The 110,296-nt window shown below is 60.5% G+C and carries 118 protein-coding genes, 1 tRNA gene and 1 pseudogene (1 of these 120 running past the window's edge); 68 read left to right on the forward strand and 52 right to left on the reverse strand.

The features are described from left to right. On the forward strand, nt 1–315 hold the end of the coding sequence (locus tag V6617_RS02345; RefSeq protein ID WP_338608270.1) for an RDD family protein. It extends 1,053 nt beyond the left edge of the window; 315 of the gene's 1,368 nt are visible here — the last part of the coding sequence; its start codon lies off the left edge, out of view; its stop codon occupies nt 313–315. Nucleotides 316–756: 441 nt separating this feature from the next. Here the strand turns inward: V6617_RS02345 and V6617_RS02350 are convergent, their stop codons facing one another. The 3 genes from V6617_RS02350 to V6617_RS02360 are packed head-to-tail and all read right to left on the reverse strand — an operon-like array spanning nt 757 to nt 2,212. Next, nucleotides 757–1,695 carry a site-specific integrase gene (locus V6617_RS02350; protein ID WP_338608838.1) on the reverse strand — a complete coding sequence of 313 codons (939 nt, stop codon included), beginning with the start codon at nt 1,693–1,695 and terminating at the stop codon, nt 757–759. Continuing rightward, nucleotides 1,688–2,077 (reverse strand): hypothetical protein, encoded by a 390-nt coding sequence (locus V6617_RS02355; protein ID WP_338608840.1) that lies wholly within the window; start codon nt 2,075–2,077, stop codon nt 1,688–1,690. The genes V6617_RS02350 and V6617_RS02355 overlap by 8 nt, the downstream gene beginning before the upstream one ends. 12 nt (nt 2,078–2,089) lie before the next feature. Then, on the reverse strand, nt 2,090–2,212 hold the full coding sequence (locus V6617_RS02360; RefSeq protein WP_338608842.1) for a hypothetical protein: 123 nt from the start codon (nt 2,210–2,212) through the stop codon (nt 2,090–2,092). A 302-nt stretch (nt 2,213–2,514) separates the two neighbouring features. On the opposite strand from V6617_RS02360, the gene V6617_RS02365 reads away from it, so the two are divergent. The 4 genes from V6617_RS02365 to tnpC all read left to right on the forward strand — a co-directional run bounded on the left by V6617_RS02365 (nt 2,515) and on the right by tnpC (nt 5,346). Next, nucleotides 2,515–2,766 carry a hypothetical protein gene (locus tag V6617_RS02365; protein WP_338608844.1) on the forward strand — a complete coding sequence of 84 codons (252 nt, stop codon included), beginning with the start codon at nt 2,515–2,517 and terminating at the stop codon, nt 2,764–2,766. Between the two features lie 107 nt (nt 2,767–2,873). After that, a complete protein-coding gene (tnpA, locus tag V6617_RS02370; RefSeq protein ID WP_338606829.1) occupies nt 2,874–3,284 on the forward strand; it encodes an IS66-like element accessory protein TnpA in 411 nt (136 codons plus the stop codon). After that, nucleotides 3,281–3,628 (forward strand): IS66 family insertion sequence element accessory protein TnpB, encoded by a 348-nt coding sequence (gene tnpB / locus V6617_RS02375; protein WP_338606830.1) that lies wholly within the window; start codon nt 3,281–3,283, stop codon nt 3,626–3,628. Before tnpA ends, tnpB begins: the two co-directional genes overlap by 4 nt. 89 nt (nt 3,629–3,717) lie before the next feature. Further along, on the forward strand, nt 3,718–5,346 hold the full coding sequence (gene tnpC / locus V6617_RS02380; protein WP_338606831.1) for an IS66 family transposase: 1,629 nt from the start codon (nt 3,718–3,720) through the stop codon (nt 5,344–5,346). Here tnpC and V6617_RS02385 read toward each other — a convergent pair. The 14 genes and pseudogenes from V6617_RS02385 to V6617_RS02450 all read right to left on the reverse strand — a co-directional run bounded on the left by V6617_RS02385 (nt 5,334) and on the right by V6617_RS02450 (nt 20,445). Then, nucleotides 5,334–5,558, reverse strand: coding sequence for a hypothetical protein (locus V6617_RS02385; RefSeq protein WP_338606832.1), 225 nt, complete (start codon nt 5,556–5,558; stop codon nt 5,334–5,336). The two genes, tnpC and V6617_RS02385, sit on opposite strands and share 13 nt — an antisense overlap. A 189-nt stretch (nt 5,559–5,747) precedes the next feature. Next, nucleotides 5,748–7,010 (reverse strand): O-antigen ligase family protein, encoded by a 1,263-nt coding sequence (locus V6617_RS02390; protein WP_338608846.1) that lies wholly within the window; start codon nt 7,008–7,010, stop codon nt 5,748–5,750. A gap of 31 nt (nt 7,011–7,041) precedes the next feature. Continuing rightward, a complete protein-coding gene (locus V6617_RS02395; RefSeq protein ID WP_338608848.1) occupies nt 7,042–8,064 on the reverse strand; it encodes a glycosyltransferase family 2 protein in 1,023 nt (340 codons plus the stop codon). 24 nt (nt 8,065–8,088) lie between these two features. Further along, entirely contained in the window at nt 8,089–9,402 is a 1,314-nt protein-coding gene (locus V6617_RS02400) for a lipopolysaccharide biosynthesis protein (RefSeq protein WP_338608850.1), read from the reverse strand. After that, a complete protein-coding gene (gene murB, locus V6617_RS02405; RefSeq protein ID WP_338608851.1) occupies nt 9,399–10,403 on the reverse strand; it encodes a UDP-N-acetylmuramate dehydrogenase in 1,005 nt (334 codons plus the stop codon). Before murB ends, V6617_RS02400 begins: the two co-directional genes overlap by 4 nt. Before the next feature lie 12 nt (nt 10,404–10,415). Continuing rightward, nucleotides 10,416–11,741 (reverse strand): UDP-N-acetylglucosamine 1-carboxyvinyltransferase, encoded by a 1,326-nt coding sequence (locus V6617_RS02410; RefSeq protein ID WP_338608853.1) that lies wholly within the window; start codon nt 11,739–11,741, stop codon nt 10,416–10,418. Nucleotides 11,742–11,762: 21 nt separating this feature from the next. Further along, nucleotides 11,763–12,554, reverse strand: a complete 792-nt coding sequence (locus V6617_RS02415) for a WecB/TagA/CpsF family glycosyltransferase (RefSeq protein WP_338608855.1) — start codon at nt 12,552–12,554, stop codon at nt 11,763–11,765. A 43-nt stretch (nt 12,555–12,597) separates the two neighbouring features. Next, the gene (locus tag V6617_RS02420; protein ID WP_338608856.1) at nt 12,598–13,329 is read right to left on the reverse strand and encodes a hypothetical protein; all 732 of its coding nucleotides are present in this window, start codon (nt 13,327–13,329) and stop codon (nt 12,598–12,600) included. A gap of 179 nt (nt 13,330–13,508) precedes the next feature. Beyond that, nucleotides 13,509–14,522 carry an NAD-dependent epimerase/dehydratase family protein gene (locus tag V6617_RS02425; protein ID WP_338608858.1) on the reverse strand — a complete coding sequence of 338 codons (1,014 nt, stop codon included), beginning with the start codon at nt 14,520–14,522 and terminating at the stop codon, nt 13,509–13,511. Continuing rightward, a complete protein-coding gene (locus V6617_RS02430) occupies nt 14,519–15,865 on the reverse strand; it encodes a UDP-glucose/GDP-mannose dehydrogenase family protein (RefSeq protein ID WP_338608860.1) in 1,347 nt (448 codons plus the stop codon). The genes V6617_RS02425 and V6617_RS02430 overlap by 4 nt, the downstream gene beginning before the upstream one ends. Before the next feature lie 4 nt (nt 15,866–15,869). Then, a complete protein-coding gene (gene cysN / locus V6617_RS02435; RefSeq protein ID WP_338608861.1) occupies nt 15,870–17,780 on the reverse strand; it encodes a sulfate adenylyltransferase subunit CysN in 1,911 nt (636 codons plus the stop codon). Continuing rightward, nucleotides 17,780–18,706 carry a sulfate adenylyltransferase subunit CysD gene (cysD, locus tag V6617_RS02440; RefSeq protein WP_338610802.1) on the reverse strand — a complete coding sequence of 309 codons (927 nt, stop codon included), beginning with the start codon at nt 18,704–18,706 and terminating at the stop codon, nt 17,780–17,782. Before cysD ends, cysN begins: the two co-directional genes overlap by 1 nt. A gap of 108 nt (nt 18,707–18,814) precedes the next feature. Beyond that, nucleotides 18,815–19,621: pseudogene (gene cysQ, locus V6617_RS02445) on the reverse strand (3'(2'),5'-bisphosphate nucleotidase CysQ); the annotation flags it as partial. Nucleotides 19,622–19,641: 20 nt separating this feature from the next. Continuing rightward, nucleotides 19,642–20,445, reverse strand: coding sequence for an exopolysaccharide biosynthesis polyprenyl glycosylphosphotransferase (locus V6617_RS02450; protein WP_338608863.1), 804 nt, complete (start codon nt 20,443–20,445; stop codon nt 19,642–19,644). A gap of 338 nt (nt 20,446–20,783) precedes the next feature. Here V6617_RS02450 and V6617_RS02455 point away from each other — a divergent pair, with 338 nt between their 5' ends. Next, nucleotides 20,784–21,014: a hypothetical protein gene (locus V6617_RS02455; protein ID WP_338608864.1), complete on the forward strand. Its 231-nt coding sequence runs from the start codon at nt 20,784–20,786 to the stop codon at nt 21,012–21,014. Between the two features lie 435 nt (nt 21,015–21,449). Here the strand turns inward: V6617_RS02455 and V6617_RS02460 are convergent, their stop codons facing one another. Continuing rightward, nucleotides 21,450–21,725 (reverse strand): hypothetical protein, encoded by a 276-nt coding sequence (locus tag V6617_RS02460; RefSeq protein WP_338608866.1) that lies wholly within the window; start codon nt 21,723–21,725, stop codon nt 21,450–21,452. A gap of 231 nt (nt 21,726–21,956) precedes the next feature. Continuing rightward, nucleotides 21,957–22,541 (reverse strand): transglutaminase-like cysteine peptidase, encoded by a 585-nt coding sequence (locus V6617_RS02465; RefSeq protein WP_338608868.1) that lies wholly within the window; start codon nt 22,539–22,541, stop codon nt 21,957–21,959. Between the two features lie 293 nt (nt 22,542–22,834). Between V6617_RS02465 and V6617_RS02470 the strand changes: the two genes are divergently transcribed. Beyond that, a complete protein-coding gene (locus V6617_RS02470) occupies nt 22,835–23,248 on the forward strand; it encodes a hypothetical protein (RefSeq protein ID WP_338608870.1) in 414 nt (137 codons plus the stop codon). Nucleotides 23,249–23,281: 33 nt separating this feature from the next. Here the strand turns inward: V6617_RS02470 and V6617_RS02475 are convergent, their stop codons facing one another. Both V6617_RS02475 and V6617_RS02480 read right to left on the reverse strand, forming a co-directional pair. Then, nucleotides 23,282–24,391, reverse strand: coding sequence for a pyridoxal phosphate-dependent aminotransferase (locus tag V6617_RS02475; protein ID WP_338608872.1), 1,110 nt, complete (start codon nt 24,389–24,391; stop codon nt 23,282–23,284). A gap of 39 nt (nt 24,392–24,430) precedes the next feature. After that, nucleotides 24,431–25,771 (reverse strand): homoserine dehydrogenase, encoded by a 1,341-nt coding sequence (locus V6617_RS02480; protein WP_338608873.1) that lies wholly within the window; start codon nt 25,769–25,771, stop codon nt 24,431–24,433. Nucleotides 25,772–25,917: 146 nt separating this feature from the next. Here V6617_RS02480 and V6617_RS02485 point away from each other — a divergent pair, with 146 nt between their 5' ends. The 5 genes from V6617_RS02485 (at nt 25,918) to V6617_RS02505 (ending at nt 29,112) form a co-directional block, all read left to right on the forward strand. After that, nucleotides 25,918–26,973 carry an enoyl-CoA hydratase/isomerase family protein gene (locus tag V6617_RS02485; RefSeq protein ID WP_338608875.1) on the forward strand — a complete coding sequence of 352 codons (1,056 nt, stop codon included), beginning with the start codon at nt 25,918–25,920 and terminating at the stop codon, nt 26,971–26,973. 162 nt (nt 26,974–27,135) lie between these two features. After that, nucleotides 27,136–27,486 (forward strand): metalloregulator ArsR/SmtB family transcription factor, encoded by a 351-nt coding sequence (locus V6617_RS02490; protein ID WP_338608877.1) that lies wholly within the window; start codon nt 27,136–27,138, stop codon nt 27,484–27,486. Continuing rightward, nucleotides 27,483–27,962 (forward strand): SRPBCC family protein, encoded by a 480-nt coding sequence (locus V6617_RS02495; RefSeq protein ID WP_338608879.1) that lies wholly within the window; start codon nt 27,483–27,485, stop codon nt 27,960–27,962. Before V6617_RS02490 ends, V6617_RS02495 begins: the two co-directional genes overlap by 4 nt. Before the next feature lie 101 nt (nt 27,963–28,063). Further along, on the forward strand, nt 28,064–28,468 hold the full coding sequence (locus tag V6617_RS02500) for a DoxX family protein (protein ID WP_338608881.1): 405 nt from the start codon (nt 28,064–28,066) through the stop codon (nt 28,466–28,468). Nucleotides 28,469–28,488: 20 nt separating this feature from the next. Beyond that, on the forward strand, nt 28,489–29,112 hold the full coding sequence (locus tag V6617_RS02505; protein ID WP_338608883.1) for an MBL fold metallo-hydrolase: 624 nt from the start codon (nt 28,489–28,491) through the stop codon (nt 29,110–29,112). Nucleotides 29,113–29,271: 159 nt separating this feature from the next. Here V6617_RS02505 and V6617_RS02510 read toward each other — a convergent pair whose 3' ends face one another. Continuing rightward, nucleotides 29,272–29,889: a TetR/AcrR family transcriptional regulator gene (locus tag V6617_RS02510; protein ID WP_338608885.1), complete on the reverse strand. Its 618-nt coding sequence runs from the start codon at nt 29,887–29,889 to the stop codon at nt 29,272–29,274. A 112-nt stretch (nt 29,890–30,001) separates the two neighbouring features. Beyond that, nucleotides 30,002–30,364, reverse strand: a complete 363-nt coding sequence (locus V6617_RS02515) for a hypothetical protein (protein ID WP_338608887.1) — start codon at nt 30,362–30,364, stop codon at nt 30,002–30,004. Nucleotides 30,365–30,719: 355 nt separating this feature from the next. Between V6617_RS02515 and V6617_RS02520 the strand changes: the two genes are divergently transcribed. Then, entirely contained in the window at nt 30,720–31,289 is a 570-nt protein-coding gene (locus tag V6617_RS02520; RefSeq protein ID WP_338608889.1) for a TetR-like C-terminal domain-containing protein, read from the forward strand. Nucleotides 31,290–31,318: 29 nt separating this feature from the next. Next, the gene (locus tag V6617_RS02525) at nt 31,319–32,524 is read left to right on the forward strand and encodes an SGNH/GDSL hydrolase family protein (RefSeq protein WP_338608890.1); all 1,206 of its coding nucleotides are present in this window, start codon (nt 31,319–31,321) and stop codon (nt 32,522–32,524) included. Here V6617_RS02525 and V6617_RS02530 read toward each other — a convergent pair. Together V6617_RS02530 and V6617_RS02535 are read right to left on the reverse strand one after the other, a co-directional pair. Next, on the reverse strand, nt 32,511–32,705 hold the full coding sequence (locus V6617_RS02530; protein ID WP_338608891.1) for a heavy metal-associated domain-containing protein: 195 nt from the start codon (nt 32,703–32,705) through the stop codon (nt 32,511–32,513). The genes V6617_RS02525 and V6617_RS02530 overlap by 14 nt on opposite strands. Nucleotides 32,706–32,789: 84 nt before the next feature. Further along, complete coding sequence (locus tag V6617_RS02535) at nt 32,790–34,028, reverse strand: MFS transporter (protein WP_338608892.1); 1,239 nt, start codon at nt 34,026–34,028, stop codon at nt 32,790–32,792. Nucleotides 34,029–34,328: 300 nt separating this feature from the next. On the opposite strand from V6617_RS02535, the gene V6617_RS02540 reads away from it, so the two are divergent. Genes V6617_RS02540 through V6617_RS02555 form a run of 4 tightly spaced genes read left to right on the forward strand, consistent with a single transcriptional unit; the run spans nt 34,329 to nt 37,775 of the window. After that, on the forward strand, nt 34,329–34,619 hold the full coding sequence (locus V6617_RS02540; protein ID WP_338608893.1) for an STAS domain-containing protein: 291 nt from the start codon (nt 34,329–34,331) through the stop codon (nt 34,617–34,619). 7 nt (nt 34,620–34,626) lie between these two features. Further along, on the forward strand, nt 34,627–34,986 hold the full coding sequence (locus V6617_RS02545) for a response regulator (RefSeq protein ID WP_338608894.1): 360 nt from the start codon (nt 34,627–34,629) through the stop codon (nt 34,984–34,986). 43 nt (nt 34,987–35,029) lie between these two features. Then, complete coding sequence (locus V6617_RS02550; RefSeq protein ID WP_338608895.1) at nt 35,030–37,228, forward strand: chemotaxis protein CheA; 2,199 nt, start codon at nt 35,030–35,032, stop codon at nt 37,226–37,228. Between the two features lie 58 nt (nt 37,229–37,286). Continuing rightward, a complete protein-coding gene (locus V6617_RS02555; protein WP_014132240.1) occupies nt 37,287–37,775 on the forward strand; it encodes a chemotaxis protein CheW in 489 nt (162 codons plus the stop codon). 60 nt (nt 37,776–37,835) lie between these two features. On the opposite strand, the gene V6617_RS02560 is transcribed toward V6617_RS02555, so the two are convergent. The 6 genes from V6617_RS02560 to V6617_RS02585 are packed head-to-tail and all read right to left on the reverse strand — an operon-like array spanning nt 37,836 to nt 44,592. Beyond that, on the reverse strand, nt 37,836–38,882 hold the full coding sequence (locus tag V6617_RS02560) for a sn-glycerol-3-phosphate ABC transporter ATP-binding protein UgpC (RefSeq protein ID WP_338608896.1): 1,047 nt from the start codon (nt 38,880–38,882) through the stop codon (nt 37,836–37,838). Between the two features lie 3 nt (nt 38,883–38,885). Then, the gene (locus V6617_RS02565; protein ID WP_338608897.1) at nt 38,886–39,728 is read right to left on the reverse strand and encodes a carbohydrate ABC transporter permease; all 843 of its coding nucleotides are present in this window, start codon (nt 39,726–39,728) and stop codon (nt 38,886–38,888) included. Then, complete coding sequence (locus V6617_RS02570; RefSeq protein ID WP_338608898.1) at nt 39,718–40,647, reverse strand: sugar ABC transporter permease; 930 nt, start codon at nt 40,645–40,647, stop codon at nt 39,718–39,720. Before V6617_RS02570 ends, V6617_RS02565 begins: the two co-directional genes overlap by 11 nt. Before the next feature lie 14 nt (nt 40,648–40,661). Next, complete coding sequence (locus tag V6617_RS02575) at nt 40,662–41,930, reverse strand: ABC transporter substrate-binding protein (RefSeq protein WP_422394841.1); 1,269 nt, start codon at nt 41,928–41,930, stop codon at nt 40,662–40,664. 29 nt (nt 41,931–41,959) lie between these two features. Then, nucleotides 41,960–43,570: an FAD-dependent oxidoreductase gene (locus V6617_RS02580; protein WP_338608899.1), complete on the reverse strand. Its 1,611-nt coding sequence runs from the start codon at nt 43,568–43,570 to the stop codon at nt 41,960–41,962. Then, nucleotides 43,567–44,592 carry a LacI family DNA-binding transcriptional regulator gene (locus V6617_RS02585; protein WP_338608900.1) on the reverse strand — a complete coding sequence of 342 codons (1,026 nt, stop codon included), beginning with the start codon at nt 44,590–44,592 and terminating at the stop codon, nt 43,567–43,569. Before V6617_RS02585 ends, V6617_RS02580 begins: the two co-directional genes overlap by 4 nt. Before the next feature lie 220 nt (nt 44,593–44,812). On the opposite strand from V6617_RS02585, the gene V6617_RS02590 reads away from it, so the two are divergent. From V6617_RS02590 to V6617_RS02620, 7 genes are all read left to right on the forward strand, one after another. Continuing rightward, nucleotides 44,813–45,556: a GntR family transcriptional regulator gene (locus V6617_RS02590; RefSeq protein ID WP_338608901.1), complete on the forward strand. Its 744-nt coding sequence runs from the start codon at nt 44,813–44,815 to the stop codon at nt 45,554–45,556. A 59-nt stretch (nt 45,557–45,615) separates the two neighbouring features. Beyond that, the gene (locus V6617_RS02595) at nt 45,616–46,326 is read left to right on the forward strand and encodes a putative N-acetylmannosamine-6-phosphate 2-epimerase (RefSeq protein WP_338608902.1); all 711 of its coding nucleotides are present in this window, start codon (nt 45,616–45,618) and stop codon (nt 46,324–46,326) included. A 4-nt stretch (nt 46,327–46,330) separates the two neighbouring features. Then, entirely contained in the window at nt 46,331–47,230 is a 900-nt protein-coding gene (locus V6617_RS02600; RefSeq protein WP_338608903.1) for an ROK family protein, read from the forward strand. Beyond that, nucleotides 47,223–48,551: an extracellular solute-binding protein gene (locus tag V6617_RS02605; RefSeq protein ID WP_338608904.1), complete on the forward strand. Its 1,329-nt coding sequence runs from the start codon at nt 47,223–47,225 to the stop codon at nt 48,549–48,551. The genes V6617_RS02600 and V6617_RS02605 overlap by 8 nt, the downstream gene beginning before the upstream one ends. Nucleotides 48,552–48,629: 78 nt before the next feature. Then, the gene (locus V6617_RS02610) at nt 48,630–49,496 is read left to right on the forward strand and encodes a sugar ABC transporter permease (protein WP_338608905.1); all 867 of its coding nucleotides are present in this window, start codon (nt 48,630–48,632) and stop codon (nt 49,494–49,496) included. Further along, nucleotides 49,493–50,317, forward strand: a complete 825-nt coding sequence (locus V6617_RS02615; protein ID WP_338608906.1) for a carbohydrate ABC transporter permease — start codon at nt 49,493–49,495, stop codon at nt 50,315–50,317. The genes V6617_RS02610 and V6617_RS02615 overlap by 4 nt, the downstream gene beginning before the upstream one ends. A 107-nt stretch (nt 50,318–50,424) precedes the next feature. Next, nucleotides 50,425–50,676, forward strand: a complete 252-nt coding sequence (locus tag V6617_RS02620; RefSeq protein ID WP_338608907.1) for a hypothetical protein — start codon at nt 50,425–50,427, stop codon at nt 50,674–50,676. Here the strand turns inward: V6617_RS02620 and V6617_RS02625 are convergent. Both V6617_RS02625 and V6617_RS02630 read right to left on the reverse strand, forming a co-directional pair. Beyond that, nucleotides 50,673–52,079, reverse strand: coding sequence for a HAMP domain-containing sensor histidine kinase (locus V6617_RS02625; protein ID WP_338608908.1), 1,407 nt, complete (start codon nt 52,077–52,079; stop codon nt 50,673–50,675). The two genes, V6617_RS02620 and V6617_RS02625, sit on opposite strands and share 4 nt — an antisense overlap. After that, nucleotides 52,076–52,744 (reverse strand): response regulator transcription factor, encoded by a 669-nt coding sequence (locus V6617_RS02630; RefSeq protein WP_338608909.1) that lies wholly within the window; start codon nt 52,742–52,744, stop codon nt 52,076–52,078. Before V6617_RS02630 ends, V6617_RS02625 begins: the two co-directional genes overlap by 4 nt. Before the next feature lie 139 nt (nt 52,745–52,883). On the opposite strand from V6617_RS02630, the gene V6617_RS02635 reads away from it, so the two are divergent. After that, a complete protein-coding gene (locus V6617_RS02635) occupies nt 52,884–54,053 on the forward strand; it encodes an efflux RND transporter periplasmic adaptor subunit (RefSeq protein ID WP_338608911.1) in 1,170 nt (389 codons plus the stop codon). Between the two features lie 2 nt (nt 54,054–54,055). Next, nucleotides 54,056–57,172, forward strand: coding sequence for an efflux RND transporter permease subunit (locus V6617_RS02640; protein WP_338608912.1), 3,117 nt, complete (start codon nt 54,056–54,058; stop codon nt 57,170–57,172). Nucleotides 57,173–57,290: 118 nt separating this feature from the next. Here the strand turns inward: V6617_RS02640 and V6617_RS02645 are convergent, their stop codons facing one another. Further along, on the reverse strand, nt 57,291–57,644 hold the full coding sequence (locus V6617_RS02645; protein ID WP_338608914.1) for a hypothetical protein: 354 nt from the start codon (nt 57,642–57,644) through the stop codon (nt 57,291–57,293). A gap of 215 nt (nt 57,645–57,859) precedes the next feature. On the opposite strand from V6617_RS02645, the gene V6617_RS02650 reads away from it, so the two are divergent. Further along, nucleotides 57,860–58,429: a hypothetical protein gene (locus V6617_RS02650; protein WP_338608915.1), complete on the forward strand. Its 570-nt coding sequence runs from the start codon at nt 57,860–57,862 to the stop codon at nt 58,427–58,429. Between the two features lie 33 nt (nt 58,430–58,462). Here V6617_RS02650 and V6617_RS02655 read toward each other — a convergent pair whose 3' ends face one another. After that, the gene (locus V6617_RS02655) at nt 58,463–59,323 is read right to left on the reverse strand and encodes a DMT family transporter (protein ID WP_338608916.1); all 861 of its coding nucleotides are present in this window, start codon (nt 59,321–59,323) and stop codon (nt 58,463–58,465) included. A gap of 154 nt (nt 59,324–59,477) precedes the next feature. Between V6617_RS02655 and V6617_RS02660 the strand changes: the two genes are divergently transcribed. The 10 genes from V6617_RS02660 (at nt 59,478) to V6617_RS02705 (ending at nt 69,274) form a co-directional block, all read left to right on the forward strand. Next, nucleotides 59,478–60,842: a PLP-dependent aminotransferase family protein gene (locus V6617_RS02660; protein ID WP_338608917.1), complete on the forward strand. Its 1,365-nt coding sequence runs from the start codon at nt 59,478–59,480 to the stop codon at nt 60,840–60,842. A gap of 103 nt (nt 60,843–60,945) precedes the next feature. Beyond that, nucleotides 60,946–62,484, forward strand: a complete 1,539-nt coding sequence (locus tag V6617_RS02665; RefSeq protein WP_338608918.1) for a methyl-accepting chemotaxis protein — start codon at nt 60,946–60,948, stop codon at nt 62,482–62,484. 42 nt (nt 62,485–62,526) lie between these two features. Further along, nucleotides 62,527–63,387 carry a protein-glutamate O-methyltransferase gene (locus tag V6617_RS02670; protein ID WP_338608919.1) on the forward strand — a complete coding sequence of 287 codons (861 nt, stop codon included), beginning with the start codon at nt 62,527–62,529 and terminating at the stop codon, nt 63,385–63,387. After that, nucleotides 63,384–64,433 (forward strand): chemotaxis response regulator protein-glutamate methylesterase, encoded by a 1,050-nt coding sequence (locus V6617_RS02675; protein WP_338608920.1) that lies wholly within the window; start codon nt 63,384–63,386, stop codon nt 64,431–64,433. Before V6617_RS02670 ends, V6617_RS02675 begins: the two co-directional genes overlap by 4 nt. A gap of 91 nt (nt 64,434–64,524) precedes the next feature. Further along, entirely contained in the window at nt 64,525–64,914 is a 390-nt protein-coding gene (locus V6617_RS02680; RefSeq protein WP_014132207.1) for a response regulator, read from the forward strand. A gap of 116 nt (nt 64,915–65,030) precedes the next feature. Further along, a complete protein-coding gene (locus V6617_RS02685) occupies nt 65,031–65,399 on the forward strand; it encodes a methylglyoxal synthase (RefSeq protein WP_338608921.1) in 369 nt (122 codons plus the stop codon). A 91-nt stretch (nt 65,400–65,490) separates the two neighbouring features. Then, on the forward strand, nt 65,491–66,276 hold the full coding sequence (locus V6617_RS02690) for an ABC transporter ATP-binding protein (RefSeq protein ID WP_338608922.1): 786 nt from the start codon (nt 65,491–65,493) through the stop codon (nt 66,274–66,276). Next, nucleotides 66,273–66,977 (forward strand): ABC transporter ATP-binding protein, encoded by a 705-nt coding sequence (locus tag V6617_RS02695; RefSeq protein ID WP_338608923.1) that lies wholly within the window; start codon nt 66,273–66,275, stop codon nt 66,975–66,977. Before V6617_RS02690 ends, V6617_RS02695 begins: the two co-directional genes overlap by 4 nt. 18 nt (nt 66,978–66,995) lie before the next feature. Then, on the forward strand, nt 66,996–67,994 hold the full coding sequence (locus V6617_RS02700) for a branched-chain amino acid ABC transporter permease (protein WP_338608924.1): 999 nt from the start codon (nt 66,996–66,998) through the stop codon (nt 67,992–67,994). Next, nucleotides 67,991–69,274 (forward strand): branched-chain amino acid ABC transporter permease, encoded by a 1,284-nt coding sequence (locus tag V6617_RS02705; RefSeq protein ID WP_338608925.1) that lies wholly within the window; start codon nt 67,991–67,993, stop codon nt 69,272–69,274. The genes V6617_RS02700 and V6617_RS02705 overlap by 4 nt, the downstream gene beginning before the upstream one ends. Before the next feature lie 157 nt (nt 69,275–69,431). Here the strand turns inward: V6617_RS02705 and V6617_RS02710 are convergent, their stop codons facing one another. Further along, entirely contained in the window at nt 69,432–70,640 is a 1,209-nt protein-coding gene (locus tag V6617_RS02710) for an ABC transporter substrate-binding protein (RefSeq protein WP_338608927.1), read from the reverse strand. Between the two features lie 256 nt (nt 70,641–70,896). Between V6617_RS02710 and V6617_RS02715 the strand changes: the two genes are divergently transcribed. The 4 genes from V6617_RS02715 (at nt 70,897) to pyc (ending at nt 77,782) form a co-directional block, all read left to right on the forward strand. Further along, complete coding sequence (locus V6617_RS02715) at nt 70,897–71,958, forward strand: glycine betaine ABC transporter substrate-binding protein (protein ID WP_338608928.1); 1,062 nt, start codon at nt 70,897–70,899, stop codon at nt 71,956–71,958. 198 nt (nt 71,959–72,156) lie between these two features. Beyond that, nucleotides 72,157–73,686: a bifunctional diguanylate cyclase/phosphodiesterase gene (locus V6617_RS02720; RefSeq protein ID WP_338608930.1), complete on the forward strand. Its 1,530-nt coding sequence runs from the start codon at nt 72,157–72,159 to the stop codon at nt 73,684–73,686. Nucleotides 73,687–73,775: 89 nt separating this feature from the next. Continuing rightward, nucleotides 73,776–74,198 carry a TIGR01244 family sulfur transferase gene (locus V6617_RS02725; protein ID WP_338608932.1) on the forward strand — a complete coding sequence of 141 codons (423 nt, stop codon included), beginning with the start codon at nt 73,776–73,778 and terminating at the stop codon, nt 74,196–74,198. 143 nt (nt 74,199–74,341) lie between these two features. After that, entirely contained in the window at nt 74,342–77,782 is a 3,441-nt protein-coding gene (gene pyc, locus V6617_RS02730) for a pyruvate carboxylase (RefSeq protein ID WP_338608933.1), read from the forward strand. A gap of 114 nt (nt 77,783–77,896) precedes the next feature. Here the strand turns inward: pyc and V6617_RS02735 are convergent, their stop codons facing one another. Further along, nucleotides 77,897–78,055, reverse strand: a complete 159-nt coding sequence (locus tag V6617_RS02735) for a DUF3309 family protein (RefSeq protein WP_338608935.1) — start codon at nt 78,053–78,055, stop codon at nt 77,897–77,899. 79 nt (nt 78,056–78,134) lie between these two features. Beyond that, nucleotides 78,135–78,446: a YkvA family protein gene (locus tag V6617_RS02740; protein ID WP_338608936.1), complete on the reverse strand. Its 312-nt coding sequence runs from the start codon at nt 78,444–78,446 to the stop codon at nt 78,135–78,137. 218 nt (nt 78,447–78,664) lie between these two features. Between V6617_RS02740 and ispG the strand changes: the two genes are divergently transcribed. Genes ispG through V6617_RS02755 form a run of 3 tightly spaced genes read left to right on the forward strand, consistent with a single transcriptional unit; the run spans nt 78,665 to nt 80,846 of the window. Continuing rightward, the gene (gene ispG, locus V6617_RS02745) at nt 78,665–79,909 is read left to right on the forward strand and encodes a flavodoxin-dependent (E)-4-hydroxy-3-methylbut-2-enyl-diphosphate synthase (protein ID WP_338608937.1); all 1,245 of its coding nucleotides are present in this window, start codon (nt 78,665–78,667) and stop codon (nt 79,907–79,909) included. A gap of 44 nt (nt 79,910–79,953) precedes the next feature. Continuing rightward, complete coding sequence (locus tag V6617_RS02750; protein WP_338608938.1) at nt 79,954–80,379, forward strand: GNAT family N-acetyltransferase; 426 nt, start codon at nt 79,954–79,956, stop codon at nt 80,377–80,379. Continuing rightward, nucleotides 80,376–80,846 (forward strand): GNAT family N-acetyltransferase, encoded by a 471-nt coding sequence (locus tag V6617_RS02755; protein ID WP_338608939.1) that lies wholly within the window; start codon nt 80,376–80,378, stop codon nt 80,844–80,846. Before V6617_RS02750 ends, V6617_RS02755 begins: the two co-directional genes overlap by 4 nt. On the opposite strand, the gene V6617_RS02760 is transcribed toward V6617_RS02755, so the two are convergent. Next, nucleotides 80,843–81,733 carry a polyprenyl synthetase family protein gene (locus V6617_RS02760; RefSeq protein ID WP_338608940.1) on the reverse strand — a complete coding sequence of 297 codons (891 nt, stop codon included), beginning with the start codon at nt 81,731–81,733 and terminating at the stop codon, nt 80,843–80,845. The two genes, V6617_RS02755 and V6617_RS02760, sit on opposite strands and share 4 nt — an antisense overlap. A 72-nt stretch (nt 81,734–81,805) precedes the next feature. On the opposite strand from V6617_RS02760, the gene V6617_RS02765 reads away from it, so the two are divergent. The 4 genes from V6617_RS02765 to V6617_RS02780 all read left to right on the forward strand — a co-directional run bounded on the left by V6617_RS02765 (nt 81,806) and on the right by V6617_RS02780 (nt 84,887). Continuing rightward, nucleotides 81,806–82,519, forward strand: a complete 714-nt coding sequence (locus tag V6617_RS02765; protein WP_338608941.1) for a transglycosylase domain-containing protein — start codon at nt 81,806–81,808, stop codon at nt 82,517–82,519. Nucleotides 82,520–82,675: 156 nt separating this feature from the next. Then, nucleotides 82,676–82,858 carry a 50S ribosomal protein L32 gene (gene rpmF / locus V6617_RS02770; RefSeq protein ID WP_041528804.1) on the forward strand — a complete coding sequence of 61 codons (183 nt, stop codon included), beginning with the start codon at nt 82,676–82,678 and terminating at the stop codon, nt 82,856–82,858. Nucleotides 82,859–82,984: 126 nt separating this feature from the next. Beyond that, entirely contained in the window at nt 82,985–84,385 is a 1,401-nt protein-coding gene (fumC, locus tag V6617_RS02775; protein ID WP_338608942.1) for a class II fumarate hydratase, read from the forward strand. 97 nt (nt 84,386–84,482) lie between these two features. Continuing rightward, nucleotides 84,483–84,887 (forward strand): hypothetical protein, encoded by a 405-nt coding sequence (locus tag V6617_RS02780; protein ID WP_338608943.1) that lies wholly within the window; start codon nt 84,483–84,485, stop codon nt 84,885–84,887. 1 nt (nt 84,888) lies between these two features. Here the strand turns inward: V6617_RS02780 and V6617_RS02785 are convergent, their stop codons facing one another. Next, on the reverse strand, nt 84,889–85,146 hold the full coding sequence (locus tag V6617_RS02785) for a hypothetical protein (protein ID WP_338608945.1): 258 nt from the start codon (nt 85,144–85,146) through the stop codon (nt 84,889–84,891). A gap of 279 nt (nt 85,147–85,425) precedes the next feature. On the opposite strand from V6617_RS02785, the gene V6617_RS02790 reads away from it, so the two are divergent. Next, nucleotides 85,426–85,914, forward strand: coding sequence for a CAP domain-containing protein (locus tag V6617_RS02790; RefSeq protein WP_338608946.1), 489 nt, complete (start codon nt 85,426–85,428; stop codon nt 85,912–85,914). 3 nt (nt 85,915–85,917) lie between these two features. Here the strand turns inward: V6617_RS02790 and V6617_RS02795 are convergent, their stop codons facing one another. Then, nucleotides 85,918–86,427, reverse strand: a complete 510-nt coding sequence (locus V6617_RS02795) for a PilZ domain-containing protein (protein WP_338608947.1) — start codon at nt 86,425–86,427, stop codon at nt 85,918–85,920. Between the two features lie 289 nt (nt 86,428–86,716). On the opposite strand from V6617_RS02795, the gene V6617_RS02800 reads away from it, so the two are divergent. Continuing rightward, nucleotides 86,717–86,950, forward strand: coding sequence for a sulfurtransferase TusA family protein (locus V6617_RS02800; RefSeq protein ID WP_338608948.1), 234 nt, complete (start codon nt 86,717–86,719; stop codon nt 86,948–86,950). A 4-nt stretch (nt 86,951–86,954) separates the two neighbouring features. Here the strand turns inward: V6617_RS02800 and V6617_RS02805 are convergent, their stop codons facing one another. Beyond that, entirely contained in the window at nt 86,955–88,088 is a 1,134-nt protein-coding gene (locus V6617_RS02805; protein ID WP_338608949.1) for a D-alanyl-D-alanine carboxypeptidase family protein, read from the reverse strand. A 184-nt stretch (nt 88,089–88,272) separates the two neighbouring features. Between V6617_RS02805 and V6617_RS02810 the strand changes: the two genes are divergently transcribed. Beyond that, entirely contained in the window at nt 88,273–88,674 is a 402-nt protein-coding gene (locus V6617_RS02810; protein ID WP_338608950.1) for a helix-turn-helix domain-containing protein, read from the forward strand. Nucleotides 88,675–88,681: 7 nt separating this feature from the next. Here V6617_RS02810 and V6617_RS02815 read toward each other — a convergent pair whose 3' ends face one another. Beyond that, nucleotides 88,682–89,605 carry a hypothetical protein gene (locus V6617_RS02815; RefSeq protein WP_338608951.1) on the reverse strand — a complete coding sequence of 308 codons (924 nt, stop codon included), beginning with the start codon at nt 89,603–89,605 and terminating at the stop codon, nt 88,682–88,684. Beyond that, on the reverse strand, nt 89,523–90,272 hold the full coding sequence (locus V6617_RS02820) for a GNAT family N-acetyltransferase (protein ID WP_338608953.1): 750 nt from the start codon (nt 90,270–90,272) through the stop codon (nt 89,523–89,525). Before V6617_RS02820 ends, V6617_RS02815 begins: the two co-directional genes overlap by 83 nt. A 134-nt stretch (nt 90,273–90,406) precedes the next feature. On the opposite strand from V6617_RS02820, the gene V6617_RS02825 reads away from it, so the two are divergent. Beyond that, nucleotides 90,407–91,858 (forward strand): CHAD domain-containing protein, encoded by a 1,452-nt coding sequence (locus V6617_RS02825; protein ID WP_338608955.1) that lies wholly within the window; start codon nt 90,407–90,409, stop codon nt 91,856–91,858. 66 nt (nt 91,859–91,924) lie between these two features. On the opposite strand, the gene V6617_RS02830 is transcribed toward V6617_RS02825, so the two are convergent. Then, nucleotides 91,925–92,009, reverse strand: a tRNA-Leu gene (locus tag V6617_RS02830). 103 nt (nt 92,010–92,112) lie between these two features. Beyond that, nucleotides 92,113–92,541 (reverse strand): hypothetical protein, encoded by a 429-nt coding sequence (locus V6617_RS02835; RefSeq protein ID WP_338608957.1) that lies wholly within the window; start codon nt 92,539–92,541, stop codon nt 92,113–92,115. Nucleotides 92,542–92,719: 178 nt separating this feature from the next. Here V6617_RS02835 and V6617_RS02840 point away from each other — a divergent pair, with 178 nt between their 5' ends. Then, on the forward strand, nt 92,720–93,301 hold the full coding sequence (locus V6617_RS02840; protein WP_338608958.1) for a YqaA family protein: 582 nt from the start codon (nt 92,720–92,722) through the stop codon (nt 93,299–93,301). 12 nt (nt 93,302–93,313) lie between these two features. After that, on the forward strand, nt 93,314–93,832 hold the full coding sequence (locus tag V6617_RS02845; RefSeq protein WP_338608959.1) for a disulfide bond formation protein B: 519 nt from the start codon (nt 93,314–93,316) through the stop codon (nt 93,830–93,832). A 6-nt stretch (nt 93,833–93,838) separates the two neighbouring features. On the opposite strand, the gene V6617_RS02850 is transcribed toward V6617_RS02845, so the two are convergent. From V6617_RS02850 to V6617_RS02860, 3 genes are all read right to left on the reverse strand, one after another. Then, nucleotides 93,839–94,396, reverse strand: coding sequence for an HNH endonuclease (locus V6617_RS02850; RefSeq protein WP_338608960.1), 558 nt, complete (start codon nt 94,394–94,396; stop codon nt 93,839–93,841). Nucleotides 94,397–94,559: 163 nt separating this feature from the next. Next, nucleotides 94,560–95,219 (reverse strand): alpha/beta hydrolase, encoded by a 660-nt coding sequence (locus V6617_RS02855; protein WP_338608961.1) that lies wholly within the window; start codon nt 95,217–95,219, stop codon nt 94,560–94,562. Nucleotides 95,220–95,244: 25 nt separating this feature from the next. Then, nucleotides 95,245–95,904: a DNA-3-methyladenine glycosylase gene (locus V6617_RS02860; protein ID WP_338608962.1), complete on the reverse strand. Its 660-nt coding sequence runs from the start codon at nt 95,902–95,904 to the stop codon at nt 95,245–95,247. A gap of 34 nt (nt 95,905–95,938) precedes the next feature. On the opposite strand from V6617_RS02860, the gene gluQRS reads away from it, so the two are divergent. The 8 genes from gluQRS to V6617_RS02900 all read left to right on the forward strand — a co-directional run bounded on the left by gluQRS (nt 95,939) and on the right by V6617_RS02900 (nt 100,940). Beyond that, nucleotides 95,939–96,796, forward strand: a complete 858-nt coding sequence (gluQRS, locus tag V6617_RS02865; protein ID WP_338608964.1) for a tRNA glutamyl-Q(34) synthetase GluQRS — start codon at nt 95,939–95,941, stop codon at nt 96,794–96,796. 168 nt (nt 96,797–96,964) lie between these two features. Continuing rightward, on the forward strand, nt 96,965–97,162 hold the full coding sequence (locus V6617_RS02870; RefSeq protein WP_338608966.1) for a twin transmembrane helix small protein: 198 nt from the start codon (nt 96,965–96,967) through the stop codon (nt 97,160–97,162). Nucleotides 97,163–97,186: 24 nt separating this feature from the next. After that, entirely contained in the window at nt 97,187–97,777 is a 591-nt protein-coding gene (locus tag V6617_RS02875) for a cob(I)yrinic acid a,c-diamide adenosyltransferase (protein ID WP_338608968.1), read from the forward strand. Nucleotides 97,778–97,872: 95 nt separating this feature from the next. Further along, the gene (locus V6617_RS02880) at nt 97,873–98,745 is read left to right on the forward strand and encodes a GGDEF domain-containing protein (protein ID WP_338608970.1); all 873 of its coding nucleotides are present in this window, start codon (nt 97,873–97,875) and stop codon (nt 98,743–98,745) included. Between the two features lie 249 nt (nt 98,746–98,994). Beyond that, nucleotides 98,995–99,399: a hypothetical protein gene (locus tag V6617_RS02885; RefSeq protein ID WP_338608972.1), complete on the forward strand. Its 405-nt coding sequence runs from the start codon at nt 98,995–98,997 to the stop codon at nt 99,397–99,399. Nucleotides 99,400–99,590: 191 nt separating this feature from the next. Further along, nucleotides 99,591–100,271 (forward strand): rhomboid family intramembrane serine protease, encoded by a 681-nt coding sequence (locus V6617_RS02890; protein WP_338608974.1) that lies wholly within the window; start codon nt 99,591–99,593, stop codon nt 100,269–100,271. A 272-nt stretch (nt 100,272–100,543) separates the two neighbouring features. Continuing rightward, nucleotides 100,544–100,732 (forward strand): YjfB family protein, encoded by a 189-nt coding sequence (locus tag V6617_RS02895; RefSeq protein WP_338608976.1) that lies wholly within the window; start codon nt 100,544–100,546, stop codon nt 100,730–100,732. Between the two features lie 52 nt (nt 100,733–100,784). Beyond that, nucleotides 100,785–100,940: a hypothetical protein gene (locus V6617_RS02900; RefSeq protein WP_338608977.1), complete on the forward strand. Its 156-nt coding sequence runs from the start codon at nt 100,785–100,787 to the stop codon at nt 100,938–100,940. A 193-nt stretch (nt 100,941–101,133) separates the two neighbouring features. On the opposite strand, the gene V6617_RS02905 is transcribed toward V6617_RS02900, so the two are convergent. Both V6617_RS02905 and V6617_RS02910 read right to left on the reverse strand, forming a co-directional pair. After that, nucleotides 101,134–102,198: an HD-GYP domain-containing protein gene (locus V6617_RS02905; RefSeq protein WP_338608978.1), complete on the reverse strand. Its 1,065-nt coding sequence runs from the start codon at nt 102,196–102,198 to the stop codon at nt 101,134–101,136. Between the two features lie 104 nt (nt 102,199–102,302). Further along, nucleotides 102,303–102,950, reverse strand: coding sequence for a redoxin family protein (locus V6617_RS02910; protein ID WP_338608979.1), 648 nt, complete (start codon nt 102,948–102,950; stop codon nt 102,303–102,305). A gap of 39 nt (nt 102,951–102,989) precedes the next feature. Between V6617_RS02910 and argH the strand changes: the two genes are divergently transcribed. The 3 genes from argH (at nt 102,990) to ampH (ending at nt 107,063) form a co-directional block, all read left to right on the forward strand. Further along, nucleotides 102,990–104,372, forward strand: a complete 1,383-nt coding sequence (gene argH / locus V6617_RS02915; RefSeq protein ID WP_338608980.1) for an argininosuccinate lyase — start codon at nt 102,990–102,992, stop codon at nt 104,370–104,372. 3 nt (nt 104,373–104,375) lie between these two features. Beyond that, nucleotides 104,376–105,656, forward strand: coding sequence for a diaminopimelate decarboxylase (gene lysA / locus V6617_RS02920; protein WP_338608981.1), 1,281 nt, complete (start codon nt 104,376–104,378; stop codon nt 105,654–105,656). 297 nt (nt 105,657–105,953) lie between these two features. After that, nucleotides 105,954–107,063: a D-alanyl-D-alanine-carboxypeptidase/endopeptidase AmpH gene (gene ampH, locus V6617_RS02925; RefSeq protein WP_338608982.1), complete on the forward strand. Its 1,110-nt coding sequence runs from the start codon at nt 105,954–105,956 to the stop codon at nt 107,061–107,063. Between the two features lie 35 nt (nt 107,064–107,098). Here ampH and V6617_RS02930 read toward each other — a convergent pair whose 3' ends face one another. Beyond that, nucleotides 107,099–108,682, reverse strand: coding sequence for a helix-turn-helix domain-containing protein (locus tag V6617_RS02930; RefSeq protein WP_338608983.1), 1,584 nt, complete (start codon nt 108,680–108,682; stop codon nt 107,099–107,101). A 216-nt stretch (nt 108,683–108,898) separates the two neighbouring features. Between V6617_RS02930 and V6617_RS02935 the strand changes: the two genes are divergently transcribed. Together V6617_RS02935 and V6617_RS02940 are read left to right on the forward strand one after the other, a co-directional pair. After that, the gene (locus V6617_RS02935) at nt 108,899–109,753 is read left to right on the forward strand and encodes a hypothetical protein (RefSeq protein WP_338608984.1); all 855 of its coding nucleotides are present in this window, start codon (nt 108,899–108,901) and stop codon (nt 109,751–109,753) included. Between the two features lie 12 nt (nt 109,754–109,765). Further along, nucleotides 109,766–110,272 (forward strand): hypothetical protein, encoded by a 507-nt coding sequence (locus tag V6617_RS02940; protein WP_338608985.1) that lies wholly within the window; start codon nt 109,766–109,768, stop codon nt 110,270–110,272. The last annotated feature ends 24 nt before the right edge of the window (nt 110,273–110,296 follow it).

Genomic DNA, 110,296 nt, shown 5'->3' on the forward strand with positions numbered 1-110,296 from the left:
AATGCAGACGGCACGAAGCAGGCGATCTTCGGCGCAGAGGATGAGGTTGCCGGCGTCACCGACTTGGTAACCTACGGCAGGGCACTCAAGGCTGGCGTCGCGGGCACGATGACCTTCGGAGACTTTGCCCAAACGCAAACACCGGGCGTTCTGCGCGCGGACGGCACCTTCGACAGCGAAGGCTGGCGCGCATCGATGCTTATCACCAAGGTTGGCACCACGTTCTGGCGCATCGTCAGCATCGACACTGCCGCCGCTGGAGGCGACGTGACCGTACCCGCTCTCGCAGCAGCACTGTGGAGCACGACGAAGTAAATGGACTCGTGGAATTGGAGGCTAGTCCACCAGGCCGAATGTCGGCTTTCGATTTTTTGGAACTCCCCCGTGAACGCCCACCATGGCGTCGACTGCGGAACGTCTGCTTTCCCCAATTCCTCGCCGAGAACGGGCAGTCCGCTGTGACTTCAAAGCCGCCAACGTAAAACTGTCTTTTGGGGCGCTTTGTGGAGCGCAGAAACGAACAGAACGACAATAACCATCGGCAATTTGGCTTTTCCGCACATTCCCTAAAAGGATCCGTTGTGCGATCGACAACCCCCCTTTCCGCACCTTCTTTTTTTGCGACTTGCCTCAGGTGCAGGGGCTAATACCTACGCCCCGGCAAAACGCGAAACTGCAAAAGGGCAGGGAGGTATGGAGAGGGGCGGGGAAATGTCCGTCGAAACGGCGATGGCGGGGCAAGGGCCGCGTTGCCCCTTACATCCACAGGCTGATCTCGGTGCGCTCGATATAGCGAAACACCGTATTGGCCGATTTCCAGCCGCCCATTTTCATGAGCTTAAGCACATCATGCCCATCCACGAACAGGGTTTGCGCTGCACCGACCCGCAAGGAATGCCCGCTGATCGCTTGGTATGTTTCGGGCGGTAAGTCTGCCCGTTCAGCAATCTCTTTGAGCAACCGCGAAATCGAATGCCCCACCATGTGCCGCGCGATCGGGCGGCCGCGATAGACCGGTCGGATCAGGGGGCCGGCTTCAAGCCCGGCTGCTTCGATCCAATCACAGACAATTTTGGCGGTGGCTGCAGAAAGGGTAATCACGCGTCCGTCGCCTGTCTGATCGGTTTTGCCGCGCCGAATGAGGATCGCAAGGTCTCCCTGCCGGTCGGTAACGAGGTCTTTGACATCAAGCGCGGCGATTTCCGAGCGTCGGCACAGGCCCTCGAACCCGAGCGCAAGCAACGCCTTGTCGCGCTTGCCGGCCAGATCATCGGCGCAAGATTTAAGCAGTTTGGCGCGCAGGGCCCGATCGATGCCATGGGCCTGGCGCGGCCGGTTGGGGCGATGACGCTTGATGCGCCTCATCGCCAGCCGCACGGCTTCGGTTGCGGCGGGATTGGAAAGATCGAGCGCACGGTGCACGCGAACGATCGCGGCGACCCGCCGGACCAGGGTTGCCGCCGAGAGGGTTTGGATCATCTCGTTGAGATAACGCTCGAGCGTTTGTGGGTCGGCAGGCAGTGCGCACAGGTCCTTCTGCGCACACCAGGCGGCAAACAGACGAAAGTCCTTGCCATACCCGGAAATCGTCGTGTCGGCATAAGCGCCGCGCAACCGCTCGAGCACTGTCTGCCAATCGGGGACGGGGTCGGGGTCGCCAGGGGGCGGCCCGTCCAAAGTCACAAGATTAGTCATGCCCAACCTCCTTGAGCTCGCCCTTGGCAGAGCGTCGAACGAGGTTCCAGAGAACGGCAATACCGGTCACCCGCCAGATTGAGCGGACAATCTTTGCGCTGATGATCACCGCCAGGGGTTTGCCGAACACCACCCAACCGACCGCAATGGTGAAATACAGATCATGCTGGAGGGCCGGACCGGCGGTAAACCGGGGCAGGACCAAACGCTCGATATCGGCAATAAGCGCCTGGAGGCTCGTGCCATGGATCGGGGTGCCGGCCCAGGCGATAAAGCCGGCGCCGGTTTTGGACGCGATGTCGCGGCGGAAAAGGTCGGGGTTTTTGACGCAGGCGCAGTGAAACGCGCCTGCGCCGTCGCAGACGATAGCGATCATTTTCATGATAGTCGCTCCCTACGCCAGATCGGACGTGGGACGACGATCGGGACGATCGACGGTCAAAATGAAAAAATGAGTATTTGGCGCGAATACGCCTTCAAGAATGCGCGCGAGCGCGCTAGGGCTTGTGTCAGCCATCTTCGACTCCTGTGCAAGCAGGGTTGATATGGTCAGGCCGTCTCGGTGTACCACCACCGGGGCGGCCGCTTTTCAAGGCGACGCACCCAGCCTGACACGAAGCCCCGTTTGAGCTTCGATTCGTTCAGCCTAGCACCAGGCGGGAACGAAACCAGAAAATGGTCCCGGCAAGGTTAACGCTGATCATTTAGCTCAATTGCGATCGATGGCACTCGGGGCTCGCAATCGCCTGCATAATTTGCTGTTGTATGGATCTGAGCCGGATGGTGAGATATTTGAACATACCAAAGAGGGAAGCGAAAATGCGGTTCCTGCCATACACCTTCTTCATTCTTTCGGGAGCGGCGGCGGGCGTGGGCATGCTTTGTGCAATCTTGGCCTTTTTCTACGCCGACAGTTCTTACATCGATGGTACCGTCAATCTAGCGATGATCTATGGCGCGATTAGCATCTTCTGCTTTTTCTCCGCCCCACTCTGGTTTGCCGTCGGAAGGATGTTGCATACGCTCGATATGATCCGAAGAAACACGGATCAAAGTGCCGGGACGCTTTAGGCACTGTTGACAGAAGGGTTTCTTAATCGCTGCGCGGCGGTTCAAAGGTAAGCCTCCGTTGAGGGCCGCCTTTGCCTGAGCGGCCGATCTGGTAGCAAACTATCGCTATGGATATCCTTACAGATAGAAGCCGTGTGGAGCGGCTCGAGATTGTGGACACAGGCCGGCGCCGGCGGTTCAGTGATGCGGAGAAGATCCGGATCGTTGAAGAAAGCTTGTCGGCCCCGCGAATGGGTTCGGCGACCGCACGACGTCATGGAATTGCGGTGCCATTGCTTTTTGCCTGGCGCAAGGCGTATCGCGACGGCCAGCTGGGCAACGAGGCGGCTTCGTTTTATCCGGTACGCTTGGATGGGATTGGGGGTCATGCCAGCGATGGCAGCCTTCCACCAGAGCCGCCCACGGATGGATCAGCCAGTCCTGTCGAGATCGTGCTGCGCAATGGTCGCCGCATGATCGTACGCTCCGATATCGCCCCGTTTGCGTTGGGACGCCTGCTCGATGTGGTGGACCGATGATCCCGGTTCCAAGCGGGACCCGTGTATGGCTGGCGGCGGGCCACACTGACATGCGAAAGGGGTTCAACTCTTTAGCGCTGGTGGTCCAGGAAGTGCTCAAGCGTGACCCTCATGGCGGACATCTGTTTGTGTTCCGGGGTCGCAAGGGCAATCTGGTTCGCATCATCTGGCACGATGGCCAGGGGGCATGTGTTTTTACAAAGCGGCTCGAGCGCGGCCGCTTCCTTTGGCCCTCGCCGGCCGATGGTGTTGTGACGATCTCGTCTGCCCAGCTCGGATATCTGCTTGAGGGGATCGACTGGCGGATGCCGCAAAAGACTTGGCGGCCACTCTCGGCGGGATAGTCATATTGGACCGCGACACGGTGACTCATCTGGTGCAAAACGGGGCATATCGGCTCGTGGGTGGGACCACATTCTGGTAAGGTCACGGCATGGTCGAACCTGCCGGAAACGCCGAGATTGCTGCCCTTCGCGCTGCACTTGCCGCAGCCGAACAGCGTGCCGATCTGGCGGAAGCCGAAGCGGCGCGGGTTGTTGCAGAAAAGACCGATGGCGACGCCGAGATCGCCCGCCTCAAGCTCGAAATCGAAAAGCTCAAGCGCAGTCTTTATGGACAGCGCTCCGAGAGGAAGGCCAAGCTGCTCGACCAGCTCGAGTTCGAACTCGAGGATCTTGAAGCGGCGGCCACCGAAGACGAGCTTGCCGCCGAAATGGCCGCAGCCAAGGCTGCACCGGTCAGAGCCTTTACCCGCAAGCGGGCGCAACGGCGCGCCTTTCCCGATCACCTGCCGCGCGAGCGCGTCGTGGTGCCAGCGCCGCAAGCCTGTGAATGCTGCGGGTCCGATCACCTGGTCAAGCTGGGCGAGGACGTGACCGAAACGCTTGAGGTGATCCCGCGTCAATGGAAGGTGGTCCAGACGGTGCGGGAGAAGTTCAGTTGCCGGGATTGTGAGAAGATCAGTCAACCACCGGCACCATTCCATCCCACCCCGCGTGGCTTTGCCGGACCCAATCTTCTGGCGACGATCCTGTTTGAAAAGTTCGGTCAGCATCAGCCGCTCAACCGCCAGTCCGAGCGCTTTGCCAGAGAGGGCGTGCCCGTCAGTCTCTCGACGCTGGCCGATCAGGTTGGCGCCGCAACGGTTGCGCTCAAGCCGCTCCATGATCTGATCGCCGATCACGTGATGGCTGCCGATCGATTGCACGGGGACGACACCACCGTGCCGATCCTGGCCAAGGGTCAGACCAGAACGGGTCGGGTGTGGACTTACGTACGTGATAACCGCCCCTTCGGCGGTATCGATGGTCCGGCAGCTCTGTTCTTTGCTTCACCCGATCGTAGGGGCGAGCATCCAAGGAGCCATCTTGTCGACTATTCCGGCATCCTTCAGGTGGACGCCTTCGCCGGCTACAACGGCCTGTTCGATCCCGAGCGTCGCAGTGAGCCTATCCAGCCGGCCTTTTGCTGGGCTCACGGACGACGACCCTTGTTCGAGCTTGCCGATATCGAAAGGGTCCGAAAAAAGAACGGCAAGGGCGGCGCCATCTCTCCGGTTGCGCTCGAGGCGGTGCGCAGGATCGACGAGATCTTTGCCATCGAACGCGATCTTTATGGCCTGCCGCCTGATCAGCGTCTTGCCGAGCGGCAGCGGCTTTGCGCGCCACTGGTTGAGGAGCTGCATGCCTATATGATGACCGAGCGCGAAAAGCTCTCGCGTCACGCTCCGGTGGCCAAGGCCATGAACTATATGCTCGCGCGCTGGACAGGCTTTGCCGCATTCCTTGAGGATGGCCGCATATGCCTCTCGAACAACGCAGCCGAGCGGGCGCTGCGCGGAATTGCCCTTGGCAGAAAAGCGTGGCTGTTCGCTGGTTCGGACCGCGGTGCCCGCCGGGCCGCGTTCATGTACACCCTCATTGTCTCGGCCAAGCTCAACGATATCGATCCCCAGGCCTGGCTCGCCGACGTGCTCGCCCGCATTGCCGACATGCCGCAGAACCGGCTGGGAGAACTGCTTCCCTGGAACTGGGTGCCGCAGGCCACGCGTCAGGCCGCCTGATCGTGCAGCGCAATAAGGTTCATGCCGTCAAAACCATCGACCGCGTCGCTGCCGAGCTCGGCGAGACGGTCGACCGCATCTTCGACATCGCCATCGAAATGGAAACGGAAGACGGCGTGATCTGGGTCTATAGTCCCGCCGATGACGGTGGCACGATCGCCTTTACTGAAGATGGGATCGAGTGCCTCCGAAATCTCATCGAAGAACACCAATCAGCCGGATCCTGAAAGCTCCGCGGTTCTCAACGGATGCTTACGTTCAAAGCTTCCCTTCGGAGGACGCAGCTTTGGCTAAGGGCGATCTGGCGCATGAGTAGGCACTGGTTGGGGCACGGAAGTTCAATCGACGAGGATCGAGCTGGCGGTAACTACCTCGTCGGTACCGATTAGCCCCGACATGTTTTATCTATCGCCGTTCGCTGATTGGCCCCGCAGGGCGAAAAACAACGAGAAAAGCATGAAATTGGCGAAGTGATTATAATTGAGAAAGAGAAACATCGTGGTCGAGGCGAGAAGCATCGTTGTCATGATCGAAAACATTGCTGCCGCACCTTTCTTTCCCACTGATACCGTAGGCCTGTAAGACCGCCACAAGACATACGAGATAACGAGTGCGAGGACAATCGCTCCCAATGCCCCAAGGTCAACCATTGTCTGAATAAACGATTGGTGGAAGTGCGGAACTTCGTAATTTCTAAATTGCTGAATGGCGGTATTAATCGCACCTGACTCCGGTCCGGTGAAGTATCCGTTGAAACCCCACCCCAGAATAGGCCGCTCGGACCAGGCTATAAGGCCCCACTCCCAGAGCAGCGTTCGCCCCGTCAACGTTCCATCCCTGCCTAGAAAATCCAGCAACGTATACCAGTTGAGGATCGCGATACCACTGCCTACGCCCACGGCTACGAGGACAACAGCATAGAATACATCTACCCGAACGCCAATTCGGAGACACGTTAATGCAGTATAGTAGCAAAGGACGGCGGATATTAGCAACACGATACCTGTCGCTGATCCGGTGAAAATAATAAACGCGAAAAATATTATTGAGTATGCAAGACGTCTCCATCCACTGCTATAGGCATATACAATAATATATCCCAGAGTAGCATATAAGGATGCCATAATTTTGTGCGGGAAAAAGCCCCGGAAAGGCGCCCCGCCAAGAATGTTGCTTCGGCCGTGACTGTCGAAATAGTAGACCTGCCCGTATCCGACGAAATACGAAACAATTCCAGCTATCACTAGGATTAGTATGGTTCTTGCGAAGATATTGAGGATGTCTCGCAACCAGAGTTCGCTCGCCATAAGGTGGGCGACTACAATATTGCCGGCCAACATGCCGCCATAGACCAGGGTGGTTGAGGGCGAAGGGGACCACAGGGCCGAGAGCAGGATATATCCGCCTATCCCTATGGCAATATACAAGCTGGAAGTGTTTTGGCGTCGTAGAGTGATGAAGAAAAGCAGCGAAGCCGCATGGAGCGCGATCCAGCTCAAAGAAAAGGTAGCATTGCTTCCGACGGTGCCGTCGGTGTTGGTAGGAATGAGAACGACCGCGTTGGCTCCAAGTAGGCATGCTACATAGAGATGATAGAACGCATAGCGCATGCCCTTGATGGTCAGGCGCCCGTTTGAGGGAAGGCTTTGCGCTATTGCGACCAATTCAATCGTCCTTAATGGGCCTTCCGGTCTATCACCGAGGCAGTGCTCGGGCGGCACGTATCATGAAATCTGCGCTCACCGGAAGCTTGCCCAGTAGCTTTGCCACGGCGATGAAAAGCCGATACTTGGTCGGATAGGTAACGCCCTTGCCGTCGATAAGCGCCATCATCTCGTCTCCTGCCTTCTGCCGCCCCATAAGATAGAGTTTTACATTTCGACGGGCGAGATCACGCCAGATTTCGGGCTTTTCTGCCTCCAATACAAATTCCATTCCCTGCTCTCTCACCGACGCTAGAACTTCGGCCCGTCCCGACTCATCAAGTCCCGAGAGCTTGATGGCAAGATATTTGCAGTTGATCTGGTCGAATGCCTTTCGAGGCGCAAAGCTCACGCCATCGGCCTGTGCCGTTCGAAGATACAGAACCTCGTCAAGATAGACGGCCTGGCCGGTGCGTAACAACCTGAAGAACATATCCCAGTCGGCGCACCATTTGAACGCGGTCTCGTAAAGGCCCACGGCGTTCAAAGCCGACGCCCGATACATGACGGAACCATGCGTGAAGGGGCAATGGGTTCTGATGTCATTGAATACGATGGTTTCGCGATGGTGCGCACTGTCGTAGAATGTAGTCTTGGTGATCGGATCGGTGGTGGTACTGGCGGTCGCGCAGAACACGGCATCGGGGGCTCTTTCCAATGCTGCAACTTGCCGCTCAATCCGCTCGGGATGACATTCATCGCCTGAGCCAACGATGGCTATATACTTGGCTCTGGTTCGACGCAGGGCTAGGTTGAGGCCGGGGGTGAGACCCAGATTGGCTTCATGCCTATAAATATTGAATCGAGGATCGTTAAGGCTGGTTGCAACACGCTGCATTTCCGCCCAAGTCTCATCGGTGGAGCAGTCGTCCCAGATTAACGCCTCAAAATCGGCAAAGGTTTGCTCTGCGATCGAATTAAAGGTCCGCGCTACAACGCCGGCTCGATTGTGATACGGGCACAAAATCGCTACGCGTGGAATCTTTTCAGCAGGGGGCTGTTCAAAAGAAGTCATTTTACTGCCTTTGGCACTTCGCAATCAGTTGTTGGTACGCCGAAGAACGTTCGGAATTTTCGATCGCATTATTCGCACCGATTGCTTTAGGTCATATATGCGGGGAACGAGGAAGGTTCGGAAAGGGATGTTTTCGAGCCGGCGGCAGCTCACCATGTAGCCGGCAAGCAGAACGTATTGACCCACCACAAGCGCCCAAGCGCCGCCATGAACTCCGAGCGTTGGCACCAGCGCAAAGGCCAACCCCAAATTTATCAGCAGGCTGAAAATGATAACCGGGGTACCGAAGAATGGCTTACCTTGCCCGGCGAGCGTGGGGTAGATCACCTTGCCTGCTGCGGCCGGAGCCAAGCCGAAGGCCAGGATTTGGAGAGCGGTGCCGGCTGGGGCATAGTTGCCGCCGAGGATGATCGTCAAAAGCTGTGGTGCGGCGAACGCCACCAATATGGCAAGCGCAAGAAAGAACCAGAAAATCCAGCAGGCAATGCGGGCATTGCGGCCCAGAACCGAAACGCCCGGCTCTTGGCGGGCGGCGTTGGAAAAAAGGACCATGCCTAGGGCGGTGGCCGCTTGAAGGAAGATTTCGTTGACGCGGACTGCGGCGAAAAACTGGCCGGCGGCTTCAGCACCCCAATAGTTCTCGATGACGAACATCGAAATGCGCGAGCAGAGGGTGATGACGAACAGGTTGAAAGCAAAGATCAGACCATAGCCAAGCATGCCGCCGAGACGGTCTAGCCGGGGCAGCGGTTTGCCGGCACCGCGAAGAGCAAGCCACAACGCCACCGGCACGGCCAGGACGAAGCCGCCCACATGGGCCCATAGCGCGGTAAAGAGGGTTACGCTGGCCGTCAACGCCAAGCCTGCGGCGAAGATCATCAAGGCGATGCGGGGCAGGGTTTCGCTGAAACTGAAGGCGTTGATATCGCCGCGACCTAGATATACCCCTTGTATGAGCATAACGAACATCGTGGCCGCAACGCCCAAAACAATGAGGCCGCCAGTCTGGAGCGATGAAAGGCCGGGAATCTGGTCGCCATAAAGAAGGTAGATAACGGCCGCCGAAAAGAGGGTGAGGACGGGCCAGAGGACCAAAGTTGTTCCCACCGCCTCACCGGGGGTCATGCGCTTCTGGCCGATCTCGTATGTAAACGATTGGCGCAGCCCTAGGCTTCCCAGCATCGCCGCGAGCGTCATGGCCGTGGTGACAATCCCGAACCAGCCGAACTCGGCAGGCGTCATGAAGCGAGCGAGCAGAAGGAAGGCGACAAATTGAGCGATGCGGATAAAGCCGCGCGCAAACAAAATCGTCACCGCTTGGCGGACGAGATCGCTCATAAACCAGCTACCTTGGTCAAATCGACGGCGCCCCAGCGCTCCTCAGCAGGTTCATGGGCCGGGCGGATGCGGCCATCCGGGGCCACATGGCGCACCTCACAATCCATGAAATAGCCAGTGCGTTCCTGAACGGTCTGCCGGATCAACGCAATGAGATAAAGAATGTCGTCCGACGTCGCTCCGCCGGTGTTGACGAGGAAGTTGGCATGAAGAGGCGAGATTTGCGCTCCGTTGCAGCGGGCTCCCTTCAAACCAGCCTCCTCGATCGCCTTGCCGGGGGCGCCCACGGTTGCGTACATAGCGGGATCGGAAAGAAAGGTTGAGCCGCAATTGGGAAGGTTCTTCGGGAATTTGGCGCGGCGCGAAGCCATGATTGAGATCATCTCGCTGCGGATTTCTGAAGGATTGCCTGCCTCGAATTCCAAATCGGCCTCAAGCACAACGGCGCGGCGCGTTTGAAGCGTAGAAGTCCGATAGGCAAAGCCACAGGCTTCCTGATCGAGAGTAAAGAGATTTCCCGCCTCGTCTGCACACAGCACGGATTTGACGTTGAGTCCAACTCCCTTGCGCTGACTTCCTCCGTTCATCAGGATCAAGCCACCCAGCGTGCCGGGAATGCCAATGGTGTGCTCGATTCCCGAGAGGCCCTCGCAGCCGATACGCCGCGTAAAAAGCGGCATCCAGATTCCGGCTTGGGCCCAAGCAGAAGTCCCCGATATGGTCATCTGCGACATGGCGCGGGAGATGCGCAGCACAACACCTTCAAAACCGGCGCTGTCGAACAACACGTTGGATGCATCACCCACGATGAACAGCGGCTCCGGCCTGTCGGACATGACCGCCATGACGGAAGCGGCTTCCTTCGCGCTAGAAGGCTCGACGAGCGCCAGCGCCCGCCCGCCGATCTTCCAGCGTGAAAGAGGCGTCAGGTCCGCATTCCGGGTGATCCGGGCGCCAGTGCTTTCCAGAACGCCGAACAGATCGGGGAATGGCGAGGTCACTGTCGTTGGCTCCTATCCATTGGCGGCTTGAGCGATTTGATCCTCATGCACCGAGATGCGCGAGCCGAGCTGGTTGAGTTTGCCCTGAAGATCGTTGTAGCCCCGCAGGGCCATATGCACGTCCTGGATCACCGATCGGCCATTGGCGCAGAGCGCCGCCATGACCACGGCCATCGAACCGCGAAGATCGGTAGAATTGGCGACGCCAGGCTTGAACTGGGCCGGACCTTTAATCGTGATCTTGCCGCGCTCGGCGGCGAGGTGATCGCCCTTGACGAGCTTGGCAAGCTCGGAAACGAAGGCGATGCGCTCGGGATAGCGGTAATCGTAGACCCGAGAGGTGCCGGCGCCGGCCAGGGCCAGCATCACGTAAAATGCCTGCATGTCTGAAATGACGCCGGGATGGGCCCCGCAAGCCAGCTCGAACGGTTGTACGCTGCCCGAAACGAGGCAGTCAGGCGTCACGTGAATAGATGTGGAATTGCGAAATAGATCGACACCAGCCTGCTCGATATGAAGTAGCGGCACGGTCATGGACTCGAAGGGGGCGCCCTCGACGGTCAATTCGCCCTTGGCAAGGATGGCATAGACGATCCAAGTCAGTGCCTCGATGCGATCAGTCATCACCGCCATGCGGGCGCCGCCAAGGGTGCCGCCCTTGCCCTCGACCACAATGTGGCTGGTTCCATAAACGGAAATATCGGCGCCCATGCGTTGCAGGAAGGCGATCAGATCGGCGACTTCGGGCGTAATGTAGGCATTGAAGATTTCAGTGCGGCCCTTGGCTACGCTTGCGCAAAGCAACGCATTTTCCGTTCCACCGACAGTGGAAATGGGAAAATTTATCGTGCCGCCGATGAAGCCGTCCGGGGCATTGATCTCGATATGGTCGTCGCGCTCAGTGACGACCCCTCCCAGATCGCGCCAGACCATCATGTGCAAGTCATACCCGCGTCCGCCCGCCGCGCCGCCGCCGATGGGGCAGCCGCCGGGGTACGGGATGCGGGCGATTCCGGAGCGTATAACTTGGGAGGCTGCCAGCAGGTATGTGGTGCGGATGGGTACGTCAAATTGGTCGCGTGTGAGCAGCTTGGAACTAAGTCCGGAGGCGTCGATGTCGATCTTTTCGGCATCATCGTTGATAGCGACCGTTGCACCGATATCGCGACAGAAAGCGATCTTGTGCCCGACATCGACCAAGCGAGTAGGGAAGTTGGTCAACTCGACCTTCTCATCGGTGAGAAGTCCAGCGGCCAGCAGACGAGTCGCCGAATTCTTGGCGCCACTGACCCGAACCTTGCCGACCGGGGGAATGCCGCCATCAATCACTGCGTACATGTTCATATACCTCAAATGAGTTCAGGTTTTTTGTTCGCGTCGCTGTTTCATGGCTTCGGTCGCCACGATCCACAGGGCATGAGGGGTGGTGGTCAGATAGCGCCAGAAAAACTGCTTGGGCTTGGTGGCCATGCGATGCAGCCATTCGATGTTGTTGCGCTGCATCCATTCGGGAGCGCGGTCATATTCGCCCGCTACGTAGTTGAAACACCCGCCGCAGGTGACCAGCCAGCCCGACCTGATGCGATGGGCGTTCTTGACGCTGAAGAGCTGTTCATTGGGTTTGCCAAGCCCGACAAAAACGACATCGGCGCCGCTATGATTAATCAAGTCAATTACCGCATCGGCATCCTCGTGCGAAAAGTAACCGTGGTGACGTCCTGCGATCGAAAGGCCGGGGTAGATCTCTTCGAGGTTGCGCGCGCAGGCAGCGTTAACGGCTTCAGAGCCGCCCAAGAGAAAAAAACGGATACCTTCTTCGCGGGCGCGCAGAGCAAAGTCATGGATGAGGTCTGTAGTGGCGCTTCTTTCGGTGATCGGAGTTGGGTTCAGTCGCTTTGATAAGGTAACTAAAAACCCGCCGTCAGCATGAATGATGTCTGCCGATGCCAAGGCTGAGCGGTAGCTAGCGTCTGTCTTAGAGAGGGAGAGCCCGTGTCCGTTGATATCAAAAACAAGACGGGGACCAAACGGCCGATCATTTCTGCGAAACGCATGGCAATCTGAAATCAATGCCTCGGTGAGTTCGGAGCGTGATGCAGTTACCACTTGCTGCCCTCCGATGGTCATGCTGGGCAAATACGTCCACTGCATTCTTTCTGTCCTCTTCTCACGGCGAAGATCGCGCCCTATTTCTTTAGTCCGCATTGTAACCGGCATCTTCTATCGATTTTTTAAGGGCATCGTAATTTTTGATTACGGATCGATAGTCGTTAATTCCGGAGGACCGTATTTTTACGTCTGAATATATGGCCTTCACCCCGAGAAAATCGTATATAGTCTTCATGCATTCTTGATAATTTTCAGTAAAATACTCATAAGATACCTCGATCATTTCCGAATTTTCCAGCTGATCAAGCCGCTTTTCTTTGAATTCTTCTGCTTGATTCAAATTTTCTATGGCAGAGGGGATGTCTGCCTCAATAGAAACCAAAGTTTTCTCGCCGGGCTGGCTATAGTTATGAAAACTACTTGTATGGCTCGCAAATTCTCGCGACGCCGCAAGGGATAGATAGTTCTCTCGAGTTAAATGTATTATCTTGAGACCTTTCTTTTTTGCTATTTTTGTCCAAATTGCCTCATTTTCTCCATCGTTAGGGTGGTAGTAGAAAATCTTAAATCCAGCGGCCCTGATATTGCGGGAATGTCTTTTCCAGATAAAATCCATAATTATGCTAGGTGAAATTATCCTAGATTTTCTGAAAACCTCTCCTCTTGCGATTATGTTTGGGTGCATTGATAGTGTCTCTACAAGAAAACTTGACCCTGTTCTAGATCGCGTTAGAATAATGAATGGCACCGCTTGGCTATTAATATTAAATATGCCATAAAATTTACTTGCGGCAAATTTGGACAATGACAGCTTCATTTTGACAATCTAATGTTATGTAAGTGCCGAAGCATTAGGCTGCATAAAGCGGCGATTGCATCCGGAGCGCTAAAAAGTAAATAAACCTCTGCGGAACGCGCGGAAATACAAGTTGTCGATCGCAAATGTGCGTAGAGACAAGTTGGCGCATGTAAGCGAGCCCCTTCGTCATCGTCGTTTCATGCCGCATTTTTATAGGCCCCGTACCAGTCGACAAACGCCCTTACCCCCGGATCAATACCGATTTGTGGCACAAACCCTGTCAAAGCGTTCAAAAGAGACGCATCGGCAAATGTGGCCACCACATCGCCCTGCTGCATCTTGAGCATGTTTTTTTGCGCGGTCTTGCCCAGCGCTTCCTCGATCGTCGTTATGAAATCGAGCAGCTCGACCGGCTGGCCGCCCGCGATATTGACCACGCGAAAGGGAGCCACCGGAGACAGGGAATCGCTGCCCCCCTCGAATGTGACCGGTTCCCCCTCGGTAGGGACCGTTTCGGTCAGCCGGGCAATGGCTTCGATCAGATCGTCGATATAGGTAAAATCGCGCCGCATCTGGCCATTGCCGTAAACATCGATGGGGCGATCGGCCTCGATCGCATCAACGAATTTAAACAGCGCCATATCGGGGCGTCCCCAGGGGCCATAAACTGTAAAAAACCGAAAACAGGTCGTGGGGATCTTGAAGAGATGAGCATAGGAATGGCTCATCGCCTCGCCCGCCTTTTTGGTCGCGGCATAAAGCGAGACGGGGAAATCGGTGCGGTCGGTTTCCTTAAACGGCATCTCGGTATTGCCGCCATAAACCGATGAGGTCGAAGCCATCAGAAAATGTCTGACCGGATGGGCGCGCAGCGCTTCTAAAAGATTGAACGTGCCCGAAAGATTGGCATCGATATAGGTCTGGGGGTGCTCGATCGAATAGCGCACCCCGGCCTGGGCGGCGAGATGGACAACGATATCGGGAGCAAACGACGCCACAGCGCCTTCGATCGCGCCCTCGTCCTCGAGCATGGCCTTTAAAAAGGAAAACCGGTTGGAATAGCGCAAAAGCGCAAGCCGGGCGGTTTTAAGCCGCGGATCGTAATAATCGGTCATCCCGTCGAACCCCAAAACCTCGTGGCCATCGGCCAAAAGGCGTTCGGAAAGGTGATAGCCGATAAAGCCCGCGGCGCCGGTCACCAATATCTTCATTGGGCTGCCACACCGTGGGTGTCGAGTTCGGCCACATCCTGGGCCCGTCCGACCGAAACATAGGACAACCCAGCTGCCTCGACCTCATGGCGGCGATAGACATTGCGCAGATCGACAAGGACCGGCGCTGTCATTGCCTGTTTGACGCGCTTTAAATCGAGCGAGCGGAACTGGTTCCATTCGGTGACCAGAACCAGACAATCGGCGCCATTTGCCGCATCATAGGCGTCCTTTGCATATTGGACGCCCTCAAGCACGGTTTTTGCCGCCTCCATGCCCTCGGGATCATAGGCGCGCACGATCGCACCGGCGTCGCGCAGGGCCTGGATGATGGCGATCGAGGGCGCATCACGCATATCGTCGGTGTTGGGTTTGAACGTTAGTCCCAAAATACCGATTGTCTTGCCGCGCACGTCCCCGCCACAGGCTGAAATCACCTTGCGGCCCATTGCGCGTTTTCTGTGATCATTGACCGCCACTGTGGTTTCGATCAGACGCAGGGGCGCATCGAAATCCTGGCCGGTCTTGACCAGAGCCAATGTGTCTTTTGGAAAGCACGAGCCGCCATAGCCCGGGCCTGCGTTTAAAAACTTCGATCCGATCCGGTTGTCGAGCCCGATGCCGCGGGCCACGGCCTGCACGTCCCCGCCGGCCTTTTCGCACAGATCGGCCATTTCGTTGATAAAGGTGATCTTCATGGCCAGAAAACCATTGGCCGCGTATTTGATCAATTCGGCCGTGCGCCGGCCGGTAAACATTAATGGCGACTGGTTGAGATAGAGCGGGCGATAGACCTCTTCCATGACCGGGCGGGCCCGTTGATCCTCGAGCCCGACAACGATCCTGTCGGGGCGCTTGAAATCCTCGATCGCGGCGCCTTCGCGCAAGAATTCTGGGTTGGAAACGACAACGAAATCAGCATCGGGCCTGGTCTGGGCAATGATGCGCTCGACATCATCGCCGGTACCCACCGGAACCGTCGATTTGGTAACGATGACGGTAAACCCATCAAGCGCTTTTGCGATATCGGCGGCCGCTGCATGGACAAAGGAGAGATCGGCGTGCCCGTCCCCGCGGCGCGATGGCGTGCCAACGGCAATAAAGACCACATCGGCACCCGAAACCGCGCTTGCAAGATCGGTGGTAAAGCTCAGCCGGCCCGCTTTGGCGTTTTCGGCCACCAGAGTTTCGAGCCCGGGCTCATAGATGGGGATTTGTCCTCTTTCGAGCCGCTCGATCTTTTTTTGGTCGAGATCGACACAGGTCACATCGTGCCCGAAATCGGAAAAACATGCCCCGCTCACAAGGCCCACATAGCCCGCACCGATCATTGTAATGCGCATGGGTCTAGCTCCTTATCGCACCAAGGAGGGTTTTATAGACCTCCTCGGTCATTTCCTCTGGAGATTTTGTTGCACCGTTGAGGATGATGTCGGGGTTTTGGGGGGCTTCGAAGGGGCTGTCGATGCCTGTGAAGTTGGTGATCTGGCCGGCGCGGGCCTTGGCGTAAAGGCCCTTGGGGTCGCGGGCTTCGCAGATCTCGAGCGGGGTGTCGACATAGGCTTCGATGAAGTCGATATCGCCGGCCACTTCGCGGGCCAGACGCCGCTCGTTGCGGAACGGGGAGATGAACGAGACGAGCACGATCAGCCCGGCATCGGCCATCAGACGCGCCACTTCGGCAACCCGGCGGATGTTTTCGACCCGGGCGGCGTCGGTAAAGCCCAGATCCTTGTTGAGCCCGTGGCGGATGTTGTCGCCATCGAGGATATAGACGTGACGGCCCTCGGCGGTCAGGCGCTTTTCGAGCAGGTTGGCGACCGTGGACTTGCCCGACCCCGAGAGCCCGGTGAACCACACGATCTGCGGGGTCTGGCCCTTCTGGAGCGCGCGGACCTCGCGATTGACGTCGAACGCCTGGTAGGTGAGGTTCTGGCCGCGCTGCAGACCGTAGCTGATGGTGCCGGCGCCCAGGGTGAGATTATTGAGCCGGTCGATCAGGATGAACCCGCCGGTCAGCCCGTTGGTCTGGTAAGGATCAAACGCGATCGGCTTGTCGGTGGCCAGGGTGAGCGTTCCGACCTCGTTGAGCTCGAGCCGCTTGGCGGCGGATTTTTCCAGCGTGTTGACGTTGGTCTTGTGCTTGAGATCGGTCAGCGTGGCCGGCACCAGCTGGCTGCCGATCTTTAAGAGATAGGAGCGCCCGGGATAGGCGGGCTCGTCGGCCATCCACACGATCTCGGCCTGGAACTGGTTGGAATAGTCAGGGGTGTGGCCGGGATGGGTGAGCATGTCGCCGCGCGAGATGTCGATCTCGCGGTCGAGCACAAGGGTGATCGCCTGCCCGGCGATGGCGCTTTGCAGATCGCCATCCATTGTAACGATGCGGGCGATTTTGGCCGGCTTGCGCGAGGCGGCAACCAGAACCTCATCGCCCACCGAGACGGTGCCACCGGCAATGGTGCCCGAAAAGCCGCGGAAATCGAGATTGGGGCGGTTGACCCATTGTACCGGAAAGCGGAACGGGGTCTGGCTCTTGTCCTCGTCGACCACGATCTCTTCGAGATAGGGCAGCAAGGGCGTGCCGGTGTACCACGGGGTGCGCTCGGAGTTTTCGACAATGTTGTCGCCGCGCAGCGCCGAGATGGGCACGGCAGCGAGCGAAGCAAAGCCGAGATCCTTGGCAAAGGCTTTGTAGTCGGCAACGATTTCGTCGAAGACCTCTTGCGAATAGTCCATCAGATCGATCTTGTTGATGACCAGCACCACGTGCCTGACCCCGATCAGGGACAGAATGAAGCTGTGACGGCGGGTCTGGGTCAACAGCCCTTTGCGCGCATCGACCAGCAGCAGCGCCAGATCGGCGTTGGACGCGCCGGTCGCCATGTTGCGTGTGTATTGCTCGTGGCCGGGGGTATCGGCGACGATGAATTTGCGCTTCTCGGTGGAAAAGAACCGATACGCCACATCGATGGTGATGCCCTGTTCGCGCTCGGCGACAAGCCCGTCGACCAAAAGCGAGAAATCGATGCCCTCATCGCCCACATGGCGGTTGCGGCTGTCGGTCTTCAAAGTGGCCAACTGATCGTCGAGGATGAGCTGGCTGTCATAGAGCAGCCGCCCGATGAGGGTGGATTTGCCGTCGTCGACCGAGCCGCAGGTTAAAAAGCGCAGCAAAGACTTGTTGGTCTGCTGGTCCAGCCAGAGCCCGATATCGGTGTCGGCAGTGGGAAGGGAGGCTGCGGTCAAAGTGGACATCAAAAGTACCCTTCCTGCTTTTTCTTCTCCATCGAGCCGAGGGAATCGCTGTCGATCAGCCGCCCCTCGCGCTCGGAGGTCCGCGATGCCTGCATCTCCATGATGATCTCGGGCAGCGTGGCCGCAGAGGATTCGATGGCGCCGGTCAGCGGGTAACAGCCCAGCGTCCTGAACCGCACCATCGCCTCTTTGGGCGTCTCGCCCGGATCGAGCCGCATGCGCTCGTCATCGACCATGATCAGCGTGCCCGAACGCTCGACCACCGGGCGCTTCTTGGCATAATAGAGCGCGGGCAATTCGATGTTTTCGGCATAGATGTAGGTCCACACATCGAGCTCGGTCCAGTTCGAGATCGGGAACACCCGCATCGATTCGCCCGGGTTGAGCCGCGTGTTGAACACCCGCCACAGCTCGGGCCGCTGGGTCTTGGGGTCCCAGGCGTGGGACGCGTTGCGGTGCGAAAAGATCCGCTCCTTGGCGCGGCTCTTTTCCTCGTCGCGCCGCGCCCCCCCGATCGCCGCATCGTACCCGCCGGCCGAAAGCGCCTGGCGCAGCGCCTGGGTCTTCATGATGTCGGTATAGCGCGCCGAGCCGTGATCGAACGGGTTGATCCCCGCAGCCTTGCCCTCGGGATTGGTGTGCACAACCAACTCGAACCCGTACTGCTCGGCCATCCGGTCGCGAAACGCGATCATCTCACGAAACTTCCAGGTCGTATCGATGTGCAAAAGCGGAAACGGAATACGCGAGGGATAAAACGCCTTGCGCGCAAGATGCAGCAAAACCGAGGAATCCTTGCCGATCGAATACATCATCACAGGACGCTCAAAACTCGCCGCAACCTCCCGGAAAATCTCAATGCTCTCACTCTCCAAACGGGAAAGATGCGACAGGGAAGTGGGGGAGGGTTTGAGCGCAGGCTGCATTGTCTTTGGGTCCTTGCAGATCGAGGCGACAAGGGCGCCGTCTCCGACGGCCCAGAAATGGGTGTTGGCGAAATCTGTGTCATGGGTCTGGTTGCGCTTGCCATAGAAAAGCGCCGTACCATCCATATCGAGCACCTGGCCCCCAGCCGCGCGCAGGATCGCATCGCCAGCAGCGGTATCCCACTCCATGGTGCGCCCAAAGCGCGGATAAAGATCGGCACCCCCTTCGGCAACAAGGCAGAATTTGAGCGAGGAGCCCATCGAGGCAAAATCGGCGATCTCGAGCCCATCGAGCCTGGGATCGTCTTCCCCGCTGCCATGGGAGCGGCTGCCCACAAGCGTCAGGCCCTTGGGCGGCGCTGCGCGCACGGCAATGGCCATGGGTTCGATAAGCTCGTGATCCTCGACCATGGAAACAAAGGCGCCAGCCTCACGCGATCCCCACCAGATGCGCTTGAGGGCCGGGGCATAAACGACACCGGCTACTGGCACGCCATGTTCGATCAGGGCGATATTGACCGTGAATTCGCCATTGCGGGCGATAAATTCCTTGGAGCCATCGAGCGGATCGACAAGAATGAAGCGTTCGCCGCATTGGGGCACGTTTCCGTTGGCGACGGCTTCCTCGGCGACGACCGGAATATCGGGAAATGCAGCGTCAAGCCGCGAAAGGATGAGCGCTTCGGCCGCCGTATCGGCTTCGGTCAGGGGAGACGCATCGGCTTTGGTCGTTACCTCGAACTTGCGGCCGTAGATCGAAAGGATCAGGGCGCCGGCCTCAAGGGCGATGGAATTGAAAATATCGCTGACATCGCCCACCCCATCAAACGGAGCGGAAGTCGATTGGGCCGTGGGCGTCATCTCTTGAACTCTTAAACTTTGTGGGATTGTCGTCCCTCTATACGCGAGGAACATGGCTTGGGAAACCGAAGGCGTTAGAGGCCAGAGCCGCCCAGAAATTCCTGCCGCAGGGTCTTAAGGATGATCTTGATATCCAAAAGCAGCGAGAAATTTTCGATATAGGCAAGATCGTGATCGATCCTGGCCCGTGCCCTTGCGCCATTGTCGGTGGGGCCGCGCAATCCATTGGCCTGGGCCCAGCCCGAAAGACCAGGCTTCATGGTCTGGCGCGCGCGATAATAGGGAACCAGCTCCTTGTAGGTCGTGCCGCCGGCCAACATGCCAAAAGCATGCGGACGCGGCCCGATCAGCGACATCTCGCCTTTGAGAATGTTTAAGAGCTGGGGCAATTCGTCGAGCGAAGTGCGGCGCAGAAAGCGCCCGATCGGGGTGATCCTTGGATCATCGCTGGTCGTCTGGGCGACCCCCGAGATGTCGCAGCGATCCATATACATCGAGCGGAACTTGTAGATTTCGATGGGTTTGCCATCGAGGCCCTCGCGCCTCTGGCGAAACAGTGCCGGCCCCCCGCTGGTCAACCGGATGGCGAGCGCAATCATCAACAATGCCGGGGCAAACATCAAAAGGGTGATGGCACTGAAGGCAATATCCATGATGCGCTTTAATACAAGCTGCATGCGTCGCATCGGTGTGGGGGACACCGGGGCCGGCTCGCCATTCATGAAGGTCAGGGGCAGGCCTGAGTGGAGAGAAACACGGCTGCCCATACTCGGTGTGGGCTCGCGTCCGACTGGCAGGACATAGGGTCCAGCTTCAGCCTTAGAATAGTCGTAGGCTTCGCTTCGAGCGTGCACCCGCTCCTTGGCGAATTCCAGCATATCCCCAATCCTCAACGCTACTTGCACCAAATGTAGGCTGCCGGCCCCATATGGCACAAATTTGTCTAGCGGTGAACCTTTAGTTAGCGCTTGGTTAATGTGGATGGGCGGGATCGCCATAGACGACTCAATCAATCGTATTACTTGCACCAATTGAAATCGCCCGTGTTTCCAAGGGCGTGTAGCGTCGGGCGGTTTGCAGGGCATGCGGGCAGCGAAATGGTGCCATGCAGGAGGCGCAGCCCTTAAATGGACCGCCAGGCAACAATTGTATCTATCGGCGGGAAACTTTTTTAATCGGGCAGCGCTAATCTTACTGGCGAAACTCGAGGTGAACCATGCCCGTCCTTGCGGTCTTTGCACTGGCCATTTGTTCAAGCACTCGCTTCGGCGTGTCGTCGGGACCGGCTATCGGTTTTGCGCTTTTTTTCTGGACCCTTCTGGCGCTTTTAAGTGGCACTCCGATCATGGCAATAGGATGCGTCATTGCTGGCGCCAATCTGGGCTGGCTGGCCGGGCTTTGGCTGCAGACCCAGGTTCACCCCCGGCATGCCGCCGGCTCATTCTGATCGGTTGGCCCCAATCTTGGCCATCCCAAGGTTTGATTTGCACCCTGAGCCCACATCACCGATTTCAGTTTAAGCGTTCGTGCCAACTGGTTGCCCCGGTTTAAAGAGCGCCAGAAGTGGGTGCACCAAGCGCCGCAGCGGGCTTTCCCACGAGTGGGCGGCTCAATAGGGGCGACCACGGCCAACGTTTCTTGCCGTGATACCAAATACAAGGCCCCACATGGCCGGTCGGGCAGCGGATCGGACCGAATGAAAAAGGTCGAACTGCGGCCAGCGGCCGGATCAAATCGGTCCCGGCAGCATCGAGTGCATCGCCAATATCGATAGCCATGGCGATCTTTCGGCGCCCGGGCCGGAGATGCTCCCATAGCGAACAGACGCTCGGGCAAGGCGTTCCCTGCCGAGCGTCCAAAGTGGGGTAAACTTTGGGCTTTATCACCCCGTATGGCGATCGTGGTAGAACCGTGCGATGTCGTCGATGAGATTTGTCGCCCTCTGGCGGGTGTCTCTGGAGAGGGCGCGTCTGGGCGCAGGGTGGGGATTGACCGCGGGCTCAGCCCTTGGAGAGCTCTGCGCATTGGCGGTGTGGGCGACGTTAGCGCGGGACGCGCGCCTGCTGGCGCCGACAAAGACCACAGCCCCGATTACGAGCCCGGCGAGAACGGCAATGATGAGGATCGGCTGAGCCTGATCGAGCAAAGAAGGGTCCATTGTGTGCCTGTCGGTTCTCGTTTGGGTCTGCCCGGTCCCTTTTGGGGGCAAGCATAGGATGATAAGCGGTCCCGATGCCACGCGTTCCCCCGCTTAGCGTTAATCGAGGGTCTTGCAACAAGGGGTGTTTTGTCCCGATCGATTGCGGCCCCGCGCTTTTCGAAAGGGACAACAAGCCCCCAAGGGTTTGAGGACATGAGCCGGCCGGTTTTGAACCGGTCGGCTTGGCTATCAGGAAATGGAGTTCCAGCGCCGCGGATCGTTGGACGACATGGCGACAAGGGTGTGACCGGTCTGGTCGAAGGGCTTGATCTGGCTGGTGAGATTGTCGAGCACATAATCGCCGGCCGTGGTGCGCACAACGAGCACCGCATGACCTTCACCGCGGGCGGTAAAGCCGATGGCCAGGCGCAGGGCGCCGGCGGGCACGCCGCGGGCGATCAGCTGGGCGCGCTTGTTCATGGCGTAGTCCTTGCAGTCGCCAACCCGTGCGCCCACGGTCCAGACCTGGGTTGAACGCCTCTGGGGGCGGATCGAGGAGTTGACCGTGCGGTTGACGGTGTTGAGCGCGCTCATCAGATTGGTGTCCATCTGGAGCTGGGCGGCGGGGGCCGGAGCGCAATAGGACGGCGATGTCATGCAAAAGATCTGCAGACCCAAAGGAGCTGCGGTTGCCGATGCGGTTGAAATCCGCATGACCGAACCCGAGAGCCCGGTGCGATCTGTGGGCTGGGGAGCAAGGGCCAAGGACGGGGCTGATGCCAGGGCGAGGGTGAGCGCCAGAACGGCGCCGGAAACATAGGACGCGATACGCATAATCGGTGGTTCTCCACAAACGGGAGCCCACAAAAGGGTCCTTCAGACCCCCGCAGCGCCCCCAAAGCTTTCTGCTGGGAACCATCCTGACATCCCCCCATTTCAAACTTGTCGATTGTTTGATTACAATTTGAGATAAATCAGAATGGAACCATGCGGCGGGTGGGAACCTTGTTGATTTGGTTGCATTATTTGCAGGCGACGAACAAGGGCATGGTTATTGACTCATGAATGACCCTGACGTATGAATTCAAATTGGAACGGTGCATTCTACGCCTGGAGGCGGCTTGAACATGATCAAATTTATTAAATCTGCGGCTGTAGCCGCGCTTCTGTCGGCGGCCGTCGTGGCGCCCGGTTATTCCCAGACAGTTGATACATCGGCGGTGGTGGCAGCTTGCGCACCAGTCGATGCTTCCGAGGATGCCTGTCTCGCTGCGATTGCGTCATTCAATGCCTCGCTGGCTGGACTTTCGGCCGCGGAAGCCGATGCTGCTCTGGGTGAACTCGCGGGCGCCCTCGCAGCCGCCTCGCTTGAAGAGGGAAGCAATTCGGCTGTGATCGCCGCCGGTTTGACCGCCATTGCCGCCGAGGTAACGGATCCCGAGCAGGCCGCGCAGATTATCCAGATTGCCGCGGCCGTCGAAACGGATGCCGATATTCCGGTTTTTGCGGTACCTGGCGGAACGCCTGCCAGCCCGAACTGATTTTGAAAAGTGCCCGCTCCGGCGGGCATTTTTTTATCTGCTGATTTTCCTGATAATGTCTTCAAGGACATCGCAGGCAAGGGCGATGTCCTTTTGCGTTCCAACGCTCATTCTTATGCAGCGATTTAACCCTGGAACGGCGGGTTTGCGGATGAAAACGCCGCGGGCCTGCATCTCGGTAAGCACCATGGTCGCGTAGGTGTCGTCGGCGTCACAATCGATCGCTACAAAATTGGTGGCCGAGACGATGGGCTTTAGGCCCAGGCCTCGGGCGCGCGTGATGATTTCGTCGCGACCGGCGGCGATGGCAGCGAGAGTCTGGGCAAGATAATCTTGATCGGCCAGCGCTGTGACAGCGGCGATCTGGGAAAGTTTGGTGACCCCGAAATGGTTGCGGATGCGATCGAAACCGGCGATGGCGTGCGGGGTGCCGATGGCATATCCAATCCGCATGCCGGCAAGACCATAAGCCTTTGAAAATGTACGATATCGCAAAAGGTTGGGGCGCATCAACGCCATAGGCGGCAGCGTGCTGGCGGGTGCGGTTTCGCCATAGGCCTCGTCGAGGATGATCAGCGTATCGGCGGGGATTGCGTCGATGAAGTGGGTGATCTCATCGGCGCTCCACCATGTGCCCATGGGGTTGTCGGGGTTGGCGAGGTAGACGATTTTGGGCCCGACATCCAAAACAGTGTCCAAAAGACCTGAAAGGCTTTCGCGGTCTTTTTCGTCGTAGGGAATTTTGACAAGTTCTGCGCCCTGGGCTGCGACGTGGTAGTTGAAGGTGGGGTAGGCGCCCAGCGAGGTCACGACCTTGTCGCCCGGTTCGAGATAGAGCCGGCAGGTGAGCCCAAGCAGGCCATCGATCCCTTCACCGATGGCGATGGTTTCCATCGGCGTGCCCAGATGGCGAGCAAGCGCCTCTTTGAGTTCATGATTTTCAGAATCGCCATACGTCCACACGTCGGGTGCGGCCTCGGCGATGGCAGCGATGACCTTTGGGGACGGGCCGAAGGGGCTTTCGTTGGCGCCCAGCCGTGCCCTCAATTTGATGCCCGTCTTGCGCTCGATGACCTCCGGGCCAACGAAAGGGACGGTGGCAGGGAGGGACGCGATAATGGCGGAAAGATCAGGTCCGGCCATGGTTTTCCTCAATGTGACGCTCAAATGACCCTCTGTGCATTAGACCCCAACGGCCAGCGAACCGAGGCCGAACATGGCATCTTGACGCTGTCTGAGCGCAAAAAGCTTGGTCGAAATGTCGGGCGCGGCGTTGGCGGCGGTCAGAAGTTCACCCTTTTTTACCGGTGCGGTGACGCGTCCGCCTTCAAGCAGGCCAACGGGAATGGCGCGGGCGGCGCGGGCATCGGCAATCGTCATGGTCCAGGAGCGATAGCAGGTCTCGCCGATGGCATCGAAAATTTCACCGACGGCGAGATCGCGCTTGGCCAGGGCGCACACCTCGGCGACCTGATTGGCGAGCGGTACCATATCGGGTTTGCCATAGAGCATGATGCGTGCCGCAGTGAGCGGCACTTCGAGACTTGTGAGGTGATAGGGGCGGTAAAACCCGTAATAGGGACCGACCCCGACGTGAAGATCATCCATGCGTTCGACAACGCGCGGATGGGTGGCTTTGGCGACGACGAAGACGCCAGGGGCCACGCCCTTGCCGATCGTGTAATCGACAACGCCTGATCTTTCGAGTACGCCGCCATCGGCGTGCGGGATCAAAACCTTCGGCAGGGTTTCACGGTCGGCGTTTGGGCCGTGCATGCCGGGCCGGTCGGGGACGAGCCCTGTGGCGTTGGCGATGGCGGCCATTTCCACCATGGTTTTAGACCCATCGATGAACTCGACGAGCATGCGCGGATTCATGTTACGCCGGGTCGCTTCCTCGCGATAATCGTCGGGCACCGCGTTGTGGTTTAGGGGATTGTTCTTGCCTTTGCCGGCGGCGACGATATCGAGCCCGAGGGCGGAACAGAATTCGATCAGCTCCATACACGAGGAGGGCTCGTCCCCGGCGCCGACCGAATAGATGACCCCGAGCCTGTCGGCTTCGTGCTTGAGGTAAGGGCCAATGGTGACGTCGGCCTCGACATTCATCATCACCAGATGTTTGCCGTGCTCCATGCCGAGCAGGTCGAAATCGGCGCCAACGCCGGGCTTGCCGGTGGCGTCGATGATGACATCGATCTCGGGAGCGGTGACCATCAGTTCAGTATCGGCGGTGACGGCGATCCGCCCGGTATCGATGGCAGCGCTCATGGCCGAACGGGTGCCCACCTCACTGGCGTGAGCTTTGCCCTCGCCCGCGCCATAGGCGATATCCATGGCGGCCATGGCGGTATGGGGGCGGCGGGTGGCGATGGCGGCGATTTCGATGCCGGCCATCAGCGAGACCTGAGTGACCAGATCGGTGCCCATTTCGCCCGATCCGATGATGCCCAGACGGACCGGCTTGCCGGTGTCTTTCAGGCGCTCGAGGTCGCGCGCGATACCCGTTTTGGAAACTGTCATGACCCTTTGGGGCTCTTTATGCCATTTGAAGCGGAAGATGTCGGGCCTGTCTAAATCATTTTTGTTGGCATTGGAAATAGAGCGGGAACGTCTTTCCTTCGTCCGCACTTGCCATCACTATGAACGAACAGAACAGGGGATGGTTCATGGACGAGATTTCCACTTCGATCGAAGGGGCATGCGGGGTCATCCGGCTAACGCGGCCCAAAGCGATCAACGCGCTGAGTGCCGACATGATCGGGGCGGTGCGCTATGCGCTCGACGAATGGGATGAAAACGAAGACGTGCGCGCCGTTCTGATCGAAGGCGAGGGCGAAAAGGGGCTTTGCGCGGGCGGGGATGTGCGCAGGACCCGCGAGATGGCCATGGCGGGGGAGACACGGACGGTCTTTTCGTTTTTTGCCGACGAATACGACATGAACGGGCTGATCGCGACCTATCGCAAACCCATCGTTGCCTTCCAGCACGGCATTGTCATGGGCGGGGGGATCGGAATTTCATCCCATGCCCGCTACAGGATCGCGACGCCCACCAGCCGGTTTGCCATGCCCGAAGGGGGCATCGGGTTTTTCTGCGATGTTGGAGTCAACGCCATTCTCTATAAGACCACCGAGGCGCGGGCGCTGGCCTTCCTGCTTTCGGGGCAGACGGTGGGGGCGGCAGATGCGATTGCGCTCGGTCTTACCGATACGGTGGTGCCCGAGGACGCGCTGGCCGGCCTGCGAGCGCGTGTTATCGAAGCGGCGCAGGCGGGTGATCCCGATACGGCGATTGCGGCGCTGATCCAGTCGGAATCGGTTGATGCAGGGCAAGCCGATTTTTGCGGACTGGCGGATTCGCTGGCTCCGATCTTTGCCGCTACGAATGCCGAAAAGATCATCGAGGGGTTGCTCGACTGGTCCGAGGATGGCGACCCGGGCGCTGCGGCGCTCCATGCATCGATTGCCCGCCATTGCCCGACCTCGCTGGTGGCCATTGTGCTCTCGCACCGGCAGGCGCGGCACAAGCGCGATGTGCGGGCCATCCTCGATGACGATCTGGCCCTGGCCCGCTACATGGCCATGCGCCCCGATTTCGCCGAAGGGGTGCGCGCGGTGCTGGTGGACAAGGACAGAGCGCCCAAATGGGCGCCCGAGCGGCTGGCCGATGTGGACACCGATGCGCTGGAGCGCGTGCTGGGGGAGGCGGAGGCGGTGGGCTAGGGCTTCCCATTTGGGGACGGTCAGACTGGCGGTCTATTTAAGATCAAAAGATCTAAATGAAGCCGACGGCTTTCGTCCTGCCGATAAGCTGTAAAATCGAGTTGACTATATAACAAGTTCTCTATATAGAGAGAACGTTCTAAAGTGAATGGATTTCCGATTTTGCTCGACCAAGCCTTTGCCGCCCTTGCTGATCCGACGCGCCGTGCCATCATCGCGCAATTGGCTGATGGTGAGGCAACGGTTCAGGATCTGGCACGACCCTTCTCCATCAGCCAGCCAGCGATTAGCCGTCACCTCAAGGTATTGGAGGAGGCAGGGCTCATCGAGACGAGGGTCGATGGTACGGCACGACCGCGCCGGCTCAAGCCAGAGGCAGTCGCGGAACTTTGGGACTGGCTGGGCCAGTACCGCGCGCTTTGGGAAGTCCGGTTCCGCAAGCTCGACGCGGTTCTCGATGACATGGCGCGCGAAGCCGGCACTTCCGCAACCAAAGGTAAGGAAGACCAATGAACAAGGATCTTGCTGACGGACAGGTTCAGGTTGCGCAGCAGGGCGATACCGATATCGTCGTTCGCCGCAGTTTCACCCATCCACCTGCCCGGGTCTGGCGGGCGATGACAGATCCTGCGATCCTGCCCAGATGGATGGCAACGCTCGACGCCATGACGGGCTGCCAGATTGACGCGCGGCCCGGCGGCAGCTTCCGCTACGACTTTGCCGGCGAGGGCCGCGCGTTCTATTTCTCAGGTCCGGTTCTCCAGGCGGATGCACCGCGCCACATGGCGGTTGTCGAGTATTTCAACGACGATCCCGCGTCGGAAACGCATGTGAAAACCGATCTGGCGGAAGAGGGAACCGGCACCCGAATGACCGTCGTGATGCGCTGGCCCAACGCTGCGGCGCGGGAGGCCGCCGTTGCGTCCGGCCGGACCCATGGCCTTGATGAAGTTTACGGCAGGCTTGACGCGGTGCTGACCGAGGGCTGAGGCCGGCCGCTATCGAATTACACGATCACGTGCGACGCAGATGAACAGCACCTGCGTGACCGAACACCCACGCCAATCCGGCGACACCAGAGGAGGCGGACTTGAACAAAGGCAAAATTGCTTACTGGATCAGCACGGGTTTGTTGTGCCTGATCTACGGCTTGGGCGCTGTCACTTACATCATGCAGCGGACAATGGTGGAGGACGGCTTTGTCCAGTTTGGCTATCCCGCTTACCTTGTCACCGTGCTTATCGTGGCCAAGATCGCCGCTCCGTTGGCCATACTGTCACGAGTTTCCGTGCAGCTCAGCGACCTCGCCTATGCCGGCATGCTGTTTCATTTGCTGCTGGCCCTGTCGGCTCATCTGAACGTGGGTGACGGTGGTTTCGTTCCGGCGATCGTTGGCCTGGCGCTGCTGGCCATATCCTTCCTCACGCAAAACCAGGGCCGCAAGGTTCCCTCGCCCAACGTACCCCCTGCATTCGCAAACCGGCAAATCGCCTGATTTCCTGAAGGGGCCTGGAAGTGACTACCATTTCTTCAGTAAAAGTGACGCCATACCTGGTTGCCGATCTGCTTGCCGAAGGCGAACGCATGCCTGTCAACGTGCATGTCATTGACCATCCCGATGCACGAATCCTGGTGGATACGGGTATACGGGAGCTGCATCCGGCAGCGGCGGATATGGACCCCCGGCTCTATCCACTGCGTGAGCAGAACTTCGATTTCGCCAGCATCGATATGGTCGTCAACACGCACCTGCACTTCGACCATTGCGGCAACAATCATCTGTTTGCCGGCAAACCAATCTATGTGCAACGCCGGGAGTTGGAGGACGCGCGCAGCAAGCAGGGCTACACGATCAATGAGTGGGTCGATGCACCGGACATCGAGTATGTGATGGTCGACGGTGAGTTCGAGCTGCTGCCCGGCGTGCGCCTGGTCCCCGCACCGGGGCATACGGACGGCATGCAAGTCGTGGTCATCGAAACAGGCGGGCGACCCATCGTGGTCGGCGGCGATGTTGGAGTGTGGTTTGGCGAGCTGGATGAGCCCAGTTCAGAGGGCCAGCTCCGCGTATTGGCTCTAAATCCAGAGGCGGTTTGGCTTACCCATGTAAACGAGGCCTGGCGTCCCCGCAGCGTCTAGCGTTTCCGCTTGTCGCAGATTGAAGGAGGCCGACGCCAGTGCCTTCAACAGAACGGTTCGACATATCGTCCGTTCGGTCTTGAACCTTGGCGATGCTGACGCGTCGCGCTCCGGTGTATTTGCGGCGGCAACGGGCTGGAAGGACCGTGTCTGGTGCCTTTAGTGCTGTGCCAGGGCAGGGGGGTTGGATGGGGATTTCGGTGCTGTGGCGACCGCGGCGAAGTAGAAGTCGAGCATCGCGTTGAGCGGCGCCGGATCCCGTTTCAGGCGGCTGCGCAGGGCGGCACCTTCCCAGCAATTGACCACAAGATTTGCCATGTGGCGCGGATCGGCCTCCGGCGCCAGGTCACCTCTGGCCCGCGCCTGCTCCATGCAGTCGGCGATGCGGCTGGCGATCGTGCTCAGGCAGGCTTCGATCTTTTCCTGGAAGATGGGGCTGACGCCCGATAGCTCCTGGCCGAGGCCGCCGAGCATGCATCCGAGATAGCCGTCGTCTTGATATTTGTCGCGCGTGGATTCAAAGAATTTGCGGACACGATCAAGGGGGGCCAGGGAAAAATCGCCAAGCGTCTGGTCGAGGCCCTGATGGACCTCGACCATGTAGCGCTCGACCACCTGCAGGGCAAAATCTTCCTTGCTGGCGAAGTGATGGTAGAACGACCCCTTGGGCGTGCCGGTTTCCCTGAGCACGGCCTGGACGCCCAGGTCGTTGTAGCCGTGGCGCAGGAGCATGCTCAACCCCGCCTTGAGCATGCGGTCCTTGGTGGGTTCATTCATCAAAATATGTCCAGTCATCAAAATATGTCCAGTCCATAATCCTTCGACATGGAAGGTCGGCCTTCAGGCGCCGAAGGTCAAGGGTGCCGGCGCGGGCACAGGTCCCAGCGGCTCAGTGCTGGTGTTCGGGCGGTGCAAACAGGATCAGTTCCACGCGGTTGTCCCCTTCGACATAGGCGTCGTGGCCCGGCGGGATCTCAAAGAAATCACCGGGTGCAATCTTTGTGTTCGCCCCGGTATCGAGCATGCGGACGACGAGGGTGCCGGCGATACAATAACCGGTGTGGTGCATTGGACATGAATCGGGATTGCCGAGCAGGGGCTTTTCGTTCTTCTCCCAGGTCCAGCCCGGTTCGAACACTGCATGCATGCCGGTCGCTCCGGTCTCCATCTTGACGATGGCGATGCCTCCGCATTCTTCCATATCGAGCAGGTCGTCGGGCTTATCGAAGCGGCGTGTTTCGATTGCTGTCATGGCGTCATCTCCTCTCTCCTTGCTGGTGACGAAGTGGTGTCGATCACAGCCGACTTCGTCACTATTAGACCGGTCGGTCTATTTGCAGGATGGCATGGGATTGGACATGCGTCAATGCGCGAGGGCATCGGCTCGGGAATGGACCGGATCAGCCGCGCCACGCGGCTATCTGGCGGAGCAAGGATCAGCCCCCAAAGGAATGACGAACCGGCGCGTTCGGAGCGTGTAGGAACTCGCAAAAGCCCGCTCCAGGGTGCGGCTGGTCCCACTCCAAACGCCTCTATCAGCGCACGGCTTGACAAAACTAATAGCATTAGGTTTAAACCGAACTAAATTAGTTTTGGAGCGGTTTGCCATGCCTCGGGCGGGTTTGAACAGACAGGTTCTGGTGCGGACGGCGGCGGAGATGGCCGATGAGATCGGATTTTCCAATCTCACGCTGGCTGGTCTGGCGCGCCGGTTCGACGTCAGGCTGGCCAGTCTTTATTCGCATCTGAGAAATTCCGACGACCTTATGACATCGGTCGCGCTTTACGGTCTGGACCTGCTTGCCGATCGCGCCGATGAGGCGGTTGCGGGCCGGGCCGGAAAGGATGCGCTGGTGGCGGTGGCCAATGTGCATCGCGATTTCGCTTACGAGCATCCCGGGCTTTTCGAGGCGGCGCGCCATCGGTTGGACGCCGATGCTGCCAGAGACAGTGGCGGGGCGCGGATATCGCGCATCACCCGCACCATCCTGCGCGGCTATGCCTTGAGCGCGGTCGAGCAGGTCCACGCCGTCCGTCTGCTGGGCAGCGTTTTTGCCGGCTATCCGATGCTCGAACTGGCCGGCGGTTTCGCGCACAGCGATCCGGACGCGCAGCTTTCCTGGCAGCGGGCGCTGGACGCGCTCGATGCCGCGTTGCGGGCCTGGCCGACCGCCTGATTGCCAAGCCCTTGTTTCAAGAGACCAGAATGATCATGACTAAAGACACCTCCATTGCCACGCCCCTTTCCGAAGCTTTTATCAAGGGGGCCGTCGAGATCGAGAGCACCCCGGCGGGGCTGTTGCCCCATCGCCTGCCGCAATGGGCCCGTGCCCAGGGCGCCGACGGGCAGTTGTTGATGGCCGAGTCTCAGCCCTCGGGCGTGCGGCTGGTGTTTCGCACCGCGGCCACCATCATCGAACTCGATACACTGCCCACCAAGCGCGCCTATGTGGGCCTGCCGCCGCGTCCCGACGGGGTGTACGATCTGGTGATCGATGGAAAGCTCGAGCGCCAGGCAAGCGTTTCGGGCGGCAAGGTCCTCAGGATCGATCCGGCCCGGGGGTCGGCCAACCTTGAACCGGGCGAACCCGGAACGGCGCGCTTTGCAGGGCTTCCGGCGCGCGACAAGATCGTCGAAATCTGGCTCCCCCATGACGAGACGACCGAACTTGTCGGCTTGCGAACCGACGCGCCGGTCGAGGTGGGGATCGATCGGTCCCGGCCGGTCTGGCTGCACCATGGGAGCTCGATCAGTCAGGGATCCAATGCAGCAACCCCGACCGGCATCTGGCCGGTGGTTGCGGCGCTCAAGGCCAATGTCGATCTCGTCAATCTGGGTTTTGGGGGCAGCGCGCTGCTCGATCCGTTCACGGCACGCACAATGGCCGACACGCCGGCCGATTTGATCAGCGTCAAACTCGGCATCAATATCGTCAATGCCGACCTCATGCGGTTGCGGGCGTTCGGGCCGGCGGTGCATGGATTTCTCGATACGATTCGCGAGGGGCACAAACAGACACCCCTGGTGGTCATCTCGCCGATCTTTGGCCCCATTCACGAGACAGTTCCGGGACCGTGCGCGTTCGACATGGCGGCGCTGGGCGAGGGTCGGGTGGCTTTTGTCGCCCAGGGCCGGCCCGAAGAGGTGGCGCAGGGCAAGCTCACCCTCTCGATCATTCGCGAGCAGCTCAAAGCCATTGTGGCCCAGCGGGCTGCAACCGATCCCAACATTCATTATGTCGATGGGCTGGCGCTTTATGGGGCGGCCGACAACGCCACCATGCCGCTGCCCGATGCGCTGCATCCCGATGGGCAGACGCATCGGATGATGGGCGAGCGGTTCGTGGACCTTGTGTTTTCACAGGGCGTTTTCGGGGCGGCCGGGGGCCAGACCGGCTCTAGCGGGGGGTGACGGGATAGCCGGCGGCGGCGAGCGCTTTTTCGACATCGGTCAGCCTGGCCGAGGTCTTGATGGCGATGGTCTTTCGCTCCAGGTCGGGGGTCACCTGACTGGCGCCGTCGAGCGCCTTGAGGGTATCGGTGATGGTTGCAACGCAACCGTCGCAGGACATGCGGGCGATATGATACTCCATGAGAGGAGCCTCCGTTGTTGTGTCTCGGCAAACAACCGATAGACCTTCCCGTTATGGGAAGGTCAAGAGGCGATCGTTGCCGTGTCAGGCCGATGCCGGCGCGGTGGCCGTGGGGGTGCCATCCACCTGTCCCGGCGGCGGAAAAGCGAGGGCCATGATGGCGGCGGCGACACCGATTGCGGCCGAGGCGATGTAGAGGAAATGGTAGCTGCCATAGGTATCGTAAAGCCAGCCGCCCCCTACCGGACCGAAAGCCATGCCGATCGATGAGGTCATGACCGCCGCACCCAGAACGGTGCCCATGACGTGGGCTCCAAAATAGTCGCGGGCCAGCACCGCATAGAGCGGCATAACCCCGCCATAGGCCATGCCCAGAACCACTGCCAGCATATAGAAATCGGTTAGTTGGGTGACGTAGATATAGGCGTAGATACCAACCGACTGCAGCGCGAGGCCGGCGATGATGACTTTCTTGACCCCCAGCCGGTCGGCTGCAAGCCCGAAAATGACGCGCCCGAAGAGACCCGCAAGACCCTCGACGCTGTAGATCGAGGCAGCGGCAAGGGCAGGCACGCCGCACAGCATGGCATAGCTCACCGTATGGAAGATCGGGCCCGAATGGGCAGCGCAGCATAAAAAGAAGGTGGCGGCGAGAACGATAAATTGCGGCGTGCGCAGGGCGGCAAAGGCCGTGGTTGGCGCGGGCTTTCGCGGGGCGACATCCTGGCCGGGAGCCGGTTCGGCGCTCTGGGGGGCTTGCGGCGCGCGGCGGATCAAAAGGCCGGCTGGCACCAGAAGCGCCGTGGCGCCGATGGCGGTCATCGCCATGGCGCTGCGCCAGCCGAAGGCTTCGATCAGAACCGATGCAAAGGGCGTCATGACCATGGGCGCGACACCAGCGCCCAGCGAGACCAGGGATACGGCGAGCGAGCGGTGCTTTTCGAACCAGCCCACGGTGGTTGCCATGAGCGGGGCAAAGAACGCCCCGCCCGCCATGCCGACCAGCCCACCATAGGCGAGCTGGAAAACAACGAGGTCGGACGTGGTGCTGGCAAGATAGAGGCCAATGCCAAGGATGAACGCGGCGATCAGGACGACAGGGCGGGCGCCGATCCGGTCGGTGAGCGTGCCCCAGAAAAATCCGGCAACGCCCATGACGATAAAGCCGATGGTCATGGCCATGGAAATCCCGGCCCGTGTCCAACCGGTTTCATCGGCGATGGGCTGGAGATAGACAGGCAGGGCGAACATCGCCCCCATTGCCACACAGGTCATCATCGCGCCCGCAGCAACGATCACCCAGCCATAGTGAATCCGCGACATTTCATGGTCCCTCCATACGCGTTGAACCGAGGACGTATGGGGCAATCGGTTGCCGACAGACGGGTGGAAAAAAAATTCGCGCTCTTCCGGGAAGTTGGGCGCGGTGTAATCGGTTTGAGCTCCGGGGGGATTTGCGCGCTTCTTTGAACCGCGAAAATCCTCCTAACCCTCGCTTTGTCGCGCCTCCGAACCGAACAGGTGGCGCCCACCTGTTGTGGAAGCCCTCTATGGTTAGGAATTCTTAAACGCTTCATGGACAAACTGCGGCCAATGGAACCACAGGGCGGGAGTCGGCCTTAAATGGCGAAATCGCAAGTTCAGTCCGTGGCGCTGCCCCGGATTGTCGATCTCGATGCGCTCGATGATATCGCAGAAACGCTGATCGGTGCGCTTTCGGCCGGTCCGGTCGATGTCGATGCCTCAGGCGTCGAACGCGTTTCCACCAACGCCCTGTTCATGCTTTTGAGCGCCGCCCAGACGGCGAAGAAAGCCAAATTCGCCTTCACCATCTCGGGCGCGAGCACTGCTGTTGCCGCGGCCATCGAAAAGCTGGGACTTAAACCGGCATTCGAACCCGTTCTCAAGGGATAGTACCACCATGCGCGTTCTTACCGTCGACGATTCGCGGACCATCCTTGCGATGCTGCACCATACGCTCACCAATGCCGGTTTCGAGGTGCTTCAGGCCGAGAACGGACAGGTCGGGCTCGACGTTCTGGGCCGCGAGAGCGTCGATGTGGTGATCACCGACATCAACATGCCGGTCATGGACGGCATCGAATTCATCAAGAGCGTGAGGGCGACCGGCAAGCACCAGAGCCTGCCGATCCTGATCCTGACCACCGAAACCAGCCAGGACAAGCGCGACCAGGGGCGCGCCGCGGGCGGGACGGGCTGGATCGTCAAACCGTTCGACCCCGAAAAACTTATTTCGGTCATCAACAAGGTCGTTCACTGAACGTGAGCGCGAAGATTTCGCCAATGGGGGCTGTGGCCAAAAGATGAGTGACCTCGACGAATTCAAGGCCACCTATTTCGACGAATGTTCGGAACTGCTGCTCGAACTCGAGGAGCAGTTTTCCGCCATCCAGGAGGGTGACCGGGACGGAGACAGGCTCAATGCCGTGTTCCGCGCCATCCACTCGATCAAGGGCGGTGGCGGGGCCTTCGGGTTCGACGCGCTTGTCAAATTCGCCCACAGCTTTGAGACGCTGCTTGACTATGTGCGCGACGGGCGGGTGGAGCTGAGCGAAGACGTGGTGGTGCTGTGCATCCGCTCGATCGATATCGTCGCCGATTTCGTGACCGCAGCGCGTGAGGGGGAAACACTGGCAGCCGATTACGGCGCGGTGGAAAAGGCCCAGTTCGACGCATTGGCCCGAGGCGACGTGGCAGGTGCCGTATCCCCGGCCGCCGACGAAGAGTCGATGGACGATTTCGACATCGATTTCACGCCTGTCGCAGTCAATTTCGACGCCGACAAGCCCATGGCCTCGGTTGCGCCGTCTGCCGATGGGGCGAGTGTTTGGACGATCAAATTCACGCCCTTTTCGACGCTTTACGAGCGTGCCAACGATCCGCTGCTGTTGTTTCGCGAACTGGGTTTGCTCGGCGAGATGAGCGTCGCGCCGGACCTGGCGCCTGTCCCGGCGCTGTCGGCGTTCGAGCCGTTCGGGGTCTATTGCTCGTGGACGATAACGCTGGTTTCGGACAAGGCGAGCGAAGAAACGATCCGCGAGGTCTTCGAGTTCGTGGACGGGGACTGCGAAATCATCATCGAAAAAGGTGAATCCGCCCCGGTGGCCGTCGAGGACGATCTGCCCAGCTTTGCCGATTTGGCCGAAGAGGCCAAGTCCGAGCGCAAGTTCGTCCCGAACGGGGAACCCGACGATATCGTTGTGCCCGAAATCGAGGCCAAAAGGGCCAAGGACCAACCGGCGCCTGCCCCTGTGCCCAATGTGGTGCCGATTGCGGCCAAAGCGGCGGAACCAGCCGAAGAGTCCGGTTCGGGGCGTCCGGTGGGCATGAGCTCGATCCGTGTCGATCTCGACAAGGTGGACCGCGTGGTCAACATGGTGGGCGAGCTTGTCATCACCCAGTCCATGCTGACCCAGCAGATGGATGACGCCATCCGCGACCGCTATCAGGAACTTGTGCGGGGCATCGAGGTTCTGGCTCAGACCACCCGCGGGTTGCAGGATGCTGTGATGGCCATTCGCGCCCAGCCGGTCAAATCGGTCTTTTCGCGCATGCCGCGCCTAGTGCGCGAGCTGGCGTCCAAGACGGGCAAGAGGATCAAGCTCGAAACCATTGGCGAGAACACCGAAATCGACAAGACGGTGATCGAGCAACTCTCCGATCCGCTGACCCATATGGTGCGCAATTCGGCCGATCACGGGATCGAATCCCCCGACAGGCGCATGGCGAACGGCAAGCCCGAAATCGGCACCGTGCGGCTTTCGGCCGAACAGGCGGGCGGCAATATCTTGATCATCGTCGAGGATGACGGGGCGGGAATCAACCGCGAGCGGGTGCTCGATATTGCCCGCGAGCGCGGTGTTGTGGGACCCGATCAGCAATTGACCGACGAACAGATCGACAATCTGATCTTTGCGCCGGGGTTTTCGACGGCCTCTGAGGTTTCCGACATTTCGGGCCGCGGTGTGGGGATGGACGTGGTCCTTTCCAATATCAAGAAAATCGGCGGCTCGGTGCATGTGAAGAGCTGGACCGGCAAGGGTACGCGTATGACGCTGCGCCTGCCCTTAACGCTGGCCGTGCTCGATGTGATGCTGGTCAAGGTGGCGGGCAGCCCCTATGTGATCCCGCTCTCTTCGATCGTCGAAACCATCCAGAATTCGCGCGCCGATTTCGGGCAGATGCCTTCGGGCGGCAAGGTCTTGCAGGTGCGTGGGGAGTATGTGCAGGTCGTCGATCTGGCGGACCGGTTCCAGATGGTCTCCCAAAAGGACGATGCCGAGGGGTTTGTGGTGCTGTGCGAGGCTGAAGGCAATTCCAAGATCGCGCTTGTGGTGGACGATATCATCGGCCAGCAACAGGTGGTCATCAAGTCGCTCGAGGAGAATTTCGAGCGCATCGATGGCATCGCGGGCGGCACGATCCTTGGCGATGGTAACGTTGCGTTGATTGTTGATGTGCAATCTCTCAAATCGGGAAATGCGCATCAGAATGCTGCATAGGGCCGCAAGGCTCGACATTTGGGGGACAGAACGCTCCCCGTTCTAGTGAGGTCACGACATGGAAGCGCTTGGTCTTCGCGACGAATATTCGGACACAACGGCAGGAGCCAGCCAGAACTCTCTGCAGCTGATCGCCTTTTCGATCGACGAACAGATCTACGGCGTCGAAATCACCACAGTGCGCGAAATCCGCGCCTGGAACGGGGCGACGCCATTGCCCAATACGCGCGAATATGTGCGCGGGGTGATCAATCTGCGCGGCACAATCGTGCCGATCTTCGATCTGCGCGCCCGGTTCGGGGACGGTCAGACCAATCCCACAAAGAACCACGTCGTGGTGGTGATGAGCGTGGGCGAAAAATGGATCGGCATCCTGGTCGATGCGGTTTCCGATATCCTGACGGTCTCAAAAGACGATATTCATGCGGTGCCCGAGGGCAATTCGGGCGATACCGAGCTTTTGAACGGGATCGTTACCCATGACAGCCGCATGGTCGGTCTGATCGACCTCGCCGCCGTAGTCTCGGGCGCCAAGACCGACGCCTGAGGCCCCCCGACTCGAGCGACAAACGCCCCCGCCTGCTTGCGAGCCGGCGGGTTTTGCGTTTCAGGTGAGACGTCCGCCGGTTTCCGCGTCGAACAGATGGACCCTGGCGGGATCGATCGAAACGCCGAGCGTTTGCCCGGGCGCTGCCGCGATGCGTTCGCGGAACAGACCGATCATCGAGGTTTCGCCCAGTTGCATGGTGACCAGGGTTTCCGATCCCATGGGCTCGACGATCAGGATTTCGGCGGTCAGGGCGTCGGGCGCGATCGTGAAGTGTTCGGGGCGGACGCCATAGACCGCCCGCGTTCCCACCGGCACACCCGGCGGGCAGGGCAGGATCGTCCCGTTGGCTTCAAAGCCGTCGGCCCCCATCTGGCCCTCGATGAAATTCATCGAAGGCGAGCCGATGAAGCCGGCCACGAACCGGTTGGCGGGGCGGTCGTAAAGTTCAAGTGGCGCGCCGATCTGCTCGACCCGTCCGCCGCTCAAAACCACGATCTTGTCAGCCATGGTCATGGCTTCGACCTGATCGTGGGTCACATAGACCGTTGTCGTCTTGAGCCGCTGGTGGAGCGCCTTGATCTCGCCGCGCATCACCACGCGCAGTTTGGCGTCGAGATTGGAAAGCGGTTCGTCGAACAGGAAGACCTTGGGATCGCGCACGATGGCGCGGCCCATGGCGACGCGCTGGCGCTGGCCACCCGAGAGCTGGCGGGGGTAGCGCTCGAGATAGGGTTCGAGCCCTAAAATTCCCGCAGCCCATTGCACGCGTTCGGCAATGGTGGCCCTGGGCACGCGGCGATGCTCGAGGGAAAAGCCCATGTTGGCGGCCACGGTCATATGCGGGTAGAGCGCATAGTTCTGGAACACCATGGCGATGTCGCGGTCCTTGGGCTCGAGATCGTTGACGACGCTGTCGCCGATCTCGATCGTGCCCCCGGTTATGGTTTCGAGCCCGGCCAGCATGCGTAAAAGCGTGGACTTTCCGCAGCCCGACGGTCCCACTAGAACCACGAATTCACCATCGGCGATATCGATGTCGATGCCGAAAATGACCTCGGCCTTGCCGTAGGATTTCTTGACGTCGGAGAGCGTAACGGAAGCCATGGATCAACCCTTGAGCCCGGAATGGGCCAGTCCTTCGACGAACTGGCGCTGGGCGATGATGAAAACGATGAGGACGGGGAGCGCCGTCATGGTGGCGGCGGCAAGCTGAACGTTCCACAGGGCGCCGCCATAGGCGTCGGTGAACTGGGTCAGGGCCTGCGGCAGCGTGAAATTGGCCGGTGAGGACAAGAACACGATCGGCTCGAGATAAAGGTTCCAGGAATGAAGGAAGGTAAAGATCGCGACAGCTCCGAGCGCCGGCCGGGCCAGCGGCAGGGCGATGGTCCAGAAGATCTTGAACCGGCCCAGTCCGTCGACGCGTGCGGCTTCCTCGAGCTCTTTGGGAAGCGCGATGAAGAACTGGCGCATGACAAAGGTCGCAAACACCGATGGGGCGCCAAAGATCGGGATGAGGATCAGCGGCCAGTGGGTGTTGATCATGTCCCAGCCCAGAAAGATCTGGAACAGGGGCACAATGGTCACCTCGGCGGGGATCAACAGCCCGATCAGCAGGATCATGAACAAGGTGTTGGCGAAGGGGAACCGGATGCGCGCGAAGGCATAGCCGGCCATCGACGAGAACAGCATGGTGCCGGCGGTCACCAGCGCTGCGATATAGGCCGAATTCCAGTATTGCTGCGCGAAAGGCTGGAGCTCGAAGACGCGCCCGTAGGTGGAAAAATCGAACCGGGTTGGGACGATATCGGGCGGAAAGGCAAAGATATCGGAGATGGGCTTGACCGATGAGGTCACCATCCACCAGGTGGGAAAGACAAACGGAATGAGCAGAACGCTCATCAGGCCGTAAACCAGCACCTTCATGCGCGGGGAAAGATCAGTTTTCATAGAACACCAGCTTGCGGCGCATCTGCCACTGGATGAATGTGAGGACGGCCACGACCACAAACAGAAGGATCGACAGCGTGGCGCCGTAGCCGAATTTGTGGAACTGGAAGGCCTGCTGGTAGAGGTAATAGACCAGAACGGTCGTCGACATGCCCGGTCCGCCTTGGGTCAGAACGGCGATCTGGGCAAAGACCTGGAGCGAGCCCACGATGGTGATGATCGAGGTGAGAAGCACCGTGGGGCTGATCATGGGCAGGGTGATGCGGGTAAACTGCTTGAAAGCCGGTGTCCCATCGACCCGGGCCGCCTCGTAAAGCTCACGCGGCACGCCCTGAAGGGCGGCGAGGAACAACACCATATTGAGCCCGACATTTTTGAACACCTGAACGACGATGACCGAGATCATCGCGGTTGTGGGGTGGCGAAGCCAGTTGGGGCCCTCGATGCCGAAGGTGGCGAGCAGGGCATTGATGCCGCCATTGTTCTGGAGCAGGAAGCCCCAGACGATGGTCCAGGCGACCAGCGAGACGACAACGGGCGAGAAAAACAGCGTACGATAGAGGGTGATGCCTTTGAGCTTCTGGTCGAGCAGCACGGCCAGCAGCAGGGCAAGGCCCATGTTGAAGATCACGAGCCCCACCGAGAAGATGGCGGTTGCCCCCAGAACCTGCGGCAGGCCCGGATCGCTCAGAAGGGTCTGGTAATTGCCCAGCCCTTGGAAGCGGAAGGTCTGGGCCAGGACGTTCCATTCGTGCAGCGAATACCAGAAGACCAGCCCGAGCGGGATCAAAACGAAAACGGTGATGCCGATCATTTGGGGGGCAATGAAAAGATAGCCCGCAAGGCTGTCGCGGCGCTCCATCGTCCAGAACGGACGTTTTCGCGCTGGTGGGGATGAAGATTTGGCCGCAACAGTCATTGGCTTGTATCCGATCAGAGCATCGGGGTGATGCGGTTGCACACCGAGGTCAAAACCGCTTCGACGTCAGCATCGGCCTGCCAGAGGGCGTCGAGTTCGGCGCGTGCCACCTGCTGGATCTCGGCAAAGCCGGCATGGCCGGGCAGAACGACGCCATTGGTGATCCCGGCGACGACGACATTTTCGAGCTGTTGCGGCGAAAGCAGCGGGTTGGTGGTTCCCAGCGTTTCGGCGTTGAGCAGGCTCTGGCGGGCCGGCGGGAAAAACTGCGCCAGCTTGGCGCTGTTTTCGGGGTTGGAGAGGTAGGCCAGAAATTCGACAGCCATATCCACGTTGTCGCCCATGCCAAAGGCGCCGATGCCGGCCTGGCCGATCACCGAATAGTTGCCCGCCGGGCCCGAGGGCAGCGGTACCAGATCCCAGTCGAAGGCTTCATCGCCCTGCGGCAGCAGGGAGGCGCGGGAAATCTGGGTGATGGTCATGGCCGCATCGCCGGTGAAAAAATCGACGTTTTCGCCCGGTCCGGGCATGGCGCCGGTTTCAAAGATCGCCGCGTGGATAAAGCTCATGGCATCGACCATCTCCGCATCGGCAAAGGTGCAGGTGGTGCCGTCTTCGCTCCAGGGATCGGTCCCCCAGCCGCGCCAGATCGAGGCGAGGTTCTGCCAGATCTGGTAGTTGAAATCGCGCACGATGAGACCGTTTGCGCCAGTATCGGCGACTGTGGCGGCGATATCGATGGCATTGTCCCAATTCCATTCGCCCGCTGCGATCAGCTCGGCGGGCGTTTGCGCTCCGGCCTCGGTGATCAGGTCGTTATTGACGAACAGCGCAAAGGGTGAGGTCGAGAACGGATAGGCGTAAAGCTCGCCATCGGCGCGCCACAGGGCTGTGGCCTGTTCGGTTACGTCCTCGAGTTCATAGCCCTCGGTGGCCGCAAATGTTTCGGTCAGCGGCGCCAGGGCGCCCGAATTGACGAAATCTGCTGCCGTTGTTTCCAGAATCCAGGCCAGATCGGGTGCGTTGCCGCCGGCAATCTGGGTGGTGAGGGTGGTTGTGTAGCTGTCGAAGGGGAGCGAATCGAAGGTGACGGTTACGCCGGGATGAAGTTCGGCGAACCCGTCGGCGATCTCGTTGAACATGGCGAGATGAGCCTCGTTGGCGCTCCATATCGTCATGCGCAGATCGACCTGATCCTGGGCCAGCGCCGGGCCGAAGGTGGCCAGCGGTAGGGCGAGACCTGTAAGGGCGGTGGCCGATTTCAAAAGCATTTTGGTGTGCATCATTTCCTCCTCGAGATGATGGTTTGGCGTCAATAGGCCCGGATGTCGGGCCAGCGGATTTCGACGCCGTGGTGATGGAGATGGGTCTGGAAGTCTTCGAGCCGGCGGTCGTCGGCTTGAACGGCGTGGGGCGTGAGCTCGTTGTCGAGGCACCATGCGGCCAGACGGCCCACCACTTCGCCGATGTTCCACTCGACAGGGTGCAGTCGGTAGCAGCCATTGGTGATGTGGGTGGTGCCGATGGTCTTGCCGGCCGGCAAGAGATTGGAGCGATTGCGCGGCAGGAGTGCACCGAGCGGGATTTCGAACGGGCAGGAGGGCACGTCGATATAATTGTCCCCGCCGGTCGAAGGGTGCAGGTCGATCCGGTACATCCCGGTGCCGACACTGTCGCGATAATTGACCGCTCCGGCATCCCCGCGCACCGCGTAGGATAGATCCTGTTCGGTGATGGTGGTCACCGCCCTGATCCGGCGGCTTTCGCGGATATAGGGGGCCATGGCGAGGCCGTGTTCGGTGCCGGTAACGTCGCCGCGCAGACGCAGGCCGGGGAAACCCTGCCCGCCATCGACGCGGGGCGCTTCGGTCTGGAGCCAGTAAAAGACCGAATAGGACAGCTCGGCGGCGCGGGAGAGCCGGTGGGCGTATTCGTCTTCGGTGCAGTCGATGATGGGCGCTTCGAAATAGTCGATCATCGGCCAGTTGACGAGGCAGATGTCGGAGGCATAGGCGCCCGGGGTGAAGTTGCGGCGCGCTGCGATGCGGCGGAAGGTCCAAAGGTTTGCATCGCCCGCATTGCGGCGCTGGTCAGCATCGACGTCCAGGGGATTGTCGTCGGGGTTGGGGGTGAAGCTGCGTTCGACGATTTCGAGCGTGCGCGGATGAGGCGCCTTGAAACCGATCAGCGGGCCACCCCAGAAATCGGGCTGGACGGCGCGCCATTCATCGTAGTTTTTCGGCTTGTCGATCACATGGTTGCCATCGACGTGATCGACGGCAAAGCAGATCGAGACGGCCTGCTGGTTTTCGGGCTGCGCCTCCGAGGGCGCGCTGGGCTCGCCGGTTTCGGCCTGGCTTTCAAAGCCCTTTACGTAGTCGGTGCCGGTCAGGGGCAGCAGGTCGCCCAGTTCGGTGGCGTCGATCACGTATTTGCCCGAAACGACGATCTTTTCGCCGGTCTGAACATGGCGCAGGGTGACAGAGCGTACGCTATCGCCGTCGGTCTGGGCCTCAATGGGCCGATAGGGCTTGAAGAGCTGGAGCCTGCCCATGCCGATATAGGGGGCGAGCCAGGCTTCCATTATCGCCAGGGGCACGCGCGGTTCAACGCACATGCGGCTGACCCAGCCGGCGCCGGGGTTAAGATCGGACCAGTTTCGCGCTGCCTCGTTGAGCGGATAGTGATCGCGGTAGAACTGACGGATGGCGGTGCGCAATTGCCGGAAGGTGCGGGTGCCGCCCATTTGCTCGATCCAGGAATGCTCGTCGGACGGCACGGCCTGGCTGGTCATCTGTCCGCCGATCCAGTCGAACTCCTCGGTCAGAATGACCGAGCGGCCCGAGCGCAGGGCGCCGAGCGCGGCTGCCACGCCGCCCAGTCCGCCGCCGATGATGGCTATGTCTGCAAAATAGTCTTTCACGATATACTCTTGGGTTTGATGGGACCGAGGGTTTCGCCTGCGACCTGCTCGCAGCAAAGCAATGTCTGCTCCAGCTCGGCCCGGCCTTCGAGCCGGGCGATCAGAGCGAGCGTGGCCTTGCGGGCCATCTCCTCGCGGGGAACGGCGTAGGTGGTGAAATTGGTGACGGTGTCGCCGGGCCGGATATGGCTGCCCAGCACGACCATGGAAAGGTCGCCGGGAACGCTCATGCCCCTGGCGATTGCCGCCCGCTTGAGCGGAATGGCGTCGGCCAGTTCCGTCAGAAAGACAATAGTGGCTCCAAGGGACTGGATCGCCGTCAGAAAATCCTCGGGATCGATCTCCACTTTGGGATCGTGAAGCACAAGTTCTCCCGCGTCCGCCATTCCCCTTTTAAAGCCCGTCCACCGGTCGACGGTCGATTCGGCGCCGGTATTGGGGCCGACATAGGCGAATTTGGTGTGGCCGAGCGCCATTGCTTTTTCGACCAGTTTGGCCGTGGCCGTCGCATAGTCGGCCCCCACATAGGGCACCGGTCCCCCTGCATCGTCGCGTCGCCCGACGGCAATGAAGGGGAAGTCGCCCCTGACAAGTTTGGCGAGTTCCTCGGCATCGAACTGACGGCCCAGAACGATGCATCCGTCGGCGAGCCGCAGGCGGTTGGCCTCGCTGAAAATCTGCTTTCGCCCATCGGCGCCGCGTCCCGCCGAGGTCATTAGCAAAAGATCGTACCCGGTCTCCTGGGCGGCTTCTTCAATGCCGAACAGGAATGGCGCAAAGAAATCGGCCTGAGCACTTGGAAAGGCAGGTTCGTAGGTAAAGACGCCGAGAATATTGTTCCGGCCATTGACCATCCGGCGCGCGACCGGGTCGGCGACATAGCCGGTTTCGGCAATCACCTTCTGAATGCGTTCGCGGGTCTGCTCGGGGATGCGGCGGCGGTCATCGGCATTGCCATTGAGGACGAGCGAAACGGTGGCCTGGCTGACGCCGGCGAGTTTGGCAATCGCTTTCTGTGTCATGCGGCCTGACAAGCTGCGCTCCTCCACGGCTTGTTTATACGTATAAGCTGATAATACGTATAAGCGACAAACACCGGTCTGTCAATGTGCGGGCAACTTTCGCTCAACTCCACCATTTTGGGCCGCAAGAATTGCTTTCGGTGTCGCAAATGGCGGTGTAAAAATAATACCAGTTTGCATCCAGCGCCTCCTGTGATTAATTTTTCACAGGGGAGATGACATGATTCAGGACACCATTATTGCGGCGCTGTTGGCCGGGCTTGCGCAGGGCAATGGCCAGCCGCTTTATCGCAGGCTCGTATCGGCCATAGAACGTCTTGTTGCCGAGGGGCATCTCAAGCGCGGCATGCTGCTGCCAAGCGAGCGCGAGCTCGTGGCCAGGCTCGGCGTCTCTCGCGTCACCGTTCGCAAGGCTCTCGATGTGCTTATTGGCGAGGGCATCATTCGTCGGCGACAGGGGAGCCGGACGGAGGTGACGGCGCGCGTCGAGAAATCGCTGGCGCGGCTGTCGAGCTTTTCCGAAGATATGGAATCGCGGGGGTTTTCTCCCGGATGTGTCTGGATTTCCAAGGAGATAACCTTTCCCACTCCGGGAGAGGCGATGGCGCTGGGGCTTGGCCCCAACGCGTCGATATTGCGCCTGAGGCGGGTGCGCACGGCCGATGGCGTGCCCATCGCCATGGAAATCGCCGCCGTGCCGGCGACCATTCTCGGTGATCCCGATCTGGTGGGAGATTCCCTTTACGCAGCGCTCGATTCGGTCGGGGCCCTGCCCCAGCGCGCCCTGCAGCGCATGCAGGCCGGGCCAGCCGATGCGCTCGACAGGGCGCATCTGCTGCTCGAAGACCATGCGAGCCTTTTGATCGTCGAGCGGCGCTGCTTTTTCGGCGACCGCGTTGTCGAATTTACCCAGACCCGCTATCGCGGCGACGTTTACGACTTCGTCCTCGAATTGCACCGATAATACCAGTAAGAAACCAGTTGCCAACCCACCCCCCAATGCTATCGTCCCCCCAACCAAGGATGGATATTTTGCACGCGCTGCTTGAAAAACTCGATGCCGGATTGATCGTCTCCTGCCAGCCCGTTCCGGGTGGGCCGATGGACAATGCGGCTTGCGTTGTTGGCTTTGCGCTGGCCGCGCTGGCGTCGGGCGCAGTGGGATTGCGCATCGAGTCGCTGGCTTACGTCGAGGCCGTCCGGGCGGTCACCGATGCGCCAATCATTGGTATCATCAAGCACGATCTCGACGATTACGATGTCCGCATCACGCCAACCGTCGCGATGGCGCGCGATCTGAGTGCCGCCGGGTCCGATATCGTTGCGTTCGACGCCACGGCGCGCGTCCGGCCCGACAGCATTGGGGACATTCTGGCCGCGATCCATGATGGCGGCTCGCTGGCCATGGCCGACTGCGCCGATCTAAATGATGCCAGAGCGGCGCTTGCCGCCGGTGCCGATTGCATAGGCTCGACGCTCTCGGGCTATGTGGGACAAGGCCCTGAGCCCACACTACCCGATTTCGAGCTTATTGCCGCGATGGCCGGGCTTGGCGGGTTCGTTATTGCCGAAGGGCGCATCCGCAGTCCTGAACAGGCGGCCAAGGCGCTGGCGATGGGCGCCAATGCGGTGGTCGTCGGGTCAGCCATTACCCGCACCGAGCATATCGTTTCCTGGTACAGGGACGCCATCGATGCCCGGAACCACGAAGCTCGCGACACGGCGAGGGGCTGAGCCGATGTCTGAGGGCGTTTCCACAGATACGGTTCTGGCCATCGACATCGGGGGCACCAAGATTCTCGGTGCGTTGGTGTCGGGGGCAGCCATCAAGGAGGCCGTGGACATGCCCACGCCCGCTTCGGGCGACCCACGCGCCTGGATTGCCGACCTTTTGACGCGGGCGCCCGGTTGGCGTGGCCGCTTCAGCCGGGTCGGTGCGGCGGTGACCGGCATTGTCGAGAACGGGCGCTGGTCAGCGCTCAACCCAAAGACCCTATCCATTCCACCCGATTATCCGCTAACCGCAATGCTGGCCGAATTGGCTGGCGTTTCTGCCATAGCCCTCAACGACGCGCAGGCCGCCGCGTGGGGCGAATTTGATCTGGGCGCCGGGCAGGGAACCAGAAACTGTGTCTTTCTGACCATTTCGACCGGGATTGGCGGCGGCGTGGTGGCCGAGGGGCAATTGCTGAAAGGGATGGCCGGGCATTTCGGGCAGTTCCTCAGTGATATAGCCGACAACACGCCCATCGAGAACCGGGCGGCCGGCCGGTGGATGGCTGAAGCGGCGCGGTCCCAAGGCCACGCCACCGATGCACGCGGGGTTTTCAAGGCCGCATCGGAAGGCGAGGGCTGGGCGGACTCCATCATCGCCCTTTCCGCGCACCGCATCGCGACGCTCTGCGCCAATATCCAGCTCGGTCTTGCGCCCGAAAAGATCATCATCGGCGGCTCGATCGGTCTTGCGCCCGGCTTCATCGCGCGCATTGCCGCATTGTTTTCAGATTTGCCATCGCGTCAGCGGCCAACGCTTGTCGCGGCGCAATTGGGCGGGCGAGCGGGCATCGTAGGGATCGCCCGGATCGCTTTGTCATCCGAGGGTAATACGACCAACCAAAGGGAAAACAACCATGCGTAAAACAATTCTAAAAGGCCTGGCGGCCGGGCTCATGACCGCCACTTTACCGCTTGCCGGCGCACAGGCCGCAGTGACCGTACTGGGCTGGCCGGGCGGTCCGGAAGAAACCGCGCTGCGGGCTGTTGTGGAGATTTACAACGGCCAGGAAGGTCTGGCCGAAGAGGACCGCGTAGAGGTGCTTTTTTTCGCCCGTGACGGGTTCTGGGACAAATTGCAGGCCGATCTTGCCGCAGGCACGCAGGCCTTCGATCTCAACCTGATCGCCACCTATTCCATTGGTCGGTATGCGCCGTTCATGGAGCCTGTAACGCTCGCGGACGAGGCCGAAGCCGTTTACGGGGAATCCGTTCTTTCGACCATGCAGTTCGAGGGCAACCAGTATGGTGTGCCCACCGATCTTTCGTTGCATTTCATGTATTTCCGCGAGGATCTGATCGATGGGCTGCTGAGTGATCCGGCGGCAGCGGAAACCTATGGTGATATCTCCGAAGAGTATCTCGGTGAACGCCTTGAACCCAAGGCGCCCGATGAGTGGACCTGGGACGACTATGCGGCCACGGCGCTCTATTTTACCCAGGCGGTCAATCCCGACAGTCCCACGCGCTACGGCACCGTGCTGCAGATGCAGAACCTTCTGTTCAACATGATGGTATGGCAGTCGACGGCGCGTTCGTACGGCGGCAACTGGATGGACGATGAGGGCAATATCACCGTCGATTCCGAAGCATACCGGCGCGGACTCGAACTCTACAAGATGCTCTATGATGCCGGCGCAACGCCTGCGGATTCGACCTCTTATGAGTTCCCCGAAGCCAATGCGGCCTTCGTTTCAGGACAGGTGGCGACGATGCTGCAGTGGAATGGCGCGGCGGGCGAGTTGACCAACCCCGAAACCGCACCTGCCGTTGCCGATACGGTGGCAATCGTTGCCCCGCCGGCTGGGGACGAGGGTCGGTCCACCCATATTCACGGGCTCGGGCTCGGGCTGAACCAGAACGCGCCCAACAAGGACGGGGCACTGGCCTTCCTGCAGTGGCTGTCAACCGAAGACGCAGCGCTTGCCTATGCCGCCAACAGCGGCGCGCCGGCGCTTACGCCCGAAGTCGTTGCGGCCATCGCCGAAGACCGTCCCGATCTGGTTCAACTCGGCGAATTTGCCAGCCAGTACGGCTATGTGATGAATGGGGCGACCGGAGCCAACGCGCTGAGCGTTTATGAGCTTCAGGCCCAGCACTTCACCGGCTACTGGACCGGGCAGGAAACGCTCGACGAGGCGCTGGCTGCTGTCGCCAGCGGTATGGAAGAGCTGCTCAGCGAGTAAGCGCAATGCGAAGCGGTCGGATGGGATCAAGACCGTCCGACCGCTTGTTCTGTTTCAAAGGACCCAATGGAAAAGCGGATGGACAGAAAACGGCATCTCGAATGGGGCGTGCTCAGCGCACCCATGGTCATTTTCCTGCTGCTGTTTCTTGGCTTTCCCGCGCTGGTCAATATCGTTTATTCGCTCTCGAGCGTGAGCTTTCAGACCTTGCGTGCGCCGGAGTTGAGCGGCTTTTCCAATTACGTTTCGGTGCTCACCGATGGGGATTTCTGGCGCGCCATCTGGTTTTCGCTGCGCTTCGGGGTGATCACCGCGCTGGCCGAATGTCTTGTCGGTTTCTTTCTCGCGATCTTTCTGGCGCCGTTGTTTGAAAAGCGCTCCTGGCTTCTGGCTATCATCATGTTGCCGCTCATGGTCGCGCCGGCTCTGGTGGGGTTGATGTATCGGCTGGTGCTGCACGAATTTGTGGGACCGGTCCCCCATTACCTGTGGGCGTGGTTCGGTTCGGCTCCTGCTTTCCTCAATGTGGCAAACGCGTTCTGGACGCTCGTGGTTGTCGAAACCCTGCAGTGGACGCCGTTTGCGTTTCTTTTGTTTTACATGGCGCATCGGGCCATCCCGCTTGAGGTCCGCGAGGCCGCGCAGATGGACGGGTCGACCGGATGGGATATGCTCTGGCGCATCGAAATTCCGCTGATGGCACCCACGATTGCCATTGCGTTGTTCATCCGTTTCATCGACGGCTTCCGGGTGTTCGACAATGTCTATGTGCTCACGGGGAGCGGTCCGGGAGGGTCGACCCGCTCGCTGTCGATCTATGTCTATGAAGCGTTTTTCCGCCAGGGTGAGATCGGGCCCGCGGTGGCTGCATCAGTGCTGTTGTTCATTGCGTCTTTTGGTGTGCTGTTTTTCATCAATCAGGGCCTTGCGAGGAGAGCGAGATGATCGTGACCGCACTGCGCTGGGTGGTCTTTGCCATCGCGGCTTTCGCCCTTAATTTCCCCGTGATCGCCACGCTGGTGACCTCGTTCAAGAGCAGCCGGGAGATCACCACCAATCCGGGCCTGTGGATCGAGGCGCCAACGCTGGAAAACTACATCGCCGTGCTGCAGGTCACCGATCGGCTCAACATCTTTGCCTATCTGTGGAATTCAACCGTAGCCGCGCTGATCGGCACGACGCTGGCCATCATCCTTGCCTTTCCTGCGGCCTATGGTGTGGCGAGGGCCGGGTATGGCCGGCGCATGCTGATGCCGCTAATTGTCAATCTGCGTGCTCTGCCGCTCATCATCTTCGCCATCCCCATCTACATGATGTTTCAATGGGTCGGCCTGCTCGATACCCAATTGGGCCTCGGTTTGATTCTTGTCATCGTCAATCTGCCACTGGCGCTGGTCATCCTCGTCAACGCCATCTCGGACATTCCGGTCGAACTTGATGAAGCGGCGCATATGGATGGAGCCGGCCGGCTCAAGATCATCACCTCGATCATCGCGCCGGTTTGTCGTCCGGCGATCGTCACCACCTTTATCTTCGGGTTCATTACGGCCTGGAACGAGTTTCTTTTCGGGCTGATGCTGACAACGCGCCATGCCGTACCGATGACGGTGGGGGCATCGTTTTTCTTTTCGTCGGGCGGCGGCGGTATCCAGTGGGGCACGGCCTCGGCTGTGATGATTGTCGCCGCGCTGCCGCCGGCGGTTCTGGGGCTTGTCATGTATCGTCAGATCAGCCGGTCGCTGACGGCTGGAGCGGTCAAAGGCTAATCGGTTTTCAGGCGATACGGCGCGCAATGTTGGGGCAATGTGTCGGGACTAGGGTCTTCTTATCGCGATCCTGACGGGTCGCGGTCAAATTAATGGAGACCCAAAAAATGTTTAAAAAGACCACTCTTGCTGTTGCCCTTTCGCTCTTTGCCATTCCTGCATTCGCCCAGACCACGGTCGGCACCGTGCAGGTCACCCCAGAGGGCCTGCCCTATGTTGCAAGCTATTGCGATGAGATCGGTTCGATGAGCGTATCGGACCGGTCTGACTATATGCCAGGTCTTGCCCAGTCGGTCGCTTCGGGCATTTCGCTCAAGACGATCACGGTCAGCGACTGTGAGCGCGCCGGGCTTATCTAAGCCTCTTGCATGACGATCCGATTATCGGCCGGGTTCCTGGGAGCCCGGCCTTTTTCGTGCCCGGGCGATGCAAGGGGCAGGGTTATGGTAAAGGCGGCGCCACCCTGCGGGGACTGCCCGACTTTGATGGTGCCCTTGTGGCGCAGGACGATTTCCTGGACGAGATTGAGCCCCAGGCCGGCGCCGCGCGTGGCCGGCTTTACCCTATAGAAGGGTTCGAAAATCTTTGCGCGTTGTGTGGGGTCGATGCCCGGCCCGCTGTCGCCAACGGTCAGGGTGCCATCGCTTGAGACCGAGACGCTGATCTTGGCGGATTGGCCGGCATGGGAGATGGCGTTCTGGATCAAATTAGTAATAGCACGGGTCAGCGCAATGCTATCACCGTTGACATTGACCGTCTCGGCGTCGCTGCCGAAGTCGATTTCGTCATCGGAGGCGATGACCAGGGGTGCCATTTCCGCGACGGCATCGGCCCCCAGCCTCACCAGGTCGATGGCTTCAAAGCGCGAATGGCCAACATCGATGCGTTGCAGGTCGAGGAGTTGATCGGCGAGGTTGGAGAGCCGTGCCACATCGAGCATCAACTGGGTGCGCTCGGGGCCGGGGTTAAGCAATTCAACGCGGGTCTGCAAAATTGCGATCGGGGTCCGCAGCTCATGGGCAGCGTCGGCCATGAAACGGTGGCGCCGCTCGATACCGTCATCGACCCGGACGAGTGCGTCGTTGAAGGCGGTAACCAGGGGCTGCATCTCGAGCGGGATACCTGCGGTGGTCAACCGCATTCCGGGCTGATCGACATCGATATGGGAGGCTTCTTCGGCAACCTTGTCGAGGCCGCGCAATTCGCGGCGCAGAGTGAGCGGGATGGCGATAATCAGGACCAGGGAGAGGGCGGCGGAAAAGATCACGAAATATTTGTTTGCGAACAGCAGTCCAACCGAAAGCCAGTCAAAGCGCGGACCGCCGCCGGTCGCGATATGGAGGCGACCGGCATCGGATTCGGCCTGGCGAACGATCAGGGACGCGACTTCGGGGAAGGCTTCGCTGCCGAAATCGCCAAAAGAGATGAATCCCAGATACTCAAGGGCGGGGCGAAAGGCGTCTGGGATCGGGCCATCGCTCGCCACCTGCCCGGAATCGGTCCTTACATAATACCAGAAGGCTGGAAACCTATCCTTGATGGATGCGAGTTTGTCATCATCGCCGACGACCAGTTGACCGTCTTCCAGGGACACGGAATCGGCGATGACGGGAATGATGCGGTCATCGAGTCCTACGCCCGAGGCAAACCTGGAGATGGGCACCGATGCGATCAAAGCAAAGGCCATCAGCGCCAGGATCTGGAAAAACACCAGCTTGCGCGTAAGCTTGTATTGCAGCGAGTTCCAGCGCCCCAGGATCATTGCACTTCCCTAAGCAGATAGCCGATACCGCGAATGGCGTGGATTTCGACGCGAGCGGCGGCGAGCTTGCGGCGCAGACGTGAAAGATGGGCGTCGAGAGCATTGGAGGCGATGTCGTCGTCAAAGCCATAGACTGCCTGTTCGAGGGTATCGCGCGAGACGGTGCGCCCGGCCCGCCTGATGAGCGCCTCAAGGGCGAGGAGTTCGCGGCGGGGCAGATCGACCGGCTGGCCATTGATCCGCACCGCGTTGTGTTCGGGCTCGAACTCCAGTGCGCCGATCATGAGCGTTTCGGACCGCATCTGGGCGGGGCGGCGCAAGACGGCGCGCAGGCGGGCCATCAATTCGTCGATGGAAAAGGGTTTGGCGAGATAATCGTCTGCGCCTTCATCGAGCCCTATGACGCGGTTGTCGAGGGACCCCAGGGCCGAGAGAACGATGATGGGCAGGGCAGGGTTTTGCCGGCGCAGCTCGGGAATGAGCGAGAGCCCCTCGCCATCGGGGAGCTTGCGGTCGAGCAGCACGGCGTCATGAGTGTGGCTCAGGGATGCCTCGCGGGCGATCTCGAGGCTGGCCGCGTGGTCGACGACAATAGAGTGGCGCGCAAGTGCGGACCTCAAAACATTGGCCATCTCGTTTTCGTCTTCAACCAGCAATATCCGCATCTAAAACCTTCCTGAGCCCTGTGTTCTTTGCAGGGCTGGGTTGCGCCAACATTGCGCGGTCGGGGCAAGAGTTGCAATGTTGCTGCAATCCAGCGCGCCGATTGATGCCCACATCATTTACTCGCGCCAGTGTTGGATCATGACCGAACACACTCAAACAGTTGCCGACTCTTCTGCCAAGCCCGTTCGCCGCCGCTGGGCCGGGGCCGCCATTGTCCTGTTGATTCTGGCGGGCGGTGGATTTGCCCTCAGCGGCGCTTTCGATGCGCCGCAGGCCCAGGACGTGGCCGACCCGGTGACCGCCGAGCCGCGCGTCATGCAGTTGCACACAAGCGAGGTCTATGACGTCGCGCCGCGCGATCTTTCGGAGGCGATCGCCTTTACCGGCTCGGTGCGCCCGGTCCGGAGCGCGGACATCTCCGCGCAGGTGGCCGGAATTGCCAATCAGGTCCATGTGCAGGCGGGTGACACGGTGTCAGAAGGAGATGTGTTGGTCGAAATCGATGCGACCGACCTCAACCTGCAATTGCGTCAGCAACAGAGCGCGCTCAATTCGACCGAAATCCAGCTCAATGCCGCGCGACAGACGCTCGATCGCGTCCGCTCGCTCGCCGAGCGCGGATCGACGCCCCAGGCAACGCTCGACGCGGCCATTTCCGATGTCGACGGGCTGGAGGCCAGCCTTGCCTCGCTGCAGTCGCAGGTCGAGCAGGTGGAGACAAATATTGAGCGCACCCTTGTCAGGGCGCCGTTCGACGGCACGGTCTCTCGCCGCATGGTCGAGCCGGGACAGGTGGTGGGCCAGGGGGCCGTGGTCATGTCGCTGGTGGATCTGAGCCGTTTGACGGTCGATGCCATGGTGCCGCTGGCGCAAACTGCATCGATTGCGGCGGGGCAGACGGCCAGCCTTGAGGTGCATGGGCTCGATGGTGCTGTGTTCGAGGCGGCGGTCGAGCGGATCAACCCCGTCGCCGAAGAGGGTACACGTTCGGTCGTTGTTCATCTGGGGCTCGACAATCGGGATGCGCAGCTGCGCGGCGGCATGTTCGTCACCGGCCGGATCGTGACCGAATCGTCAAGCGATGCAATCGCCGTGCCCCAGGATGCGGTGCTGGGCAGCGAGGGCGAGCGATATGTGCTGGCGGTGGTCGATGGCGAAGTGACCCGCCAGCCAGTCAGCGTTGAAAAGGTCTGGGACCGGCTGGGCCTGATCGAGATATCCGACGGGGTCGCGGCCGGCGAAGTGGTGGTGGCGTTGCCGCTCTCGGGGCTCGAAGCGGGCCAGAATGTCGTTGTGGGAGCGCTCTAGAGATGTTTTTGACCCGCATCAGCGTCCGTCACCCGGTGTTTGCGACCATGGTCATGGTCGCGATCCTGGTTTTTGGCATCAACGCATTCCGGTCGATGCCGATCGAGCAGTATCCCGATGTCGATTTTCCGGTCGTCGCGGTTCTGACCCCCTATACGGGGGCTGCGCCCGAGGCCGTTGAGACCGAGATTTCCGAGGTGATCGAGGAAGCGGTCAATACGCTGTCGGGGATCGACACGGTGTCGTCGACATCGAGTTCGGGCCATTCGACGGTCATCGTGCAGTTCACGCTTGAAACCGACAGCATACAGGCCGCCCAGGAAGTGCGCGACCGGTTGGCGGCAGTGACGCTGCCCGACGGAGCCGATACGCCCCAGGTCCTGCGGTTTGATCCGACCGCAACGCCCATGGTGTCGCTGGCACTGAGCGGGGAAGGGCAGTCGTTGACTGATCTGACCCGGATCGCCAATGACATCGTTGCGCCTTCCATGACCAATGTCGAAGGGGTAGGCAGCGCGACAGTCGTCGGCTCCACAGAAGAGCAGATCGATATCCTGATCGATCCCGACAGGCTCAATGCCTATGGCATCGGGGTCTCGGAAGTGGTTTCGGCCTTTGCCAGCGACAACATGACAATTCCGTCCGGATCCGTGGATGACGGGCTTCTGGTCCAGACCGTGCAGCTCAACACCGAGCTTGATTCCATAAACGATTTTGCGTCCATCGTGGTGGCACGGCAGGGCAGCCAGACTATCATGCTGGGTGATGTGGCCGAGATCGCGCGCGGTCAGTCCGAGCTTGACGGGCTGGCACTTCAGAACGGGGAACAGGCGCTGGCGATCAACATCTCCAGGGTCGATGGCGGCAATACCGTCGAGATTGCCCATGAGGTTCACGACCGGGTTTCCGAGCTCAACGCAGGCGGAATGCTTGAGGGTGCGCGGATCGAGGTGCTTCAGGACAGCGCCGAGCAGATCGAAGCCAATTATCACACGCTCGAATCCACGCTTTTGGAGGGCGCCCTGCTCGCCGTGGCTATTGTTTTTCTGTTCCTCAATTCGTGGCGGTCGACGGTGATCACCGGCATGACGCTGCCGATTTCGATCCTTGGAACGCTGGCAGTCATTTCCATGCTGGGGTTCTCGCTCAACATGATGACCATGCTGGCGCTGACGCTGTCGATCGGCATCCTGATCGATGATGCGATCGTTGTGCGTGAGAACATCACCCGGCACCTGCACATGGGCAAGAGCCATTTCCAGGCGGCGCTCGATGGGACCAATGAGATCGGGCTGGCGGTGTTAGCAACAACTCTTTCGATCTGCGCGGTCTTTTTGCCGCTGGCCTTCATGGACGGGATCGTGGGGCAGTTCTTCCTGCAGTTCGGTGTGACCGTTGCGGTTGCCGTCTTGATCTCGCTGTTTGTCAGCTTCACGCTCGACCCGATGATGTCGAGCGTCTGGTACGATCCGGACGCCCACCCAGGTGCCAGGCGCGGACCTTTGGGCCGGGCAATTGCAAAATTCGAGCACGGGTTCGAGGCGCTGGGTCGACGCTACAAGAAAGTGCTCGGCTGGAGTCTGCGCCATCGAGTGATGACCTTGATTGCGGCGTTGGGGATCTTTGTTTCGAGCTTTGCGCTGGTGCCTTTGGTGGGGTTCGAATTCATGCCGGTGAGCGACAGCAGCCTGATCAATATCGAGGTGGAAACTCCCATCGGATCGTCACAGGACTATACGGCGATCAAGGCGCGGCAGGTCGATGCCATCGTGCGCGGCATTGACGGTGTCGAGAACACCTACACCAATGTCAATTCGGGCACGGCGAGCGGCGAGAATATGGCGGCCATCATCGTCAATTTGCTCGATCCGGGTGAACGCGAACTCTCTGACGTCGCGATCATCGAGGAGATCCGGCGCGCCACGGCAGTAGTGCCGGGAATCGCATTGACGGCCAGTGCCGGCGGCGGGCTGGGGGCTGGCGGTGCCCCGATCACGCTCAATCTGCGCGGCGGCGATCTCGAGGGCCTGACCGAGGGTGCGCGAATGGTTGCCAATGCGGTGGCCAGTGTGCCCGGTGCTATCGACGTCAAGATGAGCACGCAACAGGCCCAGCCCATGCTCGATATCGTGATGGATCGGCAGGCGGCGAGCGATCTGGGCATTTCGGCGCAGCAGGTGGGTTCGGCGATGCGGGTGATGATCGCGGGCGAAGTGGCCAGCGAATGGACCAATGAGCGCAATGACCGTATCGACGTCATGGTGCGGCTGCCCCAGGAGTTGCGATCCGATATCGATGGGCTCTCCAAGCTGCCAATTGCCCAGCAGGCCAATAGTGGCATGGCGATGTCGGTCACGCTCGGGCAGGTTGCAAACCTTGCTCGAACGCTGGGGCCGAGCGAGATCGAACGGCAGGCGCTGGCGCGCCAGATCACGATCAGCGCCAATGTAGATGGCCGCGTGCTGGGCGATGTGATTGCCGATATCGATGTGGCGGTGGCGGCACTGGATTTGCCGGCGGGCGTTGCGATCGAGCAGGGCGGCGATGCCGAAATGCTGGCCGACACCACATCGAGCATGGGCGCGGCGCTGCTTCTTGCCGTTGTGTTCATCTATCTTGTTCTGGCCAGCCAGTTCGGCAGCTTTTTGCAGCCGATCGCCATCATGACTGCGTTGCCGCTCTCGCTAGTGGGTGTTTTGGTGGGGCTGATGGTGGGCGGATCGACGCTCAATATGTATTCGATGATCGGGTTCATCATGCTGATGGGGCTGGTGGTGAAGAACGCCATCCTATTGGTCGACAACACCAATCAGCACGTCAGGGCCGGACTGCCACTCAAGGAGGCCCTGATCGAGGCGGGCGGTACGCGGTTCCGACCCATCATCATGACCACGCTGGCCATGATCTTCGGCATGCTGCCGCTGGCGCTGGCGCTACATCCGGGAAGCGAGGCCAATGCGCCCATGGCGCATGCGGTGATTGGCGGGCTTATCAGTTCGACACTTCTGACATTGCTCGTCGTTCCGGTGATGCTGACCTATGTCGAAGGCTTCGGACGACGGGTGGGGCGATTCCTGCCCAAGGCGCCTGACGATCAGGGGCATCCGGCGATGCTTTGAGCAGGCAGATCGGGCGCCAAGCGCGTTCAGCGGCTGGTTGATTCGCTTCAATCGTTCGAAGTCTTTGTTGGATTGCGCGTCCGAACCGGACAAACGGTGCCCTTGTTAACGAGGCGTTCTAGAAAAACTCGACTTCGCCTGAATTGGTGCGCGCGGCGATGCCCGAAAGGGACTCGTCGCGCAATTCGTCAAGGGTCAGGGTCGACCAGACGCCTTCGGCTGCCTGGGCATCACTGCCATCAGAGAGGTCAGCGATCTTGCGGGCAGCGTCGGCCATGTTGCGGCAGCGTTGTTCGATGCGGTCCTGCATCTGGAGGGCGACGACAATTTGGCGGATGGCGGTGGAACGGGCTGCGTTGCAATCGATCGAGGTGTCGCCGAGGGTGAGAAGGCTGGCGGTGATGCCATCAACCATTTCCGCCGTCTGGCGAGCGGTTTCTTCCAGCTCTCTGGCCAGCTTGTGCAAGCTCATGCACGGCACCCCCGATTCACAATCATGGCGATCATAATGGCAGACTTCTAAACCGATGCTTGCTATTTGGCGCTATCCGTAGTCATCGCCGGTTAGGGTTAGCAAATGGCTAACGAATGGCGCGATAGGGTCGGAAAAATTCAATGGGAAACCGGTTCGCGCCGGTTTTGCAGAAAAGGTGCAGGGAAGCGGTCAATGCCGTTTGAATTATCTTGATGCCCGATACTTTCACCCGTGGCGTGGTGACCACCGTTCACCAGGGCGATTGTGTAATTTCAAGCCAGCCGGATGCGACGTTTTCGACGATTTTGGGCTCGTGTATTTCGGCCTGCGTACGCGACAGGGTGGCGCAGGTGGGTGGTATGAATCATTTCCTTCTGGCCAGCCAGTCGGGGTCGTCCAAGGACAGGTTCGGGGAATCGGCGCGCTATGGCGCGTTCGCCATGGAACAGCTCATCAATATGGTCCTGACCAAGGGAACGGGGCGGAAAAGCAACCTCGAATTCAAGGTGTTCGGGGGCGGCAACATTCATGCGGGCATGCATGATGTGGGGATGAAAAATATCGAGTTCGTTCGCGAGTTCCTGGGCAATGAAGGCTATATCCTTTCAAGCCAGGACATGGGTGGCAGTTACGCCCGGCGGGTGATGTTCCAGCCCCATACGGGCCGGGCTTTCGTCAAGCGTCTCGATTCGACCGATAACGCCAAGCTGGTCCGCGAAGAGTTGGCGATTGCAAACCGCCAACCCGCCAAGCCTGTGCTCGACGATATCGAATTGTTCTAGCACCAATCTGCATTCAGACTGGTCCGACGCCCGTCAGGCAAAGCGCCGGGCGAGGGCGACGCAGACAACGATGATGGTGGCGGCCGCCAGCATCGAGGCGGCGATGGGTTCGCCCAAGACAAGACCTGCAAGCGTCAGCCCAAAAAAGGGCTGGAGCAATTGGAGTTGTCCGACGCCGGCGATGCCGCCGAGCGCCAGACCGCGATACCAGAAGACAAAGCCGACCAGCATGGAAAACACCGAGACATAGGCCAGGCCGAGCCAGGCTGGGGAACCGATGGAATGCCATGAGTGCGGCAGGTTGGCGAGCGCCAGTGCGGCCATGAGCGGTGCCGACAGCACCAGAGCCCAGCAGATGACCTGCCAGCCGCCCAGCCGCCGCGACAGCTTTGCGCCCTCGGCATAGCCCAAACCGCATACTATGATGGCCGCGACCATATAGAGGTCGCCGATTAGCGATCCCGCGCCGCCACCCGAGATGGCGAAGACGATCACGATGGCGCTGCCTAATCCCGAAAACAGCCAGAAGGCGGGGCGAGGGTTCTCGCCGCCGCGCAGGACGGCAAACGTTGCTGTGGCTAGTGGAAGCAGACCGATAAAGACAATGGAGCGTGCCGATGTGATGTGCTCGAGGGCCAGTGCCGTGAGCAGCGGAAATCCGATAACCACGCCGACGGCGACGATGACCAGCGATAAGAGATCGGCGGGTCGGGGGCGGGGCTGACCGAGTGCCGCAAGGCAGGTTGCAGCAAGCAGTGCGGCAATGGCAGCGCGGGCCGAAGTGAGAAACAGCGGGGTGAAATCGGCGACTGCGACACGGGTGGCTGGGAGCGAGCCAGAGAAGATGACGACGCCGAGCAAACCGCTGCCCCAGCCCTTAAGAGATGATTTCAATTTACTCGGACCCTTTCCAATGAGCGCACGACGCTAGAGAGAAGGGGCTGGCCAGGACAGGCACAGATCAATACAATAATGAAAAATTGTATTGATAGGGGCGGGCATACATTTGAATGTGATCGGGCAGATTGGCGGACGGACGGCGACTGTGATGCAGGTAATCAGGGGGCGGGTGGCCAGCCGGGTGCTGGTGGCTGGCGACCGGTTGCCTTCGATCCGTGCGCTGGCCGCCGAGACGGGCGTTTCTCCCTCGACCGTGGTCGAGGCCTATGACCGGCTGGTGGCCGAAGGGGTTATCCGGGCGAGACGGGGCTCGGGGTTTTACGTTTGCGCGACGGCGCTGCCACCCCTGGCTTTGGCCCAGGAGATCGCGCCCAAGGAACGCGACATCGACCCATTCTGGGTGTCGCGGCAATCGCTTGACGCGGACCCCCAAGCGCTCAAGCCCGGTTGTGGCTGGCTGCCAGCGGACTGGATGCCCGCCGAGGCGATCCGCAAGGGCATGCGAGCCTTGGCCCGGAGCGGGGATGGCGCGCTTGTCGATTATGGTTCGACGCGCGGTTCGGTAGCGCTGCGGCGCATCATCAGCAGGCGACTGGCGGCAGACGGCGTGGAGACGGCGCCCGACCAGCTCTTGCTCACTGCGTCGGGGACCAGCGCCATCGATCTGGTGTGCCGTTTCGTGCTGCGGCCCGGCGATACGGTTGTGGTGGACGATCCGTGCTATTTCAATTTCCGGGCGCTGCTGCGCGCTCATCAGGTGAAAATCGTCGGGGTGCCCTATACGCCGAGCGGGCCCGATATCGAGCGTTTTGAGGCGGTTCTGGCCGCCGAGCGGCCAAAACTCTATGTCACCAACAATGGCTTGCACAATCCGACGGGGGCGATGGTTTCGGCTCAAACCGCGCACAGGGTGCTGTCAGCCCTGACGGCCCATGACGTCACGATCATCGAAGACGATATCTTTGCCGATTTTGCGCCCGAGCCGGTGCCGCATCTGGCGGGTCTGGACGGGTTGGATCGGGTGGTGCGCATCGGGAGCTTTTCAAAGACGGTTTCGGCTTCGTTGCGCTGCGGCTATATCGCGGCGCGCCCTGACTGGATCGAGGGGCTTATCGATCTCCAGATCGCCGCAGGGTTCGGCGGACCGAGCCCTGCGGCCACCGAAATCGTGGCCGGGGTTCTGGCCGGGGGCGGATATCGCCGCCATATCGAGGAGCTGCAGCGCAAGCTGGCGCGGGCGCAGGGCGAAACGGCGGTCGCGTTGGGGCAGATAGGGATCGAGCCGTGGATCTTGCCACGGGGCGGATTCAACCTTTGGGGGCAATTGCCCGATGGGGCGGATTCAGCGCAGGTGGCGCGAACGGCCCTGGTGGACGCCGTCATTGCGGCGCCGGGTAACGTCTACAGCGCGTCGGGGACCGCCGGGCGTTTCATGCGGTTCAATGTTGCGCAGTGCGGAGACCCGAAAATCTTCGCTGTGCTTGAAAAGGCGATACGGAGCCAGACGGGGTAAGGCGAAAACCTTCCCACAATCTTACCGCGAACGTGTCTCGCTCACGAAGCGTTAACCATAGGCTTTTAGGGTGGCGCGACGCATTCTTTTTGTCGGCTGTCCATTGGCTCGAACCCGCCTCGTTACCGCATTGCTGGCGCTCTGGTCGGCGACCCTCGCGGTCTGCCTGTTTCTGGCTGTCAATTTTTCTTCTCTTTCATGGTGGCCGCTGGCGACTTCCGGGATCTGGGTGGTGGCGATTGCGGTGAGTTTTGCCGTCGCAATCCTGGCTGACCGAGCGCAGCGCCATGTGCTGTCGGCGTTGGGCGAGGCGGTGGGAAGCGGCCCGATCGGGAAAAGCCGTGAAATAGAGCATATGCGCGCCATCACCGCCAATCTGTGCCTGCGGCTCGAACGCGCCATGACCTATTGCACGGCATTCGAGACGCTTGCGCGGCCGGCCATGCTGGTCGATGGACAGGGCGTTATCGTTAAGATGAGCGCCGGGCTGACGGCCCTGGCGCCCGAATGCGCCGAAACCGATACGGCTGCGGCTCTGTTGGGCGTTGCGGTCGCGCTTGGGGATGAACCTGCCAATTATGCCATATCGCTTTCCGGTCAGCGCCATATGGCAAACGTCAGCGCGCTCGCCCCGGACCGCTGGCTGATCGAGATCGACCGGCCGGGCCGGGTGGTTCCGGCTCACGTGCTCGACGAGATTGGGCAGGCGCTGGTCGGCGGGCATGTTGGCTACAGGATTGGCACCGACATCGTCGAGGACGTGCCCGAGTTCGACCTGGTCAACGCAGGACTGGCAACGCTCGATGCGGCGGCGGTACGGCTCGATGCCCTGGCGCAGGGCACCCCGATCACACATGACGGCCGCAATGACGGCCTGGCGGCCCGGATCACCGGGCTGGCGCGGCAGATCGAAGGCATCGATTCAGAACGCCAAGCAGCGCTCGATATGCACAGGCGAGCCCGCGAACGGCTCGAAAAGGTCGGCGCGCTTGTCGAAATCTGCCGCGAGGGGGCCCAAACCCTGACGCGGTCGGCCAATGATGCGCGCAACCATATGGAGACGGCGCGTGGTGAGATCGATGCCGGCCGGTTGCTGGCCGGGCGCAGCGCTGAAGGGACCAAAGGGATCAGGGCAGATGTCGAGACCGCCATGTCGTCGGCCGAGGAGACTAGCCAGCGGGTGATGGCGGTGACCGGACTGGTGGGCAAGATCGACAAGCTGGTGGCGGGCATCGAAGAGGTGGCGTTCCGTACCAACCTTCTGGCGCTCAATGCCGCCGTTGAAGCAGCGCGGGCCGGGGAGAAGGGGGCGGGGTTTGCCGTGGTGGCAAGCGAAGTGCGCGAACTGGCTCAGGTGAGCGCCAAAACCTCCAAGGAGATCAGGGCCTTGGTCAAGTCCGGGCTGGGCGAGGCGGATGCCGGAACGCAGGGGGCGCGGGCATTGGCGGAGACCATGGGTGCGGTTACAGCCCATTTACTGAATTTAAGTGAGGAGACGGCAATGATCGGGGCCAGTCTGGCAAGTGGGGACCAAGCGCTTGTGGCGGCGCGCGCCGATGTCGATCTGATCGGGGACAAGGCTAAACAACAGGCCGAGGCGCTTAATGCGCAGCCGGCGGGGCAATCTGCCGACAGAGCCTAGCTTTTTCTGGGCGCAGGACGGCATCGGGGAGTCGGAACTTGTATGGATACTGGTGAATTTCCGCTTAGCGAAAAAGAGTTTTCGCGAATCCGCGAGCGCGTCTATCGCGTGGCGGGGATTTCGCTTTCCGACGCCAAGCGCACGCTTGTGGTGTCGCGCCTGTCCAAGATCGTGCGCGGGCTCTCTTTGCCTGGGTTCGATGCCTATATCGATTTTCTCGAGATGCGGGGCCGGCCCGAGGACGATCAGGATTTCGTCAATGCACTGACCACCAATCTGACACGGTTCTTTCGCGAAGATCACCATTTCGATCATCTTGTCAGCCACGTGGCGGCGCTGATCGCCAGGCCGCGGCGCATGACAAAGGGCGGCAAGCCCCGCCTGCGCATCTGGTCAGCGGGATGTTCGACCGGGCAGGAGCCCTATACGATCGCGTTGAGCCTTCTGGCCGCATTTCCTGAACTCAAGCGCTGGGATTTCCGTATCTTGGCCACCGATATCGATTCCAATGTCGTGGGCAAGGCGGCCAGAGGCATCTATCCGTCCACCGAACTCAACGGGCTTTCAGCGCAACGGGCGGCGCTTTTCGAAAAGGTCGAGACGGGAGAAATCCGTATCCCGCGCGCCGCGCACGAGCTGGTCACCTTCAAGCTGCTCAACCTGATCGAGGCCTGGCCGGTCAGCGGTCCGTTTGACGCGATTTTCTGCAGGAATGTGGCAATTTATTTCGACAAGCCAACCCAAGGGATGCTGTTTGACCGGCTCGGTCAGGTACTGGCGCCTGACGGCTTTCTCTATATCGGCCACTCGGAAAACCTGCAGGCCGTTTCCAAGGGCTTCAAACTGGTCGGCAAGACTGTCTATCAACGCAAGGCAAATGCCGACGCAAAGGATGCAGCATGAGCAATATCAGGGTCCTCGTCGTCGACGATTCGGCGCTCATTCGGGACGTGCTTTCCAAAACGCTGGCGCAAGAGGGCGATATCACCGTGGTGGGTACCGCGCATGATCCGCTGGACGCGCGCGACAAGATCAAGGCGCTCAACCCCGATGTGGTGACGCTCGATATCGAAATGCCCAATATGAACGGGCTGGCCTTTTTGCAAAAGATCATGCGGCTGCGGCCACTGCCGGTGGTGATGGTTTCAACCCTAACCACCAAAGGGGCGTCCGAAACCATGCTGGCGCTGGAGCTCGGTGCCGTCGATTTCGTCGCCAAGCCCGGCACCGAGATGGCAGGAGGGCTGGAGGCATTCGGCGCAACGCTGCGTGAGAAGGTACGCTTTGCGGCGCAGTCGGACGTGCAGGCGCGGGCCCATCGCGCCCCAGCGCCCGATTTACCGCTCAAGACGGCTGCGGCGCCCGAGGGGGCGCTTATTGCCATTGGCGCCTCCACCGGTGGTGTCGAGGCGATCCGGCAGGTGCTTTCATCCATTCCTTCCGATTGTCCACCGATCGTGATCGCCCAGCACATGCCCAAGGGGTTTACAGCGCGGTTCGCCGCCCGGCTCAACGAGCTCGTGCCGGTCAGGGTGATCGAGGCTGCCGACCGCATGGTGCTCGAGCGCGGAACAGCCTATGTCGCTCCGGGAGATTTTCACCTGCGGGTGGAAAAGACCTCGGGCCAGCTCAAATGCCGGGTGACCCAGGATGAGGTAACGTCGGGACACAGGCCGAGCGTGGACGTGCTTTTTTCATCCGCCGCCAAGGTGGTGGGCTCGATGGCCGTGGGGGCAATCCTGACGGGCATGGGGCGCGACGGTGCGTTGGGCATGAAAGCCATGCGTGAGGCTGGGGCGTTCACCATCGGGCAGTCGCAGGGATCGGCCCTGATCTACGGCATGCCCAAGGCAGCGTTCGAGATGGGTGCGGTGATCGAGGAAGCGCCGGTGGAAAAGATCGCCGGGCGCTTAGTTAGCGCACTCATGAAGCTCAAGGCTGCAGCTTGAGGCTTTGTATTGAGATTATTGTAACGCTTGTCCCCTAATTTCGCAGGTTGACCATTCCGGAAGAAGACCGGGTATTGAAGGCGGAGAATCCATGCCAAAGGCCAGCGCTGTCAGCGTTCTCATTGTCGATGACCAGCAATCGATGCGGGGCATCTGCAAATACATCCTCACTCAGCTCGGGTTCAAGGACATCGTGGAGGCCAAGTCCGGCCGCGATGCGCTGACCAAGCTTGAAAAGACAAGTGTCGACCTCATCATTTCCGACTGGAACATGGATGATGTGGACGGGCTGACGCTGCTGAAGGTGATCCGCAAGCATCCGCGCACGCAAGGCATGCCCTTTATCATGGCCACGGGCCGCTCCGATAAGGAGCAGGTCAAGGAAGCCATCGAGAGTGGTGTGAACAACTATATCATCAAACCTTACGATGCCGGGACAATGAAGAAGCGCATCGAGGCGGTTATCGGCGCGCTGAGCTGAGCGAGCGGACTATTTGCGTTTGCAGGGGCGTCCATCGGGGCGCCCTTTTGCTGCCGGGCTTGGCAAGGCGGCTATCGCATGGTTGAAGAGCAAAACGGGCAAGGACGGCAAGTGCCATGACCACAAAGACCATCGGGCTGGTAGCCCATGACGAAAAGAAGGACGACATGGTCGCCTTCGCGCGGGCGCACAAGGACCAGTTGAATGGGTTCACGCTGGTGGGTACCGGTACGACCGGCGGACGCGTGGCCCAGGAAACCGGGCTCGAGGTTCTGGCGCTGAAAAGCGGCCCGCTGGGTGGGGATGCGCAGATCGGGGCGATGATTGCCGAGGGACGGCTGGACGCGCTGATTTTTTTCATAGACCCCATGAGCGCGCTGCCGCACGATGTGGACGTCAAGGCTCTGACCCGGCTCGCGACGCTTTATGACATCCCGGTGGCCTACAACAAGTCCACAGCCGAAGCCGTGCTTAAAGCGCTTTGAGTTGACCGGATGGACCGCTTGTGAGCAGATGCCGCAATTCCAACGAATTTGACCTTTTGGTCCAACGATAATTCAGGGGCTGAGCATAGGCGTGGCGTTTGACGCGGTAATCGAGGTGCGTTCCGTTTCAAAACGGTTTGGCGGGCTTTTGGCTGTTTCGAACTGTTCGCTCGAAGTCGAGCGCGGATCGATCACCGGACTGATCGGGCCGAACGGGGCGGGCAAATCCACCCTGTTCAACATGGTGGCCGGCAATTTCGCGCCCACCAGCGGGCAGATCATCTTTGACGGGCAGGACATTACGGGGCTCAAGCCGCACGAGTTGTTCCGGCTGGGCATGTTGCGCACCTTCCAGATCGCGCATGAATTTTCCCAGATGACCGCGCTGGAGAATCTGATGATGGTTCCCGGCGATCAGCCGGGCGAGAGCCTTTCGACCCTGTGGTTCCAGCCGGGCAGGGCTGCGGCGCGCGAGGCAGAGGTGCGTCAGAAAGCACTCCATGTCATCGATTTTCTCAAACTCGGGCACGTCAAGAACGAGTTGGCGGGCAATCTTTCGGGCGGACAGAAAAAACTGCTTGAGCTGGGCCGCACCATGATGGTGGACGCCAAGATCGTGCTGCTCGACGAAGTGGCGGCGGGGGTCAACAAGACCCTGCTCAACGATCTGGCCGCCAATATCGAGCGCATGAACAAAGAGCTCGGCTACACCTTCTTTGTCATCGAGCACGATATGGACCTGATCGCGCGGCTGTGTGACCCGGTGATCGTGATGGCGCAGGGCGAGGTGATCGCCAAAGGCAATATGGAAGAGCTACGCGCCAACCCGATGATCGTCGAGGCCTATTTCGGTGGCCCGGTGGAGGCCGTGCGATGAGCCTTATCGATCTTAAGGACATTGTGGCCGGCTATGGCGGCGCGCCAATCCTCAATGGCGTCAACATGGCGATCGACGCGTCCGATATCGGAGTGATCGTGGGACCGAACGGGGCGGGCAAATCGACCACTCTGAAGGCCATCTTCGGGCTTTTGACCGTTACGGGCGGGACCGTGACATTCGGTGGGCAGGATGTGACCAATTTCGAGGCCGACCGCCTGGTGCCGATGGGGCTTTCGTTCGTGCCCCAGGAGCACAACGTCTTTACCTCTATGTCGGTACACGAGAATTTCGAGATGGGCGCCTTCGTGCGGCGCGACGACATCACCGAAAGTCTCGATATGGTCTATGAGATGTTTCCTGATCTCAAGGCCAAGCGCAAACAGCCGGCGGGCGAACTGTCGGGCGGGCAGCGCCAGATGGTGGCCATGGGGCGGGCGCTGATGAGCCGGCCGAAACTGTTGATGCTCGATGAGCCCTCGGCCGGGCTTTCGCCGCGCTACATGATGGAAATTTTCGAACAGGTGGTCAAGATCAACGCCGCGGGCGTTGGTATCCTGATGGTCGAGCAGAATGCGCGTCAGGCGCTGGCGTTCGCGACCAAGGGGTTCGTTCTGACCAGCGGACAGAACAGGTTCACCGGAACCGGGCAGGAATTGCTCGACGATCCGGATGTGGCCAAGAGCTTTCTTGGCGGGTGATCCGGAGCTGATGAAAGCATGAACGATCTTATCTTTTTCTTCAATCAGGCGCTGATCGGCGGGGTGGTGCTGGGCTCGGTCTATGCACTGGGCGCCGTGGGCGTGACGCTAATTTTCGGTATCCTGCGGTTTGCCCATTTCGCCCATGGCGACATGATGACCATGGGGGCGTTCATCACCTTTATCCTGGCCGGCGTTTTGACGGCACTGGGGATCGTGACACCCATTCCGACCGGTGTGCTGGTGGTGCCGCTGGCCATGGTGCTGGCGGCGGGGCTGGCGCTGGGGATCGACAAAGGGTTTTATGCGCCGCTTCGGGCCCGCGGGGCAAAACCGGTGACATTGCTGATCGCCTCGATCGGGGTCACCATGATGATCCAGGGGCTGATCCGGCTGTTTTTCGGGGTGGAGACGCGCTCGTTCTTCGATACCGAACCCAAGCAGATTTTCCGGATCGAATTGCCCTTCGAGGGGGTCACCCGGCCCATCACCTTTACAGAGCCGCAGGTCTGGCTGGTGGCTTCGACCGCTATCGCCGTGATTGCCCTGCACTACTTTCTCACCCGCTCGCGGTTGGGCAAGGGGATGCGGGCTATGGCCGACAATCCCGACCTGGCCAAGGTTTCAGGCATCAACACCAAGCTCGTCGTGCGGGTGACATGGGTGATTGCGGGTGCGCTGGCTTGCCTGGCGGGCACCATGCTGGCGCTCGATGTAACACTGAAACCCGATCTGGCCTTCAATATCGTGTTGCCGATCTTTGCAGCAGCCATCCTGGGAGGGTTGGGGCATGCCTATGGGGCAATTGCTGGCGGGTTCGTTCTGGGATTTGCGGAAACGCTGGCGGTGTTCAATTGGGCGGTGCTGCTGCGCCCGTTCCGCGATGTCCTCTGGTTTGACATCCCCGCTTCGCTGACCCTGGTTCAGTCCGAATACAAACTCACCGTCGCCTTCGTGATCCTGGTCGTCGTGCTTCTGGTGCGGCCAACGGGAATCTTTAGGGGAGCCTCCACATGACCGCGCGCTATATCGGGCTGTTTGCAGCGCTGTTTGCGCTGATCGTTTTCGTGGGTGTGATGATGGGCACCCCGTTCACCGTGCGGCTGATGGTGGAGGCCTTCGCCTTTGCGCTGATCGCCATGGGGCTCAATATCCAGTGGGGCTTTGGCGGGCTGTTCAATTTCGGCATTCTGGGCATGCTGATGGTGGGCGGGTTTGCCGTCACCTTCATCTCCTTTCCGGTCAACGCGGCGTTCTGGGAATCCGAGGGCCCGATGCTGCTCGGGCGCACCGCAATCGCGGCGGCGATCGGGGCGATTATCATCTTTTTCGCCCATCGCGTGCAGCGGTTCGGAATAACGGGCAAATGGCGCGGGGCGGTGATCGTTGTCGCGTGGTTTGCCGCCTATGTTATCTTCCGTACGCAGATGGATCCGGCCGCCAACACTATCACCTCGACCGCCGGCTGGGTCGGCGGGCTGGGCCTACCGGTGATCCTTGGCTGGGCCTTCGGGGGTATTCTGGCCGGGCTGATCGGGTTTCTGGTGGGGAAGGTCAGCCTTGGGCTGCGGGCCGATTATCTGGCGATTGCGACCATCGGGATTGCCGAAATTTTGCGGGCTGTGATCCGTAACATGGAATGGCTGACGCGCGGCACGCTAACGGTTTCGCCCATCCCCTGGCCGGTGCCCAATCCGCAATACTATCAGGAGTTTGGTGTTTCGATCACCGACAGCTTCGTTTACGCGCGGGCCGGGTTTCTCGCGCTGGTGGTGGCTATCGTCATCGTGGCGCTGTTCTTGATCCACAGGGCGTATCAGGGGCCTTGGGGTCGCATGATGCGGGCCATTCGTGACAATCACATCTCGTCGGCATCGATGGGCAAGGATGTAACGGGGCGGCAACTTGAGATTTTCATTTTCGGCTCGGTGCTCATGGGCATTGGCGGGGCGATCCTCGTTTCGTTCGTGGGCATCTATGACCCCTCGAGCTACCAGCCGATCAACCACACCTTCATCATCTGGGTGATGCTGATCGTGGGTGGAGCGGGAAACAATTTCGGGGCGCTGTTTGGCGGGCTGTTCATCTATATCGTGTGGATGCTGTCCGAGCAGGTGGCGACGGGCCTGTTCGGGGCCCTGAGCAACTGGTCGTCCTCGATGGGCTGGGGCGAAATTCCCGACATCGAAACCCGTGCCGTACAGATGCGGATTTTCGTTCTGGGGCTGGTGGTGACCATTGCCCTGCGGTTTGCGCCAAAGGGGCTGTTGCCCGAGCATATCGAGCGCAAAGACTAGAACGGCTTCCGGTTCGGGGACCCCATCAGTGGGGCCCCTCCCCGGCGATCCGCTCCCGTTCAAGCACCTGGGGCAGGCTCTTTCTCCCCAAAGGGAAAGCAAAAAAGAAAAAGCCCGGGATCGCTCCCGGGCTTTTCGTATTGGGGTATTGGTTGGCTTATTCGATGACGCCAACTTCGACGAACGAGCCGCCTTCGACGGTCATTTCGACGATTACGCCGTCAACATCGCCCGCATCGTCAAAGTCCAGATCGCCACCGGCGCCCTGATAGTCGATGTCGGTGCCGGCCGCGATGAGTTCCTTGGCCTTTTCCCATTCGCCCGGAAGGATGGTTTCGCCCGGAGCCGAGGAGACTTCGCGCAGGGCGGCGGAGAGGCCTTCCCGGTCAGCCGAGCCGTTCTTTTCGATGGCGAGGGCCAGAAGGAGGGCCGCATCGTAGGACTGGGGAGCGTAAACGTCGTTCGGGGTCAGCCCGGCGGCGGTGGCCAGATCGGCGTAAACCGTTGCGCTTTCGCCTTCGAACGCACCGGCGCGGGTGGCGATCATGCCTTCCACGCTGCCAGCATCGATACCGGTGAACAAGTCGTCGCCGACCATGCCGTCACCACCAACGTAGGTGACGAAATTGCCCGATTCCAAGGCCTGACGCAGCAGGGTCTGACCCGAGGAGTTGGCATAGGCAAGGACAACGAGGGTTTGTGCGCCCGAGGAGGCCAAATTGCCCAGCTCGGCGCGATAATCGGCCTTGCCGTCTTCATGGGCAAGGTTGGCTGCGATGGTGCCGCCCCCAGCTTCATAGGCCTCGGTGACAGCCGAAGCAAAGCCCGAACCATAGTCGTTGTTGACATAGGTCAGCGCAATTTCGGTGATGTCCTTGGACAAAAGCAGCTCGGCGAGCTTTTGGCCCTGGAAGGCATCGGAGGGGGTGGTGCGGAAGACAAGGTCGTTGTCTTCGAGCGTGGTCAGGGCCGGCGCAGTGGAGGCGGGCGAGATCATGACGACGCCGCCGGGAATGGCGGCAGAATTGGCGCCACCTATGGTTTCACCGGTGCAAAGCCCGCCCACAATGGCGCTCACCTGGTCGGTGTTGACCAGACGGTCGGTCGCGTTGGCTGCGGCGGTCGCATCGCAGGCGCCGTCGGCTGAAACGATCGAGAACGTGCCGCCATCAAGTATGCCACCCTGATCGTTGACCTGCTGGACGGCCAGTTCGGCGCCGGCAAAGATCGGGGGCGCAAGGCTTTCAATGGGGCCAGTGAAGCCGCCCATAAAGCCGATCGTGACATCCTGTGCGACGGCGGGGGCCGCCATCGAAAGAACGCCTGCGGCGACCGCAAGGGTCAGAGATTTTTTGATATGACGCATGATATCCCTCAAGAGTTTGGTCGTGCCATGCCCCTCCCGTGCCGCATGGTGGTCAAAATCCCAGTGCGATCTTTTCGGTTCGGACAGCCCAACTGGAAAAAGGTCCACTCGCTGGACCCGCTCCAGACGGTACCATTGCACAGTTGCGTTTATGGAGTCATCAGGTTTTGGCACGAATTTTCTTGAGCCTACAGTTGCTTAACGGGCGGGCATTTGCCAGTTATGATCGTTGATCATTCAGGGAGGCAGGTGGCCGATGCGGATCAAGATGGCCCATGTCCTTGTAGCGGTGATTGGCTTTGTGCCGGCAACGGGGTATGGGCAGGTGCAAGTGCTCGATAGCTCGGGCGGAGCGGGCGAGGCAGCTCCTGCCAGCGCCGAATCCATACCGCAACCGCCTTGTGGCAGCAGCGAGATCACCATTGCCGAAATGGGCTGGCCGTCGGCGGCAATTCTGGCCAATATCCACGCGACGCTCTTGCGGGCCGAATATCAATGCGCAGTGCGGTTGGTGCCGGGGGAACCCGAAGCAACGCTGGCATCGATGGCGACGACGCAGCAACCGGCGGTGGCGCCCGAGTTGTGGGTCTCTCGGCAGGCCGAGGTGTGGAACGGCGCCATGCAAGCATCGAGTGCGCGAGCCGCGGCTTCCACCTTTACCGGTGGCGCGCTTGAGGCCTGGTTCGTACCCTCCTATGTTTTGGAAAACAACAGCGGGCTGGCAGCCGCCGACGACATCATGGACCATTGGCAGGTGTTCGTTCCGGCAGGTGAAAGCCGGGCCGAACTTTATTCGTGTCCCGCCGACTGGGCTTGCGCGATCATCAACAGGAACATGGCCGCGGGGCTTGGGCTTGATGAACGATTCGATATCGTCGAGCCGCTCGACAGGTTCGCCATGGACGGGGCAATTACCGATGCGGTCAGCCAGCGCCAGCCGGTGCTGACCTATTACTGGCAACCCAACGCACTTATTGACCGGCTTGATCTCGTTCCGCTCGACATGGGCGGATTCGATGCGGGCAATGCCCAATGCATGGCCATTCGCGATTGCGTGCCATTCGGAGGATCGGGGTTTGCGCCCGACACCGTGGTGATTGCGGTGGCCGAATGGCTCTTTTCAGATACGCCCGATGTTGCCGATTATTTTGCGCGCGCCTCCATGCCGCTCGATGAAATGAACCGGCTTTTGGCCTGGCAAGCCGAGAACGAGGCTAGTGCGGAAGCCGTGGCGCAGAATTTTCTGATCACTGGACGCGATGTATGGCAGGACTGGGTGGACGGGGCTGAACCGGAGGACCGTGCAACGGCGCCATAAGAAATCCCTAACCATGAGACGGGGTTTCAGAGCGTTGTCGCAGGACTGTCACATAATGGTCCGACGATGGTGGATTGCCGGAGTCTGCCAGTTGATTTCTGGTACAAGTTATTGATTTATTGGGAATATTTTTCGATATTCACCTTGCGTTAAAACGCGCTGCGTATGGTCGGGCCGAACAAGCGGTCGTGGCGTTGCATGCGTACAGAACTTTCCCTCACCAATATCTTGGCCGTCTATCGCGGAACTGCCTTTGCCGCAGGGGCGACCGGCTGCCTTATCGTGTTCACGGCGCTTGAAGCGCTGATTGCCGGCTGGTTGGGCGCAAGGCACGCAGAAGTGGTTTTGCCGGTCGTGGCCATTGCCGGGCTGGCGCTCATCGCGATCATCGTATGGGGCTATTTTTCGTTGCGCAGGGCGCTCAGCCTTGCCGAAACCCGGCGGCGCGATCTGCTGGCTTCTCTCAACCGTGACGCGCTCACCGGAGCGTTCAACCGCAAATATTTTCTCGACCGGCTGCGGGACATGGTGCGGGAGGCCGAGCGGATGCCGGTCGCCTATATCCAGATCGATATGGATCATCTCAAAGCCATCAACGACGGAACGGGGCATGCGGCAGGAGACCAGGCGCTGGTGCGGCTGGTGCGGACGCTCGAGGAATTGGTGCCCGGCGCGGTGATTGGCCGGTTGGGTGGGGACGAATTTGCCGTGGCACTGTCGGGGGTCAGTTCCAAGGCGGCGCTCAAACGGTTGGGAGACCGGGTGCTCGAAACGCTCGACCGCCCCGAACCTTTGGCTGGACGCGATGTGCGGCTGTCGGCCACAATGGGCATTGCTACGGCACCCGGCGATGCGGGCGATGCGGACACGCTGATTTCAAAGGCCGATCTTGCCCTTTACAAGGGCAAGAATGGCGGACGCGGGCGGGTGATCGCGTTTGAACGCGAGTTGCTCAGCGAGGAGCGCTATCAGCGCTTTATCGAGCGAGAATTGCGGGCGGCGATCCTTATGGATGAGCTCGAAATCCACTATCAGCCGGTCTTTGGCCAGGATGGACGACAGCGTTCTGTCGAGGCGCTGGTGCGCTGGCGGCATTCGGTGCGGGGAATGATTTCGCCCGGAGCGTTCGTTCCGATTGCCGAACAGTCCGATCTGATCGCCAAGCTCGGGCAATGGGTTCTGCGGCGGGTTTGTGCCGATGTCCCGCGGCTGCCCACGAAGGTGGTGGCGATCAATGTATCGGCTGCAGAACTGCGCCATCCCGATTATGCCGCGCGGTTTGCAGAGGAGATTGCTGCGGCGGGGCTGATGGGCGAGCGGTTCATTGTCGAGATTACCGAAACGGCGCCATTGCACAAGAATTCTGCCGAGCGAAAGAATCTCGAATTCCTGCGGGCGCTGGGCGTGCGCATAGCCGTCGACGATTTCGGGGCCGGGCATGCAAGCCTCGGTTATCTGCGCGATCTCTCATTTGACATCCTGAAAATCGACAGGGCTTATGTTGCTGAAATCACTTCGCGGCCGGTGGATTCGATGATTGTTGAATCGATCTGCAAGATCGCCAAAGGGTTGGGGATCGAGGTGATTGCCGAGGGCGTGGAGACGCCGGAGCAGCACGCGGCGCTGGTTGAGTTGGGCTGCACGGGGTTCCAGGGCTTTCTTTTGGGCCGGCCACAACCGCTCAGAGCCAAGATTGAAGCCGAAGACGCAGCAATCAAAGCGGCCTGACCCCTGTGGGTTCTGTTGCGCACCGGTAGCCTTGATGGCTATAAGAGCGGTGAGTGGTAGGAACTTTTCGGCGTCAGGGAGACCGGGTTTTGGATATCAGAAAGATCAATGACCGCGTGAGCGTTTCGGGGCAGATCCTGCCGTCCGATGTCGAGACGATCAAGCAGGCGGGCTTTGTCTCGATCATCAACAACCGCCCCGATGACGAGGCACCGGACCAGCCGGCAGGTGCCGAAATCGCGACAGCTGCAAAGGCGGCTGGGCTTGGCTATTACGAAATTCCCATGGGCCGCGAGGGTGTGACCCCCGACATGGTGGCCGCCACCCGGCATGCGCTCGATGAGAGCGGCGGGCCGGTGTTTGCGTTTTGCCGCTCCGGCACGCGCTCGACGACGCTGTGGGCGCTCAGCCAGGCGGGCACCGAGACATCGGACGCAATCATCGATGCCGCGGCCGGGGCCGGCTACGACATGAGTCATCTGGCCGCGCATCTGGATAAGCCAATTTCCTGACCGCCCGGTCGCCCAGGGCCCTTTCCCCTTTTGTACGGGGTTTCGTCCGGCCGTACGGCGGCCGGTTTTAGTGACGGCAACACGATCTGCGGGCGTGTGTTCCCACGCGCCCCGACACGCTCTAGCAGGGGGTTTCCCAGTCCATGGCCATCAAGAAGATTCTCGTCGCCAACCGCTCAGAGATCGCGATCCGGGTGTTCCGAGCCGCCAATGAGCTGGGGCTGAAAACGGTTGCTGTGTTTGCCGAAGAGGACAAGCTGGCGCTGCATCGGTTCAAGGCGGACGAGGCGTATCTGATCGGGCAGGGCAAGGGGCCAGTGGAAGCCTATCTGCAGATCGACGAGTATATTCGCGTGGCCCGGATTTCGGGTGCCGATGCCATCCATCCCGGTTACGGGCTGTTGTCGGAAAGCCCTGAATTTGCCGATGCGTGCGAGGATGCAGGGATCATCTTTATCGGGCCCAAGGCGCAGACCATGCGCGATCTGGGCAACAAGGTCGCGGCCCGCAATATGGCGATCAAGGCGGGCGTGCCAGTGGTTCCTGCCACAGATCCCTTGCCCGACGATCTTGATGAAGTGGCGAAAATGGCCGATGCGATCGGCTATCCGCTCATGCTCAAGGCGAGTTGGGGCGGCGGCGGACGCGGCATGCGACGCATCACCGACCCCAAACAACTGCGGTCCGAAGTGTCCGAAGGCAAGCGTGAGGCCAAGGCGGCGTTCGGCAAGGACGAGATGTATCTCGAAAAGCTTGTTGAAAAGGCCCGTCACGTCGAGGTCCAATTGCTCGGGGACGATCACGGCAATCTGGTGCATCTGTTCGAGCGCGATTGTTCGGTACAGCGGCGCAACCAGAAAGTGGTTGAGCGCGCGCCGGCGCCGTACCTCTCGGAAGAGACTCGCAAGGCGCTGACAGACGCGGCGCTGAAGCTGGGCAATGAGGCGGGTTACCGCTGTGCGGGGACCGTCGAGTTCCTGATGGATGCCCAGACCGACGAGTTCTACTTCATCGAGGTCAATCCGCGCATTCAGGTCGAGCATACGGTGACCGAAGAGGTTACGGGCATCGATATCGTCAAGGCGCAGATCAAGGTTATGGACGGGGCGGCCATCGGGACGCCGCAATCGGGGGTGCCTGAACAAAAGGACATCGTTTTGCATGGCCATGCCCTGCAATGCCGGGTTACCACTGAAGACCCGGAAGAAAACTTCATCCCCGATTACGGGCGGATAACGGCCTATCGCGGGGCGACTGGGTTCGGTGTGCGGCTCGATGGCGGGACGGCCTATTCGGGCGCGATCATCACCCGGTTCTACGACCCGCTCCTGGAAAAGGTGACCTGCTGGGCGCCGACGCCCGAAGAAGCGATTGCGCGGATGGACCGGGCGCTGCGCGAATTCCGCATTCGCGGTGTGTCGACCAATCTTGCGTTCCTCGAAAACATCATTTCGCACCCCAAATTCCGCGACAATACCTATACAACGCGGTTTATCGACACGACGCCCGAGCTCTTCGACATCGAAAAGCGCAAGGATCGGGCGACCAAGCTTTTGACCTATATCGCCGATGTGACGGTCAACGGTCACCCTGAGGTGCGTGACCGGCCAAGGCCGCCAACCAATGCGGCGGCGCCGGTGATCCCGGAATATCCGCCGCTTTCCGTCGTCGAGGGCAGCCGGCAGATCCTCGAGCGCGATGGCGCCAAGGGGCTGGCTGACTGGATGAAGGCGCAAAAGCGGGTACTGTTCACCGACACGACGATGCGCGATGGGCACCAGAGCCTTCTGGCCACCCGCATGCGCACCTTCGACATGGAAAAGATCGCCAAGGCCTATAGTCGCGGCCTGCCTGACCTGTTTTCGCTCGAATGTTGGGGCGGGGCGACGTTTGACGTTTCAATGCGGTTTCTGAACGAGGATCCATGGGAGCGGCTGAAAAAGATTCGGGAGGGGGCGCCCAACATTCTGACCCAGATGCTGCTGCGCGGGGCGAATGGTGTCGGTTACACCAATTATCCGGACAATGTCGTGCAGTTCTTCGTCAAGAAAGCTGCCGAGGGCGGGATCGATATTTTCCGGGTGTTCGATTGCCTCAACTGGGTCGAGAACATGCGGGTCGCAATGGATGCGGTCATCGAGAGCGGCAAGGTCTGCGAGGGCGTCGTGTGCTACACCGGCGACATGCTCGACCCGGACCGGGCAAAATATGATCTGAAATACTATGTAGGGCTGGCCAAGGAACTCGAAGCTGCGGGCGCGCATGTGCTGGGCATCAAAGACATGGCCGGGGTAATGAAGGCGCCGGCGGCCAAGAAGCTGTTTGCGACGCTTAAAGGGGAGATCGGGTTACCGATTCATTTCCATACCCACGACACGTCGGGGGCTTCGGCGGCGACGGTGCTTGCGGCCTGTGAGGCCGGAGTGGACGCGGTCGATGCGGCGATGGATTCGTTTTCGGGCACGACGAGCCAGCCCACTCTTGGGTCTCTGGTCGCCGCGCTTGAAGGGACCGAGCGCGACGCGCAGCTTTCCCCCAAGGCGATCCGGGAAATCTCGTTTTACTGGGAAGCGGTGCGCACGCAGTACCGGGCTTTCGAGAGCGATCTTAAGGGTGGTGCGTCCGAAGTCTATCTCCACGAAATGCCCGGCGGGCAATTCACCAATCTCAAGGAACAGGCCCGTTCGATGGGGTTGGAAACCCGCTGGCACGAAGTCGCCCAGACCTATGCAGACGTCAACCAGATGTTCGGCGATATCGTCAAGGTGACGCCAAGCTCCAAAGTGGTGGGCGATATGGCGCTGGCCATGGTGTCGTCGGGTCTCAAGCGTGCCGACGTCGAGAACCCCGAAAAGGATGTGTCGTTCCCCGATTCGGTGATCGGGTTCTTTGCCGGCGATCTGGGCCAGCCGACTGGCGGGTTTCCTGAGGCGCTGCAAAAAAAGGTTCTGAAGGGGAAGAAGGTTCTGACCGAGCGCCCCGGCAAGGGGCTGGCTCCGACCGATCTCGAAGCAGAACGCAAGAAGGCCGAGGAGGCCTCTGGCATGGAAATCGACGATTTCCGGCTTGCCTCGTATCTCATGTATCCGAAAGTCTTTGCCGAATTCGCCAAGGCCCAGGACCTTTACGGGCCGACCGAAGTGCTGCCCACGCCCGTCTATTTTTACGGACTTAATCCGGCCGACGAGATTATGGTCGATCTCGAAAAGGGCAAGACCATGGTGGTCCAGTTCCTCGGCCAGTCGGAAACCAATGAAAAGGGCATGGTGCGGGTGTTTTTCGACCTCAACGGTCAGCCTCGCGCCGTGGCCGTTCCTGACCGGCTCAAGGCCGGCGACATCGTTGCCCGCCCCAAGGCAACAACAGGCGATGCTAAACAGGTTGGCGCACCCATGCCGGGGGTTATCTCATCGTTGGCCGTGAAAGCTGGCCAGAAGGTCGAGGCTGGCGATGTGCTGCTTTCGATCGAAGCCATGAAGATGGAAACCGCGCTGCACGCCGAGGCCGACGGGACCGTGGCTGAAGTTCTCGTCAAGCCCGGCGATCAGATCGATGCCAAGGATCTGTTGATCCGGCTGGACTAAAAAAGGACGGCGCGGGAAATCCGGGCCGTCCAAGGGGAGGAGATCAATCATAGAGCCCGGGGAACCCCGGGAGTGACAGTCCGCGCCGGAAAGGATGCGCGAGCCGTCAAAAAGCTAGATCGTACCCATCAACATCAGGATGAGGATAACGACCAGAATGACACCGAGAATACCGGTCGGGCCGTACCCCCAGGCGCGCGAATAACCCCAAGTGGGCAAAGCGCCGATTAAAAGCAAAATCAAGATGATAATCAGAATTGTCGAAAGGCCCATTTTTCAAATTCCCTCACAGTGACCATTATGGCCCGTAAAACTTTTGTGAGGGACAAATGGTTCCCGCGGACAGGTTATTTTACATACGGCGCGCCGTTCCATCGATGATCGGGCCGTCCCTGCGCGCGCGAACCGGTGCGGTTACCGGCAGGCGCGAAACGATCCAACTGACCAGGAGCGGCACCAGAATAATGTCGTCGACCCAACCGAGCAGCGGAATGAAATCCGTGATCAGATCGATGGGCCAGACCAGATAGGCCGCGGCCGCAAAGGTCGCGAACTTGAGATAGAGCGGGGTGCCCGGCGACCAGAAGGCCTTCCAGAGCAAAAGCGCTTCCTTGCGAAACCGCAGGAAGCGAGGCAGCAGGAGGGAAGCGAGGTTCTTTATCATGAGTTCTAGATAGGGATCGGCGAGCAGCGTTCAAGGCCGCTAAAGCATTTCAGCGCTTCTTGGAATCGCTTCAATTTCTCGCAGTCTTTATTGGTCGTGCTTCCGAACAGGATAAGTGGTGCCCACTTATCCTGGAAGCACTCTTGGTCGCACGGGTGTAACATTGCGCTGGTCTTTGTGAAGGCTTATGTGTTCGACGAGAACAAAGAGTACGGGTCATGTCAGGTCCAGCGCAGCGCAAAACAACGGTCGGGGTCGATGTCGGCGGAGTGATGGTGGGAGGCGGCGGCCCCATTGTGGTCCAGTCGATGACCAATACCGACACCGCCGATATCGATGCAACAGTGCGTCAGGTCGCGGCGCTGGCGAGGGCCGGTTCGGAGATTGTCCGCATTACCGTGGACCGGGACGAGGCCGCCGCTGCGGTGCCTCATATCCGCGACCGGCTTATGGTGCGCGGTGTCAACGTGCCGCTGGTGGGCGATTTCCACTATATCGGGCACAAGCTGCTGTCCGACCATCCCGCGTGTGCGGAGGCTTTGGCCAAGTACCGGATCAATCCGGGCAATGTTGGTTTCAAGGACAAGCGCGACAAGCAATTCTCCCAGATGATCGAGATCGCCAACCGGTACGACAAGCCGGTGCGGATCGGGGTCAATTGGGGCTCGCTCGATCAGGAATTGCTGACCGTTCTGATGGATGAAAACGCGGGCCGTACCGAACCCTGGAGCGCAGCGCATGTGCAGCGCGAAGCCATCATCCGCTCGGCAATCCTTTCGGCCGAGCGGGCCGAAGAACTGGGTATGGGGCGCGACAAGATCATCCTGTCGACCAAGGTGTCGGACGTCCAGCAGCTGATTTCGGTCTACCAGGAACTGGCGGTGCGTTGCGATTACGCGCTGCATCTGGGACTAACCGAAGCGGGAATGGGGTCCAAGGGGATCGTCGCCTCCTCGGCGGCGCTGGGCATCCTGCTGCAGCAGGGTATTGGCGATACGATCCGCATTTCGCTGACCCCCGAACCGGACGGCGACCGGACGCTTGAGGTCAAGGTGGCGCAGGAATTGCTCCAGACAATGGGGTTTCGCCAGTTCGTGCCTGTGGTAGCGGCTTGCCCCGGTTGCGGCCGGACGACGTCGACGACGTTTCAGACTTTGGCAAAAGATATCCAGGACCATCTCTCAACCTCAATGCCTGAATGGCGGGAGAAATATCCTGGCGTTGAGGCCATGAGCGTTGCGGTGATGGGGTGCATCGTCAACGGGCCGGGGGAATCCAAGCACGCCGATATCGGCATTTCGCTGCCCGGCACCGGGGAAACGCCATCGGCGCCTGTGTTTATAGAGGGCCAGAAGGTGACGACGCTCAAGGGCGCCGATGTTGCCGACCAGTTCAAGCGCATGGTTGCCGATTATATTGAAAACCGGTTCGGGGCAGGGCGGGCCAAGCCAGCGGCGGAATGAGCTCTGTTCTCCTTGATAGCATTGTAACGCTTGATTCGCGGGTTTTGGCTGATCACACGACAGAAGCGGGCGACGCGTTTGATGTTGCGGATTATCGGCAAAAGGTTGCGGCATCGCTCGAAAAATCTCAACTGATCTGCGTCGAGCGGAATGGCCGGCATGTGGCTCATACCTATTTCTGGCCGCTGGCGGAGGGGCGCTGGTTTGTCGGTGCGTTCAGTGTCGATCCGGCGCATCGCAACGCATCGGTTCTGGCCGAAATCGGGCGGCGGATGGCGGCTATCATGGAAGACAAGGGTATCGAGACGCTCGAAAGCCATGTCTATCGCACCAATACATTGTCATTGGCGTTCCATGAAAAGCTTGGGTTTGAGCGGTTCATGGAAAACGAAAAGGGGTTCGCCCTTCGTATCGAGCGGGCGCGCATTGCGGGATCGGCGCTCGGCAGGCGTTTGGGCCGGCGGCGATGAGCACGATTACCATTCGCCCGGCGCTGGCGGGAGACGCCGAAGAGGCGGCTGCGCTGCTGCGGCGCTCGATTGTCGAGCTTTGCGTACCCGACCATGGCAATGATGCCGAGCGGCTGGAGCACTGGCTTTCCAACAAGACGCCCGAGTACTTTTTGAAGTGGATCGATGATCCGCTCAATACGATTTTTGTGGCTTTCGCCAATGGCCACATGGCCAGCGCCGGAGGGGTTCGGGAGAGGGAGGGGATCGTCCTCAACTATGTGCATCCCGAGAGCCGGTTCATGGGCGTATCGGGGGCGATGATGGTTCATCTCGAACAGATGTTGAGCGCGCGGGGGGAGTCAGTGGCCTATCTGGTCAGCACGATAACCGCGCGGCGGTTCTATGAGGCGAGAGGGTACCGCGAACGCGATCTCTTGCCTGAACAGCGACCGGCTTACGGAATTGCCATGGAAAAGCGGCTTTAGTGACTGCGGTCGGCGAAATGCCGAATGAGCGACCGGAGGCGATCTGCGCTTGGGCCGAAATTCTCCAGCGCATCGAGACCGTTCACTACGGCATCATCCAAGACCTTCCGGGCGGCATCAAGGCCGTTGCGGGCAATGATCGTTGACTTGTTTTGCGCCACATCCTTGCCGGCGGTCTTGCCCAGCGCATCGGAGGTGGCGGTGACATCGAGGATGTCATCTGCGATCTGGAAGGCGAGCCCGGCGGCGGTCCCGAAGCGGATCAGTTCGGCCCGCTGGGTGGAGTTGGCATTGCCGAGAATGGCGCCCATTTCAACGCCCACCCGGATCAGGGCGCCGGTTTTTTTGGCCTGCATCGTGAAAATCGCGTCTTCGTCGAGCGGGTTTGTTTCGCCTTCGATATCGAGGACCTGTCCACCCACCATGCCGGCGGATCCGGCTGCATGGGCGAGGGTCAGAACCAGTTCGGCGCGGATGGCTGGATCGGGATGGCTGCGCGGATCGGACAACAGTGCGAAAGCTTCAGTCAGAAGCGCGTCGCCGGCCAGGATGGCGAGAGCCGGATCGAAGGCTTTCCAGACGGTGGGTTTGCCGCGGCGGAGTTCGTCATGGTCCATGTCGGGCAGATCGTCATGGACGAGGGAATAACAATGGATCATTTCGAGTGCGGCGCCCACAGCGAGGCTTTTTTCGTGCGGCACGTCAAACAGCGAAGCGGAAAGGCGCACGAGGAAGGGGCGCAGGCGCTTGCCGCCGCCCAGCGTACCGTGCGCGATGGCGGCCAAGAGGCGCTCGGGGGCGTCGAGCGTTGCAATATGGGCGGCCAGAAACGCTTCGGTCTGGGTGGCGCAATCGGCAAGCTGGGAATCGAATTGATCTTCGGTCATGGCAAGATTTGCTAAAGCCTCCGTGTCCATTCTACAAGCGCGCTCGTTTGCGACTGAACCGGGAGGCGACATTTGACCAGACGGCGGAAAAGGCGGGGCTGGAAATCCTGGGTGGCGGTGCCGCTGGTGCTGGCCGCGGCGCTGGTGGCCATTCCGCTGGTGCTGGTGCCACTCTATTGGGTGGTGCCGCCGGTTTCCACGCTGATGATCGGCCGATATGTCACCGGCCAGCCGGTGACGCGCATATGGCGCGATCTCGACGAGATTTCCGACAGGCTCAAAACGTCGGTGGTCCTCTCTGAAGACTGGCAGTTCTGCACCCATCACGGGGTCAATGTCGCAGCACTGCGAACCGAGATCGACAAATTTCTGGCTGGACGCGAGGCCCGGGGGGCGTCGACCATCACCATGCAGGTGGCGCGGAACCTGTTTCTGACCAATTCGCGCTCTGTGGTGCGCAAAGCGCTCGAGGTGCCGCTGGCCATGTACATCGATCTTGTGTTGCCCAAGCAGCGGATCATGGAGATCTATCTCAATATCGCAGAATGGGGCCCCAACGGGGAGTTCGGCGTGGAGGCAGGAGCGCAGGCGGCGTTTGGGACAAGCGCTGAAAGTTTTTCATGGCAGCGCGCCACGCTACTTGTGGTGACGCTGCCCAATCCACATGTGCGGCGGCCCGGCAACCCGACGTCGGGGCTGGTTCGGACGGCCGGAATTGTCGAAGTAAGAGTGCAGCGGTTTTCATCGCAGGCCGAGTGTCTGTTCGACGGGGCACCGGCGCTATGAAAGCGTGCGATTTTCCTGACCGACAGACTAGCCAAGGCCCCGGTGATCCTGTATAGAGCGCCACGATCCCGATAGGGTAAAACGGTTTTGGCGTGGCCGGCGCGGCAGAGTTCTATTGCCTGAGCAGGGCACGCAGCATGAAAATGGAGTAGTCAAATGGCAGTCCCCAAAAGGAAGACGACGCCGATGAAGCGCGGGTTCCGCCGTTCGGCCGATGCGCTCAAGGGCGCAGCTTATGTTGAAGACAAGGACAGCGGCGAGCTTCGCCGTCCGCACCATGTCGATCTGAAGTCCGGCATGTATCGCGGCCGTCAGATTCTTGAGCCCAAAGGCAACTGATTGCTTAAAGCTCTGGTGCTTTAGACCAAAGCGCCATTGACGGGTTCGCCCGTCCAGAATACGGCCAGTCCTTGAAACAGGGACTGGCCTTTTTATTGGCCAGTACCCAGCCACTGGAGGATTGTGATGAGCACGCGGACTGAAACCGACTCTATGGGCCCTATCGAGGTTCCAAACGAGAAATATTACGGGGCACAGACCGCACGCTCGCTGATGAATTTCGATATCGGCGGCGAAAAGATGCCGCTCGAAATCGTCCATGCCTTCGGAACTCTGAAAAAGGCTGCGGCGGTCACCAATACAAAACTCGGGCTTATGGACGAAACGACCCGCGACCTCGTGGTCGCGGCGGCCGATGAGGTGATCTCCGGTAAGCTCGACGATCATTTTCCGCTGGTTGTCTGGCAGACCGGGTCCGGCACCCAATCGAACATGAACGTCAACGAGGTGATTTCCAACCGCGCCATCGAAATGGCCGGCGGGGAGATGGGCAGCAAGAAGCCCGTGCACCCCAATGACCATGTTAATATGAGCCAAAGCTCCAACGACACCTATCCCACCGCCATGCATATCGCGGCGGTGACCATTGTCGAGGACAAGCTGTTCGCCAAGGTCAAGCTGCTGCGCGACACGCTGGCGAAAAAGTCCGAGGAGTTCATGGACGTGGTCAAGATCGGCCGCACCCATCTTCAGGATGCGACGCCTCTGACGCTGGGGCAGGAAATTTCGGGCTGGGTGGCGCAGATCGACCTGGCGCTCAAGGCCATTGAGGCGAGCTTGCCGCAATTGCGCGAACTGGCGCTGGGGGGAACAGCTGTGGGGACGGGGCTTAACACCCACCCTGACTATGCGCGCATGGTGGCCGAGGAAATTTCGACTCTTTCGGGGCATCAGTTTGTGACGGCGCCCAACAAGTTTGCGGTGCTGGCCGGGCACGATGCGTTCGTCGGGGCTTCGGGTGCATTAAAGCAACTGGCGGTTGCGTTCATGAAAATCGCCAATGATGTGCGCTGGCTGGCCTCGGGGCCGCGCTCGGGACTGGGTGAGATCACCATTCCCGAAAACGAGCCCGGCTCCTCGATCATGCCGGGCAAGGTCAACCCGACTCAGTCGGAAGCCATGACCATGGTCGTGGCGCAGGTGATGGGCAATGACGCCACCATTGGGTTTGCGGCGAGCCAGGGCAATTTCGAGCTCAATGTCTATAAGCCGGTCATCGCGTTCAACTTCATCCAGTCAGTGAGGCTTTTGGCCGACGCGGCCAAATCGTTCAACGACAATTGCGCCATCGGCATTGAGCCGGACCGCAAGAAGATCAACGAGCATTTGAACAATTCGTTGATGCTGGTGACCGCACTCAATCGCAAGATTGGTTACGACAACGCGGCTAAGATCGCCAAAACGGCGCACAAGAACGGCACGACCTTGCGCGAGGAAGCTATTGCGTTGGGGCTTTTGAGCGGTGACGAGTTCGACGCCGAGGTGCGGCCCGAGCAGATGGTCGGGCCGATCACCATCAAGAAGTAACGTAGGGCCGGTCGGTGACCGGCCTTTTTTCTGGCCAAAATCGGGGTTTTGAGGCAGGGTCGCACCCATGAGACCACCCGCCCGACGGAACCCATCGATGTTTATGCCGCCGCTCCTGGCACTGCCCCTGATCGTTTACAATGTGATGGCGCTGTTCGGCTTTGCCGACGGTGCGGCCTGGATGTCGCCGCTGGCGACCATTTCCATGGTCTCAGGCGGCGTATGGGCGTTGAGTGTGGGGGACGTCTTCGTGCTTGTTTCGCTGGTGCTGCTGTTTGGCGAAATTCTCAAATCGACACGGTTCGGCAATGCCTCGGTGGTCGATCACATGCTTTCGACTGCAGTGTTTGTGATCTGTCTCGTGGAATTTCTGCTGGTGGGCTACGCCGCGACGTCAGTGTTTTTCATCCTGATGGTCATGGCGCTGATCGACGTGATCGCCGGATTTACCGTTTCCATCCGTGCCGCAGCGCGGGACGTGCAGTTTGGCGGGACCGAATAGGTCAGGCCGAAACCGATTTGCGGTAGCCCATGGGTAAGCGTTTGAGATCGCTTGTTTCGATGGCGCGATAGAACTGGCTGGCGCGCGATTCGCGTGAAGGCGAGGCCGGTGTACTGGCGCGGGCGGAGTCGATCAATTGGGCGAGAAAAGCCGCCTGCGGCGCCGAGCCGGCAAGGGACGGTCTGGCGCGCGGCACGGAAAGGCTGACCGGGAGGCGGTGTCCCGAAATCGTCCGTTTCTCTGGCTTGCTCGTATCCACTCGCGCGGTTCCGTTTCAAAGTGGGACATGTGTCCCGTTCTGGCACGCATCGAGTGCCCTGCTCCCCCAGAAGTCGCAATCGCCGTGCCAGTTGGCAATGTTTCGTTAACATTTGCCACAGGCAATCGAGCGCATGGTTAACGTGGCGGAGGGACTTTGGTTCGGGCAGGAGAGAGCACGGTTAACGAAGCGGTAAGGGAAGCGCCGCAATTTCGCGGCTTTGTTGCGCTTTTAGGGCGTCAAGATATTTTATTGGACCAGACCCGAGAGGCCGAACCTATGACCCTTGAGCTCGCCCCTACCCGACTGAGCGCGATTGCGCTTGCCCTTTTCTGCGTCGGTGGGCTTGCCGCCTGCTCAGGGGCGCCGTCTTCGACAGGTGGTGGGCTGGCGCCGGGCCTTGTCAGTCAGATCAATGTGCCGGGCGCTCAGATGGATCGGCAGGCGGCGCTGGGGATCATCAACCAGTACCGCGCGGTGCGCGGGGCCGCGCCGCTGAGCGCCGATCCGGCACTCGATGCGCAGGCTCAGAGTGTTGCGGCGCAATATGCGAGCACGGGTAACCCGCCAACTCGTCCGGCAGGCACAACCAATATGCGGCTTTCTGCGGGCTATACCAATTTTGCCGAGACGTTTTCGGGGTGGCGCAACAGTCCAGCCGATGCCGATGTTCTGGCGCAGGGCGATGCGCGGCGCGCCGGGTTCGCTGCCGTGTACGAGCCGAATTCGGCCTACGGCGCGCATTGGGTGATGCTGTTGGCTCGGTAGGGGCTAAGCCTCTTCCAGCAGGCGCTTGCGCAGTTCGGCGCGGGGACAGATGAGTTTGTGCTCGAGACTGTCGTAATCGACGCGGGTCAGAAATTCGATGGCAAAGCCGGGGTCGAGCATGCGCACGACGCGCCCGACCACGGTACCCAGCGCCATCGGCATACCGATTTCGACACCGAGATCGGCAGAGATGGCGGCTCCGGTCATCGAAATATCGATCACGAAACAATCGATCATCGTTCCATCGGCCAGAATGATGGTTGACTGGGGGTCCTTGGGCGTGACGCGCCGGTAGCGGCGGTTCTCGGAAACCTCGTAATTCTTGTGCTGCTCAAGCCATTGGACGTGCGAGGCGAGGCGCTCGCGTTCCTCATCGGTCATATCGAGCGACATTGTAAAGCCAAAGCCCATGGGGCGGGCGATCTGGCCGCGCAGCACACCGAACTCCTCGAAATGGGCCGTCACCCAATCCCCCACATCGCCGCCGATCGGGGCGGCAACGGACATGGTCATTGGTGAAATCCGTTGCACGCGACAAGCGAAATAGGATTTCTTATCATTTGTGCTGGGCCACTTTTCGAGGTGGTATCGTCCCGGCATATTGGTCATAAGCCGAAGGCGGTCATCCAACCGGGGCCGGCTCGTGCGGGCGTCGGCCCGTTTCACCTGTGTCATCGCAATGCTCCCCCAAGAGGGAAATACCTTACAGTATTAATCCTTAATAAACATTGACGTTTGTAATTGACGGGTTCTTGGGGTGTAGCCGCTTTGCCCGTGTACTCGTTTCTCGGTGAATAAAGATATGGGCGATACTGTTGTCGATGCGCGTGGACTCAAATGTCCGCTGCCCGTCCTCAAGCTCGAAAAGGCGCTGGCGCGCGCCAAAGCGGGCGAGACGATTGTGGTGCTGGCGACCGATCCCATCGCGCGGATCGATATCGCCCTCTATTGCCATCAGGAGGGACACGCACTCGTTACGCGCGACGAGGGTAGAGCCGTCCGGTTTACAGTGATCAAGTCCCCAATTGCGGGGTGAAGCCTCAGGGATTGGGCGTCAGTGACACGATCGAGGAATCGCCAAAGCCGGCCGAAAGGTTCTGATTGGCAGGACTTCCAGCTGCGATGTCAGGTATTCCCGGTCGGGGGCGGGGCAGAGGCACGTCGGCCAGCCGGCCAAGCGTTGCAATGGTGTGAGTGGGCGGAACTATGGTGTCGTTGAGATAGGAAATCTGGCCATCAAGGCCGGCAGAAAAAATCTCGGCACGTTCCTCGGAGTACTGCGAAGCATTGGCGCCGCAGATATCGGTGCGCATGTCGACGGGCAAAAGACCGGGCTGGTTGACGACGGCGTTAACGGTGCGGCCCGTGCCGCGATAGCCACCGGCAAAGCCCGAAAACAGCATCTGGGCGGTCATCTCGCCGCGTTCGCGTGAAGAACTGGCCCCCAAGGTTATGGCCATCAATTGCCGCCCGCCGCGGGTTACGGTGGCCACGATATTGAGCCCGGACGCGCAGACATAGCCGGTCTTCATCCCATCGGTGCCGGAAAAGCCGGTCAGAAGCTCGTTGTTGGACTGCGACCGTGCATCGCCGAGCGCCACGGTGCGGGTGGAAAACAGTGCATCATACTGGGGGAAACGCGCCCTGATGGTCAGCGCGATCATGGCGATGTCACGCGCCGTGATTACCTGGGCTGGGTCGTGCAGGCCGTGGGGATTGACGAAATGGGTGCCGGTCAGCCCCATGATCGCGGCGCGGGCGTTCATCATGTCGACGAAGGCCGGCTCGCTGCCAGCGATGGTTTCGCCAATGGCGACGGCGATGTCATTGGCTGATTTTACAACCAGGATATAGAGCGCATCCTCGAGCGTGATTGCGGTCCCCTCGGGCAGGCCCAGCTTGGAGGGCGCCGCCGAAAGCGCGTTTGCCGAGGTTATGACGGGCGTGGACAGCGAAGCCTGTCCGGTCTCGATGGCCTCGAACGCGATAAGCGCCGTCATCAGCTTGGTCAGGGAGGCAGGGTGCCAGGGAATGCCGGCCTCGTTTTCGTACAGCACCTCATTGGTGCGCATGTCTATGAGCAATTGCGGCAGCGCGAGTGCTGAAGACAGGGTGGCAGCGAGGATGCCGAGAACCAGGACGCAAATGGACAGCAACCGCTGGATAGACTGCACCGCGCTCACTCCGTTACCGTTTCGTTAATCGTCGGACCGATCCATAACAGGGCAAATTTGGCCAAACAATGCCCGCAAGCCTTCTTTGGGCAACTTGGCCGGGGCAAGGCTTTTGGGTCAAGGGTTCCCATTGGTAACCAAGAGCATTATATGGAACCTAGTTCAATCTCGGAGGTATGCTGCAATGGCCGGTATCGAGCCTGATGAAGCAACGGTTTGCACGGCGATGGGCGATATACTCAACCGGATTGGCGACAAGTGGAGCGTCATGGTGGTGGGCAGGCTCAAGGGCGGCACCATGCGGTTTTCCGAACTGCGCAGGGCCATTGACGGGGTATCCCAGCGCATGCTCACGCTTACCCTACGAAATCTTGAACGCGACGGGCTCGTGACGCGCACCGTCTATGCGGAAATTCCACCCCGGGTGGAATATACGTTGACCGAAATGGGTCGTACGCTGACGGGGCCGATTGGGGCGCTTTGGGACTGGGCGGCAGAACACCAGGATCAAGTGGCGCGGGCGCGTATCCATTATGATCGCGCCCAAGATGGGGTCGCCATACAGCCCGAGCGCCGGCGGGCCTGATCCTTCCTCATTGTGCGACTGCGATGTGCAGATGGTCCTGGTGCAGCCTGTCGGTGAATGATTTGCCGCCGACGCCGTCAAGCGCCCATGGTGAGCCGATCTGACGGATTTCGGGCTGCTGGTAGAGCCACTGCACTGTCTGATGGACCGCCGATCCGTCCGTTCTGCCGTCGATGACCAGAGTGTCGCCGAGCCTGTATATATCGACGGCCCGCCCCCTTGTGTGATCGGATTGCCGGTCGGTCCCGAACACCTCATAGGGATGGCCCTGCGAAAGTGTAACCACGCCGAAGGGGAACCGTTCGGCAAGGCGCGCCATGACGGCGAGCAGGTTCTGGGAAATACTGCCTGACAGAATGTCCCAACGGGCCGAATCGGGCATTTCGATCCGAGGATCGTTGAGAACTGCAAGAGCCTGAGGCGAGGGCGGGGCGGGCTCGGTAATCAGCGTGCCGCCGATGGAAGCGAGATCAGCAAAGCGCCAAATCCCATCGGACAGAGCCAATCTGACGTCAAGGGTTCTTATGAAGACCCGAATGCCCTCGGATGTGCCAACCATCTGTTCGACGACCACCATGACCGAGGCGGCGCTGGCGCCCAGACCACCGAGCTGGGGATAGATGATCCGTCCCTTCGACCACGCCCCGGGGATGTGAAATGTGGCCGCCAGTCCCTTTGCTTCGGAACCCGCGAAGTCGAGCCGTCGAGCGATCTGTTCAGCGGTTTCTGTTTGGGAGTAAGTGGTCAGCGCCAGCGCAACCTGGCTCGCCAGACGCTTGGCGTTGGGATGGGTCTCGTTTTGGGAAAGTGGTTCGGCTCCGTTCTGATGGGTGGCCGGGTTGACGATATCAGGGGCGTTGGGGACGGGTGGAAGCTGGGCCCAGCCGTTTTGGATAAGCGCGCACAACAGTGTAAGCGACCCGACCGCCATCCCTATCCTCATAAGCGCCTTCCTCATCAAATATCAGCCTGTATTCCCTCAGCGTGGCGCCGTCCTGGCTCTTATGCTGTCCAACCAGCCGGCAGCCCAGTCTTTCAAAAAACGGTGTGCCCAGTCCACCCTCCTCGGTGACCAACAGAGCCCGATGGATTCCCAGCAAGGTTGCGTGGCTGGCGAAGCCCTGGATCAGCCGGCGTCCAACGCCGCGGCGGCGCGCATTGACGTCGGTCACGATATGGCTCAGCACAGAAACCGGTCGCGAGGCGGCTTTGGGTCCGCTCGAACCCGATGGGGTGAGCCCCACGTGGCGGGCGATGCCCTTGGCGTAACGTCCGGCGCGGGTGCAGGCAAAATCGAGAGCGACCTGAGGGCGGGTGAGCATGGCACTGCATCCAGCCAGCGCGAGTTTCGAGCCGAAATTGCGGGTAACCCAGCGGTAGTGTTCGGCATTCGAAGTGGTGCCGAACAGGGCCCCCACTACAGTGCCCTCGTCGCGGGCCACCAGCGCGATTCCATAGGGCGAACTGGCGAAACTTTGCTGATAGAGGCCAAGGAAATGCCGGCCGAGCTTGGGAAAAAGCCCAAGACGCAGATTGTCGCGATGCAGGCTGGCTGTAACAGGGATATCGGCTTGATTGAGCGGTTCGATGGACAGCATGGCCGCAATCCTTGGGGCGCGTTAACTTTGATGGACAAAAGGTTAATGCAAAAGCCCTTCCGCCGTTCCTCGATTGCTCTCGAAATACATTTCGTATTGGGTAGGGCAGTTTTGTTGAACTGGCAGATTTTGCGATGGGTAAGGAAATTGAACTCAAGCTGCAGATCGCGCCCGTGGCTGCGGGGCCGGTTCTCCAGTGGGCGGAGGTGCATGGAGAGTTGGGGCGGCGGGATTTGCGCTCGGTCTATTTCGACACACCCGGTCGCTCACTGGCTATGGCGGGGCTCTCGCTGAGGACGCGCTTTGACGGGGCGCAATACGTCCAGACCGTGAAAGCCACGCAAGGCAAGGCTGCGGGGCTGTTCGCGCGTAATGAGTGGGAAAAGCCAGTACCGTCCGAGCAGCCTGAACCGGGTTCGGATACGCCGTTGGCCGGGCTGCCACCTCAAACGCTCGACGCGCTGGCGCCGCTGTTTTCGCTCGAGGTGGAGCGACGGAGCCTCGACATTGCGCGCCAAAACGGCGTCGTTGAACTTGCGATAGATACTGCAATTGTCGTAGCCGACGACCGACAAAGCGATTTCTGCGAGATCGAACTCGAACTGAAATCGGGTGGGGCCCATGTGCTGTTCGAGCTGGCGCGGGAACTGGACGCGCTGGCCAGTGTGCGGCTCGGGGTGATGACCAAATCGGAACGCGGCTACCGATTGCTCGACGCGGTGGCCGAGAGCGTCAAGGCCGAGTTCATACCGCTTTCAGCCGACCAGAAGGTCTCGGACGGGTTTTCGGTGATTGCCGCTGCGTGCATGCGGCAATATCGGCTGAACGAGGATATCCTGGTGCGGCGGCGTTCGCCCGAAGCTTTGCATCAGGCGCGAGTGGGCCTGCGGCGGCTGCGTTCGGCGCTCACGCTGTTCAAGCCGGCGGTCGAGGACGGGCGGTACGTCCATTTTCGGGACGAACTCAAATGGCTGGCGCAGGAATTGGGCGATGTGCGCGATCTCGACGTGCTCTACGGTCGTGCGCAATCGAGTGAGTTGCGGATCGCCATCGGTAGGTTGCGTGAAGGGGCCCAGGACGGGCTCGAGGCGATACTGGGGTCGGCGCGGGCCCGAGCGTTGATGGTGGACCTCGCCGAGTGGATCGCCGTGGGAGCGTGGCGAGGCGATGGCGATGGGGCACATGAATGCGTGCTCGGCGAATTTGCCGCTCAGGCGCTGGAGAAAGCTTTCAGCAAGTTCAAAAAGCGCAGCGACGGGCTGGCCGGGCTCAGCGATGAGGATCGGCACGAGGTGCGCAAGCTGGCCAAGAAGCTGCGCTATGGAGCCGAGTTTTTTGCCGGACTCTATACCGGCAAAAAGCCCGCCAAGCGACATGGCCGATTCATCGACGGGCTGCAGGCCGTTCAGGACAAGCTGGGCACGCTCAACGATCTGGCGGCGGCGCCGGATCTTCTGGCAAGAAACGGATTGGACGGTACCGAGGGGGCGGAAGGAGTGTTATCGGGCGCCGACACGACCGAAACGCTTGAAAGGGCTGAGGCGGCGCGTGACAGCCTGATTGGTCTCAAGCCTTTCTGGCACTAGGAAATTTCCGCGTTCGCCGGTGCGATTGAGGCGGCGCCAGCGGACTGCCTATAAAGCCAAAGATAATGGTGCGGGTGGCCGGAATCGAACCGGCACTCCTTTCGGAACTGGATTTTGAGTCCAGCGCGTCTACCAATTCCACCACACCCGCAGCAGATTTGTCGCGGCGGACTATAGGCAAACAGAGCGCCGCGTCAATTGCCCCGGGCCGGCCTTTTTGCGTTCCGTTGTGATTTTGATGCCGGAACGACCGATCAGCCCAAGAGGGAACCGATTACTTTGGCGATGCGCTTTTGCTTTGCTGGCTGGGAGACACCGGCCAACCGCCACTCGAGGATGGCTATAAGCCGCGCACGTTCCGGACCGGCAACGATATCGGCGGCAATCTCGGCATAGGCAGGCCATTGATTGACGGGGTCGGTTCCGATTCGATCAAGCATGATCGGGGTCGTTTTTTCGTAGTGCCCGGTGCGGGCGAGACCCGGCAGAATTCCCATTGTTGCGTCCTTGGCGATGACCGATCCGGCATCAAGAATGGTATCGAGACGTTGCGCGAGCGATTCCGGTTCGAGCGGCGCCAGCGTTTCGAGGGCCTTTAAAGCCCCCAGACTTGACGATTGGTACTCGGGGAGATCGAAGCCTCGCTTGCCCGATCGCGGTGCTTGTGACGCTTCTGAGGGCAACCCGAGCGGCGCTGGCCGCGGTGCGATATGAGAGCTTTGGCGCTTTTTGAACCTTTTGCCGATAGGGATAGTGAAGTGCTCGCGGGCTGCGCCGTAAATCCGGCGTGATCGTGATTGAAAAGTTAGTGCGGATGGAGCATGGCTTGCCGGCCCGCCCGCCAGTTGGGGACGACTATATATGCTGCGCCGCCTTTATGACTGGGCCATGAGAATGGCCGTGAGCCGACAGGCTCCCTATGCCCTGGCCGGGGTGAGTTTCGCCGAAAGCTCGTTTTTTCCGCTGCCGCCCGATGTGATGCTGATCCCCATGGTGGTGGCAGACCGCAAGTCGGCTTGGTGGAATGCCACGATCTGCACGATCGCCTCGGTGCTGGGGGGGATGTTCGGGTATGTGATCGGCGCGTTCCTGTTCGAGCCGCTGGCGCGGCCGATCATCGATTTCTACCACTACGGACCGGCGTTCGAGCAGCTCCAGCAATGGTTTGCCGATTACGGGTTGCTGATCGTCTTTGTCGCCGGGTTCACGCCGGTTCCCTATAAGGTGTTTACCATAGCGTCCGGCTTTGCCGGGCTGTCGCTTCCGGTCTTCGTTCTCGGTTCGATTATCTCGCGCGGTGCGCGGTTCTTTCTCGTGGCGACGCTGCTCTATTTCTTCGGCCCACCGATCCGCGATTTTATCGAAAAACGGCTCGGTCTGGTCACAATGGTGTTTACCGTATTGTTGATCGGCGGGTTCGTCGCCATCCGCTATCTGAGCTAGGATTTTCGCCTCATGTCGCAGACTTCTCCACTTTCACCGGCATCGGATCGGGTCAAGGCCGGCGCGGCTTTCGTTCTGGGGCTTGCCGCCATTCTCGGAGCGTTGGCGTTCCAGTTCATCGGCGGGCTCTATCCGTGCGAATTGTGCCTGACCCAGCGCTGGCCCTATTATATCGGCCTGCCGCTACTGGCCCTGGCGCTGATCGTTTGGAGAAAGCTTCCGACGCCATTCCGGGTGGGACTGATGGGCGTGGTTGCCGGTTTGTTTGCCTGGGGCGCCTGGGTGGGGGGCTATCACGCAGGTGTGGAATGGGGCTGGTGGCCCGGTCCGCAGAGCTGTACCGGGGTCGGCGACGACGCTGTCAGCCTCGATATGCTTTCGGACATGAGCGATGTGCGCATTGTGCCGTGCGACGCCATTCAGTGGGAGATGGCCGGCATCTCGCTGGCCGGGTTTAACGCACTGATATCGGCAGCCATCGTGGTGATGTTGGTACTCGCCATCATTGGGCAGTTGCGCCGCAAAGCGTAAGCCGGCCTACGGCTCGAGTTCGATATCCCAATAGAGATAATCGAGCCAGCTATCGTGGAGATAGTTGGGTGGGAAAGCCCGGCCGTTATTATGCAGATCGTGCACTGTGGGCTGGAAGGGCTTCTGGCGCGGGATCATGCCGATTTCGCGCGGGGTGCGATTGGCCTTGCGCAAATTGCAGGGCGAGCAGGCGGCAACGATGTTTTCCCAGGTCGTGCGGCCACCCTTTGAGCGCGGCAGGACGTGATCGAAGGTCAGATCGTGGCGCGAGCCGCAATACTGGCACTGGAAACGATCTCGCAGGAAAACGTTGAAGCGGGTAAAGGCGGGGTATTTGGCGGGCTGGACATAGTCTTTGAGCGAAATGACGCTCGGCAGGCGCATCTCGAAGCTCGGACTTCGGACCACCTTGTCGTATTCGGAGACAATATGAACGCGGTCCAGGCAAACGGCCTTTATTGCGTCCTGCCAGTTCCAAAGGGACAATGGATAATAGCTGAGCGGCCTGAAATCGGCGTTCAGGACAAGAGCGGGACAGGCCTGAGGTGACACGTGGATTGTCACAAAATCCTCCGGGGCATGGACTTAACCTCCCCGCAACGCTTCCAATCCTGAATGCGCTCTGACCGCTGCCGGAAGCGCTCCGGCGATTCCATCGCTATACTCTACGCCTCTTGTGACAGAGCTGTGAAGAACTTTGTTGAAAAGCTGCGGGGAATCCAACCTGCTAGAGGATTTCGCGCAGGAAGGCGGTGGCCGTATCGAGCCCGTCCTGGGCGATGGTGTGTCCCGAGCCTTGGGAAATATGGAGCTTTGCATCAATGCCGAGATCGAGGAGTCTGGGCAGTGCGGTTTGGCTTCCGATGACCGGAACGACCTCGTCCATATCGCCATGGATAAGCAGCACGGGAGGCTTGGAGGCGATTTCGGCATCGAGCTTTTCCGGCGCGACGAGAAGGCCGGAAAAGGCGATGATGGCCTTGAGGGCTTCGGGACGGCGCAGGCCGGTATAGAGCGCCATCATGGCCCCTTGCGAAAAGCCGGCGAGGACGGTGTCGGCGGGGCCAAGACCTGTCTGGGCCCAGAGGTCGGCGAGGAATGTTTCAAGGACCGGGTGGGCGGTCTCGGCGCCGGTGAGCCGCGCCAGGGTGCGGTCGCGTTCGAGATCGAGCGGAAACCATTCATAGCCGAAGGGATTGCCGCCGCAGACATGGGGTGCGTTGGGGGCGACGAACATTGTATCTGGGAAGCTGTCGCGCCAGAATTGGCCGAGCGCGATCAGGTCGCGGCCGTCCGAACCATAGCCGTGGAGGAGCACGACGAGACTTTTCGCGGCTCCTGAAACCGCGGGCAGCATGGGGCCGGAGAGCTTTACGGGTTCGGTCATCGATGGTCCTTGGATTGAGGGAGAATCAGAGGGCGTCCCAGGCGTCGGAGTTTTTCATGGCCGAGAAATAGCGCCAGAACATCAGGGCTGCGGCGCCCCGATGCGGTGACCATTGGGCGGCCAGGGGGATCAAGTCCTTGGGCAGCGGGCGCGCGGGAAGATCGAAAGCGTGTTCGACGGCCTTTTGCAGGGCAAGGTCGCCGGCGGGAAAGATGTCGGGGTGGCCGGCGCAGAACAGGAGATAAATCTCGGCAGTCCAGGGGCCGATGCCCTTGAGGCGGGTGAGGGTCTCGATGGCGTCGTCGGGATCCATCACATCAACCTGGGAAAAGTCCAATCCCTGCTCGGTGATGGCGAGGGCGACGCCGCGAATCGTTTCGAATTTCCCCCGCGAAAGCCCGGTTTTCCGTAGGGTCTGTTCGTCGAACCCGAGATATGCGTCCGGGGTTATGGCGCCCAGTGCCTCGACCCGGCCCCAGATGGCGCGGGCGGAAGCGACCGAGAGCTGCTGGCCGCAAACGATACGGGCCATGCCCTCAAAACCGGATGGCGAGGTGCGCAGGGTGATCTCGCCCGCCCGGCTTATGGCAGCGGCAAGGCGTTGATCGCGCTGGCTTAATCCCTCGAGATGAGCGGCGAGCGCCTGGGCGCTGTCGAGCCGGGCTGGAGTGGCAAGGGCGCTCATGGTAGGGGCTTTCAAAGAGGATTTGCTGTCGGTCATGTCATTGCCATCTCGCACTATTTTCCGCTTCGCGCCAAGCCCGAACGGGCTGTTGCATCTGGGTCATGCCTATTCGGCGCTGTATACCCAACATTGGGCCAGAGCGCTGGGCGGGGCGTTTGTGCTGCGGATCGAAGACATCGATATCGCGCGGTGTCGACTCGAATTTGTCGAAGCGGTTTTTGTTGATTTACAATGGCTTGGGCTTGAATGGTCCGCGCCGGTGCGGCGGCAGTCGGAGCATTTTTCCGACTATCTGGCGGCCGCGGATGCCTTGCGGAGCAAGGGTTTGCTCTATCCGTGTTTTTGTTCGCGGGCCGAGATCCGGGCGGCGAGCGATGGGCGGGTCGATCCGGATGGGGCGCCGATTTATCCTGGGACCTGCCGACATCTTTCGGGGCGCGAAAGGCTGGAAAAACTCGAGTCTGGGGTGCCGGTGCAATGGCGTCTGGATATGGGGCAAGTCCTTGACGGAAAGAAGGAATTTGTGATCCGCGAAGCGATGCCTGACCCCTCTTGCGCGGCGGTCGAGCGACCGGCCGAGCCCGGGCGATGGGGGGATGTGGTGATCGTGCGCAAGGATACCCCGACCAGCTATCATCTTTCGGTGGTGGTCGATGATGCCATCCAAGGCATAACGCATGTGACCCGGGGGACGGACCTTTATGCCTCGACCGATATTCACGTTGTTTTACAAAACCTTATGGATTTGCCGAGCCCGGTCTATACCCATCATCGGTTGATTGTCGGGGCGGACGCGGAAAAGCTTTCCAAGTCCAAAGGGTCGGAAAGCCTTGCCGGGTTGCGGGCGCTGGGGATTACGCCCGAGGACATCACGGCGCAGTTTTCGTTTTGAATATTAGCCCAAACAATGGCGCGAAAAGCTATGGACTTGTGTGTTGGGGACCACAACATTTGCAATGATTGCCGCGATGGGTGTAACGGGGCGACAAAATGGGGCATGACCCGATAGCGATGCGGTGTCGTAGACATGCGTATCGATCCATTTTTTGAAAGCGATCCCATGCAAACTTCCCTCAACATCGTGATCGTTCTGGCCGTCGCTGCGGTAGCGGTCATCTTGGGCATGGGGCTTTACAACATGTTCAAGGGCGGATCGGGCAACACGAGCCAGAAGCTGATGCGGGCCCGCGTCATCATGCAAGCTATTGCTGTGGCGCTTTTGATGGCGGCGTTGTACTTCTTCGGGCCGCAAAGATAGGTGCCTTAGGGGGGCAAGGTTCTTATGGTCAAGCTCAACAAGATCTACACAAAGACCGGCGATGACGGCACGACCGGGCTGGTGGACGGGCCGCGGCGGGGCAAGGACGATCTGCGGGTCGAGGCCTATGGCACCGTTGACGAGGCCAATGCGGCGATCGGGCTGGCGCGACTTTCCACCAAGGACATGGCGCGGGTCGATCATGCGCTGGGGCGGGTCCAGAACGATCTGTTCGATCTGGGGTCCGATCTTGCAACGCCCGGTCCCGACGAGGATCGTTCCTACAAGGCCCTGCGGGTGACGGCGCGGCAGGTGGAGTGGCTCGAGGGCCAGATCGATGCGTTCAACGAGGTGCTCGAGCCGCTCACCTCGTTCGTGCTGCCCGGGGGCACACCGCTTTCGGCGGCGCTGCATCTGGCGCGCACCATAACGCGGCGGGCCGAGCGGGTGTGCGTTGCAACGCGGCGGGCCGAGCCCGATCTCAACCCCGAAGCGATCCGTTATCTCAACCGGCTCTCGGATCTGCTGTTCGTTCTGGGCCGGGTGGCTAATGGCAATGGCAGCAAGGACGTCTTGTGGGAGCCGGGGCGCAATACAGGCACCGAAAAAAGCTGAATAGTTGCCATGCGCTCGGCGGGATGGCCGACATCACGATCTTGCCCTATAGACCGGGCAAAACCCGAGCAGGCAACGAGAACGGACGCCGGACCTTGAAATTCTATTCGCAGATGGCGTCGTTGAAATGGCCGGCAAGCTTTCAGGGCAAGATCTTTCTTGTCTGCTTTGTTTCGACCCATATCCCGCTGCTTTCGCTGTTGGCGTTTTTCGCGGTGCGATCCGAGGTGGGCGGGAGCCTACCGGTGCTGGCGATCGCGACACTGGCCACGCTTTTGGGCACGGGGCTGGCCTTTGCGGCCATGGCGGCAATGATGGAGCCGATTCGGCGCTCGTCGCTGGCGCTGTCCGATTATCTCGAGCGTGGCGATTTTCCCGACCTGCCGACAGGCTATGGCGATGAGGCCGGGCAATTGATGACCAACGTACAGCGGGCGGTGGCCACCATCGACCGGCAGGTGGGCCGGCTGGCCGATGTGGCGCTGACCGACGACATGACCGGGGCACGCAACCGGCGCTGGCTCAACGCATACGGTATCCCGATGTTCGAGGACTACAAAAAGGCGGGCAAGAGCTTTGGCCTGCTGGTCATTGATCTCGATAAGTTCAAAGCCATCAACGACACCCATGGGCACACGGTGGGCGACCAGGTGATCCTGGCGACCGCCGACATCATAAGAGTCAATATCCGGGCGACTGACCATCTGGTGCGAACGGGCGGTGACGAGTTCTGCGTGCTCATGCCGTCGGCCGGCGGCAGCGATGTGGCGCTGGCGGCCGAACGGTTGCGCAAGGCGGCGGGGCAATCGCTGCGCGGGATCGGGCTCGACCAGACGGTGACGGTGAGCATCGGGGCGGCCAATCTGCACCGGCAGGACAGTGGGTTCCTGGACACCTACAGACGCGCGGACGCCTATCTTTACAAGGCCAAGCAGGACGGCCGGAACATGGCGGCGGTCGCGTCCTAGAGCCGTTCTGGATCTGACTGACTCAAATCCCTGGCTCCAAACCCTTGCTGCGCGTCCGAACCGCAAAACCGTTTCCATCCCCGATCGCGTCGAGGACATGGTTTTGCCGGACACGCTCCAGGAACGGGCGCAACCGCCCGGTCAGCATCGATTTCTCCACTTTTCGTGATCGTTTTCGAGGCGTATTATCCGCGTTGGGGCGGCGGAGACTTCACGGGGAGGTCGGGCTTGCCCATGAGGGTTTGAAAAATGCCCAGGGTCTCACATCTTTTTTTCCAGAGCGGTATCGTCTTTCTCGTTATCGGCATCGGCATGGGGTTGCAGATGTCCATATCGGGCGTCCACAACGTGACCGGCGCCCACGCCCATCTCAACCTGCTCGGCTGGGTGACCAGCGCGCTGTTCGGCGGCTATTACGCGCTCAACCCCGCCAAGGCGGCAACGCGGCTGGCGATGGTGCATTACGGCGTCTATACGCTGGGTGTGGCCGTCATGGTCCTGGGGCTATATTTCCTGCTTCAGGGCAATGCCAGCTTTGAGCCTCTTGTGGCGGGCGGTTCGCTCGTGACGTTCGCCGGGGTGCTGATCTTTGCCTACACGGTGTTTGCGCCGGCGCGCACCGCCTCACCAGCCCGGCCGATGCCGGCCGAGTAGCGGCCCTTCCGCAGCGGGGCGGACGAGCGGCTTTTTCGCCCGGTGCACGAATGGCTATCCCTGGCGCCGATCCGAGAGAACGGGCCGGCGCCATGGGCTTTTGTTTTGGCGCGCGTTCCGGCGGCAAAAATGGTATCGGGTGGTCGGGAAGCGCTCGGGCACACCGAGGGCTCAGACAGGGGACCGCGCCGATGTTTCTGCCGCTCTATGACAGCAACAAGATCGCCCATATCGAGCGGCCCTTCGTCAATTACGGGTTGATCGGGGTCAATATCGCCGTGTTCCTCATGCAATGGGCGGGCGGGCAGGACGGGCTCTATTTCGGCCAGATCACCTATGGGATGATCCCGGCGGTGGTCAGCGGAGCGGTCGAAGGCCCGGCGCCGTGGCTGCCCGATCAGGCGACGGTTTTCACCTATATGTTTCTGCATGCCGACTGGCTGCACCTGTTGTCCAACCTTCTGTTCTTGTGGGTGTTCGGCGACAATGTCGAAGACGCCATGGGGCATTGGAAATATCTTGTCTTTTACCTTGCCTGCGGGGTGTTGAGCGGGCTGAGCCATCTTTGGCTTTTTCCCGATGCCATGGGACCGCTGATCGGGGCATCGGGGGCGGTGGCCGGGATCATCGGGGCCTATCTCGTGCTTTATCCAAAGGTGCGGGTGTTCGTTCTCAACCGGCTGATCATCACCTTTCCTTTGGCGCTTCCGGCCTGGGCGGTGCTGGGCCTGTGGGTCGCGACACAGCTTTTCTATGTTTTTATCTGGGGCGATGACGGGGTGGCCTGGTGGGTGCATCTGGGCGGGGTCGTGGCCGGAGCGGTGCTGGTTCTGGTGTTCAAGCGGGGTGAGGTTACGCTGTGGGGCGGGTGAGGCGGTGGATGCTTTTCGGGCTGGCCTTTAAGGCGGCAGGCTGACCTGCTCTGGCGCTCAAGGCCCCTCACTGCCTGCCGGCTTTCTCGCCTGCAATCGTGCCACCGGCACGATTGGCAAGGCGGCTCGAAGTCTCCCTGAGGGGGCGAGGGCCAAGATGGCCGAAGCGATGGGGATTGGCCGTCGGCCATTGGTTAATCGAGGGTAAGGGTTTCTTAGGCGCGGGCACTTAGTCTGATGGGCGCACGCAGATGCGACAAGGATGGGCAAAGATGAGCGATATTGCCGCCACGGCGGTGGCCATGAAACAGGCCCAGACCGTTCAGACCGCCCAGATGCTGATGGTCAAAAAGCAGCACGAAATGGAAATGAGCATGATTTCCATGCTGACCGAGGCTGTCGAGAACGCCCCGGCGCCGGCCCCTGCCGGGATGGGGACCAGGGTCGACAAGCGGGCTTGAGCTGCGGCTGTTCATGCTGATCCGGCATTCTCCAGAAATCCTTTTCCATCGCATGGCCAGAATCGAGGCGGGGAGCCTTGAGGCCACGGCGGCGCTGATCGCCCGGGAGCGCGGGGCGATGATGATCGAAAAGACCATCGCGCGGCTCGATGCTTCTGGCGCTGCGGCGGAGGCCGAAGCGACGCATCAGATCGACAAGAGCGCCTGAGGGCGAGAGCGGGCCAGTTTTGCCCGCGCGACGTTGTCATCCCGGGCGAAGACCCGGGATCCAGTATGCGGCAGCGTGGCGGTTCTGTCTCGGGCACTGAGTGTACTGGGCCCCGGCTCAAGGCCGGGGTGACGGTGGCGGTTTTGGCTGGGGCTCAAGGCCTTGGCGATCTCGCTGGTGGGTGCCGAACGCCTCAGGCTGCTTCGACCGCTCCGCGCAGGGCGCGGACCAGGGCGGGTTCGAGTTTGCCGGCGGCGGACATGTCCTCGAGAATGGCCAGCGCTTCGGGCGGGCTCATGGCGGGCTTGTAGGCGCGGCGTTCGCTGAGCGCACCATAGATGTCGCAGATGGTGACGATGCGGGTGAGATCGCCGATCTGGGAGGCCACGAGGCCATCGGGGTAGCCGCTGCCGTCGAGATATTCGTGGTGGCTGCGGACGGCGGCCAGAATGTCGGTGCTCAGATTGGCGTGGGCCTTGAGGTAGTCGTAACCTTCGAGAGGATGGCGGGCGATCTGGACGAATTCGGCGGGGGTGAGCTTGCCGGGCTTTTCGAGAATGGCGACGGGGATGGTGGCCTTGCCGATGTCGTGGAGGAGGCCGGCGGTGGTGAGTTTCGAGATATCGGCGCTGCTCATGCCCACTTTCTGGGCGAAATTGGTGAGAACGCCAGTGACCAGCAGGCAGTGCTGGTAGGTGCCCTGATGGTGAGCGCGCACGGTGTCGAGCCATTGGCCGAGCCCGTCGGTGCCGACGCTGTCAACGATGGTGTCGCTGGCTTCCGCCACGCTGGCCGAATCAAAGCTGGTGTTGGTTCGCAGCGCTTCAAAGGCGGTGCCCAAAGCCCGTGAGGCGGCCTGCGCCACGGCGGCGCTCGAGCTATCGAGCATTTCCTTAAGGGACTGACGCGCCGTGCTCGAGAGCAGGCGTTCGAGCCCATCGGCGGTCAGCGGCCGTGGTTCGGTGGCGTGGGCGCCTAGCACATTGGCCTGAACGATTTCGACGCGCCGGCCCTCGGCGACCAGGAAATAGCGGGGAATAGTGCGCTCAAGGGCGAGCAGGCTCTTTTTGAGACGGTCTATGTTGGCGGTGTTCGAGAGATCGGCGTCGACCAGGATGGCCGTATAGGGCGAGAGATCGATTTTGCCCAACTCGCCGAGCGGTTCGACCCGAGCGATCGCCGGCCAGCGGGCAGCCGGGGGCGAGGCCTCCAAAGGGCTGTCGGTGATCATCAAAACCGCGTCGCTCGGACTGGTCAAGCTGGTGATCCGCTGTTTCGCCGCCGCGGGTGGCGGCTCCTCCGCGATCAGTATGCGTCCGATCCCTCAATTTTTAGTAAGTAAAATTGCGGGGGGTGTCGCGGTCAGATGTCCAGCAGCGTTTCGATGACATTGTGGCCATCGGGGGTGTCCCAATGGGCGGGGCCCTGCAGCACCGCGAGTTCGCACCCTTCGTCATCGACAAGGATGGTTGCAGGCAGGCCCAGCGTGACCGCCTCGTTGCGCAGGCGTTCGAAGAGCTTGTAGCTGGGATCGGCGAAGAGTTTGAGATTTTGCGCGCCGATCTCCTCGAGAAACAGCGCGGCGGCGGTGGGGCCGTCGGCGCCGATATCGAGGCTGATGGCGACGACTTCGAAATCGTCCCCGCCATATTGCGCTTCGAGCGCATCAAGGAAGGGCATTTCCTCGCGGCAGGGCGCGCACCATGTGGCCCAGAAATTGATGAGCAGCTTCTTGCCGGCGAAATCGGCGAGGGTGACGGGATTGCCGTCCGCATCCTCGAAGGCCAGATCGGAATAATCGCGCCATTGGGACGAGGGCAAAAGGGCGGCGAGCTCGCCGGTTGCGGCATCGTCAATGGCTTGTGCGGCCTCGGCGCGCACGGGGCAGGTTGCGGCGTTGGCGCCGCCATTGCTAAGCCAGACGGCCACGGCTATACCTAGCGCCGCTGCGAAAAGGCCCGTGCCGACGATGATGGGGCGGGGTGATTTTCGCTTTTCGTCCTGATCCATAAACCTTCACTCGCAAATGTATTCAAGTAAGAGGCGCCGATGAGCAATCGCATGTGGGGAGGCCGGTTTTCGTCCGGCCCGGACGCCATCATGGAAGAGATCAACGCCTCTATCGGCTTCGACAAGCGCCTTTACAAGCACGACATCGCCGGATCGATAGCGCATGCGACGATGCTGGAGGCAGCCGGCATTCTGACGCGCGACGATAAGGACGCCATCATCTCGGGTCTAGAGACCGTTCGGGCGGAAATCGAGGCGGGTGCGTTCACCTTCTCGCGAGCGCTCGAAGACATCCACATGAATGTGGAAAGCCGACTAAAGGAGCTGGTGGGCGAGCCGGCGGGGCGGCTGCACACGGCGCGCTCGCGCAACGACCAGGTGGCGACCGATTTCAAGCTCTATGTGCGCGACGGGCTCGACATGCTGGCGGCGCAGGTCGAGACGCTGCAAAAGGTTCTGGTCGAGAAGGCCGAAGCGGAAGCTGGGACCGTCATGCCAGGGTTCACCCATCTGCAGAGCGCCCAGCCGGTGACCTTCGGGCATCACATGCTGGCCTATGTGGAAATGCTCGAGCGCGACAAGGGGCGACTGGTTGATGCGCGGGCGCGTCTGAACGAGAGCCCGCTGGGGGCGGCGGCGCTGGCCGGGACATCGTTTCCGATCGATCGGGAGATGACGGCAGAGGCGCTGGGGTTCGATCGGCCGATGGCCAATTCGCTCGATGCGGTGTCGGATCGCGATTTTATTCTCGAAACGCTTTCGGCGGCGTCGATCTGCGCGATGCACCTGTCGCGGTTGAGCGAGGAGCTGGTGATCTGGTCGTCGGCGCAGTTTGCGTTCGTCAAGCTTTCCGACAAGTTTTCGACCGGGTCCTCGATCATGCCGCAAAAGCGCAATCCGGACGCGGCGGAATTGATCCGGGCCAAGGTGGGGCGGATTTTTGCGGCGTTCACTTCGCTTTTGATGGTGATGAAGGGGCTGCCGCTGGCCTATTCAAAGGACATGCAGGAAGACAAGGAAATCGCGTTCGATGCGCTCGACAATTTCTCGCTGGCGCTGGCGGCGATGACCGGGATGATGGGGGACCTTTCCGTCAATCGCGAAAAGATGGCGGCTGCGGCGGGGGCCGGGTTTTCGACGGCGACGGACCTGGCCGACTGGCTGGTGCGGGCGGCGAACGTTCCGTTCCGCGATGCCCATCACATCACCGGGCGCGCGGTGGCGGCGGCGGAAGCCAAGGGCTGTGGGCTCGAAGGGTTGACCATCGAGGATTTCAAGGAGATCGACGAGCGGATCACCAGCCAGGTGTTCAAGGTGCTTGGGGTTGAAAATTCGGTCAAGTCGCGGACCAGTTTCGGCGGGACGGCGCCGGCCAATGTGACGGCGCAGGTTGCGGGCTGGCGCGAGCGGCTGGGGAACTGACTGGTGCATCATTTTACCTATCGCGGCGGCTGGATGTTTGCCGAGGATGTCGATCTGACGGCGGTGGCCGAGGAGATCGGCACGCCGTTTTATTGCTATTCGCGGGCAACGTTCACCCGCCATATCGATGTGATGCTGGGGGCCTTTGCGGGCACCGACACGCTGGTCGCCTATGCCATGAAGGCCAATTCCAACCAGGCGATGCTGGCGATTGCCGCGCAAAAGGGCATCGGGGCGGATGTGGTGTCGCTCGGCGAGCTCGAGCGGGCGCTGCGGGCGGGGATTCCGGCGGAGAAAATCATCTTTTCGGGCGTGGGCAAGAGCCGGGCCGAGATGCGGCGGGCGCTCGAAGTGGGCATCCTGTGCTTTAACGTCGAATCCGAGCCCGAGCTGGAGCGGCTCAACGCGGTGGCCGCAGAGATGGACAAGTTTGCGCCGGTTTCGGTGCGGATCAATCCCGATGTGGATGCGAAAACCCACGCCAAGATCTCGACCGGGAAATCGGAAAACAAGTTCGGCATCCCCTACGCGCGGGCCGAGGCGGTCTATGAGCGGATCGCGGCGTGCAAGAATTTGAAGGCGGTGGGTGTCGATATGCATATCGGCAGCCAGATCACCGAGCTCGAACCGTTCGACAACGCCTTTAGGCTGCTGGCCGAACTGGTCGGACGGCTGCGGGCGGCGGGGCATGACATCGGCCATGTCGATGTCGGCGGCGGGCTGGGGATTCCCTATCAACAGGACAATACCCCGCCGCCCGATCCGGTGGAATACGCCAAGCTGGTGCGCCGCCATACCGATCCGCTGGGGTGCAAGGTGATCCTTGAGCCGGGCCGTTTGATCGCGGGCAATGCCGGGGTAATGGTGACGCGGGTCGAATATGTCAAAAAGACCGACAAGAAGAGCTTTGTCATCGTCGATGCGGCGATGAACGATCTGATCCGCCCCACGCTTTACGAAGCCCATCACGATATCCTGCCCATGCAGGAAGCGGGGGCTGCGACCATCCGCGCCGATATCGTGGGGCCGGTGTGCGAGACTGGGGATTATCTGGGGATCGACCGGGAGATGGCCGATGTGGCCGAGGGCGATCTTCTGGTGGTGATGAGCGCGGGCGCCTATGGCGCGGTGATGAGCTCGACCTACAACACCCGCCCGCTGATCGCCGAAGTGCTGGTCGATGGGGGGAAATGGCACACGGTGCGGCCACGGCAGACGCTGGATGAATTGATTGGGCTCGATAGTGTGCCCGAATGGGTAAAGGACGAGGCCGGGGCGGCCTAGATACGGGCGTTACAGGGGCGGGCCGGCCAGCAGCCTAAGGGCGCGCCAAATCGCGATGGCCCCTTCGTGCTCGGGGCTATACCGGGGCCGATGCAGCCGGGTGTCAGGGAACCGGGCTGCTGTCGAGCTTTGCCTTTTGCGGCCGGTGCTCGGCTCGTCAGAACGGCCCGAAATAATGCGTCTGCGCCCAAGACAGCATTTTGTCGGCGGTCAGGGGTAAGACCGCAGCAGGGCCTGTCTAAACGTTAAGTTACTGTGCTTATCATGCCGGCTCCTGCCAGAAACTCGGAGCCTCTGATGAAACATATCCTCGCCGCCGCAACCGCTGCACTTCTCGTCTCGTCGCCTGCATTGGCCAATGATCCGCTGCTTGATGAGATGGTAGGGTTCACCGGCCAGATATTTCATCTCGACACCGGCGTGCCTGGAATGGTGATTGCCGCCGTTCGGAACGGCGAGAGTACGGTCTTCGGATTCGGCGAGGTCAGAACCGGCAGCGGCATCGAGCCCGATGGTGAAACCCAGATCGGCATCGGATCGATCACGAAAACCTTCACCGGCCTCGCGCTCGCTCGCCTTGCCGTCAGCGGCGATGTCGCGTTGACCGACCCCGCCGGGCCACTTCTTAGCGTTGTCGAAACGCTCCCCGGATTTGACGGCCAGGAGATCCGGTTGATCGACATGGCCACGCACCGCAGCGGGCTGGCGCGCGAACTTGAACCGCGCGACGGCATTGAGAGGTATAGTGACGCCTCCTTCGCCGCCAATCTCGCGGACGGTCCGCTGCTCTTTGCGCCTGGCGAAGGCATGTTGTATTCGAATGTCGCCTACGACCTTCTTGCGATGGCGCTCGCAAGGGCCTCCGGGATGGACTACGCCGATCTTGTTCAGGAAAAACTCCTCGACCCGATGGAAATGACGTCCACCGGGTATCTTCGACCCCAGGGCGACAACGTCATGACCGGGTATGACTGGAATGGCGTCGAGATGGATCCCGGCGAACCGATCCCCAACCGGTTTGGCGCCTCCTCGCTCTATGCGACGGCCAATGACATGGTGAAATACCTTCACTGGAACCTCGATCGCTTCGATCAGGTCGATGCAGAGACCCGAGCCATAAGCCACGCGGCCTGGGCCATGCGCGACGGTCTGACCCCGGTGGCGGGAATGGATGAGTCCGGACATATGGATGCCATGGGTCTCGGCTGGGTGATCATGATGCCCGAAGGCGACCGACCGCTCATTATCCAAAAGGCCGGTGGCACTGACGGTGTTTTCAGTTACCTCGCGTTTGCGCCGTCGCGCGGCGTCGGTGTCTTCATCTCCATCAACCAGTTCGACTTTTCCGCCGCAACCGCAATGGCCAACGTCGCCAACCAGTTGATTGCCAGACTCGCGCCGCGTTGAGCCTTCCAAAGCGGCGGCAAGTACCGATGGTGCAATCAGCGGGCACGTCCTTTGCGTGACGCGCGGACCAGTTCGGGGAACCGCCGGGCGATGTCGGGCGCAATGGCTCCAGCGCCATGGTGGCGCACCAGGTGTGTGGTCAATCCCTTCATGACGTTGCGCTGGTGGGTGCGCCTTTGGAACGGGCGGGCCGATATCCTGAAAAGATAGGACGTCAGGTTCCGGGCGACCTCCGGTGATATGGCGGCCAGGGCATCCTCTTGAGGGGCGTTCAGGCTGCCGGCATTGGGCGAGGCCATGAACAGGCCGTAGCCGATATTGGCATTGGGATCGAAATCATGGAGTTCGACCGCCAGTTGGTCGACGGCGCCGCGCCTGTCGTCGGCCATCATGGCTACGGACTTGAGGATCAGCAGGTAGATATGGAACTGCGAGCCGGGTTCGGCCATCTCCATGGCTCTGTCGTAAAGCATTGCGGCAGCGTCGATATCGCCCCTGCTCGCGGCAATCTGGGCCTTCATGGAGAACACGGCGGCAAAGGCCGTGCTGTTGCGAAATGCCTCGTCAGTCAGGCGTTCGGCGAGATCGAGATGGCCGCGATCAATAAAGCGCAGCAGCTTGGCGATGGCGAGAAGCTGTTGCGGATGGCCATGGGCGTCCGGCAACGCCCTGAGCGAGAGCGATTCGATCTCGGTTTCCAGTGCGTCCCAGTCGTCGGTGCCAAGCGGAGCATCACCGATCGTTTCCAGGCTCTGAAGCAGCCGGGCATAATGGTTGAGCGCCAACATCAAGGACAGTCTGGGATCGCTCTTGTCGGCCGCATGAGCGTCGCGCAGCCGGGCCGCGTTCTCGCGCCAACTGATCGTATCGTCGGTGAGCATCACGGCTGCATCGTGCAGCCGCAAATGGGCCGGACGATCGGCAGGATCGATCGCGCCCGGCCCGGGCATGGCTTCATGGCGCCATACGCTGTTTGTGATCGTCCTGGCCAGATCGCCAGCCGCCTTGGCAGAGTGTGGGCGTGAAACGGTGCGCCGGAAACTTTCGATGATCTGGCCGGATCGGCCGGCCCGCAGGGCCAGGGCGAGATGCAACCGATCCGCCTCGAAATGCGTGCTGACGTCGAGGGTGAAGTCAAAAGCGCCGGGTGCTTTGGGATCCTGCCGCCAGTCGGACTGGTAAAGCACGGACTTTCGGCAACCGATTGCGGCCTTGATGGCCTCCGTCAGCCGATGGGGGAAACCGAAACTGTCCTGGTCGACCCCGAAGACAGGGCCGACAAGAAGGAACCCCGACAGTGGCTCGGTGTTGGCCGGCTCGGCAATCCAGCAATAGCCCTCGCCATACTGGGTGGCTATGAACCTGGGCTGCTTTGCGCTGTCGCCCAGCCGTCTGCGCAATCGGTTGACCAGATAGTCGACATTGCGTTCCGAAAGCACGCCACCCGCCCGATCTCCGAGGGCCTCGAGCACCTGGGTGCGCGTCACCAGAGCGTGCGGCTGACGCACCAGGCGCAGCAGCAAGGCGCGCTCCTGCCGGGTGAGACGCACGATATCTCCATCATCGCGCCTGGCCGTCAGCATGTCGGGCTGGAAGGCGAGATCGTGATAGCGAACCAAAAAATCCCCCCGGATCGAATTCGTGTCTCTGACCAGCCCTCCGTCCGCCGGGCGGTGTCGGATACGATAGGATGTGAGGCGCAGTCGGCGAAAGGGTTTTCTCCCCTGAGACGAAAAAATCCCAAAAAAAGCAGCGATCGGGCTCAACCAAACAGTGGTGCGAGATTGTCCTGCTAGGTGTGGGACCCAATTCATCCACCGATTCAGGGGGCCAACTTGAAAAGCCGTATTCTCGTCGCATGTATCGTCACCGGATTGCCGTTTGCTGCGCAGGCACAGCAAGCCGATGGAGATTGGCAGGACGCCCTGTCACGCCTCGGTGTGGCGGGGACGTTCGCGGAACTGGGTTATTCTGGCACCGATGAAAGTTCCACCATTCCCTTTGCCGACTCGAGCCGGCAGTTGCAATGGCGTGTCGGGGCCATCGCGCGCTATCTCGATTCGCGCCTCGTGGTCACCCCGAGCCTGACCCTCAGGCATCAATGGGGATCGGGCGCCAATCGCTTCGCAGACATCGACACCTCCGGCACCATCGCCGGCGTGGGCCTGTCGCTGGCCTACGCGCCAACCTACAATCTGCGCTTCCAGGTCGGTGGGACGGTGAGCGGCGGCGAGCAGGAGGCGGTGTTCAACGGCGCCGATTCAAGCCTTACGGGTCTGTTTTCGGCCTCGGCCCATGCCGGGGTCGGCATCGATATCTATCGCGACCTTAGAAGCCGGATAACCATCTCGAACCAGTTGGCCTATCACTATAGCCATGCCGATTATGCCCCGAGCAACAGCGTGGACGAGAGCTATTCGCGCCTCGTCTCCAACACGCTTTCTCTCAGCGGCACTTATCAGGTCAACGCCGATACCAGCCTTAATGCCAGTGTCGGGCTGGTCTCACTTCTCAAGGCGGAAGTGATGTCCGGCGAGGATCCACTGGACACCTCCTATGGACTGGTCTCGGTCGGTGCATCGCATGAAGTGGCCGACGGGTTCACGCTCTATGGCAATATCGGCACCACGATCGCCAACCAGAATTCTACCGATCTTAACGGCAAGCTTGGCTTGCGGATCATGTTTTAAGGGGAGGCTGACATGAACGGAACCAGGATAATGGCCGCCGGCCTTTTGGGAGTCGGGCTCTGCCTGTCCGGAAACGCCATCGCGCAGCAAAGCAATGCCGATGCAGGCGCGGGCCAGAGTATAGGGGACCAGGGCATAGGGGGCGTATCGGCGGGGGCCATAACGTTTGGCGTCATAGCGGCGGCGACCATAGTAACGGATGGCGACAACGAATCTGCGGAGCCCGAGGTGCCAGACATGCCCGACCTGCCGCCCGAGATATTGGAGGCGACCCTGTCCGAACTTCTCGACAGCCCCTACGTTGCCGATCTGGATATGGACCGTGCGGCTATCCCCGCGGCCATTCTGGACGAAAAAATCGCCGACCTGTGGGTCGACCCGACTTTTGTGACCGTGCTTCAGTCGGTCGTTGGCGAGGAGCAGGTCGAGCTGTTGTTCGATACGCTTAACAACGATTCCGGACATCTCGTATCGGACATGCTCGAAACCATCCAGATGCCTTCGGGCACCGGTTCCTGACCGCAGAATCTGACGTCATCGGAT

The organism is Pelagibacterium nitratireducens (assembly GCF_037044555.1).
In the GTDB taxonomy this organism is placed as follows: Bacteria; Pseudomonadota; Alphaproteobacteria; order Rhizobiales; family Devosiaceae; genus Pelagibacterium; species Pelagibacterium nitratireducens.

Excerpts from the sequence above, each read along its gene's own strand:
- V6617_RS02855 (WP_338608961.1), bottom strand. The coding sequence starts at position 95,219 with ATGACCGAACCCGTAAAGCTCTCCGGCCCCATGCTGCCCGCGGTTTCA.
- V6617_RS02640 (WP_338608912.1), top strand. The coding sequence starts at position 54,056 with ATGTTTTTGACCCGCATCAGCGTCCGTCACCCGGTGTTTGCGACCATG.
- V6617_RS02705 (WP_338608925.1), top strand. The coding sequence starts at position 67,991 with ATGACCGCGCGCTATATCGGGCTGTTTGCAGCGCTGTTTGCGCTGATC.
- V6617_RS02460 (WP_338608866.1), bottom strand. The coding sequence starts at position 21,725 with ATGGACCCTTCTTTGCTCGATCAGGCTCAGCCGATCCTCATCATTGCC.
- V6617_RS02430 (WP_338608860.1), bottom strand. The coding sequence starts at position 15,865 with ATGCGCATTACAATGATCGGTGCGGGCTATGTGGGCCTTGTGAGCGGG.
- V6617_RS02570 (WP_338608898.1), bottom strand. The coding sequence starts at position 40,647 with ATGACTGTTGCGGCCAAATCTTCATCCCCACCAGCGCGAAAACGTCCG.
- V6617_RS02465 (WP_338608868.1), bottom strand. The coding sequence starts at position 22,541 with ATGCGTATCGCGTCCTATGTTTCCGGCGCCGTTCTGGCGCTCACCCTC.
- V6617_RS02525 (WP_338608890.1), top strand. The coding sequence starts at position 31,319 with ATGATCATGACTAAAGACACCTCCATTGCCACGCCCCTTTCCGAAGCT.
- V6617_RS02755 (WP_338608939.1), top strand. The coding sequence starts at position 80,376 with ATGAGCACGATTACCATTCGCCCGGCGCTGGCGGGAGACGCCGAAGAG.
- V6617_RS02425 (WP_338608858.1), bottom strand. The coding sequence starts at position 14,522 with ATGAAGATATTGGTGACCGGCGCCGCGGGCTTTATCGGCTATCACCTT.
- V6617_RS02910 (WP_338608979.1), bottom strand. The coding sequence starts at position 102,950 with ATGGATCAGGACGAAAAGCGAAAATCACCCCGCCCCATCATCGTCGGC.
- V6617_RS02475 (WP_338608872.1), bottom strand. The coding sequence starts at position 24,391 with ATGGCCGGACCTGATCTTTCCGCCATTATCGCGTCCCTCCCTGCCACC.
- V6617_RS02675 (WP_338608920.1), top strand. The coding sequence starts at position 63,384 with ATGAGCAATATCAGGGTCCTCGTCGTCGACGATTCGGCGCTCATTCGG.
- ispG (WP_338608937.1), top strand. The coding sequence starts at position 78,665 with ATGTCAGGTCCAGCGCAGCGCAAAACAACGGTCGGGGTCGATGTCGGC.
- argH (WP_338608980.1), top strand. The coding sequence starts at position 102,990 with ATGAGCAATCGCATGTGGGGAGGCCGGTTTTCGTCCGGCCCGGACGCC.
- V6617_RS02590 (WP_338608901.1), top strand. The coding sequence starts at position 44,813 with ATGATTCAGGACACCATTATTGCGGCGCTGTTGGCCGGGCTTGCGCAG.
- V6617_RS02645 (WP_338608914.1), bottom strand. The coding sequence starts at position 57,644 with ATGAGCTTGCACAAGCTGGCCAGAGAGCTGGAAGAAACCGCTCGCCAG.
- tnpB (WP_338606830.1), top strand. The coding sequence starts at position 3,281 with ATGATCCCGGTTCCAAGCGGGACCCGTGTATGGCTGGCGGCGGGCCAC.
- V6617_RS02495 (WP_338608879.1), top strand. The coding sequence starts at position 27,483 with ATGAACAAGGATCTTGCTGACGGACAGGTTCAGGTTGCGCAGCAGGGC.
- V6617_RS02820 (WP_338608953.1), bottom strand. The coding sequence starts at position 90,272 with ATGCTGTCCATCGAACCGCTCAATCAAGCCGATATCCCTGTTACAGCC.
- V6617_RS02350 (WP_338608838.1), bottom strand. The coding sequence starts at position 1,695 with ATGACTAATCTTGTGACTTTGGACGGGCCGCCCCCTGGCGACCCCGAC.
- V6617_RS02560 (WP_338608896.1), bottom strand. The coding sequence starts at position 38,882 with ATGGCTTCCGTTACGCTCTCCGACGTCAAGAAATCCTACGGCAAGGCC.
- V6617_RS02825 (WP_338608955.1), top strand. The coding sequence starts at position 90,407 with ATGGGTAAGGAAATTGAACTCAAGCTGCAGATCGCGCCCGTGGCTGCG.
- V6617_RS02710 (WP_338608927.1), bottom strand. The coding sequence starts at position 70,640 with ATGCGTCATATCAAAAAATCTCTGACCCTTGCGGTCGCCGCAGGCGTT.
- V6617_RS02520 (WP_338608889.1), top strand. The coding sequence starts at position 30,720 with ATGCCTCGGGCGGGTTTGAACAGACAGGTTCTGGTGCGGACGGCGGCG.
- V6617_RS02625 (WP_338608908.1), bottom strand. The coding sequence starts at position 52,079 with ATGATCCTGGGGCGCTGGAACTCGCTGCAATACAAGCTTACGCGCAAG.
- V6617_RS02530 (WP_338608891.1), bottom strand. The coding sequence starts at position 32,705 with ATGGAGTATCATATCGCCCGCATGTCCTGCGACGGTTGCGTTGCAACC.
- V6617_RS02900 (WP_338608977.1), top strand. The coding sequence starts at position 100,785 with ATGGCCAGAATCGAGGCGGGGAGCCTTGAGGCCACGGCGGCGCTGATC.
- V6617_RS02860 (WP_338608962.1), bottom strand. The coding sequence starts at position 95,904 with ATGAGCGCCCTTGCCACTCCAGCCCGGCTCGACAGCGCCCAGGCGCTC.
- tnpC (WP_338606831.1), top strand. The coding sequence starts at position 3,718 with ATGGTCGAACCTGCCGGAAACGCCGAGATTGCTGCCCTTCGCGCTGCA.
- gluQRS (WP_338608964.1), top strand. The coding sequence starts at position 95,939 with ATGTCATTGCCATCTCGCACTATTTTCCGCTTCGCGCCAAGCCCGAAC.
- V6617_RS02365 (WP_338608844.1), top strand. The coding sequence starts at position 2,515 with ATGCGGTTCCTGCCATACACCTTCTTCATTCTTTCGGGAGCGGCGGCG.
- V6617_RS02695 (WP_338608923.1), top strand. The coding sequence starts at position 66,273 with ATGAGCCTTATCGATCTTAAGGACATTGTGGCCGGCTATGGCGGCGCG.
- V6617_RS02680 (WP_014132207.1), top strand. The coding sequence starts at position 64,525 with ATGCCAAAGGCCAGCGCTGTCAGCGTTCTCATTGTCGATGACCAGCAA.
- cysD (WP_338610802.1), bottom strand. The coding sequence starts at position 18,706 with ATGCAGCCTGCGCTCAAACCCTCCCCCACTTCCCTGTCGCATCTTTCC.
- V6617_RS02800 (WP_338608948.1), top strand. The coding sequence starts at position 86,717 with ATGGGCGATACTGTTGTCGATGCGCGTGGACTCAAATGTCCGCTGCCC.
- V6617_RS02485 (WP_338608875.1), top strand. The coding sequence starts at position 25,918 with ATGGACGAGATTTCCACTTCGATCGAAGGGGCATGCGGGGTCATCCGG.
- V6617_RS02740 (WP_338608936.1), bottom strand. The coding sequence starts at position 78,446 with ATGATAAAGAACCTCGCTTCCCTCCTGCTGCCTCGCTTCCTGCGGTTT.
- V6617_RS02595 (WP_338608902.1), top strand. The coding sequence starts at position 45,616 with ATGGATATTTTGCACGCGCTGCTTGAAAAACTCGATGCCGGATTGATC.
- fumC (WP_338608942.1), top strand. The coding sequence starts at position 82,985 with ATGAGCACGCGGACTGAAACCGACTCTATGGGCCCTATCGAGGTTCCA.
- V6617_RS02400 (WP_338608850.1), bottom strand. The coding sequence starts at position 9,402 with ATGAGCGATCTCGTCCGCCAAGCGGTGACGATTTTGTTTGCGCGCGGC.
- rpmF (WP_041528804.1), top strand. The coding sequence starts at position 82,676 with ATGGCAGTCCCCAAAAGGAAGACGACGCCGATGAAGCGCGGGTTCCGC.
- V6617_RS02885 (WP_338608972.1), top strand. The coding sequence starts at position 98,995 with ATGCCCAGGGTCTCACATCTTTTTTTCCAGAGCGGTATCGTCTTTCTC.
- V6617_RS02795 (WP_338608947.1), bottom strand. The coding sequence starts at position 86,427 with ATGACCATGTCCGTTGCCGCCCCGATCGGCGGCGATGTGGGGGATTGG.
- V6617_RS02550 (WP_338608895.1), top strand. The coding sequence starts at position 35,030 with ATGAGTGACCTCGACGAATTCAAGGCCACCTATTTCGACGAATGTTCG.
- V6617_RS02890 (WP_338608974.1), top strand. The coding sequence starts at position 99,591 with ATGTTTCTGCCGCTCTATGACAGCAACAAGATCGCCCATATCGAGCGG.
- V6617_RS02470 (WP_338608870.1), top strand. The coding sequence starts at position 22,835 with ATGATCAAATTTATTAAATCTGCGGCTGTAGCCGCGCTTCTGTCGGCG.
- V6617_RS02395 (WP_338608848.1), bottom strand. The coding sequence starts at position 8,064 with ATGACTTCTTTTGAACAGCCCCCTGCTGAAAAGATTCCACGCGTAGCG.
- V6617_RS02780 (WP_338608943.1), top strand. The coding sequence starts at position 84,483 with ATGTTTATGCCGCCGCTCCTGGCACTGCCCCTGATCGTTTACAATGTG.
- V6617_RS02420 (WP_338608856.1), bottom strand. The coding sequence starts at position 13,329 with ATGAAGCTGTCATTGTCCAAATTTGCCGCAAGTAAATTTTATGGCATA.
- V6617_RS02810 (WP_338608950.1), top strand. The coding sequence starts at position 88,273 with ATGGCCGGTATCGAGCCTGATGAAGCAACGGTTTGCACGGCGATGGGC.
- V6617_RS02450 (WP_338608863.1), bottom strand. The coding sequence starts at position 20,445 with ATGCTGGAATTCGCCAAGGAGCGGGTGCACGCTCGAAGCGAAGCCTAC.
- cysN (WP_338608861.1), bottom strand. The coding sequence starts at position 17,780 with ATGTCCACTTTGACCGCAGCCTCCCTTCCCACTGCCGACACCGATATC.
- V6617_RS02545 (WP_338608894.1), top strand. The coding sequence starts at position 34,627 with ATGCGCGTTCTTACCGTCGACGATTCGCGGACCATCCTTGCGATGCTG.
- V6617_RS02455 (WP_338608864.1), top strand. The coding sequence starts at position 20,784 with ATGCCCGTCCTTGCGGTCTTTGCACTGGCCATTTGTTCAAGCACTCGC.
- V6617_RS02575 (WP_422394841.1), bottom strand. The coding sequence starts at position 41,930 with ATGCACACCAAAATGCTTTTGAAATCGGCCACCGCCCTTACAGGTCTC.
- V6617_RS02360 (WP_338608842.1), bottom strand. The coding sequence starts at position 2,212 with ATGGCTGACACAAGCCCTAGCGCGCTCGCGCGCATTCTTGAAGGCGTA.
- V6617_RS02735 (WP_338608935.1), bottom strand. The coding sequence starts at position 78,055 with ATGGGCCTTTCGACAATTCTGATTATCATCTTGATTTTGCTTTTAATC.
- V6617_RS02870 (WP_338608966.1), top strand. The coding sequence starts at position 96,965 with ATGCAAACTTCCCTCAACATCGTGATCGTTCTGGCCGTCGCTGCGGTA.
- V6617_RS02415 (WP_338608855.1), bottom strand. The coding sequence starts at position 12,554 with ATGCAGTGGACGTATTTGCCCAGCATGACCATCGGAGGGCAGCAAGTG.
- V6617_RS02600 (WP_338608903.1), top strand. The coding sequence starts at position 46,331 with ATGTCTGAGGGCGTTTCCACAGATACGGTTCTGGCCATCGACATCGGG.
- V6617_RS02875 (WP_338608968.1), top strand. The coding sequence starts at position 97,187 with ATGGTCAAGCTCAACAAGATCTACACAAAGACCGGCGATGACGGCACG.
- V6617_RS02700 (WP_338608924.1), top strand. The coding sequence starts at position 66,996 with ATGAACGATCTTATCTTTTTCTTCAATCAGGCGCTGATCGGCGGGGTG.
- V6617_RS02670 (WP_338608919.1), top strand. The coding sequence starts at position 62,527 with ATGGATACTGGTGAATTTCCGCTTAGCGAAAAAGAGTTTTCGCGAATC.
- V6617_RS02555 (WP_014132240.1), top strand. The coding sequence starts at position 37,287 with ATGGAAGCGCTTGGTCTTCGCGACGAATATTCGGACACAACGGCAGGA.
- V6617_RS02940 (WP_338608985.1), top strand. The coding sequence starts at position 109,766 with ATGAACGGAACCAGGATAATGGCCGCCGGCCTTTTGGGAGTCGGGCTC.
- V6617_RS02650 (WP_338608915.1), top strand. The coding sequence starts at position 57,860 with ATGCCCGATACTTTCACCCGTGGCGTGGTGACCACCGTTCACCAGGGC.
- V6617_RS02895 (WP_338608976.1), top strand. The coding sequence starts at position 100,544 with ATGAGCGATATTGCCGCCACGGCGGTGGCCATGAAACAGGCCCAGACC.
- V6617_RS02565 (WP_338608897.1), bottom strand. The coding sequence starts at position 39,728 with ATGAAAACTGATCTTTCCCCGCGCATGAAGGTGCTGGTTTACGGCCTG.
- ampH (WP_338608982.1), top strand. The coding sequence starts at position 105,954 with ATGAAACATATCCTCGCCGCCGCAACCGCTGCACTTCTCGTCTCGTCG.
- V6617_RS02410 (WP_338608853.1), bottom strand. The coding sequence starts at position 11,741 with ATGTACGCAGTGATTGATGGCGGCATTCCCCCGGTCGGCAAGGTTCGG.
- V6617_RS02790 (WP_338608946.1), top strand. The coding sequence starts at position 85,426 with ATGACCCTTGAGCTCGCCCCTACCCGACTGAGCGCGATTGCGCTTGCC.
- V6617_RS02615 (WP_338608906.1), top strand. The coding sequence starts at position 49,493 with ATGATCGTGACCGCACTGCGCTGGGTGGTCTTTGCCATCGCGGCTTTC.
- V6617_RS02620 (WP_338608907.1), top strand. The coding sequence starts at position 50,425 with ATGTTTAAAAAGACCACTCTTGCTGTTGCCCTTTCGCTCTTTGCCATT.
- V6617_RS02540 (WP_338608893.1), top strand. The coding sequence starts at position 34,329 with ATGGCGAAATCGCAAGTTCAGTCCGTGGCGCTGCCCCGGATTGTCGAT.
- V6617_RS02660 (WP_338608917.1), top strand. The coding sequence starts at position 59,478 with ATGCAGGTAATCAGGGGGCGGGTGGCCAGCCGGGTGCTGGTGGCTGGC.
- pyc (WP_338608933.1), top strand. The coding sequence starts at position 74,342 with ATGGCCATCAAGAAGATTCTCGTCGCCAACCGCTCAGAGATCGCGATC.
- V6617_RS02630 (WP_338608909.1), bottom strand. The coding sequence starts at position 52,744 with ATGCGGATATTGCTGGTTGAAGACGAAAACGAGATGGCCAATGTTTTG.
- V6617_RS02840 (WP_338608958.1), top strand. The coding sequence starts at position 92,720 with ATGCTGCGCCGCCTTTATGACTGGGCCATGAGAATGGCCGTGAGCCGA.
- V6617_RS02510 (WP_338608885.1), bottom strand. The coding sequence starts at position 29,889 with ATGAATGAACCCACCAAGGACCGCATGCTCAAGGCGGGGTTGAGCATG.
- V6617_RS02720 (WP_338608930.1), top strand. The coding sequence starts at position 72,157 with ATGCGTACAGAACTTTCCCTCACCAATATCTTGGCCGTCTATCGCGGA.
- V6617_RS02355 (WP_338608840.1), bottom strand. The coding sequence starts at position 2,077 with ATGAAAATGATCGCTATCGTCTGCGACGGCGCAGGCGCGTTTCACTGC.
- V6617_RS02585 (WP_338608900.1), bottom strand. The coding sequence starts at position 44,592 with ATGACACAGAAAGCGATTGCCAAACTCGCCGGCGTCAGCCAGGCCACC.
- V6617_RS02760 (WP_338608940.1), bottom strand. The coding sequence starts at position 81,733 with ATGACCGAAGATCAATTCGATTCCCAGCTTGCCGATTGCGCCACCCAG.
- V6617_RS02635 (WP_338608911.1), top strand. The coding sequence starts at position 52,884 with ATGACCGAACACACTCAAACAGTTGCCGACTCTTCTGCCAAGCCCGTT.
- V6617_RS02610 (WP_338608905.1), top strand. The coding sequence starts at position 48,630 with ATGGACAGAAAACGGCATCTCGAATGGGGCGTGCTCAGCGCACCCATG.
- V6617_RS02715 (WP_338608928.1), top strand. The coding sequence starts at position 70,897 with ATGCGGATCAAGATGGCCCATGTCCTTGTAGCGGTGATTGGCTTTGTG.
- V6617_RS02515 (WP_338608887.1), bottom strand. The coding sequence starts at position 30,364 with ATGACAGCAATCGAAACACGCCGCTTCGATAAGCCCGACGACCTGCTC.
- V6617_RS02480 (WP_338608873.1), bottom strand. The coding sequence starts at position 25,771 with ATGACAGTTTCCAAAACGGGTATCGCGCGCGACCTCGAGCGCCTGAAA.
- V6617_RS02605 (WP_338608904.1), top strand. The coding sequence starts at position 47,223 with ATGCGTAAAACAATTCTAAAAGGCCTGGCGGCCGGGCTCATGACCGCC.
- V6617_RS02685 (WP_338608921.1), top strand. The coding sequence starts at position 65,031 with ATGACCACAAAGACCATCGGGCTGGTAGCCCATGACGAAAAGAAGGAC.
- V6617_RS02535 (WP_338608892.1), bottom strand. The coding sequence starts at position 34,028 with ATGTCGCGGATTCACTATGGCTGGGTGATCGTTGCTGCGGGCGCGATG.
- V6617_RS02845 (WP_338608959.1), top strand. The coding sequence starts at position 93,314 with ATGTCGCAGACTTCTCCACTTTCACCGGCATCGGATCGGGTCAAGGCC.
- tnpA (WP_338606829.1), top strand. The coding sequence starts at position 2,874 with ATGGATATCCTTACAGATAGAAGCCGTGTGGAGCGGCTCGAGATTGTG.
- V6617_RS02815 (WP_338608951.1), bottom strand. The coding sequence starts at position 89,605 with ATGGCGGTCGGGTCGCTTACACTGTTGTGCGCGCTTATCCAAAACGGC.